At 64.7% G+C, this 112,938-nt stretch carries 110 protein-coding genes, 3 tRNA genes and 4 pseudogenes (2 of these 117 only partly in view); 80 read left to right on the plus strand and 37 right to left on the minus strand.

Annotated elements, in window-relative coordinates; all coding sequences use genetic code 11:
- The 17 genes and pseudogenes from KYT87_RS04780 to KYT87_RS04860 all read left to right on the plus strand — a co-directional run.
- Positions 1-727 carry the 3' portion of a DUF932 domain-containing protein gene (locus tag KYT87_RS04780; protein ID WP_003098915.1) on the plus strand. Its footprint begins 101 nt before the window's first position, so only the last 727 of its 828 coding nucleotides appear in the window; its start codon lies off the left edge, out of view; it ends in the stop codon at positions 725-727.
- 94 nt (positions 728-821) lie between these two features.
- On the plus strand, positions 822-1,511 hold the full coding sequence (locus KYT87_RS04785) for a DUF3275 family protein (protein WP_003098913.1): 690 nt from the start codon (positions 822-824) through the stop codon (positions 1,509-1,511).
- Positions 1,512-1,605: 94 nt separating this feature from the next.
- A pseudogene (locus KYT87_RS04790) lies at positions 1,606-1,944 on the plus strand (hypothetical protein).
- A 106-nt stretch (positions 1,945-2,050) separates the two neighbouring features.
- Complete coding sequence (locus KYT87_RS04795; RefSeq protein ID WP_003098908.1) at positions 2,051-2,458, plus strand: hypothetical protein; 408 nt, start codon at positions 2,051-2,053, stop codon at positions 2,456-2,458.
- Positions 2,459-2,474: 16 nt separating this feature from the next.
- Positions 2,475-2,735 (plus strand): hypothetical protein, encoded by a 261-nt coding sequence (locus KYT87_RS04800; RefSeq protein ID WP_003098905.1) that lies wholly within the window; start codon positions 2,475-2,477, stop codon positions 2,733-2,735.
- Between the two features lie 76 nt (positions 2,736-2,811).
- Complete coding sequence (locus KYT87_RS04805) at positions 2,812-3,459, plus strand: hypothetical protein (protein WP_003098901.1); 648 nt, start codon at positions 2,812-2,814, stop codon at positions 3,457-3,459.
- A 64-nt stretch (positions 3,460-3,523) separates the two neighbouring features.
- Positions 3,524-4,633: a DUF6094 domain-containing protein gene (locus tag KYT87_RS04810; RefSeq protein WP_003098899.1), complete on the plus strand. Its 1,110-nt coding sequence runs from the start codon at positions 3,524-3,526 to the stop codon at positions 4,631-4,633.
- Positions 4,634-4,683: 50 nt separating this feature from the next.
- Positions 4,684-5,004, plus strand: coding sequence for a hypothetical protein (locus KYT87_RS04815; protein WP_003098896.1), 321 nt, complete (start codon positions 4,684-4,686; stop codon positions 5,002-5,004).
- An 89-nt stretch (positions 5,005-5,093) separates the two neighbouring features.
- Positions 5,094-5,399: a hypothetical protein gene (locus KYT87_RS04820; RefSeq protein WP_003098895.1), complete on the plus strand. Its 306-nt coding sequence runs from the start codon at positions 5,094-5,096 to the stop codon at positions 5,397-5,399.
- Positions 5,400-5,535: 136 nt separating this feature from the next.
- Complete coding sequence (locus KYT87_RS04825) at positions 5,536-7,815, plus strand: helicase-related protein (protein ID WP_003098893.1); 2,280 nt, start codon at positions 5,536-5,538, stop codon at positions 7,813-7,815.
- A 138-nt stretch (positions 7,816-7,953) separates the two neighbouring features.
- A complete protein-coding gene (locus KYT87_RS04830; protein ID WP_003098890.1) occupies positions 7,954-8,553 on the plus strand; it encodes a PilL N-terminal domain-containing protein in 600 nt (199 codons plus the stop codon).
- Positions 8,550-9,194 (plus strand): hypothetical protein, encoded by a 645-nt coding sequence (locus KYT87_RS04835; protein ID WP_003098888.1) that lies wholly within the window; start codon positions 8,550-8,552, stop codon positions 9,192-9,194. The genes KYT87_RS04830 and KYT87_RS04835 overlap by 4 nt, the downstream gene beginning before the upstream one ends.
- A 12-nt stretch (positions 9,195-9,206) precedes the next feature.
- On the plus strand, positions 9,207-9,944 hold the full coding sequence (locus tag KYT87_RS04840; RefSeq protein WP_003098886.1) for a TIGR03759 family integrating conjugative element protein: 738 nt from the start codon (positions 9,207-9,209) through the stop codon (positions 9,942-9,944).
- Positions 9,926-10,516: a transglycosylase SLT domain-containing protein gene (locus tag KYT87_RS04845; RefSeq protein WP_003109780.1), complete on the plus strand. Its 591-nt coding sequence runs from the start codon at positions 9,926-9,928 to the stop codon at positions 10,514-10,516. Before KYT87_RS04840 ends, KYT87_RS04845 begins: the two co-directional genes overlap by 19 nt.
- Entirely contained in the window at positions 10,513-11,061 is a 549-nt protein-coding gene (locus KYT87_RS04850; RefSeq protein WP_003109779.1) for an integrating conjugative element protein, read from the plus strand. The genes KYT87_RS04845 and KYT87_RS04850 overlap by 4 nt, the downstream gene beginning before the upstream one ends.
- 4 nt (positions 11,062-11,065) lie before the next feature.
- Positions 11,066-13,258, plus strand: coding sequence for a type IV conjugative transfer system coupling protein TraD (gene traD / locus KYT87_RS04855; protein ID WP_003116813.1), 2,193 nt, complete (start codon positions 11,066-11,068; stop codon positions 13,256-13,258).
- The gene (locus KYT87_RS04860) at positions 13,255-14,004 is read left to right on the plus strand and encodes a TIGR03747 family integrating conjugative element membrane protein (RefSeq protein WP_003105620.1); all 750 of its coding nucleotides are present in this window, start codon (positions 13,255-13,257) and stop codon (positions 14,002-14,004) included. Before traD ends, KYT87_RS04860 begins: the two co-directional genes overlap by 4 nt.
- Before the next feature lie 40 nt (positions 14,005-14,044).
- Here the strand turns inward: KYT87_RS04860 and KYT87_RS04865 are convergent, their stop codons facing one another.
- The 8 genes from KYT87_RS04865 to KYT87_RS04900 are packed head-to-tail and all read right to left on the minus strand — an operon-like array spanning position 14,045 to position 21,283.
- Positions 14,045-16,669, minus strand: coding sequence for an AAA family ATPase (locus tag KYT87_RS04865; protein WP_003116812.1), 2,625 nt, complete (start codon positions 16,667-16,669; stop codon positions 14,045-14,047).
- 9 nt (positions 16,670-16,678) lie between these two features.
- Positions 16,679-17,404 carry a CBASS effector endonuclease NucC gene (gene nucC / locus KYT87_RS04870; RefSeq protein WP_003050273.1) on the minus strand — a complete coding sequence of 242 codons (726 nt, stop codon included), beginning with the start codon at positions 17,402-17,404 and terminating at the stop codon, positions 16,679-16,681.
- A 38-nt stretch (positions 17,405-17,442) separates the two neighbouring features.
- Positions 17,443-18,345 (minus strand): CBASS oligonucleotide cyclase, encoded by a 903-nt coding sequence (locus KYT87_RS04875; RefSeq protein ID WP_003105624.1) that lies wholly within the window; start codon positions 18,343-18,345, stop codon positions 17,443-17,445.
- Positions 18,345-18,845: a type III CBASS phage resistance system CD-NTase-associated protein Cap7 gene (gene cap7 / locus KYT87_RS04880; protein ID WP_003090159.1), complete on the minus strand. Its 501-nt coding sequence runs from the start codon at positions 18,843-18,845 to the stop codon at positions 18,345-18,347. The genes KYT87_RS04875 and cap7 overlap by 1 nt, the downstream gene beginning before the upstream one ends.
- A complete protein-coding gene (gene cap8, locus KYT87_RS04885) occupies positions 18,842-19,312 on the minus strand; it encodes a type III CBASS phage resistance system CD-NTase-associated protein Cap8 (protein ID WP_003105626.1) in 471 nt (156 codons plus the stop codon). The genes cap7 and cap8 overlap by 4 nt, the downstream gene beginning before the upstream one ends.
- Positions 19,309-20,223, minus strand: a complete 915-nt coding sequence (locus tag KYT87_RS04890) for an AAA family ATPase (protein ID WP_003105629.1) — start codon at positions 20,221-20,223, stop codon at positions 19,309-19,311. Before KYT87_RS04890 ends, cap8 begins: the two co-directional genes overlap by 4 nt.
- 17 nt (positions 20,224-20,240) lie before the next feature.
- The gene (locus tag KYT87_RS04895) at positions 20,241-20,816 is read right to left on the minus strand and encodes a PIN domain-containing protein (RefSeq protein ID WP_003109777.1); all 576 of its coding nucleotides are present in this window, start codon (positions 20,814-20,816) and stop codon (positions 20,241-20,243) included.
- On the minus strand, positions 20,813-21,283 hold the full coding sequence (locus KYT87_RS04900) for a helix-turn-helix domain-containing protein (protein WP_003050245.1): 471 nt from the start codon (positions 21,281-21,283) through the stop codon (positions 20,813-20,815). Before KYT87_RS04900 ends, KYT87_RS04895 begins: the two co-directional genes overlap by 4 nt.
- A gap of 203 nt (positions 21,284-21,486) precedes the next feature.
- On the opposite strand from KYT87_RS04900, the gene KYT87_RS04905 reads away from it, so the two are divergent.
- From KYT87_RS04905 to KYT87_RS04980, 16 genes are all read left to right on the plus strand, one after another.
- Positions 21,487-21,870, plus strand: coding sequence for an RAQPRD family integrative conjugative element protein (locus tag KYT87_RS04905; RefSeq protein ID WP_003105635.1), 384 nt, complete (start codon positions 21,487-21,489; stop codon positions 21,868-21,870).
- A complete protein-coding gene (locus tag KYT87_RS04910) occupies positions 21,867-22,100 on the plus strand; it encodes a TIGR03758 family integrating conjugative element protein (protein WP_003050225.1) in 234 nt (77 codons plus the stop codon). The genes KYT87_RS04905 and KYT87_RS04910 overlap by 4 nt, the downstream gene beginning before the upstream one ends.
- Before the next feature lie 16 nt (positions 22,101-22,116).
- Entirely contained in the window at positions 22,117-22,476 is a 360-nt protein-coding gene (locus KYT87_RS04915; protein ID WP_003090173.1) for a TIGR03745 family integrating conjugative element membrane protein, read from the plus strand.
- 11 nt (positions 22,477-22,487) lie between these two features.
- Positions 22,488-22,886 (plus strand): TIGR03750 family conjugal transfer protein, encoded by a 399-nt coding sequence (locus KYT87_RS04920; RefSeq protein WP_003105639.1) that lies wholly within the window; start codon positions 22,488-22,490, stop codon positions 22,884-22,886.
- A complete protein-coding gene (locus KYT87_RS04925) occupies positions 22,883-23,575 on the plus strand; it encodes a PFL_4703 family integrating conjugative element protein (protein ID WP_003105641.1) in 693 nt (230 codons plus the stop codon). The genes KYT87_RS04920 and KYT87_RS04925 overlap by 4 nt, the downstream gene beginning before the upstream one ends.
- Complete coding sequence (locus KYT87_RS04930; RefSeq protein WP_003105643.1) at positions 23,572-24,483, plus strand: TIGR03749 family integrating conjugative element protein; 912 nt, start codon at positions 23,572-23,574, stop codon at positions 24,481-24,483. Before KYT87_RS04925 ends, KYT87_RS04930 begins: the two co-directional genes overlap by 4 nt.
- Positions 24,473-25,891, plus strand: a complete 1,419-nt coding sequence (locus KYT87_RS04935) for a TIGR03752 family integrating conjugative element protein (protein ID WP_003109776.1) — start codon at positions 24,473-24,475, stop codon at positions 25,889-25,891. The genes KYT87_RS04930 and KYT87_RS04935 overlap by 11 nt, the downstream gene beginning before the upstream one ends.
- On the plus strand, positions 25,872-26,321 hold the full coding sequence (locus KYT87_RS04940) for a TIGR03751 family conjugal transfer lipoprotein (protein ID WP_003109775.1): 450 nt from the start codon (positions 25,872-25,874) through the stop codon (positions 26,319-26,321). Before KYT87_RS04935 ends, KYT87_RS04940 begins: the two co-directional genes overlap by 20 nt.
- Complete coding sequence (locus KYT87_RS04945) at positions 26,321-29,212, plus strand: conjugative transfer ATPase (RefSeq protein ID WP_003105079.1); 2,892 nt, start codon at positions 26,321-26,323, stop codon at positions 29,210-29,212. Before KYT87_RS04940 ends, KYT87_RS04945 begins: the two co-directional genes overlap by 1 nt.
- A gap of 24 nt (positions 29,213-29,236) precedes the next feature.
- Positions 29,237-30,004: a thioredoxin domain-containing protein gene (locus KYT87_RS04950; RefSeq protein WP_003090202.1), complete on the plus strand. Its 768-nt coding sequence runs from the start codon at positions 29,237-29,239 to the stop codon at positions 30,002-30,004.
- 175 nt (positions 30,005-30,179) lie between these two features.
- Complete coding sequence (locus tag KYT87_RS04955; RefSeq protein ID WP_003090203.1) at positions 30,180-30,674, plus strand: JAB domain-containing protein; 495 nt, start codon at positions 30,180-30,182, stop codon at positions 30,672-30,674.
- Between the two features lie 164 nt (positions 30,675-30,838).
- On the plus strand, positions 30,839-31,285 hold the full coding sequence (locus tag KYT87_RS04960; protein ID WP_003109772.1) for a TIGR03757 family integrating conjugative element protein: 447 nt from the start codon (positions 30,839-30,841) through the stop codon (positions 31,283-31,285).
- Positions 31,282-32,232 (plus strand): TIGR03756 family integrating conjugative element protein, encoded by a 951-nt coding sequence (locus tag KYT87_RS04965; protein WP_003109771.1) that lies wholly within the window; start codon positions 31,282-31,284, stop codon positions 32,230-32,232. Before KYT87_RS04960 ends, KYT87_RS04965 begins: the two co-directional genes overlap by 4 nt.
- A gap of 9 nt (positions 32,233-32,241) precedes the next feature.
- Positions 32,242-33,636 carry an integrating conjugative element protein gene (locus tag KYT87_RS04970; RefSeq protein WP_003109770.1) on the plus strand — a complete coding sequence of 465 codons (1,395 nt, stop codon included), beginning with the start codon at positions 32,242-32,244 and terminating at the stop codon, positions 33,634-33,636.
- Positions 33,633-33,992, plus strand: a complete 360-nt coding sequence (locus KYT87_RS04975; RefSeq protein WP_003090212.1) for a hypothetical protein — start codon at positions 33,633-33,635, stop codon at positions 33,990-33,992. Before KYT87_RS04970 ends, KYT87_RS04975 begins: the two co-directional genes overlap by 4 nt.
- A gap of 13 nt (positions 33,993-34,005) precedes the next feature.
- The gene (locus tag KYT87_RS04980) at positions 34,006-35,526 is read left to right on the plus strand and encodes a conjugal transfer protein TraG N-terminal domain-containing protein (protein ID WP_003090214.1); all 1,521 of its coding nucleotides are present in this window, start codon (positions 34,006-34,008) and stop codon (positions 35,524-35,526) included.
- 11 nt (positions 35,527-35,537) lie between these two features.
- Here the strand turns inward: KYT87_RS04980 and KYT87_RS04985 are convergent, their stop codons facing one another.
- From KYT87_RS04985 to KYT87_RS04995, 3 genes are all read right to left on the minus strand, one after another.
- Complete coding sequence (locus tag KYT87_RS04985) at positions 35,538-35,903, minus strand: DUF3742 family protein (RefSeq protein ID WP_003090216.1); 366 nt, start codon at positions 35,901-35,903, stop codon at positions 35,538-35,540.
- Positions 35,904-35,987: 84 nt separating this feature from the next.
- Complete coding sequence (locus KYT87_RS04990) at positions 35,988-36,620, minus strand: RES family NAD+ phosphorylase (protein WP_003090219.1); 633 nt, start codon at positions 36,618-36,620, stop codon at positions 35,988-35,990.
- Between the two features lie 12 nt (positions 36,621-36,632).
- Positions 36,633-37,259, minus strand: a complete 627-nt coding sequence (locus KYT87_RS04995) for a hypothetical protein (RefSeq protein WP_003109769.1) — start codon at positions 37,257-37,259, stop codon at positions 36,633-36,635.
- Positions 37,260-37,574: 315 nt separating this feature from the next.
- On the opposite strand from KYT87_RS04995, the gene mobH reads away from it, so the two are divergent.
- The 4 genes and pseudogenes from mobH to KYT87_RS05015 all read left to right on the plus strand — a co-directional run.
- A complete protein-coding gene (gene mobH / locus KYT87_RS05000) occupies positions 37,575-39,422 on the plus strand; it encodes a MobH family relaxase (protein ID WP_003109768.1) in 1,848 nt (615 codons plus the stop codon).
- 293 nt (positions 39,423-39,715) lie between these two features.
- A pseudogene (locus KYT87_RS05005) lies at positions 39,716-40,912 on the plus strand (efflux RND transporter periplasmic adaptor subunit).
- 92 nt (positions 40,913-41,004) lie between these two features.
- A pseudogene (locus KYT87_RS05010) lies at positions 41,005-41,485 on the plus strand (efflux RND transporter permease subunit); the annotation flags it as partial.
- A gap of 243 nt (positions 41,486-41,728) precedes the next feature.
- Positions 41,729-43,195 (plus strand): annotated as a pseudogene (locus KYT87_RS05015) (chromosome partitioning protein ParB); the annotation flags it as partial.
- Between the two features lie 207 nt (positions 43,196-43,402).
- Here the strand turns inward: KYT87_RS05015 and KYT87_RS05020 are convergent.
- From KYT87_RS05020 to KYT87_RS05065, 10 genes are all read right to left on the minus strand, one after another.
- Entirely contained in the window at positions 43,403-43,933 is a 531-nt protein-coding gene (locus tag KYT87_RS05020) for a GNAT family N-acetyltransferase (RefSeq protein WP_003107230.1), read from the minus strand.
- 5 nt (positions 43,934-43,938) lie between these two features.
- Complete coding sequence (chrA, locus tag KYT87_RS05025; RefSeq protein WP_003107233.1) at positions 43,939-45,168, minus strand: chromate efflux transporter; 1,230 nt, start codon at positions 45,166-45,168, stop codon at positions 43,939-43,941.
- Positions 45,165-45,467 (minus strand): PadR family transcriptional regulator, encoded by a 303-nt coding sequence (locus tag KYT87_RS05030; RefSeq protein ID WP_003107234.1) that lies wholly within the window; start codon positions 45,465-45,467, stop codon positions 45,165-45,167. The genes chrA and KYT87_RS05030 overlap by 4 nt, the downstream gene beginning before the upstream one ends.
- Before the next feature lie 98 nt (positions 45,468-45,565).
- Positions 45,566-45,988: an arsenate reductase (glutaredoxin) gene (gene arsC, locus KYT87_RS05035; protein ID WP_003107236.1), complete on the minus strand. Its 423-nt coding sequence runs from the start codon at positions 45,986-45,988 to the stop codon at positions 45,566-45,568.
- A 14-nt stretch (positions 45,989-46,002) separates the two neighbouring features.
- The gene (gene arsB / locus KYT87_RS05040) at positions 46,003-47,088 is read right to left on the minus strand and encodes an ACR3 family arsenite efflux transporter (protein WP_003109696.1); all 1,086 of its coding nucleotides are present in this window, start codon (positions 47,086-47,088) and stop codon (positions 46,003-46,005) included.
- A 10-nt stretch (positions 47,089-47,098) separates the two neighbouring features.
- Complete coding sequence (locus tag KYT87_RS05045) at positions 47,099-47,596, minus strand: arsenate reductase ArsC (RefSeq protein ID WP_003107241.1); 498 nt, start codon at positions 47,594-47,596, stop codon at positions 47,099-47,101.
- Between the two features lie 12 nt (positions 47,597-47,608).
- Positions 47,609-48,079, minus strand: a complete 471-nt coding sequence (locus KYT87_RS05050) for an ArsI/CadI family heavy metal resistance metalloenzyme (RefSeq protein ID WP_003107243.1) — start codon at positions 48,077-48,079, stop codon at positions 47,609-47,611.
- Between the two features lie 13 nt (positions 48,080-48,092).
- Complete coding sequence (locus tag KYT87_RS05055; protein ID WP_003116799.1) at positions 48,093-48,422, minus strand: helix-turn-helix transcriptional regulator; 330 nt, start codon at positions 48,420-48,422, stop codon at positions 48,093-48,095.
- A gap of 947 nt (positions 48,423-49,369) precedes the next feature.
- Positions 49,370-50,806 (minus strand): Cu(+)/Ag(+) sensor histidine kinase, encoded by a 1,437-nt coding sequence (locus KYT87_RS05060; protein WP_003097498.1) that lies wholly within the window; start codon positions 50,804-50,806, stop codon positions 49,370-49,372.
- Complete coding sequence (locus KYT87_RS05065) at positions 50,778-51,470, minus strand: heavy metal response regulator transcription factor (protein ID WP_003097513.1); 693 nt, start codon at positions 51,468-51,470, stop codon at positions 50,778-50,780. Before KYT87_RS05065 ends, KYT87_RS05060 begins: the two co-directional genes overlap by 29 nt.
- Before the next feature lie 254 nt (positions 51,471-51,724).
- Between KYT87_RS05065 and KYT87_RS05070 the strand changes: the two genes are divergently transcribed.
- From KYT87_RS05070 to KYT87_RS05110, 9 genes are all read left to right on the plus strand, one after another.
- Positions 51,725-53,626 (plus strand): copper resistance system multicopper oxidase, encoded by a 1,902-nt coding sequence (locus tag KYT87_RS05070; RefSeq protein ID WP_003097515.1) that lies wholly within the window; start codon positions 51,725-51,727, stop codon positions 53,624-53,626.
- A gap of 25 nt (positions 53,627-53,651) precedes the next feature.
- Positions 53,652-54,632 carry a copper resistance protein B gene (locus tag KYT87_RS05075; protein WP_005408883.1) on the plus strand — a complete coding sequence of 327 codons (981 nt, stop codon included), beginning with the start codon at positions 53,652-53,654 and terminating at the stop codon, positions 54,630-54,632.
- A gap of 37 nt (positions 54,633-54,669) precedes the next feature.
- Positions 54,670-55,155: a DUF411 domain-containing protein gene (locus KYT87_RS05080; protein WP_003090303.1), complete on the plus strand. Its 486-nt coding sequence runs from the start codon at positions 54,670-54,672 to the stop codon at positions 55,153-55,155.
- 33 nt (positions 55,156-55,188) lie between these two features.
- Positions 55,189-55,461, plus strand: a complete 273-nt coding sequence (locus KYT87_RS05085; RefSeq protein ID WP_003097518.1) for a DUF2933 domain-containing protein — start codon at positions 55,189-55,191, stop codon at positions 55,459-55,461.
- 287 nt (positions 55,462-55,748) lie between these two features.
- Positions 55,749-58,055 carry a heavy metal translocating P-type ATPase gene (locus KYT87_RS05090; protein ID WP_228777907.1) on the plus strand — a complete coding sequence of 769 codons (2,307 nt, stop codon included), beginning with the start codon at positions 55,749-55,751 and terminating at the stop codon, positions 58,053-58,055.
- Between the two features lie 141 nt (positions 58,056-58,196).
- A complete protein-coding gene (gene copC / locus KYT87_RS05095; protein WP_003090319.1) occupies positions 58,197-58,583 on the plus strand; it encodes a copper homeostasis periplasmic binding protein CopC in 387 nt (128 codons plus the stop codon).
- A gap of 4 nt (positions 58,584-58,587) precedes the next feature.
- Positions 58,588-59,514 carry a copper homeostasis membrane protein CopD gene (gene copD / locus KYT87_RS05100; protein WP_003097522.1) on the plus strand — a complete coding sequence of 309 codons (927 nt, stop codon included), beginning with the start codon at positions 58,588-58,590 and terminating at the stop codon, positions 59,512-59,514.
- A gap of 128 nt (positions 59,515-59,642) precedes the next feature.
- Positions 59,643-59,927, plus strand: coding sequence for a CopK family periplasmic copper-binding protein (locus tag KYT87_RS05105; protein ID WP_003090336.1), 285 nt, complete (start codon positions 59,643-59,645; stop codon positions 59,925-59,927).
- A gap of 231 nt (positions 59,928-60,158) precedes the next feature.
- Complete coding sequence (locus KYT87_RS05110; RefSeq protein ID WP_003097524.1) at positions 60,159-61,049, plus strand: LysR family transcriptional regulator; 891 nt, start codon at positions 60,159-60,161, stop codon at positions 61,047-61,049.
- Positions 61,050-61,053: 4 nt separating this feature from the next.
- On the opposite strand, the gene KYT87_RS05115 is transcribed toward KYT87_RS05110, so the two are convergent.
- Positions 61,054-61,359, minus strand: a complete 306-nt coding sequence (locus tag KYT87_RS05115) for a helix-turn-helix domain-containing protein (protein ID WP_003097526.1) — start codon at positions 61,357-61,359, stop codon at positions 61,054-61,056.
- Between the two features lie 107 nt (positions 61,360-61,466).
- Between KYT87_RS05115 and KYT87_RS05120 the strand changes: the two genes are divergently transcribed.
- Positions 61,467-62,108, plus strand: a complete 642-nt coding sequence (locus KYT87_RS05120) for a LysR substrate-binding domain-containing protein (protein WP_023657317.1) — start codon at positions 61,467-61,469, stop codon at positions 62,106-62,108.
- 523 nt (positions 62,109-62,631) lie between these two features.
- Here the strand turns inward: KYT87_RS05120 and KYT87_RS05125 are convergent.
- A protein-coding gene (locus KYT87_RS05125) for an IS5-like element ISStma16 family transposase (RefSeq protein ID WP_086009121.1) occupies positions 62,632-63,424 on the minus strand; the annotation gives its coding sequence in 2 pieces (ribosomal slippage) (positions 62,632-63,166 and positions 63,165-63,424; 795 coding nt in all).
- 206 nt (positions 63,425-63,630) lie between these two features.
- Between KYT87_RS05125 and KYT87_RS05130 the strand changes: the two genes are divergently transcribed.
- On the plus strand, positions 63,631-64,938 hold the full coding sequence (locus tag KYT87_RS05130; RefSeq protein WP_003097539.1) for a TolC family protein: 1,308 nt from the start codon (positions 63,631-63,633) through the stop codon (positions 64,936-64,938).
- Positions 64,939-65,150: 212 nt separating this feature from the next.
- Here the strand turns inward: KYT87_RS05130 and istB are convergent, their stop codons facing one another.
- From istB to KYT87_RS05155, 5 genes are all read right to left on the minus strand, one after another.
- On the minus strand, positions 65,151-65,942 hold the full coding sequence (gene istB / locus KYT87_RS05135; protein ID WP_003097544.1) for an IS21-like element ISPa36 family helper ATPase IstB: 792 nt from the start codon (positions 65,940-65,942) through the stop codon (positions 65,151-65,153).
- On the minus strand, positions 65,929-67,428 hold the full coding sequence (gene istA, locus KYT87_RS05140) for an IS21-like element ISPa36 family transposase (RefSeq protein WP_003097546.1): 1,500 nt from the start codon (positions 67,426-67,428) through the stop codon (positions 65,929-65,931). The genes istB and istA overlap by 14 nt, the downstream gene beginning before the upstream one ends.
- A 119-nt stretch (positions 67,429-67,547) precedes the next feature.
- Complete coding sequence (locus KYT87_RS05145) at positions 67,548-69,482, minus strand: integrase arm-type DNA-binding domain-containing protein (RefSeq protein WP_003097548.1); 1,935 nt, start codon at positions 69,480-69,482, stop codon at positions 67,548-67,550.
- A gap of 227 nt (positions 69,483-69,709) precedes the next feature.
- Positions 69,710-69,785: transfer RNA gene (locus KYT87_RS05150), tRNA-Gly, on the minus strand.
- Positions 69,786-69,930: 145 nt separating this feature from the next.
- Entirely contained in the window at positions 69,931-71,010 is a 1,080-nt protein-coding gene (locus KYT87_RS05155; RefSeq protein ID WP_219991775.1) for a GlxA family transcriptional regulator, read from the minus strand.
- Positions 71,011-71,295: 285 nt separating this feature from the next.
- On the opposite strand from KYT87_RS05155, the gene glyA reads away from it, so the two are divergent.
- The 10 genes from glyA to KYT87_RS05205 are packed head-to-tail and all read left to right on the plus strand — an operon-like array spanning position 71,296 to position 83,597.
- On the plus strand, positions 71,296-72,573 hold the full coding sequence (gene glyA, locus KYT87_RS05160; RefSeq protein WP_046803461.1) for a serine hydroxymethyltransferase: 1,278 nt from the start codon (positions 71,296-71,298) through the stop codon (positions 72,571-72,573).
- Positions 72,574-72,601: 28 nt separating this feature from the next.
- Positions 72,602-73,588, plus strand: a complete 987-nt coding sequence (locus tag KYT87_RS05165) for a dipeptidase (RefSeq protein ID WP_219991776.1) — start codon at positions 72,602-72,604, stop codon at positions 73,586-73,588.
- Positions 73,589-73,600: 12 nt separating this feature from the next.
- A complete protein-coding gene (locus KYT87_RS05170) occupies positions 73,601-74,122 on the plus strand; it encodes a 4-vinyl reductase (protein WP_120154038.1) in 522 nt (173 codons plus the stop codon).
- Positions 74,123-74,129: 7 nt separating this feature from the next.
- On the plus strand, positions 74,130-76,193 hold the full coding sequence (locus KYT87_RS05175; RefSeq protein ID WP_219991777.1) for an NADH:flavin oxidoreductase: 2,064 nt from the start codon (positions 74,130-74,132) through the stop codon (positions 76,191-76,193).
- Between the two features lie 2 nt (positions 76,194-76,195).
- Positions 76,196-78,094, plus strand: a complete 1,899-nt coding sequence (locus tag KYT87_RS05180; RefSeq protein ID WP_219991778.1) for a (Fe-S)-binding protein — start codon at positions 76,196-76,198, stop codon at positions 78,092-78,094.
- Positions 78,091-79,320, plus strand: a complete 1,230-nt coding sequence (locus KYT87_RS05185) for an electron transfer flavoprotein subunit alpha/FixB family protein (protein ID WP_219991779.1) — start codon at positions 78,091-78,093, stop codon at positions 79,318-79,320. The genes KYT87_RS05180 and KYT87_RS05185 overlap by 4 nt, the downstream gene beginning before the upstream one ends.
- The gene (locus KYT87_RS05190) at positions 79,313-80,080 is read left to right on the plus strand and encodes an electron transfer flavoprotein subunit beta/FixA family protein (RefSeq protein ID WP_219991780.1); all 768 of its coding nucleotides are present in this window, start codon (positions 79,313-79,315) and stop codon (positions 80,078-80,080) included. Before KYT87_RS05185 ends, KYT87_RS05190 begins: the two co-directional genes overlap by 8 nt.
- A gap of 8 nt (positions 80,081-80,088) precedes the next feature.
- Positions 80,089-81,366: an aromatic ring-hydroxylating dioxygenase subunit alpha gene (locus KYT87_RS05195; RefSeq protein WP_219991781.1), complete on the plus strand. Its 1,278-nt coding sequence runs from the start codon at positions 80,089-80,091 to the stop codon at positions 81,364-81,366.
- A gap of 9 nt (positions 81,367-81,375) precedes the next feature.
- Complete coding sequence (locus tag KYT87_RS05200) at positions 81,376-82,557, plus strand: hybrid-cluster NAD(P)-dependent oxidoreductase (RefSeq protein ID WP_219991782.1); 1,182 nt, start codon at positions 81,376-81,378, stop codon at positions 82,555-82,557.
- Between the two features lie 17 nt (positions 82,558-82,574).
- The gene (locus tag KYT87_RS05205; protein WP_255593922.1) at positions 82,575-83,597 is read left to right on the plus strand and encodes a GlxA family transcriptional regulator; all 1,023 of its coding nucleotides are present in this window, start codon (positions 82,575-82,577) and stop codon (positions 83,595-83,597) included.
- A gap of 7 nt (positions 83,598-83,604) precedes the next feature.
- On the opposite strand, the gene fdhA is transcribed toward KYT87_RS05205, so the two are convergent.
- A complete protein-coding gene (fdhA, locus tag KYT87_RS05210; RefSeq protein ID WP_219991783.1) occupies positions 83,605-84,801 on the minus strand; it encodes a formaldehyde dehydrogenase, glutathione-independent in 1,197 nt (398 codons plus the stop codon).
- 29 nt (positions 84,802-84,830) lie between these two features.
- The gene (locus KYT87_RS05215) at positions 84,831-84,968 is read right to left on the minus strand and encodes a hypothetical protein (protein ID WP_185975337.1); all 138 of its coding nucleotides are present in this window, start codon (positions 84,966-84,968) and stop codon (positions 84,831-84,833) included.
- Positions 84,969-85,032: 64 nt separating this feature from the next.
- Between KYT87_RS05215 and KYT87_RS05220 the strand changes: the two genes are divergently transcribed.
- Genes KYT87_RS05220 through KYT87_RS05235 form a run of 4 tightly spaced genes read left to right on the plus strand, consistent with a single transcriptional unit; the run spans position 85,033 to position 90,186 of the window.
- Positions 85,033-86,277: a sarcosine oxidase subunit beta family protein gene (locus KYT87_RS05220; protein ID WP_046803451.1), complete on the plus strand. Its 1,245-nt coding sequence runs from the start codon at positions 85,033-85,035 to the stop codon at positions 86,275-86,277.
- A 15-nt stretch (positions 86,278-86,292) separates the two neighbouring features.
- The gene (locus tag KYT87_RS05225; RefSeq protein WP_046803450.1) at positions 86,293-86,571 is read left to right on the plus strand and encodes a sarcosine oxidase subunit delta; all 279 of its coding nucleotides are present in this window, start codon (positions 86,293-86,295) and stop codon (positions 86,569-86,571) included.
- Positions 86,568-89,579: a sarcosine oxidase subunit alpha family protein gene (locus tag KYT87_RS05230; RefSeq protein WP_219991784.1), complete on the plus strand. Its 3,012-nt coding sequence runs from the start codon at positions 86,568-86,570 to the stop codon at positions 89,577-89,579. The genes KYT87_RS05225 and KYT87_RS05230 overlap by 4 nt, the downstream gene beginning before the upstream one ends.
- Complete coding sequence (locus KYT87_RS05235) at positions 89,569-90,186, plus strand: sarcosine oxidase subunit gamma (RefSeq protein ID WP_046803448.1); 618 nt, start codon at positions 89,569-89,571, stop codon at positions 90,184-90,186. The genes KYT87_RS05230 and KYT87_RS05235 overlap by 11 nt, the downstream gene beginning before the upstream one ends.
- A 96-nt stretch (positions 90,187-90,282) precedes the next feature.
- Here KYT87_RS05235 and KYT87_RS05240 read toward each other — a convergent pair.
- Together KYT87_RS05240 and KYT87_RS05245 are read right to left on the minus strand one after the other, a co-directional pair.
- Positions 90,283-90,358, minus strand: a tRNA-Gly gene (locus tag KYT87_RS05240).
- Between the two features lie 114 nt (positions 90,359-90,472).
- A complete protein-coding gene (locus KYT87_RS05245; protein WP_219991785.1) occupies positions 90,473-91,126 on the minus strand; it encodes a cytochrome b in 654 nt (217 codons plus the stop codon).
- A 343-nt stretch (positions 91,127-91,469) separates the two neighbouring features.
- Between KYT87_RS05245 and gspG the strand changes: the two genes are divergently transcribed.
- The 14 genes from gspG (at position 91,470) to KYT87_RS05315 (ending at position 102,953) form a co-directional block, all read left to right on the plus strand.
- Entirely contained in the window at positions 91,470-91,898 is a 429-nt protein-coding gene (gene gspG, locus KYT87_RS05250) for a type II secretion system major pseudopilin GspG (protein WP_046803437.1), read from the plus strand.
- 25 nt (positions 91,899-91,923) lie between these two features.
- Entirely contained in the window at positions 91,924-92,370 is a 447-nt protein-coding gene (locus KYT87_RS05255; protein WP_046803436.1) for a lytic transglycosylase domain-containing protein, read from the plus strand.
- Between the two features lies 1 nt (position 92,371).
- Positions 92,372-93,565 carry a type II secretion system F family protein gene (locus KYT87_RS05260; protein ID WP_046803435.1) on the plus strand — a complete coding sequence of 398 codons (1,194 nt, stop codon included), beginning with the start codon at positions 92,372-92,374 and terminating at the stop codon, positions 93,563-93,565.
- 41 nt (positions 93,566-93,606) lie between these two features.
- The gene (locus KYT87_RS05265; RefSeq protein ID WP_255593933.1) at positions 93,607-95,205 is read left to right on the plus strand and encodes a GspE/PulE family protein; all 1,599 of its coding nucleotides are present in this window, start codon (positions 93,607-93,609) and stop codon (positions 95,203-95,205) included.
- Positions 95,186-95,941 carry a hypothetical protein gene (locus KYT87_RS05270; RefSeq protein WP_046803434.1) on the plus strand — a complete coding sequence of 252 codons (756 nt, stop codon included), beginning with the start codon at positions 95,186-95,188 and terminating at the stop codon, positions 95,939-95,941. Before KYT87_RS05265 ends, KYT87_RS05270 begins: the two co-directional genes overlap by 20 nt.
- On the plus strand, positions 95,929-96,456 hold the full coding sequence (locus tag KYT87_RS05275; RefSeq protein WP_162941158.1) for a hypothetical protein: 528 nt from the start codon (positions 95,929-95,931) through the stop codon (positions 96,454-96,456). The genes KYT87_RS05270 and KYT87_RS05275 overlap by 13 nt, the downstream gene beginning before the upstream one ends.
- The gene (locus KYT87_RS05280) at positions 96,453-97,025 is read left to right on the plus strand and encodes a hypothetical protein (protein ID WP_046803432.1); all 573 of its coding nucleotides are present in this window, start codon (positions 96,453-96,455) and stop codon (positions 97,023-97,025) included. Before KYT87_RS05275 ends, KYT87_RS05280 begins: the two co-directional genes overlap by 4 nt.
- Before the next feature lie 11 nt (positions 97,026-97,036).
- On the plus strand, positions 97,037-97,489 hold the full coding sequence (locus KYT87_RS05285; protein ID WP_189371485.1) for a hypothetical protein: 453 nt from the start codon (positions 97,037-97,039) through the stop codon (positions 97,487-97,489).
- 50 nt (positions 97,490-97,539) lie between these two features.
- The gene (locus tag KYT87_RS05290) at positions 97,540-99,372 is read left to right on the plus strand and encodes a type II secretion system protein GspD (RefSeq protein WP_189371487.1); all 1,833 of its coding nucleotides are present in this window, start codon (positions 97,540-97,542) and stop codon (positions 99,370-99,372) included.
- A 9-nt stretch (positions 99,373-99,381) separates the two neighbouring features.
- Positions 99,382-99,858: a type II secretion system protein gene (locus KYT87_RS05295; protein WP_104143582.1), complete on the plus strand. Its 477-nt coding sequence runs from the start codon at positions 99,382-99,384 to the stop codon at positions 99,856-99,858.
- Positions 99,833-100,222: a type II secretion system protein gene (locus KYT87_RS05300; protein WP_046803429.1), complete on the plus strand. Its 390-nt coding sequence runs from the start codon at positions 99,833-99,835 to the stop codon at positions 100,220-100,222. The genes KYT87_RS05295 and KYT87_RS05300 overlap by 26 nt, the downstream gene beginning before the upstream one ends.
- Positions 100,209-100,703 carry a type II secretion system protein gene (locus KYT87_RS05305; RefSeq protein ID WP_219991787.1) on the plus strand — a complete coding sequence of 165 codons (495 nt, stop codon included), beginning with the start codon at positions 100,209-100,211 and terminating at the stop codon, positions 100,701-100,703. The genes KYT87_RS05300 and KYT87_RS05305 overlap by 14 nt, the downstream gene beginning before the upstream one ends.
- Positions 100,704-100,946: 243 nt before the next feature.
- Positions 100,947-101,633, plus strand: a complete 687-nt coding sequence (locus KYT87_RS05310) for a response regulator transcription factor (protein WP_046803427.1) — start codon at positions 100,947-100,949, stop codon at positions 101,631-101,633.
- A gap of 147 nt (positions 101,634-101,780) precedes the next feature.
- On the plus strand, positions 101,781-102,953 hold the full coding sequence (locus tag KYT87_RS05315) for a sensor histidine kinase KdpD (RefSeq protein WP_219991788.1): 1,173 nt from the start codon (positions 101,781-101,783) through the stop codon (positions 102,951-102,953).
- Here the strand turns inward: KYT87_RS05315 and KYT87_RS05320 are convergent.
- Positions 102,948-103,139 carry a hypothetical protein gene (locus tag KYT87_RS05320; RefSeq protein WP_219991789.1) on the minus strand — a complete coding sequence of 64 codons (192 nt, stop codon included), beginning with the start codon at positions 103,137-103,139 and terminating at the stop codon, positions 102,948-102,950. The two genes, KYT87_RS05315 and KYT87_RS05320, sit on opposite strands and share 6 nt — an antisense overlap.
- A 64-nt stretch (positions 103,140-103,203) precedes the next feature.
- On the opposite strand from KYT87_RS05320, the gene KYT87_RS05325 reads away from it, so the two are divergent.
- The 3 genes from KYT87_RS05325 to KYT87_RS05335 all read left to right on the plus strand — a co-directional run bounded on the left by KYT87_RS05325 (position 103,204) and on the right by KYT87_RS05335 (position 109,270).
- Positions 103,204-104,739: a lytic polysaccharide monooxygenase gene (locus KYT87_RS05325; RefSeq protein ID WP_104143585.1), complete on the plus strand. Its 1,536-nt coding sequence runs from the start codon at positions 103,204-103,206 to the stop codon at positions 104,737-104,739.
- A gap of 339 nt (positions 104,740-105,078) precedes the next feature.
- Positions 105,079-106,512: a lytic polysaccharide monooxygenase gene (locus KYT87_RS05330; RefSeq protein WP_219991790.1), complete on the plus strand. Its 1,434-nt coding sequence runs from the start codon at positions 105,079-105,081 to the stop codon at positions 106,510-106,512.
- 133 nt (positions 106,513-106,645) lie between these two features.
- The gene (locus tag KYT87_RS05335) at positions 106,646-109,270 is read left to right on the plus strand and encodes a S8 family serine peptidase (protein WP_219991791.1); all 2,625 of its coding nucleotides are present in this window, start codon (positions 106,646-106,648) and stop codon (positions 109,268-109,270) included.
- Positions 109,271-109,368: 98 nt separating this feature from the next.
- On the opposite strand, the gene KYT87_RS05340 is transcribed toward KYT87_RS05335, so the two are convergent.
- Together KYT87_RS05340 and KYT87_RS05345 are read right to left on the minus strand one after the other, a co-directional pair.
- A complete protein-coding gene (locus KYT87_RS05340) occupies positions 109,369-110,079 on the minus strand; it encodes a hypothetical protein (RefSeq protein ID WP_219991792.1) in 711 nt (236 codons plus the stop codon).
- A 242-nt stretch (positions 110,080-110,321) separates the two neighbouring features.
- Positions 110,322-110,397, minus strand: a tRNA-Gly gene (locus KYT87_RS05345).
- Positions 110,398-110,636: 239 nt separating this feature from the next.
- Between KYT87_RS05345 and murB the strand changes: the two genes are divergently transcribed.
- On the plus strand, positions 110,637-111,683 hold the full coding sequence (gene murB, locus KYT87_RS05350; RefSeq protein WP_219991793.1) for a UDP-N-acetylmuramate dehydrogenase: 1,047 nt from the start codon (positions 110,637-110,639) through the stop codon (positions 111,681-111,683).
- Between the two features lie 145 nt (positions 111,684-111,828).
- Here the strand turns inward: murB and dapB are convergent, their stop codons facing one another.
- Positions 111,829-112,620, minus strand: coding sequence for a 4-hydroxy-tetrahydrodipicolinate reductase (dapB, locus tag KYT87_RS05355; protein ID WP_219991794.1), 792 nt, complete (start codon positions 112,618-112,620; stop codon positions 111,829-111,831).
- A gap of 18 nt (positions 112,621-112,638) precedes the next feature.
- A protein-coding gene (locus KYT87_RS05360; protein WP_046803420.1) for an outer membrane protein assembly factor BamE crosses the window boundary here: on the minus strand, positions 112,639-112,938 show its 3' portion. 237 nt of this gene lie beyond the right edge of the window; the window shows 300 of its 537 coding nt (coding positions 238-537); its start codon lies beyond the right edge, outside the window; the stop codon is at positions 112,639-112,641.

Genomic DNA, 112,938 nt, shown 5'->3' on the forward strand with positions numbered 1-112,938 from the left:
CGACGCTCCACATGGGAGCCGGTCCGATCGGTATGCCTACATACCGACCTCGACCGTGCTGACCAAGCTGCGCCAGGAGGGCTTCGAGCCCTTCATGGTGTGTCAGACGCGCGTGCGCAACGAAGACCGGCGCGAGTACACGAAGCACCTCATCCGACTTCGCCATGCAAGCCAGATCAACGGCGACGAGGCGAACGAGATCATCCTGCTCAACAGCCATGACGGCACGAGCAGCTATCAGATGCTCGCCGGCATGTTCCGGTTCGTCTGCCACAACGGCCTGGTTTGCGGTGACACCACCGCCGACATCCGCGTTCCCCACAAGGGCGACGTGGTCAGCCAGGTGATCGAAGGTGCCTACGGAGTCCTCGACGGCTTCGAGCGCGTGCAGAACGCGCGCGATGCGATGCGCACCATCACCCTCGATGAGGGCGAAGCGGAGGTCTTTGCAAACTCCGCGCTCGCACTCAAGTACGACGATCCAGCCAAGTCCACGCCTGTCACGGAGTGCCAACTGCTGGCACCCCGGCGATGGGACGACCGCAAGAACGACCTGTGGGCCGTCTTCAACCGCGTCCAGGAGAACCTCGTCAAAGGGGGCCTGAACGGACGCACGGCCAACGGCCGCAATCAGCGCACCCGTCCGGTGCAAGGCATCGACCAGAACCTGCGCCTGAACCGGGCGTTGTGGCTGCTGGCCGAAGGCATGCGCCAGCTCAAGGCGTGATGCCACGCGGACCTCGCCCACCTCGGGCGAAGCCATTTCCTCTCATCCACCGGGTGCCGTCGGCGGCCCGTCATTCATCATCAGGAGAACCATCATGGCAACCCCATTGGCACCCGAGAAATCGGTTGCGCCCATCGTCGTCCCCGGCCAGCTCACGCTGCGTACCATCCGCGGCAAGAACGGCCCGTTCACGGTTGGCCGCCTCGCCACGCACCTCGGTACGTTCGAGGTCAAAGACCCGGAGCTGGAGCAGTACCCCGAAGGCAAGTACGACGGGGAATTCATCATCAGGTACATCTTCCCGAAGTCCTATCCGGTCGGCGGCGGCATGCGGTTCGAGATCCGTGCCAGCCTCGACGGCATGACGCTCAACGGCATCGACAAACTCAGCCGCGACGAAGCCCGCAGCTTCGCCACCCAGGACGTCGATCCGCTCGATGAAGAGCAAGGGGCGCAGCCTGCGGCAACGCCGGCCAAGCCCACCAAAGCGTCCAGGCCCGCCAAGCCCGCACCCGTGCAGGCGTCCGCGGACCCGATGGTCGATACCACGCCCTTTGGCGTGGATGCGCCGCCACCTGCTGAGGCTGCTGCCCCCGGCAGCACCCAAGACGGTGACCCCGCGCTCTTCGGCCTGCTGTGGCCGCTGGGCGAGTCCGTGAAACTGGATTCGACCATCGACCGCCGCGCTTTGCGTGCACAGATCGTCCGCCTGGGCGAGCTGGGCTACGCGCTGGACTTCAAGACGCAGGAGTGGAGCCGCCAGGCCGAACTGCAACCTGCGTGATCGCAGACGCCGCATGCGCGGTGTTCTTCATCCACCCGCCGGGGTTCCTTCCCCATGCGGGGGAGGCCCTGGCCATCTTCTGGAGGTCTTCATCATGTCCACCATCGCTTGCGATATCCCCCGCTCCGCGCTGGATGAACCCGCGTGGCGGGCTCTCTGCGAGACGGCAGCCGCACAAGCCACCAAGGGTTGCGGACTGTCTCACGACTACTACGTCGAACGCTTCAGTTCGGCGATCGACGCGCAACTCGGTCGATTGCCCGAAGAACAGCGCGCACAGGCGCTGAAGATCGCACAGGAATGAGACTACGCAACACCGGCCGAACGGCAGGAAACCCAGGACTGGAATGCGGAGCACGGCTATTGCTCGCATGGGATCGAGTTCGGCAGCTGCCCGGCTGGTTGTGATCGCGACGATGACGACTGGGACTAAGGGCAAGGCATAGGTTTTCCTTCGCTGCACCTGCGGCATTCCATCACCCACTGGGGGTTCTTCCCCACGGGGAGGCCTCCAGCTCAACTTTTCGAGGAGGCCTCTCATGGGCTGGTATTTCTCTCCCCAATCGCGGTCTGAACTGATCGCGGAACTGATCGCACCACAGCAGACCGAGCGCGTCAGCGCGAAGGTTATCGCTCACGCATTGCGCAGCAACGTGCTGTGGTCCGTGGTCGAACTGACCGCCAAGGTCGAAGGTGTGCATCGTGATCTCGCGCCGGGCCAGTCCCTGCGCTACATCCGCTGCGATCTGCTGGAACGAAGCGGCAACCAGTGGGGCTACAAGCCGCTGGAAGAGTCCATGCATCCGTACTATTACTCGTGCCCGCTGTCCTATCTGGACCTCGCACCGGAGCAGTCCGCCGACTGGCGTGCAGGCGTTCGCGCCTACCACGCACGGCGGCGCACACCCACGGCTGTCACGGCACCCGCCGCGGCGCTGTTGGCCTGAGCCAGGAGGAACCGACATGGACCCGATCCTGGCTGCACTCCCGCTCTCGCTGTTGAAGCTCGTTGAAGGCAGTTTGTCCAACGACGAAGTTTCCTCCGACGAGGAAATGCTGGGGTACTTCATCGACAACGGCCTCACCGAGGAGCAGGCACGGCAGGCGCTGACCTACCGCGACCAGTACCTCAACAACATCTACCTGGACGGCTTCACGCCGATCACCGCGGTGGACGAGGCGCTTCACTTCAATCCGCACACCCAACAGTTCGAGCCGGACTGAGCGGTTTTCTTCCACCCCCTGGGGCAGTACTTGCCCCAGCGGGCGGTGCTGTTCCCGTTCATCCGAGGACACCACCATGCCCGCAAACACTTCTTCCACGCTGTACCGCATCGACGAATGCCCGGACGTGATGGCCGACGCCTGCGTCGGCGATGACCAGGGCAACCTGATCTTCCTGTCCATCTGGGCGCGGGACACCGCCGTCCAGCAGTTCCTTGCACGCCTGACCCTCGGGCGCGACGAGCAGGGACTGGACCAGTTCCACGTCATCACCGACCAGGGCGGCAGCGTCCCGGTATTCATCGGCAACGTCGATCGCCTGGAAAAGCGCATCACGCGCGCCTACCGGCGAACGCTGTTCGGTTCGCTGTCCAACGTGTGGCTGTTCGACCGGCGCTGCGTCAAGCCCGACAAGGCCAACGCCAGCGCATTGGCACTGCTGCCACGTGACAGCGCCCACCGGCTTGACCGCCTGTGGATGCTGGTGCGGGACACCTGCCCGTTGCCGCTGCTCGACCACTGGCGCGAGACCGTGCTGGAACTGCTGCAAAGCCGCGAGATGCTGGCCCGCCTTCCGTTCGCCCTCGGGCCGCTGGAAGGCCATCGGCTCGCCATCGACGTGCCGGCGCTGAGCTTGGCGCTGGGCTCCCTGATCCGCAGTGACGCGCTCACCGCCTATCCCTATCCGGCCAAGATTTGGACGCCGGAAGCGGTAGCGGCTTGACCCACCCTCGGAGGCACGCCTTGGCGTGCTTCCGTCATTCATCCCCGCCAACCAGGAGACTTCCATGGCTCTCATGTTCCCGCGGCTCGCCCGCAATTTCGCAAAAAATGGGTACTACCCGACCGACGAACCCACGCTCGAAAGAGCCCTCAACGCACTGATGCCCAGCGACGGGCCGATGTGCATCCTCGATCCCTGCGCCGGTGAAGGCGTGGCAATCGCCGAAGCCTCTCATGCCCTCGGGCGCGAACAGACCAAGGCGTTCGCCGTCGAATTCGACGCCGAGCGGGCGCGCCATGCCCGCGGCCTGGTCGATCACTGCCTGCACGCGGACCTGATGGACACGATGATCTCCAAGCAGTCCTTCGGACTACTGTGGCTGAATCCACCGTATGGCGACCTGTCCAAGGACGTCAACGGCAACATCGGCTATCAGGGCCAGGGCCGTGCCCGCCTCGAAAAGCTGTTCTATCAGCGTTCGCTGTCGCTGTTGCAATACGGCGGCGTGCTGGTCTTCATCGTCCCCGGCTACGTGCTCGACGCGGAGCTGGTCGGCTGGTTGACGCGCCACTACACCGATCTGCGTATCTACCGAGCGGTGGAAACGCAGTTCAAGCAGGTGGTGATCTTCGGCCGCCGGGTCCGTCAGCGGGAGCTGGCACCCGATGGCGTCAAGGCCGTGCGCAATCTGCTGCTGCAGGTTGGGCTTGGCGAAGTCGAAGCCGAGGAACTGCCGAGCGAATGGCCGTTCCTGCCGTACATCGTCCCCGCCAGTCCGGCCGAGCCGGAGCATTTCTTCCGCGTGACGATGGAGCCCGAACAGTTCGCCGACGAGGTTGGCCGGCTGCAAGGCCTTTGGCCGTCGCTGGACACGCACTTGGGGACCGCGCAGCAGTCGCTGCGTCCACCGGCGCGGGCCTTGTCCCACTGGCATCTCGCCCTGGCTCTGGCCGCGGGCGCGATCTCCGGCGTCGTGCGCTCCCAGACGGGGCGCGTGCTCGTCGTCAAAGGTGACACCCACAAGGACAAGACGCTCCAGCGGGAATTCACCGAACGCGAAGACGGCTCCATCGCCGAGACACGCATCCTCACCGACAAGTTTGTGCCCGTTATCCGCGCGTGGGACATGACGCCTGGCTCCCCGACAAGGGGCGAGGTGCTGACCATTCGCTGATCCACCGGACGCGCTGCCGTCCTGCTGTACCACATCGAAGGAGAAACACCATGTTCCCCAATCCGTTCAAGCGGCCTGCGCCGCGCAAGCAACCCTTGTTCGCACCGAGTACGTTGAAGTTGAGCGAGAAGGTGCATTGGCTGGCTCGGCGAGGCCTGATCGACCCCTTGGCCTATGTCCAGCGCCATGTGCGCGGGGACTGGGGCGAGATCGATGAGGCCACCCGCCAAGCCAACGACGTCGCAATCCAACAGGACAACCTGATGATCTCCCAGTACCGGATCACGCCGGAACTGGTGTTGCTCGTGAAGACCAGCGAAGACCACCAGACCACGGTGGTCCAGCTTCCCGAAGAGCGCGACCTGATCTGAAGGCGCCGCCTCGTCATCCCATCCACTTGACGGAGCCACTTCACTCCGCCAGGGGTGTCGTGGCTCAATAGCCTTTCAAGGAGGAGCCCATGGCATCGCATCGCATCGAAACCTACTGCCAGAGGCTGGCGTTCCCCATCGGGGCGCTCATCTTCAGCCGAGGCATTGATCGCCTTGTCCGCGCGGGTCGCCTGGACCCGATTCCGTACTTCAGGCGCCACACCCGTGGCGACTGGGGTGACGTCAACGTCTGCCAATGGCACGCCAACGGCGTTGCACTTCAATCGGGCGCGTCGCTGGAATCGCACTATGTGATCCACCCGGGACTCGCCATTCGCATCATCACCGATGCGGGGCGCAGCGTCACTGCCATCGTGCTGCCGTCCGAAGACTGAGCACGGTTCACCCGCAGGCCACTCAGGCCAGCATCTTCAACCACCTTCGGCCGCGCGCCGATTTCCTTCCCACCACGGGGCATGCCATTGCCCCGCTGGGGGTGGTGCATGCCCCATTTTTCATTGGAGCATCACAATGTCCTTCGATCTCGAAACCACTGCCGCTGACGCCGCGCCCGTACAGGGCGAACTGCTCGACGCGGAATCATCCCCTCTGACCCTGAGCCTTCAGGATTTCGTCGGCGAGTTCGGCGACGAACTGCTCGACGCCCTCAACAGCGCCAACCCGCCTGTCTATACCGGCCAACCGCAGGCGCACCGGCAGCTCATCGTCGCCAGCCTCAAACGCAAGCTGTTCCCGGCCCAGGCCGAAGTCGTCCACGCCGCCGCCGAGCTGCTGATCGACCGTGGCGAACGCGCCGCGATCGTCAATGGCGAGATGGGCTGTGGTAAGACGACCGTTGGCATCGCCGCGGCCGCCGTGCTCAACGCCGAAGGCTACCGCCGCACTCTGGTCCTGTCGCCACCGCACTTGGTTTACAAGTGGCGGCGGGAGATCCAGGAGACGGTGGCCGGCGCCAAGGTATGGGTGCTCAATGGGCCGGATACGCTCGTCAAGCTCCTCAAGCTGCGTGAGCAGTTGGGCGTGCAGCCCACGGGCCAGGAGTTCTTCGTCCTGGGGCGCGTCAGGATGCGGATGGGTTTCCACTGGAAGCCCGTCTTCACCCAGCGGCGCACCCGCCACGGCGACGTGGCGGCCTGCCCGGACTGCGGCACGGTCATCACCGACCTCGACGGCGAGCCGGTCAACCCGGTCGCGCTCGAAGCCGAGGAGTACCGCAGGAAGTGCAGCCATTGCGCTGCGCCCCTGTGGACGCTGATCCGCCCGCGCAGCCTGTCCGGCAGCGACCAGTCCTCGGCCGTCCTCAAAGCCCTGAAGCGCATCCCGACCATCGGGGAAGTCACTGCGCAGAAGCTGATGCAGAAGTTCGGTGACGGCTTCCTGGCCTCGATGCTGGGCGACAACATCCACGAGTTCATCAACCTCATGGATGGCAACGGCGAGCTGGTGTTTTCCGACCGTCAAGCCACGCGCATGGAACGTGCGATGGCCAACATGGAGTTCGGCTTTGGCGAGGGCGGTTATCAACCCTCGGAGTTCATCAAGAGGTACTTGCCGCAAGGTACGTTCGACCTGCTCATCGCTGATGAAGCGCATGAGTACAAGAACGGGGGCAGTGCCCAGGGCCAGGCCATGGGCGTGCTGGCGGCGAAGGCTCGCAAGACCTTGCTGCTGACTGGCACGCTGATGGGCGGCTACGGTGATGATCTTTTTCACCTGCTGTTCCGAGCCCTTCCGGGGCGGATGATCGAAGACGGCTACCGCCCGACCACGAGCGGCAGCATGACCTCGGCTGCGATGGCGTTCATGCGCGATCACGGGGTGTTGAAGGACATCTACTCCGAGAGCACCGGCACGGCGCACAAGACGGCCAAGGGCACCAAGGTATCGGTGCGCACGGTCAAGGCCCCGGGCTTCGGCCCCAAGGGCGTCTTGCGCTGCATCCTGCCATTCACGATCTTCCTCAAGCTCAAGGACATCGGCGGCAACGTCCTGCCGCCGTATGACGAGGAGTTCCGTGAAGTCGCGATGGACACGGCGCAAGCCGCGGCCTACCGCGATCTGGCGGGTCGGCTGACCGCCGAGCTGAAACAGGCTCTGGCGCGACGCGATACGACCTTGCTGGGTGTGGTCCTCAACGTGCTGCTGGCCTGGCCGGATTGCTGCTTCCGGTCGGAGACCGTGGTGCATCCGCGCACGCGCAACACCTTGGCGTTTGTCCCGGCTCAGTTCAACGAGTTCGAGATCAGCCCCAAGGAGCGTGAGCTGATCGACATCTGCAAAGAGGAGAAGGCGCAGGGCCGCAAGGTCCTGGCCTACACGGTCTATACCGGCACGCGCGACACCACGTCGCGCCTGAAGGTGTTGCTGGAGCAGGAAGGCTTCAAGGTGGCGGTGCTGCGCGCGAGCGTGGATGCCAGCCGCCGCGAAGACTGGATCGCCGAGCAACTGGACCGTGGCATCGACGTGCTCATCACCAACCCCGAGTTGGTCAAGACGGGGCTGGACCTGTTGGAGTTCCCGACGATCGTGTTCATGCAGTCGGGCTACAACGTGTACTCGCTCCAGCAGGCGGCACGCCGCTCCTGGCGCATCGGGCAGAAGCAGCCCGTGCGTGTGATCTACCTCGGCTACGCCGGTTCCTCGCAGATGACCTGCCTGGAGCTGATGGCCAAGAAGATCATGGTCTCGCAGTCCACCTCGGGCGACGTGCCCGAATCCGGGCTCGATGTCCTGAACCAGGACGGTGATTCCGTCGAGGTCGCACTGGCCCGGCAGCTTGTCGCCGCATGACACGTTCCACTTACGGCCCTTCGGGGCCGTTTTTTTTGCCGCTCCCGGTAAATCGGACGCTGCCTGGTTCGCATTGTTTGCTGCCGCTCGCGGCCTGAGCGGCGATGGTGAGGGCTGGATGTTTCAGGACGCCGAGCTATGTGCCCCTCTCCACCGTGGTTTCACTATCCCGAACGCCGCCTTCTGGCGGGATTTCTCGGCCTGCTGTGGTCGGTGCTGGCCGGTGGCTGCGCGACGACGACTGCGCCGGTCGCGCCCGACACCATCGCGGAAGTCTTGGCCGCGCCTGAACCCGAGGCTTCCGAGTACATCCCGGTCGTGCGCTACGCCCGCTACACACTGGTCGAACTGGCACCCATGGCGGCGCAGCGCGACCTGTTGTTGCAGACCATCGACGTGTCCATGCCCGAGGATGCCCGCGCCACGGTCGGGGATGGGCTTCGGCACGTGCTCAAACGCAGCGGCTATGGCCTGTGCCAGACCGCGCATGCCGTGATCGAGCTGTACGCGCTGCCGTTGCCGGCGGTACACCTGCACCTCGGCCCCATGACCTTGCGCGATGCGCTGCTCACGCTGGCTGGCCCGGCCTGGGAACTGCACGCGGATGACCGCGCACGGCAAATCTGCTTCGAGCGGCCCGGCGATCGCGCGGTCGCCGAGTCCCCATCCGAGCCACCCGCCACCGAGGCGGTGCAGACGTTCCCGCTGGCACCCATGGTTTCGGGAGGCCAGCCATGAACGCCCCGCAACCTGCCCAGCGATCGACCGCCGCCGTGGTGGTGCAGAGCCTGATGTGGCTCTGGTTGATCTTCCTCAGCGTCTTGGCGGCCCTGGGCTACCAGGCCCTCAGCGACCAGGCCGACCAGGAGCGGCTGGATTCCCGCCTGCAACGCCTGGAAGCGCAGGCAACTGGCTTGGCCGAGACGATCGAGGCCATCCAGCAGCGCCCGGCCGTCGCGACGGACGCTGACCTCAAAGACACCCGCCAGATTCTGGAAGCACGCGCGGCCCAGGTCGAGAAATCTCTCAGTGGCTACGCAGCGGCCGACGACCTCCAGGCGCTGCGCGCGGAGGTCGAGCAGATCAAGGCGCGCCAAGCCGCCGCGCGTGCCACCGCACCCGCCCAGCGGCGCGCATCGCGCACGTCCGCCGCCTCCAAGACCGAGCTGCCGCCGCTGCCATTCCGCGTCGTCGGCGCCGAACTGCGCGCCGGCCAGCGCAGCGTGTCCGTCGCGCCGAGCATCGGGGACTTCACGCCCGCCCAACTTCAGGTGCTGCTGCCCGGGGATGCGGTCGGCCCGTGGCGCCTGCAGGCGATCGAGGGCAACACCGCAGTGTTCCAGGCCGGCAACCAGACCCGCCGCGTGGCGATTCCCTGACCGGAGCACCCCATGAAGCCGTCGATCCTCCTTTTCGCGGTCCTGGTGGCGTCGTCGCAATGGCCCGCCTGGGCGCAGCAGCCCGCAACGACCTCGGCGCGCAACGCACAGAGCCAGGAGCGCCCGCTGGCCGCCCGCGTGCTGGACGACCGGGTGGCAACCGAATGGGGCTTGCAGCCACAAGAATGGGCACGCTACCGCGAGCTGATGGATGGGCCGCTGGGTATCTACTCGCCCAACCTGGACCCGCTGTCCGCCCTGGGCATCGAAGCTCGCACGGACGAAGAACGGCGCCGCTATGCGGAACTGCAGGTGCAGGTGGAAGCGCGCCGCGTCGAGAAGCTGCTCGCCTACCAGCGCGCCTACGACGAGGCCTGGCAGCGCCTGAATCCGGGGATGCAGCGCGTGAACCTGCCCGACGACAAGCCGGGCGCCGGCCCATCCAGCAGTCCCTTGCGCGGCAGCGGCCGCATGGCGGTGTTCGTCAAGGACGGCTGCGCAGCCTGCGGACAGCTCGTGCAGCGCCTGCAATCCTCGGGCGCGGAGTTCGACCTGTACATGGTGGGCAGCCGCCAGGATGACGCGCGCATCCGCGACTGGGCCAAGCGCGCGCAGATCGACCCGGCGCGCGTGCGCGCCGGCAGCATCACGCTCAACCACGACGGCGGCCGCTGGCTGTCACTGGGCCTGCCCGGCGATCTGCCCGCCGCCGTGCGCGAAGTGAACGGCCAATGGCAGCGCCAGCCGTAGCCATGCCCCTGCGCGCACTGGTGCTCACTGCCGGCCTGTATGCCGTTGCCGCCCTGGCCCAGGAGGTTCCGCCACCGGCTTACCAGCTTGCCGCCCAGCGCGCAGGCATCCCCTCGACCGTGCTCTACGCCGTGGCCTTGCAGGAGAGCGGCATCCGGCGCAACGGGCGCCTGGTGCCGTGGCCGTGGTCCCTCAACGTCGCCGGCCAGTCGCGCCGCTTCGCCACGCGCGCCGACGCCTGCGCTGGCCTGCAGCAGGCGATGCGCGCCACGCCGCACACGCGCATTGATGCGGGCCTGGGCCAGATCAACCTCGGCTACCACAAGCACCGCTTTACCGGCGCGTGCGACCTGCTGGATCCGTATCGCAACCTGGCCGTTGCCGCCGAGATCCTGAAGGAGCAGCACACCCCCGGCGAGGACTGGCTGCTGGCGATCGGCCGCTACCACCGCCCCGCAGGCGGCGAGCCCGCCGCCCGCTATCGGCGCAGCGTGTCGCGCCACCTTGCCCGCGTGCAGGGCACGCGACCAGCCGCCGCGGTCCTCGCGGCGCGCCAGGAGACCTCCCCATGACGAAACCCCATCCCGCCCATCTCGCGTTCACGGGCCTACTCATGCTGCTGTCAGGCCTGCCGCTGGCCTCGCGTGCCGGCGAGCCACTGATCGTTGTCGAGGACCGTGGCGGCACGTCGGCATTGCCGTACTACGAAGCCCTGAATCTCCAGCCGCGCGCCAACGCACCGGCGCGGCCGTCCATCCCGACGCCCCAGGTTCCTGCCACACGGGCGGACGAAGCCGCGATGCTGCCGGTGCGCAGCGCCAAGCTCACGCCCGGCACCGTCGCGCGACGGGTGATCGAAGCGCCCGGCCTGCGGCCGTTCGTGGTCATCGGCGACGACGAGGCTTCCCGGGCCTGGTTGCAGCGCCGCGCCGCCGCTTTGCGCGAACGTGGCGCGGTCGGCCTGGTCGTCAACGTCGAGACCGCGCAGGGCCTGGCGCGGCTGCGCGCCCTGGTGCCGGGCGTGCCGCTCGCGCCCGTGGCCGGCGACGACCTGGCCGATCGCCTGGGCCTGCGGCACTACCCGGCGCTGATCACGGCCACCGGCATCGAGCAATGAAGCCATGTCGGGCAAACAGCCGGTCGAGGTTCTGCTACGCCCAGCGGTGGAGCTATACACCGTCGCGGCGTGTGCAGGCGCCGCGTTTCTGTGCCTGGTGGCCCCATGGTCGCTCGCGCTGAGCCCGGCCATGGGCATCGGCAGCGCCTTGGCGTTCGGCGCCTACGGCGCGATCCGCTACCGCGATGCCCGCATCATCCTGCGCTACCGGCGCAACATCCGCCGTCTGCCGCGTTACGTGATGACCAGCAAGGACGTGCCGGTCAGCCAGCAGCGCCTATTCGTGGGGCGCGGCTTTCTCTGGGAGCAGAAGCACACGCATCGGCTGATGCAGACGTACCGGCCCGAGTTCCGCCGCTACGTCGAGCCGACGCCGGCCTACCGGCTGACCAGGCGCCTGGAGGAACGGCTGGAATTCGCGCCATTGCCGCTCTCGCGCCTGCCGAAGCTCACCGGCTGGGACGCGCCTTTCAACCCCGTGCGCCCGTTGCCGCCTGTCGGCGGCCTGCCAAGGCTGCACGGCATCGAGCCCGACGAAGTGGACGTCAGCCTGCCGCTGGGCGAGCGCGTCGGGCACTCGCTGGTGCTGGGCACCACGCGGGTGGGCAAGACGCGCCTGGCCGAGTTGTTCGTCACGCAGGACATCCGCCGCAGGAATGCTGCCGGCGAGCATGAGGTCGTCATCGTCATCGACCCCAAGGGGGATGCCGATCTCTTGAAACGGATGTACGTCGAAGCCCAGCGCGCTGGCCGCGAAGGCGAGTTCTACATCTTCCACTTGGGCTGGCCGGAAATCAGCGCCCGCTACAACGCCGTGGGCCGCTTCGGTCGGATCTCGGAAGTGGCGACACGCATCGCGGGGCAGCTCTCCGGCGAAGGCAACAGCGCGGCGTTCCGCGAGTTCGCATGGCGCTTCGTGAACATCATCGCCCGCGCCCTGGTGGAACTGGGGCAGCGCCCGGACTACATGCTGATCCAGCGCCACGTCATCAACATCGACGCGCTGTTCATTGAGTACGCCCAGCACTACTTTGCCAAGACGGAGCCCAAGGCCTGGGAGGTGATCGTCCAGATCGAGGCCAAGCTCAACGAGAAGAACATCCCAAGGAACATGATCGGGCGCGAGAAGCGTGTGGTGGCGCTGGAGCAATACCTCTCCCAGGCGCGCAACTACGACCCTGTGCTCGATGGCCTGCGCTCGGCGGTGCGCTACGACAAGACCTACTTCGACAAGATCGTTGCATCGCTGCTGCCGCTGCTGGAAAAGCTCACGAGCGGCAAGATCGCCCAGCTCCTGGCGCCGAACTACTCCGACCTGGCCGACCCGCGCCCGATCTTCGACTGGATGCAGGTCATCCGAAAGCGGGCCATCGTCTATGTGGGTCTGGATGCGTTGTCTGACGCCGAGGTCGCCGCAGCGGTCGGCAATTCGATGTTCTCTGACCTGGTTTCGGTGGCCGGACACATCTACAAGCACGGAATCGACGATGGCCTGCCCGGCGCAGTGGCTGGCGCTCGCGTGCCGATCAACGTGCACGCGGACGAATTCAATGAACTGATGGGCGATGAATTCATCCCGCTCATCAACAAGGGCGGCGGTGCCGGCCTGCAAGTCACGGCGTACACGCAGACGCTCTCGGACATCGAGGCCCGCATCGGAAATCGCGCGAAGGCCGGCCAAGTGATCGGGAATTTCAACAATTTATTCATGTTGCGCGTGCGCGAGACGGCCACCGCGGAACTGCTGACGAGGCAGTTGCCGAAGGTCGAGGTCTATACAACCACCATCGTCTCGGGCGCGACGGACAGCTCAGACATCCGCGGCGCGACGGATTTCACGTCGAACACCCAGGACCGCATCAGCATGGCCAGCGTGCCGATGATCGAGCCGTCACACGTCGTCGGCCTGCCCAAGGGCCAGTGCTTCGCGCTGCTGCAGGGCGGCCAGCTCTGGAAGGTGCGTATGCCGCTGCCGGCGCCGGACCCGGATGAAGTGATGCCGGCGGACCTGCAGCAACTGGCCGGGTACATGCGCCAGAGCTACAGCGAGGCCACGCAGTGGTGGGAGTTCACCAGCTCGTCGGCCTTGCAGGATGCGGCCTTGCCCGACGACCTGCTGGACGATGCCGCTGCGGCCGAGCCCGGCGCGGTGGCCACCGGCGCCGACGATGGCGCGGGCAACGAGGCCGTGCCATGAAGGATGCCGCCTCGACCGCGCAGCGGGAGCAGAACCATCGCCAAGGCTTGATCGTCGGCACCATCACCTTACCGTTCCGGCTGCTCGGGGTGCTCATTGGCTCGCTGCTGTTCTCGATCGTGGTGGAGTGCGCCGGCATGCACCTGTTCTGGAAGGACCAGGGCTGGCGCCACTCCCAGCAGATGCTGCGGTACGAACTCGGGCACCTGTCCAACCACTTCACGCGCAGCGTGGTGGTACAGGAGCCCGGGCGCACGGCGCACGAGTTGGTGGATACCGGGTACGAGTGGGTGTTCGTGCGCTCGGGGTTGCTGGAGCGCATGAGCCAGACCGCCGAGCGCGTCCGCGCGCCCAGCCACGGGCAGAGCCGCAACTTCCGCTACTACATCAGCCAAGTCTATGTCTGGGCCGAAAGCTACCTGATCGCTGCGGCCTTCACGACGCTCACCTTCCTGGTGCGCCTGCTGGTCCTGGTGCTCACGCTGCCGCTGATCCTCACGGCGGCATTCGTCGGCCTGATTGACGGCCTGGTGCGACGGGATGTGCGCCGGTTCGGCGCGGGCCGCGAATCCGGCTTCATCTACCACCGCGCGAAGGCCAGCCTGATGCCGTTGGCCGTGCTGCCTTGGGCCACCTATCTCGCTCTGCCCATATCGGTGCATCCTCTGGTCATCCTGCTGCCCAGCGCGGCGTTGCTGGGGATGGCAGTCAGCCTGACCGCAGGCAGCTTCAAGAAGTACTTATGAGGTGACACGGGCGGCACGGCTCTGCAAAGCCGTGTGCCGTTCATCGGTTCTGCAGGGTATCAAGAGCAGCATCCAACGCCGTAACCGCCTCGACGACCGTTCTTACCGTCGCCCGATCAAACTCATGATCGCGCTGAGCGTCGTGCACACCGCTATTGAGGTAACCCCATTCAATACTCGTACCGCTGACATTGAGCAGCCGGACCAACGCCCCTACGGCATCCGGCGCACCCGCATGTTGCGCCGCGATACGCTCGACGGCCGACCGCAACTTGGTGCATTTATTGTTCAGCTCCCAAGGCGCGCGGGGCCCGCTCAGCTTGATGTCGATCCGGCCGTCCGCCCGCCGACCCAGCCACGTCCACAGGCGGTCCGTCAGACTCTCCAGCGCCGGCCGGGCCTGACGCAGTGCCTCGCGTTTCTCGTCAGCCGCCAACGCCTGCTGGGCCAGAAGAACATAGTTCTTCGCTGGCGGGTCGCTGTCGACCCGCAGTTCGTGCTCTCCCTGATGCGGGAGAAACTTGTAGCGCTTAATGGCCGCGGCGCGGCGCACGCCCAACTCCTGCTGGATGCGGTGCAGGAACTCCTCTGCGTGCGAGGTGAGGATAACCTGCTTGCCGTGGAGCAAACCGTCCTCGAAGAAGGTACGCCAGATGCCATCGCGATGGTCGTCGTCGATCGCGTTGACGACGTCATCGAATATGACCACGGGGCAGCCCTGCGCGAGGTTCTTGGCAAGCAGAATCGCCAGGCCCAGGCATTTGATGTGCCCTTCGCTGAAGACGATCAACGCGTCGTAGCGCGCGCCCGGCTCGCCGGCGAACTCCACCTCGATCTTGCCGTTCTCGGCCACGGGCAACCACAGCGCGTGCAGCAGATCGCCGGGCGGATCGGCCCGGTTGAATGCGTTGTAGAGATGGCGGGCTTGGTCTCCCAGCCCCTGTAGCAGAACCCCCGGCAGAGCGGTCAGGTATGCCTGAATCTCGGGCAGGAAACCGTCGTAGGCGGCCTTGACCCGCTGATGGTGCACCACCACCGGCATTTCGTCCGTGGCCGCCTGGATCAGGCCGCGGTTCGCGTCGTCGAATTGGGCCACGGTTTGGCGGGCGGCCGCCAGCTCCTGATCCGCAGTCGTGCGCATGGTCCGCAGCCGTTCGATCTCCAGCTGATGCTGTTGCAGGCGGTCCCGCTCCTGGGCCATCGCGCCGCGCTGGGCATTCACGTCGCGCGCCTGCGCGTCGAAGCCTTCGATGATCTGTGCGATCCGTAAGAGGGCTTGCCAGGCGCGCTGGTCCCCATTCACCCCGCCGCCGAGCCAATTGCCCGCCGACGTGGGAGGCAGCAGTGGCAGGCCCGCGGCCTGCGATTCGGCAGGACAAGCGACCCCAGCCGCCGCCACCACGCGGCGCATTTCGTCACACAGCGCTCGGACCGCCTCGCTCAACTGTGTCCGATGCCCGGCCTCCTGCTGCTGCAGGACGGCCAGTTGCGCGAGCTGCTCCAGGCCCATTCGCGCCCTGGCGAACGGGTCCTGCGCCACGGCGGCCAGTTCGGTTCCACATGCCGGACACGCGGTCGCCCCGTCCGCCAACGCTTGCACGGCCTCGTAGAGCTTCGCGTACGACACCTCGCCGGCGCGGGCCGCGAGTTGCGCGGAAGACGCTTGCCACAGTCCCTGGACGCGGTAGGCCTCTGCCAGCAACGCTTGCAGGCGGGCCTGGGTCACCTCGTGAATGGCAGGCGGGTTGGCGTCCAGCTGAGCCTGGACATACGGTAGCCGTCCTTGCTGCTGCGGCGTACCCAGCAGCCAGTCCACGCAGGTTTGATAGGTCGCGCCAGGTGACATGCGCTGCGCCAAAGCTTGTTCCAGGCCCTCGACCGCTGCGATCTTCTGCGGGTAGGCGGCGATGGTCTGTTCGGAGTTCGCCAACTGCAGGCGACGCTGCGCCAGCTGCGCCGCCTGCACGCCGGCAAGCATCAGGTCCTGATCGAGCGAGGGGTTGAAGCCGCGCACGAACTCGCTGAACTGGTCCACGCCGAACAGGGTGGCGATGAGCTGGCGCTGATCGCTCGGGGTCCGCGCGGCGATTCGGGCGAAATCGTCGAGGCGGTTCTTCTCGATGAAGCAGAAGCGATACTCAGCTTCGTCGGGCTGGACGGCCTGCGCCTCGCCCGCCGCCGTAGACGACAGGACTGGCGCGATGTGGCGGCGCAGGCGAGCGTTGTTGCAGTACGTCCGCTGGTCGACCCGCTTGGCCTGCGCTTCGCTGATCGAACCGAGCATCGCCACTTCCAAGGCTTCGCAGAAGCTGCTCTTGCCGGTGCCGTTGGCACCGTAGACCAAGGTGATGTCATGGCTGAGGTCGAACGTCTCCTGCCGCATGAATCCTCGAAACGGCCCGACTTCGAGCTGGTGCAGTCGCCCGAGCGCCGGCCCGTTTTCGGGGCCGCGCGCGTCCCCGTCGTAGGCGACAGGCATCTGCGCCAGATGCGCGATGGCCAGCGGCGCCAAGCGCGTGGAGCGCCCCCGGCGTGCAGCACCGACCTCGGCCAGTGGCTGCAGGTGATCGAGCACCAGGTGCGCCAGCCGGCGCACGTCGTCGTGCACGTGCCGCTGCGTCAAGTGCGCCAGGAACCGGTGGTACTCCGAACGTATGCTTGCCACAGCGACCCCTCACTTGGTCAACCACTGACCGTAAGCCTCCACATCGATCATGGGGACCGTTCCACTGAACTGAAGCTGCGCGATCAGCTTGAAAAGAAACGCGGTCGCCGGCTTGTTTTCGTTGGTGTAGCTGTACGCGCCGCTGGCTTGGTCATAGAAAAAGTGCCCGTGGGCGGCAACGCATCCGATGTCCAGACGCCCCTCGGTGAGGTTTGCGTTCAGCGCCTTGTCCATGGATGGGCCCAATGCAGGACTCCATTCGCTCTCGAAGGTGAGCAAGCCACCCAGAATCGGAATCAACGGCTTCGCTGGGTAGGTCCCGCCAGCGTGCGGGATCGGCAGGCTCGTGCGGTGCAGCCTGCGCACACTGGCGACCTTCTCCTGGGCATAGGCCACAAGCCCCGCGTCAGCCGTCTGCTTGGCCTCGAACACGGCGTACACGCTTTCGGCTGGAATGATCGTCTCGTTCTCGTAGGTGAAGATAAAAGGCGAATATTGCCGATCAAACACCACCACATCGATCTGCTGGCTGAAGTTCCCCAGGCTGTCCACCACATGCGCCTTCGCCGCCTGGTACCGTTTGGGCAGATAGGTATCCAGCATGTCGATCCAGACGTTCTCGCTCGCATCCCCCTTCGTACCCGGGTGACCGAAGGTCTTGCGTACTACGGACAAGCGCTGCTGGATGTCTTCATGCAGGGACGACAGGAGCTGGGAAAGCGACCACTGGGACATGCTGTACCTCGATGGGACGTGTATGGAAGCCGATGGAATCAGGACAGTGGGAACTTGGGGCCAAACAGTGCGCGCCAGGCGCGAAGCGCTTCGATATTGCGACCACGACGCGCGTGGTCGATGGCGATGCTTGCGTCCTGGCTCGCCTGGAACAGCAGCTGCTGCGCGCGCTGCTTGCGCGCGGCATCCATATCGTTGCTGATCGCCGGGCCAAGTCCGGCGGGATCCGGCCACTCGTCATGAACACGATCGGCAAGCGTGGCAAAGAACGACTGGATCTCGCGATCGAACGATCCTCCCCAGCCGCCGTAAAGACACTCAAGGGCCATTACCTCGATCAGGAACGAGGGCTTCACCGGCTTCTGATCGCCGTGCTTGGGATTGTTGTTCCAGTACTTCACCATGCGCACGAGACCTTTCCACTCATTGCCATAGGCTTGGTGCGCTGCGGTCGCCTTGTCCTTATGGATCTCCGGGTCCGTCTTGATCCACTTTCCGGACGCCGTATCGGGGATCTCATACTGGTCGCCGGTGTCGAATGCGGGCACCGCATCCACGCTGACCACCCGGTAGTCCGTGTTGTCCTCCGCGTCGATGTGAACACCGAAATCCACGTTGATCGAGCGCGCCTGTTTGCGCACGGCCGCCGAACCGTATTTCTCCACCAATGCAGAGTGGAAATCATCCAGCACTACCGATGCGGCCTTGCCGTGGTAATGCTTCTCCGAGTCCTTCAGCACGAAGAAGATGTCGATATCCTTGAGCGGCTTCGTCTTCGTGTATCGAGCATAGGACCCGGTCAGGAAGCTGCGCGCAATGCCGAACTTGGTCTGCAGGTAGTCCCGCACTTCGTTCTGGCGTTGCGAGGCATTCTTCTGTTCGCGTTCGTTGAGTTCCAGACGCGACTTGAACTTGCGAAAAGCTTCATCGATCGACAGCATCAGCGTTGCCTCCAATATCCGGCCTGACCCGCCAGGCCGCTGTGTTCGACAGTCGAGCCTAGGCTCTGCTTGACCATTCCATCCGTCGAGCGATAACTTCCTTTGCTCCACCCCTCCACATCAGGCCGCCCTGGCTTTGTATCGAGCATTAACTTGTACTTGGCCTGCGATGGCAGCAGCCCAGCTTTCTTGATCGCGTACTTCAACTGCTCGGTATCCGTCCAGAAGCTGCCGTCGCCATCGGACCACCCATACACGATGTCGATATCCCATCGGGTCACGAGTTTGTCGGTTGCCGGGTTGTAGATCTCCAGAATCACCTTGCGCAGATCACCGGTCCCGAGCCACGTCTTGATGGCTCGGGTATTGCTCTCCCAGCGATCCGCGAAGTGCTCGGGGTCCAGCCCACTGAGCAGGATGATGTCTTTCAAGCTCTTGAGGATGTTGTCGGTCACATAGGTAACCGAGTGCGTGTACGAGTAGGTGGCGACGGTGCTCATGACTTGAGGAAACCTCCGAGGTCGAGCGACAGCGCTTGTCCAGCATCGGCCTGCGCCTGCGTGGCAATTCCTTGGCTCAAGTCCCGTGCAATGATGCGAGAACTGTGCTTTTTGAGCGCGGTTTGCACCCAGCCGAGCTGCTCCTTCGGACACGGCAGCGAGACTCCCCAGTCTCCCTTCAACGGCTCGAACCCCAAGACTTCTTCGTTGGCATCATCACCATCGATCGCGTCTTCGTCGAAGAGGCAGTAGATCCTGGTCCGTGGTCCATCGCATGTCGCAACGATGGGCGCGCTCTTGGGTGCCTGGTCGGCGATCAAGCTGGCGGCCACGCCCGCCACGGCCCTGAGTTCAGAGCGAGCCGTGCCGTCCTTGCCCTGAGTGAGCAGTTCGACAATGGCATCCCACGTCTGCAACGCATCGCGGTGCGGCGAGCTGCGAAACGTCCGGCTGACAACGGTGGTCATTTTTGCTTCCCTCCTTGAAGGCGCATTTGCGTTGCCTGTCGTATCGCACTGCGCAGGTGCTCTACGGAAAGCTTGTTCGGATCGATAGCCACTTGCGGGTCGGCCGCGAGGGCGTTGGCTACGACCTTGCGAATGGCCCGACCATCCAATCCGACGCACTCGCCAGCGCACGCGTCGAACTGGTGAGCCGAGGAAAGCTTGCCAATCCCCGGAAATGTCTTTGCCAGGCCATTCAGGCAGTCCACCAGGATCTGCTTGCAGGCATCCTTGCCGGGCAGTGGCACCTCCATCACCATGTCGCAACGAGATAGGAAGGCACTGTCGACGGCCTGTGGGAAGTTGCTGGTGGCCACGAACAGCAGATGCGGGTTGCGTTCGGCCAACATGTCCAACTGCACCAACACCGCGTCGGTGGCCCGGTGCACATCAACCGGGTTGGCTTCCAGGCTGAGCTTGGCTCGATCAGCCGCAAGCGTTTCGACCTCGTCCAGAAGGACGATCGTCGGGCCCGCCGCTGCGGATTCTGCGATCGATTGCGAGAACAGGTCTGCCACGGCGCGTTGAGTCTTTCCCATTGCAGAGCTCGTCAGCGTGTGAGGCTCTACTTCCAGCAATCGAAACTTCGCAGAAGAAAAAGATTCGGCCACACGATGCGCCAAGCCCCGTGCCAAGGAGGTCTTCCCAGTCCCCGGCGGGCCGACCAACAAGATCACGCCGTGCAGGGGGAGTACCGTGCGCTCCACCTTGGGGCGCACCGTGAAGTTGACGATCGCCTGTGACAGCAACTGCTTCTTGAGAGCTTCGTCCATGACGATGGAATCCCACAGGGCGCCCAGCGACGTGTCCGGCAGCTTCCAGCTTCGATGGATGCCTTTCGGCAAAGTGGCGTCTGATGAAGGATTCTTGGTCATCCGTGGCTCTCGGCGGGTCAGAGAATGGTGCGATAGGTCGCCAGCACCTTGGTCGTTTGCACAAGGCCCTGGCGCAGCAGGATTTCGAGATAGCGGTCCACCTCGATCGGCGGATGCTTGAGTTGGGCACGCTGGCGCTGCGCAGCCGACACCACGGCGGCCGCGTCCAGATCCAGTAGGTTGTCCACAAACTCATCGGGGTGCTGCGATTCGATGCCGTACGGAGCCAGCAGATCGTTCGGGAAATCCCGTTCGTTGAACGTCACAATCACGCTCGCACCGCAGCGAATCGCCGCAGCCAGGACGTGCCGGTCGTCCGGATCGGGCAATGTCAGGCCTGCCACGAGCGCTTCGTAGCCCTCCACCAAGCCGTCCGGAATTGCCCGGTCCATGAGATCCGACGTCCTGTCGACCTGAACCCGGGTGAGATCGGGGCGGTTGATCAACAGGTTGCGTTTCCACTCCTCATGAATGGCTTGGCTCCACCGCGCCCGGAAGCGGCCAGACAGGCCGAGCCACATCAGGAAATCCCGCAGTGGCGCGGGATATAGAACGCACGCGTCGTAGACGGCGGTGAATGGGGAATGCCTCATTCGTATCCCATTCCCAACTCTTGCGACTGCTGAGCGAGTTCGGCCATCGCCTGCTCACTGGCGCGCTCGCGCGCTTCCTTGTACTGCATCAGATCGGCGAACCTCACCCTGCGGTGCTTGCCGGTGCGATGAAATGCCAACACCCCATCTTCGAGCAGCTTGACGAAATGGGGACGGGACACGTTGAGCAAGTCCGCCGCCTCTTGGGTCGTCAGCTCTGCATGGACGGGCACCACCTTTACTGCATTGCCATCGGCCAACTCGGCCAGGATGTCGACCAGCAGGCGTAAAGCCGAGGTAGGCAGTTCCACCTGATGAGCCTGTTTGTGGTCATCAAAGATCTGGATGTGCTGCGTCTCGAACTGGGTTGCGAGGTAAGCCGCCAAGGCACGTTGACCCTGGACGGCTGCCTTCACCTCTCCCGCGGCGGGAAGGGTCATCTTGGATTGGGCAGTGGCGGTGGTCATGGGTAGCTCCTAAGCGAAAACGGTTGCAGAGCCGATCATATTCGAAATACTCGAAAAACGCAATAATCGAAGCGCGACCCGTGCTTTTGTAGGTTCGCTCGCAGCATGCCCAATCCGGTCGTCCGCCAGTTCCTATTGTTTGCGGCCTGAAACAGCCCTGATCTCCACGATCAACCCATTGCTGATCACACAGGAATGGCGCGATGGTGGCTTCGATCTGGCTGCGCGCCGCGCATCGCGGCGTGCCCACTTGTTTCGTGACGGCCCTCGTGCTGGGCCAGTCCCCGATGGCATTGGCCGAGTCCCCGGCGCAGCGCCAGGAGTTGGTCGCCGCGCTGCGCCAGCTCGACGCGCTGGAACGCACCGTCGCGGACAGCGCCGCGCATGCCCCCATCCAGCCGGGCGAGCGCTACCACTTCGATTACCCACGGCTGCTGGCTGACCTGGCGCGCGTGCGCGCCGGCATCCAGTTCCACCTGACGCCATCACGCGCTCAGCCGCGCGACCCCTCCGAACTGGCCGGCGACTACCGCACCGAGCGGGCCGCTTCGCCATCGCCGAAGACGACTGCGGAGGGCGAGCAATGAACGGCGCCCAGGTCTCGGCATTTCAAGCCAACAGCGGTATCGCGCCTTCCGCGATGGCGACCGTCCTGGTCGGCGTCGTGTTCGCGGTCCTGCTCGTGTGGGGCGTCTGGGCCATCCGAACGGCCTATGTGGGGTGGTCCGAGAGCCGCCTCAACCAGCGCCAGTTCCTCGGCGTCTGCATCCGCTTCGTCGCGATGTACCTCGTCCTGAGTTTCTTCCTCCTGTCCTGACATGAAAGGCCCGACCATGCACAACCGCAACCTCACTTCCCGTTTTGCCCAGCGCGCCGCCGTGGCCCTGGGCGCCGCCGCGCTGCCCGCACTGTCGTTCGCGCAAGGTCTGCCGCAGTTGGAGAACCCGACGCGCGGCACCGGCAACGGCATCATGGAGACCATCCGCAACTACGGCTACGACATCATCATGCTCGTGGCCCTGCTGGTGGTGGCGTCGATGTTCATCGGCGTCTGCTACCACGCCTACGGCACCTACGCGGAGATCCACACCGGCCGCAAGACGTGGGGCCAATTCGGCCTCACGGTCGCCATCGGCGCCGTGCTGCTCGTGATCGGCATCTGGCTGCTCACCGAAGCCACCGGCATCCTGTAAGCGAGGCCGGTATGTCCGAGCAGCAGCACGTCCGTGCGGACGGGACGGTCACGTTCCTTCCGCACCGGCTCAACCGCCATCCCGTGGTCGTGCGCGGCCTCACCGCCGACGAGCTGTGGATCTGCTGCGGCCTGTCCGGCGCGGCCGGCCTGCTGGTCGGCGCGCCGCTTTCGTGGGTGTTCCGCACGATCGCCATCGCACCGACGTTCGTTGTCCTGGGCGTGGCCTTGGGCGTGTTCATCGGCGGCGGCATCCTGCGCCGCCTCAAGCGTGGGCGCCCCGACACCTGGCTGTATCGACAGTTGCAGTGGCGCATCGCAACGCGCCATCCGCTGATGGCCGGCTGGGTGGGCGGCCACGTGCTGATCTCGCGCTCGGGCTTCTGGTCCACCCGCAGGAGCATGCGATGAGCCGCTTCAAGAACGAGATCGCCCACCTGCAGGCGCACATCAAGACCTTGCGCCTGGGCGCGGGCGCGCTGGTCATTGTCGCCCTGGTCATGGGCGGCGGCTGGTGGAGCGCGCCGCGCGACCTGACCATCCACGTCCCGCCCGACCTGCGCTCTGGCAGTACCCGCAAGTGGTGGGAAGTGCCGCCCGAATCGGTCTATGCGTTCACGTTCTACGTGTTCCAGACGCTGAACCGCTGGCCGACCAATGGCGAAGAAGACTACTCGCGCAACCTCCATACGCTCTCGCCGTACCTCACCCCGTCCTGCCAGGCCTTCCTGCGGGCGGACTATGACTACCGCCGCTCCACGGGCGAGCTGCGTCAGCGCGTGCGCGGCATCTACGAGATTCCCGGCCGCGGCTATGGCGACGACCCCACGGCGCGCGTGCGCACCGTATCCGATCGCGACTGGGTGGTGACGCTGGACATCACGGCGGACGAGTACTACGGCGCCGAGCAGGTCAAACGCGCCCTGGTGCGCTATCCGATCAAGGTCACGCGGGTGGACGTCGATCCCGCCCGCAACCCGTTCGGCCTGGCGCTGGACTGCTACGAAGGCGCGCCCCAGCGCATCAGTGCACCGGAGCCGGCGCGCCCGGCGCCGAGTGACCTGAATCCGCAAGCGCCTCAAGGAGGAAACACCCCATGAAGCATCCTGTACTCGCGCTGCTGGGGCTACTGGCCGTGGCCGCGGCACCCGTCGCCCAGGCGGTGGAGATCCTGCGTTGGGAACGCATGCCACTGGCAGTGCCGCTGAAGGTCGGTCAGGAACGCATCGTATTCATCGACCGGAACGTGCGCGTGGGCGTGCCCGCAGGCGTGGGCAAACGCCTGCGCGTGCAGAGTGCGGGCGGCGCGGTGTACCTGCGTGCCAGCGAGCCGATCGAGCCCACGCGGTTGCAACTGCAGGACGCCGACACGGGCGCGCTGATCCTGCTGGACATCGCAGCCGAACCGCCCAAGGACGGGGAAGCCGAGCTGGAGCCGGTGCGCATCGTCGAGGGTGACAGCGCACCGGGACGCTATGGCGAGCAGGCCGACAGTGCCGAGGCCCCGGCACGCGCCCAGGGCCAGGCAGGTGCGCGGACCGCGCGGCGCGAAACTCCGGTCCCTGTCGTGCTGACGCGCTTCGCCGCGCAGAACCTCTACGCACCGCTGCGCACCGTCGAGCCGCTTCCGGGCGTCATGCGGGTCAACCTTCCCCGCGACCTCGACCTGGACACACTGATGCCAACGCTGCCGGTGCGCGCGGCCGTGCTCGCGTCGTGGCGCCTGGAAGACCAATGGGTGACTGCCGTGCGCCTCACCAACACCGGCGCCGACTGGGTCGCGCTCGACCCGCGCGTGCTGCAAGGCGATTTCCTCACCGCCACCTTCCAGCACGAGGCGCTGGGCCCGCGCGGCACGACCGAGGACACGACCGTGCTGTACCTGGTCACGCGCGGCCGCGGCCTCGCGCAGTCGCTGCTGCCGGCGATTCACCGCTTCGACCCTGCCGTGCATCTGCCGCAGCCGGACGGCGACGAGAACGCCAAGGAGGCCCGCCATGCGCAGTAACGGCCTGCTCAAGTGGCTGATGATCCCTGTCGCCATCCTGGTGCTGTTCGCCGGTATCCGGCTGTTCTCGGGTGGAGGCGGCACGGCGCCACCCGCGGCGGACAACGGCGCCCAGCTCACGCCCGAGGAAATGAAGGCGCTGGGCATCGAAGGCGACACCCCGCGCGACACCGTGGCGACGCTCGTTGCCCAAGTGAAGCAGTTGCGCACCGAGCTTCAGACCGCGCTCTCGGACAACAAGTCGCAGCGTGAAGAGAACCAGCGGCTGCGCCAGCGCGAGAACTCCATCGACCAGCGCATCAACTCGGCGCTCGAATCCGAGCGGTCCAACCTGCGCCGCGACCAAGAGCAGGCGGCCAGCGCGCGCCAGCAGACCGAAGGGCTGCTCGCCGACCTGCAGCGGCGCCTGGACAGCATCGGCGGGCGCGGCGGCGGCCATGCGGACCTGCCCGTGGGCCTGGGGCTGCAGGGCGGCGACGAGGCCGGCATGGAGGGCGGCGTGCGGTGGGTCGAGCCGGACGACGCAAAGCCCGCCGAGGGGCGCAACGGGGGGCGTGGCGCGAGCGGCGGCATGAGCTTCCCCACGAGCTTCGGCCCGGCGCAGAGCACGCTCGAAACCACCGCTGAAACCGTGGCCAACGCGGGCGCCCGCGCCGCCGGGGTCAAGAATGCCAAGCCGGTCTATACCGTGCCGACCAACTCGACGCTAATGGGATCGGTGGCGATGACGGCCCTGATCGGCCGCGTGCCGATCGACGGCACGGTCAACGATCCCTATCCGTTCAAAGTTCTGGTCGGGCCGGACAACCTGACCGCCAATGGCATCGACATTCCCGACGTGGCCGGCGCCGTGTTCAGCGGCACCGCCTCGGGCGACTGGACGCTCTCGTGCGTGCGAGGTCAGGTGCGCAGCATCACGTTCGTCTTCAACGACGGCACGATTCGCACGATCCCCGAAGACCGCGAGGGCAACCAGCAGAACAACCAACAGCGCGACGGCTTGGGCTGGATCAGCGATCCCCACGGCATTCCTTGCGTCAGCGGCGAGCGGCGCAGCAACGCCCAGCAATACCTCGGCTCGCAGGCCCTAATCACCGCGGCCGGTGCCGGTGTGGCCTCGCTCATCGAGAGTGGCAGCGGCCGCATGTCCTATGTCGGCTCGGACGGCTCCATCGGCACCGTGGGCATCACCGGCCAAGAAGCGGTCGGCCAGATTCTCGCGGGCGGTGTCCGGGACATGTCGGCCTGGGTCAACAAGCTCTACGGCCAAGCCTTCGCCGCCGTCTATGTCCAACCCGGCGCCAAGGTTGCCGTCCACCTCGAAAAGCCGCTCGCCATCGACTTCGATCCCGAAGGCCGCAAGGTCGATCACCGCGCAGGAGAAAGCCATGCCCTTGAACTTGACTAACCTGGCCCGTGGCCTAGCACTGGCCCTCGCCGTCGCGGTGCTCGCCGGCTGCGCCACCAGCAAGGAAAAGCTGTTGACCCACGGTGACCGCACGATGATGGACATCTGGCAGCAGGAGGCCGGCGACGGCGGTGGCGCAGCCGGACGGAACGCCGGCCGCCAGTTGCTCGATGCGCGCCAGAGCCTGCGTCGGCCCCTGACCGACGCCGACGTGCAGGCCGCACCTGTCGAGCAGATGCGCTACACGCGCACCGCGCGCAATGAGGTTCACCGCCAGTTCCAGCGTCTGCCCAATCCCGATCTCGTGATGTACGTGTACCCGCACCTGGCCGGCACCGACCCCGTTCCCGTGCCGGGCTACACGACGGTTTTCCCCTTGTACCAGCGCGTGCAGTACGCGATGCCTGGCGAGAGGACGGAGGACTACTGATGCGGTGGAAACTTCCATGGCCGAAGCTGGCTGCCGTCAGCGCCGAAGACACCGCCGCCGACGAGCAGCCGGACGGCTGGCAGCGCCACGTCGAGGCCTTGCAGCAAGCCGGCATCCCCGAACCCGGCGCCGCGGTCCAGGGCCGCAAGCCGGCGACCGTGGCCGACGAGCAGGCGCTGTACGACGTCGCACCGTCCTTCGTGGAACTGCTGCCCTGGGTGGAGTTCTTGCCCGAGTCGAAATCGATGCTCCTGGAGGACGGCCAATCGGTGGCCGCCTTCTACGAGCTGGTGCCGCTGGGCACCGAAGGCCGGGAACCCGGCTGGCTCGCGCATGCCCGCGACGCCCTGGAAAACGCGCTTCAGGACAGCTTCGATGAACTGGACGAGAACCCGTGGGTGCTCCAGCTCTATGCCCAGGACGAACCGAGCTTCGACCAGTACATGCAGACCTTGCGCGATTACGTGCAGCCACGTGCGCGCGGCTCGGCGTTCACCGAGTTCTACCTGCGCTTCTTCGGCCACCACCTGCGCGCTGTGGCCAAGCCCGGCGGCCTGTTCGAGGACACGGTGGTCACGCGGCTGCGCTGGCGCGGCCAGACGCGGCGCGTGCGCATGGTGGTGTACCGCCGCGCGAGCGGACAGGGACAGGCAAACCGCCGCGGCCAGACACCCGAGCAGATGCTGGGCATCGTCTGCGACCGCCTGTGCGGCGGCCTGGCGAACGCCGGCATCCAGGCCCGGCGCATGGTCGCGGCCGACGTCCACGACTGGCTGCTGCGGTGGTTCAACCCGCGCCCCACGCTGCTCGGGCCTGGGGTGGAGGACCGGGAGCGCTTCTACGCGTTGGCGCGCTATCCGGACAGTACCGAGGAAAGCGAGGCCGGCGAGATCGAGCTGGCGAGCGGGCGGGATTTCAGCCAGCGGCTGTTCTTTGGGCAGCCGCGCTCGGACGTGGCGCAAGGGGCCTGGTACTTCGACGGCATGCCGCACCGCGTGCTGATCACCGACCGGCTGCGCATGCCGCCCGGCACCGGGCACCTGACCGGCGAGACCCGCAAGGGGGACGCGATCAACACGCTGTTCGACCAGATGCCCGAGGACACCTTGATGTGTCTCACCATGGTGGCCACGCCGCAGGACGTCCTCGAATCGGACCTCAACCATCTGGCGAAGAAAGCTGTGGGCGAGACGCTGGCGTCGGAGCAGACGCTCAAGGACGTGCATGAAGCCCGCTCCCTGATCGGCAGCGCGCACAAGCTCTACCGGGGCACTCTGGCGTTCTACCTACGCGGGCGCGACGAGGCGGAACTGGATCGGCGCGGCCTGGACCTCGCGAACGTGATGCTCAACGCCGGCCTGCAGCCGGTGCGCGAGGACGACGAGGTGGCGCCGCTCAACAGCTACCTGCGCTGGCTGCCGTGCTGCTACAACCCCGGCAAGGACCGGCGCCGGTGGTACACGCAACTGATGTTCGCCCAGCACGCGGCGAACCTGTCGCCAGTATGGGGCCGCGCCCAGGGCACGGGGCATCCCGGCATCACGATGTTCAATCGCGGCGGCGGCCCGATTACGTTCGACCCCTTGAACAGGTTGGATCGGCAGATGAATGCCCATCTGTTTCTATTTGGCCCCACCGGCTCGGGGAAGTCCGCCACGCTCAACAACCTGCTGAACCAGGTGACGGCCATCTACCGGCCGCGGCTTTTCATCGTGGAAGCCGGCAACAGCTTCGGCCTGTTCAGCGACTTCGCCAGGCGCCTGGGCCTGACCGTGAACCGGGTCAAGCTGGCCCCCGGATCGGGCATCAGCCTGGCGCCGTTCGCCGACGCACGCCGGCTGATCGAAACGCCCAGCGACGTACAGACGCTCGATGCCGACGCGCTGGACGAAGACCTGCCCCCCGATGCCTCGGCCATGGAAGCGGACGAGCAGCGCGACGTGCTGGGCGAACTGGAGATCACAGCGCGGCTGATGATCACGGGCGGCGAAGACAAGGAAGAAGCGCGGATGACGCGGGCCGACCGCTCGCTGATCCGCCAGTGCATCCTCGACGCCGCCGAACATTGCGTGGCCGAAAAGCGCACCGTGCTCACGCGCGACGTGCGCAACGCGCTGCGCGCCCGTGGCCAGGACCCGACGCTGCCCGAGATGCGGCGCGTGCGGCTGCTGGAGATGGCGGACGCGATGGACATGTTCTGCCAAGGCACGGACGGCGAGATGTTCGACCGTGACGGCACGCCGTGGCCCGAGGCCGACATCACGCTGGTCGATCTGGCGACCTATGCCCGCGAGGGCTACAACGCGCAGCTCTCCATCGCCTACATCAGCCTGATCAGCACGGTGAACAACATCGCCGAGCGCGACCAGTACCTGGGCCGGCCGATCGTCAACGTGACCGACGAAGGTCACATCATCACCAAGAACCCGCTGCTCGCGCCCTATGTCGTGAAAATTACAAAAATGTGGCGCAAGTTGGGCGCCTGGTTCTGGCTGGCGACGCAAAACATCGACGATCTGCCGCGCGCCGCAGAGCCCATGCTCAACATGATCGAGTGGTGGGTGTGCCTGTCGATGCCGCCGGACGAAGTGGAGAAGATCGCCAGGTTCCGCGAACTCTCGCCGGCGCAGAAGGCGCTGATGCTCTCCGCACGCAAGGAAGCGGGCAAGTTCACCGAGGGCGTCATCCTCTCCAAGAGCATGGAAGTGCTGTTCCGCGCCGTGCCGCCAAGTCTCTACCTCGCGCTCGCGCAAACCGAGCCCGAGGAGAAGGCAGAACGCTACCAGCTCATGCAGCAGCACGGCGTCAGCGAGCTGGATGCCGCCTTCAAGGTGGCTGAGAAGATCGACCGGGCACGTGGCATCGAGTCGCCGACCCTGGACCTGCCCTGAATCTGCCGTACACCGGAGAACGCCATGGAACAGAAACGCCCATCCATTCCGATGCAGGTACAGGCGTTCCGCCGTCGGCGCTGGAGGCTCAGCTGGCCCTGGGTGTTGGCCGCCGTGCTGGTAGCGCTGCTGCTGATCTGGCTCGTGTCCCGCTATTCTGGCAAGTCCACTCCCCAGACTTCAACGCCGGTCAGCGTGACGCAGGTGGCCGGGCCTCCGTGGCAGATGGGAAATCCGGAAGGGCGTTTCACGCTGACGCTCTACGCGGACCTCGAATGCCCGTTCTGCCGATCCTATTTCCCAGTGCTCAAGCGTTGGGTGGCCGGCAACGCGGACGTGGCCTTGCAATGGCACCACCTCCCGTTGGCCGCGCATGAGCCGGCCGCGTCTGCCGAAGCGAGCCTGGCGGAGTGCGCCGGCGAATCTGGCGGCCATGCCGCCTTCTGGCAGGCTGTCGAGTGGGTCTATGCCCACACGCGCAGCGACGGCCAGGGCTTGCCCGAGGACCTGCGGTACCCCGACCTTACGCCAGCCATCGAGCAGTGTCTGGCGAGCGAACGGCCCGAGGCGCCGATCCGCACCCAGACGGCGGAAGCCACGAGCAGCGGCGTGACCGCCACGCCGTCGCTGCGGCTGCACGATCGCGAAACCGGCAAGGCGATCCTACTGCAGGGTCCGATCGAGGGCGATGCCTTGCTGTCGGCCATGGACATGCTCGCGGCCGGCGATCCCGCCGCCACACCTACTACATCGGAAATGCCTGCCGACGTCGTCGGCGACATGCCCAGGTAGCCCCGGTCTTCAAGGCTACGGCGCAGTCCACTGCGCTGACCGAAACCCGTTCGCCTCGCATCCTGGCCGCGAACGATCACCGCTGCCGCGGTGATGGATGCACCTTGTTCGTTCCCCAGGAGGGCTTGCCCTCCCAGGGCGCGCGCCCTCCGATCTCACCGTCTGGAGGTTCGCCATGTCTTTCGTCGTCAATGACTCCTGCCTGGAGTCGCTTTCCGCCATCGCTGCCCAACACGAGGACTGGATCATCCAGCAAGCCATTGCACTGCTGGAGAAGCGGGTTTTCAAAGCGGGTGCGAAACTCCTCGACCCCACGGCCGTGCGCGACTACCTGCGCGTGAAGCTGGTCGCCGAGCCCAATGAGATATTCGCCGCGGTGTTCCTGGACAGCATGCACCAGGTGCTGGCCTACGAGCCGTTGTTCAGGGGCACGATCAACTCGACTTCGGTCTATCCGCGTGTCGTCGTGCAGCGTGTGCTGGAGTTGAAGGCCGCCGCGGTGGTCTTCGCGCACCAGCACCCCTCGGGCATTTCCGAGCCGTCGAGCGCGGATCGCATGCTGACCCAGCAACTGCAGGCCGCGCTGGCGCTCATCGATGTGCGGGTACTGGACCACATCATCGTCGGCCAGGGTGCCCCGTTCTCCTTTGCGGAGTCCGGCCTGCTGTAAGGGTTGCACTGCTTCGTTGATCAGCGCGGAGGCTTCGGCCTCCGCTTTTTTCTTTGCGGCGACGCAAGCAGGTATGCGGGGTGGCCGCGATGCGCATTGTTTGTTGGGGCCGCCTGGGGTTCGGCGTTTGACTATGGCCCTGATCAACTTCCGGGGCACATGACATGCCAGCAGCTTTTACCCGGTTCGCACCAGGCTGGCGAACCCTTGGCCTGGCCGTGGCGCTGCCGACGTCTCTGGCGGTGTTCAGCCCGGCCACCTTCGCCGCCGACGTGGTGGTCGTCACCGACAGCCGCCACCCGGTCAAGACCATGGGCGGCGAGCGACTGATCGAGTTGGGCGAAACGCCCCGGATCGAGGCCGAGCTTTCCGCGAATCTTCCAGCCGACCCTGAGCGGGCAGCAGCCATCGTCCGGCAACGCCTGAAGCAAGGCGGCACCGATCTTCAGCGCCGCATCGGCACCGCCTACCAGGGCGTCACCGACGCATGGAGTTTGGGTGTCACGACCATCCCGGCCGTCGTGGTGGATCAACGCTTTGTGGTCTATGGCGAGCCGGACGTGGCCCGGGCCGTCGCGCGCATCGAGCAACACCGGAGGACGCAGCCGTGACCCATCGCCCATTCGACCTGCTGCGCCGCCTGCGCGTCGCCGTGGCCTCGCTGCTGCTGATCAGCGCCACGGGCAGCTACGCCTTGAACACCGCCACCATCGTGTCCTCCGTCATGTCGCCGGACTGCCTGGAGTACCGGGTGGTGGGCATCTGCTACTGGCTCTACTGCACCTGGACGGGCTGCACGGTGCGCACATCCACCAAGGTCCGGCACTACGTGCCCGATGCGGTCGTCTCCAGCTACAGCAACACCGGAGAGAACCCCTGGGTCGAGGTGCAGGCGATGAGCACGCCCAACCCATCCGCACAGGCAGGTGGGGATGGGACCACGAACGAAGACCACGACAACAACCTCGCCAAATTCAAGAACAGCGATGTCATCGGCCATCCTGGCGGCGAGGTATTCAACCAGTTCGCATCGTCGTCGGGCTATTTCTGCCAAGGCGCGGGCACGGCCTTCATGCCGTATCTACTCAGCACCCTGGACACGCTGGCTTGGCGCTACAACGTGCCTGAAATGGCCTACCCGGAGGCGTTGATTCCGGGCATGCGCGAGGTCGGTGCGCGCACCACGATGAACCTCTGGGGCAATGTCTATCCGCGCGGCGGCTTCCTGCATCAGACCGATGACTACAAATCCGGGGCCGTCGTGGCCCAGCGCGCCGGTGATGTCGTCACGCGCCGCGGGCAGATCCACGTGTACCAGCCGCTGCTTGCCAACGCCCGCGACGGCTACTGGCCGGCCGGCGCGCTGATGGAGGGTGATGCCTCTACGGGCAAGTGGCAGGAGCTGACGCCGCGCCTGTCCAACACCTGCGTGGTGTTCCCGCACAGCGGCACGCTGACCCAGGCCCAACAAGGCGACTACGCCTGGGCGCTGTGGCGTCCCTATGCGTGCTGCGAACGCCGCGGGCAGGTGTTCCTGGGCAGCGTCGATTTCCTCTGAGGTGCCACGATGAAGCGTCCTGAATCGATGAACCTTTCCGCCAAGGCGTGCCGCCTGCTGCGCCCGAAGGCGCTGGCCGGCCCGCTCGCTCTGGTCTGCGGCCTGGCGTGGGCGCAGGTCGGATACCAGAACAGCGGCCCCGTCCTCGGCGATGACGTCATGTACTCGATCGGCGGTGGCAGTGCGGTGTCCATGGGCCGCGCGGCCGGCATGCGCTCCATCGGGGTCGGCGTGGGGTGGAACAGCAACCTGATCTGCGGCGACATGAGCATCCAGACCACGCTGCGCAATCAGCTCAACGGCATCACGAACGGCTTTCAGCAGATCATGAGCAACGTGATCCAGAGCGCGACCAGCGCGGTTGCATCGCTGCCGGCGCTGATCATTCAGCGCGCCGATCCGGGCCTGTACAACCTGCTGACCAACGGCGTGCTGCAGGCGCGGCTGGACTTCGACCGCTCCAAGCTGACGTGCCGCGCCATGGCGGAGAAGATGGCCGAGACTGCGGGTGGCCAGCTTGGCTGGAGCCAGATGGCCGAAGGCATGGCCTTGCGTGACGCGGTTGGCAGCAACGATGCCGTGTCGGCCGTCGAGCAGGCCGAGACGCGCCGCGGCAACGACGGCCTTCCCTGGGTGGGCGGCAGCAATGCCGGTGGCGCAGGCCAGTCCGCCATCCGCGTGGTCGGCGACGTCACCCGCGCGGGCTACAACCTGGTCAACGGGCGCGGCGTGACGGACACATCCTCCATCGCGTCCACCAGTTGCGCGAGCCTGTCCTGCCAGACCTGGACGTCGCCGCAGCAGGCGACCGAATGGGCCACCCGGGTCCTCGGGGAACAGGTGCAGCGCACGTGCGATTCCTGCACCAAGACCGAGACGGTGCCCGGCGTCGGGCTGACGCCGCTGATCCAGGAGGAGTACGAAGCCAAGCTGGAAGTCTTGCAGGAACTGGTTTCCGGCGTGCGCAACACCACCTTCGAGAACTTGCGCGAGGCCGGCAGCACGTCGCTGCCGATCACGCGCGGCGTCATCGAGGCGCTGCGCGACGAGCCGGACCAGGACCTGCTGGCGCGGCGCCTCGCGTCCGAGGTGGCGCTTTCGTCGGTGCTGGAGAAGGCACTGCTGCTCCAGCGCACGCTGCTCACCGGCAAGAAAGAGCCCAACGTGGCAGCCAACGAGTTGGCAGTCGAGGCCGTGAACCACGAGAGCGACACGCTCGACCGGGAGATCCGCAACCTCAAGACCGAACTTGAACTGCGGCGCGAGCTGGCGAACAACTCGCCGATGGCCATCATCCAGCGCCATGGCACGCGCGCGGCAGGCTCGCGCGGCATCTATGAGGGCGATCCGGTGCCCGACCGCCTCGACCAGTTGCAGAAGGGCAATCCGGGAGGCCGGCCATGAGCGCGGAGCGCATGGCCTGGCGCCCCTTGCGCTGGCTCATCAGCCGGCGTGCGGCGAAAGCACTGCTGTGGGCGGCCGTGATCGTCGCCGCTGCGGTGGGCGCCAACATCGCCGGCATCTATCTCGTTGGCAGCGTGGCCGGCTGGGAGCGGTGGCTCGCGGCCGCATCGGGCTACTTCTTCGTGTGGCGGTTGTTCCTGTACGGGGCGACGGCCTGCGGCTGGGTCTGGATGCGGCGGCGGCTGCTGGCGCGCGAGGACAGCACGCTGGCCCGACGCCGGCTGATTCGCGCTGAGGTCGCCGGCATTGTTGCCATCGTGGCGCTGGAAGCCAGCCTGTTGATGCAGGCCGCTTGAGGGGATCGAGGCCATGACGCTTTTCACGACCGACTACCTGGAGTACTACCTAACCCTCGTGTCCTGGATCGTCAACAACGGCATCTGGGCGGTCCTCGTATCCAGCGGGGTATTCGCGCTGCCTTTCGTCGCCATCATCGTGCAGGAGTGGTTGAAGGCCCGTGCGGAAGGCGCCGACGAGGGCAACAAAGGCGTGCTGAGCGCCGCCCGCATCGAGAACCGGGTCTTCGTCGCCATCGTGGTGGTGATGTTCGCCGGCATTCCGTTCATCGACGTGGACCTGAACACCATCCAGTACGACAGCTCGCGCTCGGCCCAGTGCCAGGTCAGCGTGGCGCAGCCCGGGGATACCGGCTGGTCGCAGTCCTTCAGCACCATCAACAACCAGTCGGCGAAGGTGCCGGTGTGGTGGGCGTTCATGCACGCGCTCTCGCGCGCCGTCACGGGCGCTTCGGTGGCAGCGATCCCGTGCGGCACGGACCTGCGGCAGATGCGCATGGAGATCGACGCTACGCGCATCGATGACCCGGTGCTGGCTCAGGAAGTAGCGGATTTCTCGCGGGATTGCTATGGGCCTGCACGGGCCAAATTGTTCATGCAGCGCCCTCAGCTCGATGAGCAGCAGATGCACGACGTGACCTGGATCGGATCGCGGTTCTTCACCGACACGAACGGCTACTACGACACATACCGTTCCAGCACCCCACGCGAGGACTGGCCCTATGACAGCACCCGCGACGCAGGGCTTGCGCAGGTGGCCAGCGGTGGCGGCTACCCGACCTGCCGCCAGTGGTGGAGCGATGGAAGTAACGGCCTGCGGGCACGCCTGCTGGGTCAGGTGGACCCGAGCCTGTTGAGTCGCCTGGCGGGCTGGGCCGGGTTCCTGAGCCGGGCCGAGGTGGACGACTCGGTGATCCGAGCCATCGCGTCACCGCGGCAGCAGAAGTTGAACCAGGGCAGCGTCTATACGGACTACGGAGGCCAGATCGACAAGACCTTGCCGAACATCGTGACACGGGCCACGGGAGACGTTGGGATGGCCGTCGGCGCGATTGCCGCGTTTCCCGCCATGGACGTCGTGAGACAGTCTCTACCCATGGTCCTCGCCTTGCTCAAGATGGCGCTGGTCATCTGCATCCCGCTCGTGCTGGTCGTGGGCACCTATGACCTGAAGACGGTCGTCACGGTCAGCGTCGTGCAATTCGCGCTGTTCTTCGTGGATTTCTGGTTCCAGCTCGCTCGCTGGATCGACAGCACTATCCTCGATGCGCTCTATGGCTGGGGCTTTGGCTGGAACCGGCCACACACGAACTTCGACCCGCTGGTGGGGCTGAACAATGCGTTCGGCGACATGCTCTTGATGTTCGTCGCGGGCACGATGTTCCTGGTGCTGCCAGGATTCTGGCTGGCAAGCCTGACCTGGGTTGGAATTCGGGCGGGACATGCCATTCAGGGGTTGTCGGACGGCAGCAAGAGCGCCGGCCAAGCCGGGGGCAAGGGGGCTGGGGCACTCACGGGAGGCAAGCTGAAGTAGCCCGGAGTCCGTCAGTCGTCGGTGTACAACTCGTGCGACGTATCGTTGTACAGATTGGGATCGTAGCCCGGTGTCTTGCGCAGTTCTGTGAGATCGGTGAAAGGCCACTCGTCCTCGTCAGAGGTATTGGCAGCAGCAGCCCACGCCGCCGCCACGACGCCCAACAACACGAGTGCGAACCAAAAAGCAACGTAGAGCAGCAATCCCACCACAGACAGCTTGACCACCCACACGAGCGCGGTGGCAACGGCCGCCGGCACCCCCTTGGACACCAACCAGTTCGACGCCCGACGTTCGCCGCGCGCGTAGGCGCGCCATCCGCGGCCAAAGGTGCGGCCGAGGCGTTCTGCGGTGCTGATGCGGGTCGTGGTGTTCATGGTCGTCTCCTGCTACAGAGGGATGCCTATTCCAGTTTGGTCCATTTCATTCTGTTTGGGGCTTCAATGTGCTCTCTTGCCGCTTCAGGACGCTTCGTCATCCGGTTCCACCGGCCCGGGATCAGGCTCCACGCCGACGCGATACGTGGCAACGAAGCGCGGCCAGTCCACATGGTCCACCAGGTCGATGTCATCGACAACGCCGACTCTTGCTGCCGCACGCTCGAACAGGGCGATGCTCTTGGCGGGATAGTTGTTGCGCGACGGATAGAGCACCCCGTCGAACAGCGGCTGGCCATCATCGCCGAGCATCGCATGCACCTGGGCGGACACCTGCTGCGTGTGCGTGTAGTCGCGGCTGGCCAACTGTTCCAGGTTCAGGCCGAAGTAACCCGCCATGACACCCTCGGCCGTGAGATCGGCCAAGCGCACGTCGTCCAGGACCCCCACGGCCCGCACGAGCCGGCTCTCGACTTCCTTCAGCGCAATCGAGCGCTTCTCGTCCGCCAGCCACTGGTGCTTGTGAAACACCGACTCCATCAGCGCCGTGGACAGGTCGCGGCCCAGGTAGAGCACGCCGTAGGTCCGCGCCGGGTCGTCGTAGCGATTGGTGCCGCTGCGGCCATAGTACAGCGGGCTGCCCCGATAGACGACGCGGCTCACATGCTGGAGCAGTTCACCCGCATCGATCAAGAACAAGGGCAGTTCGCGGCTCATGGCGGTCTTGCCTCAATGCACCTGGACGCCCAGCACGTTGAACACCGCTTCGGCCACGTCATCGATTGTGCCATGCGTCACCGCATCCACCGGCGAGCGTCCGCCCAAGCCTTCGAGCGGTTCGGATAGTGCGCGGTAGATCGTCCAGTGGTCGATGCCCTCGACCTCTTGAAGCACGGTTTGGGTCAACTGCTGCTTCACCGGGTCGAGCTGCCAGTCGGGCAGCTTCTGGCCGCGCGGCCCCACATTCAGCGCCAGCAGCCGGCGCGCGAGGATGTCCTTGTAGATCTGCTGGCGCGACTTGTCCGCCAGCTTGGCGTACTCGGGGATCGGCAGGTTGTGCGGCTGGTTGAAGGATTCCAGCAACACGGCGCGGCCTCGCTGGACGTCGGTTTCAGTCGGGGTCCAGCGCGTTTCGGTGCGCAGCGCGGCCGCCTTGCGCGCCAGGGCCTGCTCCACCGTTTCGCCTTCGAGGTTGGCTGGCAGTTTTACCGCCTCCACGCGCTCGTGAATGAACGCCTGCAACTCGGCCGCGAAAGCCGGCGCATCCCGGATTTCAACGGTATCCGCGAAACGGCGCACGTCCTCCACGGTGACGCGCGGCAGACGATCGGCAATGAATTCAATGGCGGTGGGCATGGTCATCTCCCAAGCAGGTTTGAGACAGGATTCACTCTAGTCGCCCTTGTCGCATTTGTCAACTTAGTCGCCTGAGCGAGAGCCTACCTGCCGGGGGTAGCGTCCCCGCAGCATAGGCAGGGGCCAGCGCCAGGTCTCCGTCCAATCCATTCGTGCGGGTTCCACATTGACGCTGGAGACGCAACCCAGGCCCGGCTATACCGAAACGGTTAAAGGCCAAAGGGCCGAAACGGCAAGGGAATGGGGTGCAAGGGGAAAGGCCCTACCTCGAAAAGGCGAAAAGGCCTCCCGGCCGGCCCCCCAGAGGACACCCGCATGCTCTCCCTGTTCCAGCGAAAACGGCCCCCGGTCGCTGCCCCGTCGCCAGCGCCCGCCACCGACCTCCCGAAAGGGTTGCTGCGGCCCGAATCGGCCGCATCGCTGCTGGCAACACCGCGCCGGCAGAAGCTGCTGGAACACATCTGGCAGCGCACGTCGCTGTCGCGGCGGCAGTTCGCCACCCTATACCGCACGCCGCTGGAGCACTACGCCGAGTTGGTCCAACAATTCCCCGCATCGGAAAGCCATCACCACGCTTACCCCGGCGGCATGCTGGATCACGGGTTGGAGATCGTCGCCTATGCGCTCAAGCTGCGGCAGTCCCATCTGCTGCCCATTGGCGGCAGTCCCGAAGACCAGGCGGCGCAGTCTGAAGCCTGGACTGCCGCAGTCGCTTATGCCGCGCTGCTGCACGACATCGGCAAGATCGCCGTCGATCTGCACGTCGAACTGTCCGACGGCTCGCTGTGGCACCCCTGGCACGGCCCGCTGCACCAGCCATACCGCTTCCGCTACCGCGACGATCGGGAATATCGGCTCCACAGCGCCGCGACAGGTTTACTCTACCGTCAACTGCTCGACCGTGATGCCCTGGACTGGCTCAGTGGCTATCCCGACCTGTGGGGACCGCTGCTCTACGTCCTGGCCGGCCAGTACGAGCGCGCCGGCGTGCTGGGCGAACTTGTCGTGCAGGCCGACCGGGCTTCGGTGGCCCAGGAACTGGGCGGCGATCCGGCCCGCGCCATGGCTGCACACAAGCATGCGCTGCAGCGCAAGTTGCTCGACGGGCTGCGCTACCTGCTCAAGGAACAGTTGAAGCTGAACCAGCCGGAAGCCTCCGATGGCTGGATCACCGAGGATGCCTTGTGGCTGGTAAGCAAGACGGTCTCGGACAAGCTGCGTGCGCACCTGCTGTCACTAGGCGTCGACGGCATCCCCGCGAGCAACACCGCCGTCTTCAACGTGCTGCAGGATCACGGCATGTTGCAACCGACGCCGGACGGCAAGGCGGTCTGGCGCGCGACCGTGACCAGCACGACTGGCTGGTCCCACTCATTCACCCTGCTGCGTCTCGCTCCCGCGCTGATTTGGGAGTCTGGAGAGCGGCCAGCGCCCTTCGCAGGGGCAGTGGCAATCGACGGGACACCGGCACCCAACAATGCCGATGCCTTGGTGCCCTCGCCGGCAATGACGGCAAAGCCAGCCACCGACGATCAAGAGTCCCTTCCATGGGAGGGCGTCGACGCCGCGACTCCGGTTCACTTGCCTGCCGCACAAGCCGCACCCGATGTCATGGAGGACCTGCTGGCGATGGTAGGAATCGGCGATTTGCTTGTTCCCCAACAGGATGCGGAAGCCGTCTCGGGCGACGCACCCGCCGCTGGCCCTCAAACGCCACCGCCAACCTCGATGGTGCCCGTGCCGTCATCAGCGCCGGTGCCCACGTCCTCGTCGGCGCAGCCATCGGGCGAGCACTTCATGGCGTGGCTGAAACAAGGTATCGCTACCCGCCGGCTGGTCATCAACGACGCGAAGGCGCTCGTGCATACGGTGGGCGACACGGCCTACCTGGTCAGCCCCGGGGTATTCCAACGCTACGCACAAGAACACCCCCAGGTCGGGACTCTCGCCAAGCAGGAGAACCAGCAGGATTGGCAATGGGTACAAAAGCGCTTCGAGCGCCTGCAACTGCATCGCAAAAAGCCCAGGGGCCTGAACATCTGGACGTGCGATGTCACAGGCCCCAGGAAGTCCCGCCGCCTGTATGGCTATCTATTGCACGATGTTCGGCTCCTGTTCGCAGAGCCACCACCGAACAATCCTTACTTGTCACTTCTCGCGTAACCGGCGGCTCAAGAGCCGTCCAAAAATGCGACGCGGCGGACCAATCCGCAACGGCGCGAATCAGAACGTCGATATCGCTTGACCTCAAGTTTTGAGGCTTTGTAATGCCGCCGAGGTCGGTTTGCGCGCGCGTTCTGCGACGAGACGAGAAGCCGACAACCAACGGGATTCGATCTCTGCCGCATCTGTCGCTCATGGTCTTGCGCTGCCAAGAAAGCAGCGTCAGGGGACAGCGTGCAGCGCGATCGCGCTCGCTTCATTCGCTTTACGACCTGACCACGGAACCTGTTCAGATGACGACTTCCAGCTCCGACCCTCGCGGCGTGCGCCTGCTTTGGATACTGATCTCCCTCAGCGCGATGGCGCTCGCAGGTTGTAAAGAGAACGCCGGAGCTGGCGCCGGAGGCCATCCACCGCCGCCGCAAGTCAGCGTCGCGCAGGTCGAGATCAAGCCCATCACGTAATGGGACGAATACAACGGACGCATCGAAGCCATCGAGAGCGTCGAGCTGCGCCCACGGGTGTCTGGCTACGTCGAGCGGGTCGCCTATCGCGAAGGAGACGAGGTCAAGAAGGGCGATGTGCTCTTCATGATCGATGCCCGAAGCTACCGCGCGGAACTGGCCCGGGCCCAGGCGCAATTGACCCGGGCGCGCAGCGAAGCCGGCCGCAGCAGAAGCGAGGCGCAACGTGCCAAGGTGCTGGTCGAGCAGCAGGCTGTCTCCACCGAGGCCTGGGAGCAGCGCCGCGCCGCTGACGAGTCCGCGCAGGCTGAGGTGCAGGCCGCGCAGGCTGCGGTGGAGACGGCGCAGTTGAACCTGGAGAGGACCCAAGTGCGCTCGCCCATCAACGGGCGCGCCAGCCGTGCCCGCCTTACCGCAGGCAACCTGGTGGCCGCCAGCGATGCAGCCAGTGTGCTAACCACCATCGTGTTCCAGGACAGGGTCTATACCTACTTTGAGGCCGATGAGAAGGCGTTCCTGCGCTACTCGCGCATGGCGCGCAAGGGAGAGCGCCCCAGCGAGCGAGGCGGCCAGCTGCCGGTCCAGATCGCCCTGGCGGACAAGGCGGACTTCTCTCACACCGGCACGGTGGACTTCCTCGACAACCAGGTGGACCGGGGCAGCGGCACGATCGCCGTGCGCGCGGTGCTGGACAACAAGGATCGCGTTTTCACGCCGGGCCTCTATACCCGCGTGCGACTGGTCGGCAGCGGCGAATTCTCGGCCGTGTTGATCGACGACAAGGCGGTGCTGACCGACCACGACCGTAACTACGTCTACATCGTAGACAAGGATGGACTGGCGCAGCGACGTGATGTGAAACTGGGTGGCAGTTCCCATTGGCTGCGCATCGTGCGAGGGGGGCTGGCGGCGGGCGACCGCGTGATCGTCAACGGCGCGCAGAAGGTGTTCTTGCCGGGCATGCCTGTGCAGGCCACGGCGGTGCCCATGGTGGCTGCTGCGGCGCCCGCGTCCGCCACCAAATGAAGCACCACGCCGGAGCGCGCCACCGATCGGACGTATCACACAACGAGCGGCGCGGCGCGCTTCCCCCTGGACTCCTTTCAAGGTATTAGCCCATGGACCTCTCCAAGTTCTTCATGGACAGGCCGATCTTCGCGGCTGTGCTGTCGATCGTCATCTTCGTCTCGGGCCTGCTCGCGATCCCGGCGCTGCCGATCAGCGAATATCCCAAGGTCGTGGTGCGCGCCGTGTATCCGGGCGCCAACCCCAAGGTGATTGCCGAGACCGTGGCGACACCCCTGGAGGAGCAGATCAACGGCGTCGAAGGCATGATGTACATCAAGTCTGTCGCCGGCTCCGACGGCGTGCTGGTGACCACGGTCACCTTCCGTTCTGGCATCAACGCCGATGACGCGACGGTGCGGGTACAAAACCGCGTCGCCCAGGCTCAGGCCGGCTGCCCGCGATGTGGTGCGCCAGGGCATCACCGTCCAAAAGCAGTCCCCCGCCTTCCTGATGGTGGTGCACCTGACATCGCCCGATAAGCAGTACGACACGCTGTACCTTCGCAACTACGCCCGGCTGCACGTCAAGGACAGTTGCACATCGAGCCGCGCAAGACCGACAACGAGTAGTCCTGTCCCAAGCAGTCGGGCGTCCCGGCGTGCCGCCGTCGCGCTGTCGTGCTGCGCATTGAGCCTCGCTGCGCGAGTCTCGCCCCTGTCGGGCTTCCATCGCTGGCGCCTCCGGCCCGGCTCGCTGATCCGTGCCTGCGCGCTCCGCTTGCCGAAAACCGGCGTGCGTGGGTGGCGTGAGGGGGCGGTCTTGCTGTGTCCCTTCGCCGACGACCACGCCGCGCAGGAAGCCACGTTCTATGGTGCGCCGGAATGGCAGCGCAGCCCGTCCAAGCTGCGCGAGCGCCTGACCGAGCGCGAAATCGACGCCGCGCACGCGCTGGTGCGCTTCGTCGGGCTGGACGCCTACCGGCAGGCAGGCGGCGGCATCCGCCGCGACCTGTTCGCGGAAGGCGATGCCGGAACCTACCTCACCGATACCGCAGTGCTGGAAACGCTCGTGCGCGACAAGCTGGCAACGCTGGCCGAGGACGTGCGCGCCGAGGGCTGGGCATGGGTGGAGGCCGTGCCGCATCTGGCCTACGAGGAACGGCAGGCGTTCCAGAACGCCCCGCGCCACCGCCGCGAGCCGACCACCCGCGAGGCCCGCCGCATCGCCTCGCTGGAAACCCGCCTCGAAAAGATCGACGCCGAACTGGAAGAAGCCTGCGACGCCGAGGACGAGGCCAAGGCCGAGAAGCTGGAACAGCGGCGCGATCAGGTGGTCGGAGAACTGCAAGACGCGGAGAATGCCTTGCAAGGCTACGCCCCCGAAGTGCGCGAGGTGGCCGGTGCCATCGTCACCATCGACCGCAACGGCGAGGCTGTTATTCATCGCGGCCTGCTGCGCGAAGCCGAGGCCAAGGCGCTGCGCACGCTGGAAAAGCTGCGGCGCGGCTTCGGCAGCACCGAAGGCGAAGCCGCCAACGAGGAGCACGAGGACGCCGACGACCCGCCCAAGGCCGCGAGCCTGTCCGACCAGCTGGCGCAGCGGTTGAGCGCCCACCGCACGGCGGCGCTGCAAATCGAAGTGGCCCGGCATCCGCACGTCGCGCTGGCCGCGCTGGTGCATGGCATGGTGCAGAAGGTTTTGCAGGACAGCTACCACGGCCACGACCTGCCGCTGGGCGTGAGCCTGAAAGTGCAAGACCGGCTGGAAGGCATGGCCCCGGACTGGCCGGAGTCGCCCGCCGCTGTGGCGCTGCGCGAACTGCAACAGGTAGCCGGGGAAGCCTTGCCGGAGGACAGCGCCGAACTGTTCGCCGCGCTGCTGGCGAAGTCGCAAGACGAACTGGTGCGGCTGCTGGCCGTGTGCGTGGCTTCCACGGTGGACGTGGTGACGCCCCGTGCCACGCCGCACCAGCCCGGCGCAGAACTGGCGCAGGCCGTGGGCCTCGACATGGCCGCATGGTGGAAGCCGACCGCAGAAGGCTACTTCAAGCACGTTTCCAAGGCCGTGATTCTGGATGCCGTGGGCGCGTTTGCACCGGAATTCGTCACCCGGCTGGCGAAGCTCAAGAAGGCCGACATTGCCAGCGAGGCCGAGCGGCTGGCCGATGGCACCGGCTGGATGCCCGCCATCTTCAAGGCCGAAGGCCCGCAGGAGGCCGCGCAGGAAGAAGGCCCGGAGCAGGACGCCCCGGAGGATACCGAGGCAATGGCGGATGAACCCGCCGAGGCACTGGCCGCTTGACCCGCGCCGAAGGCAAGCGCCCCGGCCTCGACCGGGGCGCTTCGCTTTGTGTGGTGGCGCATCGAGACGAAGGAATAACCGCGATCAGCACCGCGCCCAGGCCGTTCCGCCCTGGGCGCGGTGGACGCGAAATCCGGGTGCGACAGTGGCCGCGCCCGGTGTTCAAGGCCAATAGCCGAATTAAAACGCCGCCGCCTTCGCGCTGGCTCAGGCGGCGGCGTTGAAGGCATCGCTGTAGTGCGCGATGCCTTCCGGCACTGTCCCATGCAGGGCCAGCGCCATGAAATAGCCGGGCGGCACGCCCGGCAGTTGCAAGCCCGCATGGGCCTGGAAGCCAAAGCGCGTGTAGTACGTTGGATCTCCCAGCAGCACGCAGCCTGCGGCCTGCATAGCCCGCAGTTCAGACAGCGCCTGTTCCATCAGGCGCGAACCGATGCCTCGCCCCTGCCTTGGCGGCAGGACGGAGATCGGCCCCAACCCATACCAGCCCTCGGTCTTTCGCCTGTGCTCATGGGTGATCGTTACTGGCGACAGCGCGACGTGACCGACGACGCGCCCATGTTCTTCGGCCACGATGGAAAGCGTCAGTTCGTTGGCGGCACGCAAGGCGCGCACGATGAATTGCTCGGTGTGGCTGGTGTGTGGTGCATCAGCGAAGGCGGCGGTCGTGACCGCTTCGATGGCGGCAATGTCGTCGGCGGTTTCGTGTCGGAGCTGGATGGTCAGGGTGTGCCACATGAGATTCAGACGCCCATCGCCATGACCCAGCCCACCAGCCCGGCTAACAGCACCACGAGCGCCGGCGGCACGCGCCCCACCGTCAGCAGTCCGAACGAGAGCAGCGCCAGCCCAAAATCCGCCTTGCTGTGGATGGCACTCGTCCATACCGGGTCATAGAGGGCGGACACCAGAATACCGACCACGCCGGCGTTGATGCCGGCCATGGCCGTCTGGATGCCCGCGCGGTGGCGCAGCCCTTCCCAGAACGGCAGTGCACCGACCAGCATGAAAAAAGCGGGGAGGAAGATCGTGCCCAGGAGTGCCAGCCCGCCGATCCAGCCATGCAGCGGTCCGTGGGCGACCGCGCCGAGGTAGGCCGAGAAAGTGAACAGCGGCCCCGGCACGGCCTGCGCCGCACCGTAGCCGGCCAGGAAGTCGGCATTGCTCACGACGCCGCTGGGCACCACCGAGGCCTGCAGCAGCGGCAGCACAACGTGTCCACCGCCGAAGACCAGTGCACCGGAGCGGTACACCCCTTCCAGCAGGGCTATCGTGGACGAGTCCGTGGCTGCCGCCCACAGGGGCAGCCCGACGAGCGGTGCGGCAAACAGCAGCAGCGCCACGATGCCCAGCTTGCGCGAGACGGGGTAGCTGTGGGCGTGGCCGCCGCCGGGTTGCGCGATCTTCAATGTCCACCAGCCCAGCAGCCCTGCCACCGCGATGGCGGCAAGCTGTCCCGCGGCCGAGGGCAGGACCATGGTCAGCAGCGCCGCCAGAATGGCCAGCGCGGCGCGCGGCCGGTCCGGGCACAACGACTTGGCCATCCCCCAGACCGCTTGCGCCACGATGGCCACGGCGACGACCTTGAGCCCGTGCACCCAGCCGGACTGGGCCAGCCCCTGGTACTCGGCGATGCCAAAGGCGAACAGGATCAGCGCAATCGCCGATGGCAAGGTGAATCCGGCCCAGGCCGCCAGCAGCCCCAGCCAGCCCGCGCGGCCCAACCCCAGCGCCATACCGACCTGGCTGCTGGCCGGCCCCGGCAGGAACTGGCACAGGGCGACCAGATCGGAGTAGCTGCGGTCATCCAGCCAGCGGCGACGCTCGACGAACTCCGAGCGGAAATAGCCCAGATGCGCGATCGGCCCGCCGAAGGAGGTCAGCCCCAGCTTGAGGAAGGCGCCGAAGACTTCGACGGGTGAGCCGCGCGCGGCAGCGGCCTCATGCTGCAAGGTGTTGGTGGAATCTGTCATTTGTGCATCGCCTCCCCGGTGAACTCCCGGATGCGGTCCTTGGCCAGCGCCAAGCCTTCCTTGCCCTTGGGCGTGATCGTGTAGAGCTTGCGCACGGTGCGCCCTTCACGCTCCTGGCGGGAGACGAGGTAGCCGTCGCGCTCCATCTTGTGCAGCATCGGGTACAGCGTTCCGGGGGAGAGGCGGTAGCCGTGGTGGGCCAGCTCGTCGATCATCCATTGCCCGTAGATCTCCTGCTCGGCTGCGTGGTGCAGCACATGCAGGCGGATCAGCCCCGACAGCAGGTCGTGGTGCTCCATGGCACGTGGAGTAGGTTTCTCTTTCATATCGAATATCGATAACGAAATTCGATAATACCAGCCTCACTTCAGATTGCCTGCCGCTTGTGCGGGAGGTCTCAGACCCTGCGACCCTCCGCATCCACCACGGCTTCGCCGTCTTCCTTGCGGAACGCGCCGCGCTGCGGCTGCGGCAGGATGTCCAGCACGGCCTCTGAGGGCCGGCACAGGCGCGTGCCCAGCGGGGTCACCACGATGGGCCGGTTGATGAGGATGGGGTGCTGGAGCATGAAGCCAATCAACTGCTCGTCACCCCACTTCGGGTCATCGAGGCCCAATTCCGCATAGGGCGTACCCTTCTCACGCAGCACGGCGCGCATTGGCGCGCCCATGTCCGTGATCAGGCGTTGCAGCGTTTCGCGGTCAGGCGGTGTCTTCAGGTATTCGATAACGTTCGGCTCTTCGCCGCTGTTGCGGATCAGAGCCAGCACGTTGCGCGACGTGCCGCAGGTGGGGTTGTGGTAAATGGTGATGTTGCTCATGAGTCGTGTCTTGGTTATCCGCGGGCAGGGTTCGGGCCGCACTCATACCAGCCCTTGCTTTGGTTGACGATCCGAACGACCAGTAGCATGACTGGCACCTCGATCAGCACGCCGACCACGGTGGCCAGCGCGGCGCCGGACTGGAAGCCGAACAGGCTGATGGCGGCGGCTACGGCAAGCTCGAAGAAGTTGCTGGCGCCGATCAGCGCCGAAGGACAAGCGATGCTGTGCTGCTCGCCCGCCTTGCGGTTGAGCCAGTAGGCCAGGCCGGAGTTGAAGAACACCTGGATCAGGATCGGAACGGCCAGCATGGCGATGACCAGTGGCTGGCGGATGATGGCCTCGCCCTGGAAGGCGAACAGCAGCACCAGCGTGAGCAGCAGCGCCGCGATGGACAGCGGCCCGATGCGCTCCAGCGCCCGGTCGAAGGCGGCTTGGCCCTTGCTCAGCAGGGCGCGGCGCCAGAACTGGGCCAGGATGACGGGAATCACGATGTACAGGCCGACCGATACCAGCAGCGTGGCCCACGGCACCGTGATGGACGATAGGCCCAGCAGCAGGCCGACGATGGGCGCGAAGGCGAACACCATGATGGTGTCGTTCAGCGCGACCTGCGACAGCGTGAACACAGGATCGCCCCCGGTCAGCCGGCTCCAGACGAACACCATGGCTGTGCAAGGTGCGGCGGCCAGCAAGATCAGGCCCGCGACATAGCTGTCGAGCTGGTCGGCGGGGAGCCACTGCGCGAAGACCTGGCGGATGAAGATCCACGCCAGCAACGCCATCGAGAATGGTTTGACGGCCCAGTTGATGAACAGCGTCACGCCGATGCCGCGCCAGTGCTGCTTGACCTGGCCGAGAGCGCCGAAGTCCACCTTGAGCAGCATGGGAATGATCATCACCCAGATCAGCAGGCCCACGGGCAGGTTGACCTGAGCCACTTCCGTGCGGCCGATGGCCTGGAACACGCCCGGCGCGAACTGGCCGAGCGCGATACCGGCGACGATGCACAGCAGCACCCACACGCTCAGGTAGCGCTCGAAGACGCTCATGGTGGGGGCGGCCGGCACGCGGCCGGCCGTTTGGGTTCCAACACTCATCGCGCCAACCTCACTTCGTACCAATGCTGCGCAGCTCGTGCTGCAGCGACATGGCATCCAGGCGCTGAATCGGCAGCGACAGGAACAATTCGATGCGTCGGCGCAGCGTCAGCGCCGCATCCGTGAACGCCTTGCGCTTCTGCTCGTCGGTGCCTTCAACGGCTGCAGGATCAGGCACACCCCAATGCGCCGACATCGGGCGCCCCGGCCACACGGGGCAGACCTCGCCGGCGGCGTTGTCGCAGACCGTGAAGATGAAATCCAGCTCCGGCGCACCGGGCGCCGCGAACTCGTCCCAGTTCTTGCTGCGGTAGCCGGCGGTCGGCATGTGCAGCCGCTCCAGCGTGGCGAGCGCCAGTGGGTGGACTTCGCCCTTGGGGTGGCTGCCCGCCGAGTAGGCGCGAAAGCGCCCCTGGCCCAATTCATTGAGGATGCCTTCGGCCAGGATGGAGCGGGCCGAGTTACCCGTGCAGATGAACAGGGCGTTGTAGGTCTTGTCGGTGGTCATGGGTATCTCACATCAGCAGCAGGAGGAAGCCGGCTTCACCGCAACGCCCACCGGCTTGCCGCGCACCGGGGTACAGCACGCTGCGGCGGAAGTCGCTGCAGGCGCCGCTTCGTTAAAGACCGGAATGTTGCCCAGCGTGTGGAAGTGCTCCCAGGCCACGCCCTGCGGATCGGTGATCCAGTGCTTCTCGCTGCGCGCGTAGCAGCAGGTCGTGGTGCCCTCGTCCAGCAGCGTCATGTCGGCCGCCTCGGCGCGGGCCTTCAGCACCGCCAATTCCTCGGCATCGTCGGTCTGGATACCCAGGTGGTCGATGCCCGGCTTGTTGCCACGTGTGGAGATGGCGAAGTTGACCGGCGGGTCTTCGAGCATCCATTTGGCGTAGTCGCCTTCGACGCGCGCGGGCTGCGCGGCGAACAGTTGGGAATAGAAGCCGATGCTGCGGTTCAGGTCATCGACGTGCAGGTGGACGTGAAAGCGCTTCATGGGGGTGATCCTTTCAGCAGGAAGTACAGGCAGAGGAGGATTCGGTGACCTCGCACGCGCCGCCCTGGCAGCAGTGCTCGGTCAGATAGCCGAGCAGCCCATTCATCTGGGTGAAGTCGGCGCGGTAGATCAGGTTGCGGCCCTGCTGCTCGATGGTGACCAGGCCGGCATGGGCCAGTTCTTTCAGGTGGAAGGACAGGGAGTTGCGGGCCACGTCGAGCTGGTCGGCGAGGACGCTGGGTGTCAGCCCTTCGGGGCCGGCGACCACCAGGGCGCGGAACACGCGCAGCCGCTGGGTATGGGCCAGGGCGCCGAGGGCGGAAATGGCTTGGGTCTCGTTCATGATTCGATAATACAACATTTATTGAATCATTGGCAAAACGCTTCAATTGAATGGAGCCTGCGCGCTTGCGAGGCTTGACTTTCAAGACAGTTGCTCACGCCTTCGCGCCTGCGGCGCTGCGCGCTTCGCTTGCCTCCAGGGGAAAGCCCTGCGGGCTATCCCCGCCGCGCGATGCTTGGCGCCCCTCGATGCCGCCGAACCGGCTGCGCCGGATCGGCCCGGCCAGCGCCCCGCCGCGATGGACGGGACGCTGGCGAACACGCTGGCGCTTGCTGCGGCAGGTTGTGCAGGTGCGTGCCGTCCTCAACGCGGTTCAGGGACAACCCGCCCGGCATCGCTATGGAGCTTCCACGCCACGCCTCAAGACCGGCGCTGCAAGGCATGGCGGGGCGTTCTCGCCTGTCGTTGTGGGGTTGACCTGGCCCGCGTCAGCGGGCGAGTCGGAGAAGCCTTCGGGCGGGGTGCAGTGGTCAAGTTTTAGTGGACACCTGCATAGGTAGTTTTGGCGGTTGGCTGCGTTCATATGCAGCCGGCGCCTGATAGCAGTACCTTGATCTTGATCAATAAGACTCTCTGTACCCAGCTACGGGTACATATACCCGCGCAACGAACCAGCAGACCAACTTCCAACTCACCTCAGGGGCTCAGCGCACACAGCCAGGTCTGCGCGCGATCGAGGCGCCGAGCAGGCAGACGTTCGGCACTGACCGCTGAGGCTATCGACGATCGGTGACCGGATCACGACCGAGCAAAGGCCCCCGCGCGCGGTGTGGACGTAGCGATGGGATACACAAGCGCATGATGTCGGCGCCTGCCGCTAGGACTGGGCACGTGGCAGTCACGGAGAAAAAATGTCCCGCTCGCGTAGCAACGTGGCCGGCCGGGTAGATCCCAGAATCAGGCAAAGAGATACGCCAGTTGGCTGGACGGACCGCAGCGCCCTCGGACTACTGCCGCAGATGGGGCAATACCAAGTCAAACCTGGTGACAAGCTCACTGGAGGTCACGGCAACGGAGCCACCATGTGCCTCCGCAATCGATTTCACGATGGCAAGGCCAAGACCGGCGCCCGCCGTATTTCGTTGCCGTGCCGGATCAACTCGGTAGAAGCGGTTGAAGAGCTTTGGTAGATCGCGCTCAGGAATTCTCTCACCGGGATTGACCACACTGATCGTTGTCCACTGCTCGTCCTGCGAAAGCAAGACCGTGATGCTCTTGCCGCGAGGCGTGTGTCGAATTGCATTCGAGAGAAGATTGTTCAGCGCCCGGGTGAGCATTTCCCGATCCGCCGCTATGCTGCCGATCGCCCCTTTAACACCAAGCGTAATGCCGCTATCTTCTGCCAGCGCCTCGAAATAGTCGAACAGACTCCGCACCAATTCGGACAGATCAATGGTAGACAGACGCAAGTTGCGGGGATCATTTTCCGTTTGGGCAAGAAACAGCATGTCACCAATCATGCGTCCCATCCGATCAAACTCTTCCAAATTTGAATAGAGGATTTCTCTGTATTCCTCGTTGCTGCGCGGCTGGCCAAGCGCCACGTGAGTCTGCGTGACCAGGTTGGTGACGGGCGTGCGCAACTCGTGCGCGATGTCTGCGGAAAAGTGTGATAGCCGGGTGAAGCCTTCCTCGATTCTCGCCAACATATCGTTGAAGGCGAATACCAGTTCCGCCAGTTCGATCGGCACATCCCGAGGATCCAGCCTCACATCCAGCTTTGAAGAGCGAATCGCCCGAATCTCTTCATTGACCTTGCGAATCGGCAGGTGGCCCCACTGCACCGCCAGCCAAGCCACACCGAGCGCCAGGCACATGACCAAGCCGGTTGCCCACCAGAGCATGCGCTTGAACTCCGCCAGGAAGTCGAGATGAAAGCCGATGTCCATGGCAGCGACGATGCGGTAGCCGGGCGCCGCTGAATCGTCAGCAGGCAGTTGCAGCACCACACCTCGATATGACCTCTGATCCTCCTGCCACACGATCAAATCGTCAGCGGTGATGCGGTTGACCAACTTTTTGCTACTGGCAAGTTTAGACAGGTCAGGACCGGGCGTGGCATAGATGCTATTGCCAGCCCCATCGTAGACGCCGTACGTCATCCCATGATGTCCTGCGACTGCGTTGGCCAAGTGTTGCTTCAGTTCGTCGCTTGCGATGTCACTTGCAAGCTGGTGCAAGGGCTGAGCCAAAGCGGTTGTCACTGCCTCCAGTTCGTGGGCATCCTGTTGAGCAAAGTGGTGCTCCAACGACCGGAGAATGACCCAATTGAACACAAGAAACACCAAGGTCGTGGCGATACCAACGAGGGCCGTGACCCTCAATGCAAGCGACGCTGGACGGCTTTGCCGCGGCTTATGGCGCAGGGGCATCATCGGGCGCATCGAGCGTGTATCCCATTCCACGCACGGTGTGGATGAGCTTCGGATTGAACGCATCGTCTATCTTCGCGCGTAGACGGCGGATGGCTACATCGATGACGTTGCTGTCGCTGTCGAAATTCATGTCCCATACCTGCGACGCGATCAGAGACCGTGGAAGGACCTCCCCCTGGCGACGGGCCAGGAGCTCAAGCAACGCGAACTCCTTGCTGGTGAGATTGATGCGTTGGCCAGCGCGCGTTGCGCGCCGGCGCGCCAAGTCCAGCACCAAATCGGCAACCTGGATGCGATCAGGCTGGCTCGGAGCGCTTCCGCGTCGCAGCAGCGTCCGCACCCGCGCCAGCAACTCAGAGAACGCGAATGGCTTGACGAGGTAGTCGTCCGCTCCCAGTTCCAATCCCTTGACACGGTCGTCTACACCGCCACGCGCCGTCAGAAAGAGCACAGGGACCTGTTTACCGGCATCTCGAAGGGCACGCACGATGCGCCAGCCATCGACATCCGGCAGCATGACATCCAAGACCACCAGATCGTATGTCTCGCCCATGGCCAGGTGGTGTCCGTCCAATCCGTTGCGCGCCAGATCCACGACGAATCCCGCCTCCATGAGACCTTGGCGGACGTAATCCGCCGTCTTGTTCTCGTCTTCAACGACCAGCAGTTTCATCGCATGTCCCATGAAATCGCTACGGCGCGGAAAAATAGCCGCTCACGATGTACGCATTCATCCACTTTCAATCAGCAATTTACTGGTTGCCAGCTTCCACGAACATGACACGAACATTACATGAATGTAATTCAGGGGTCATTCGATGGAAAGTGCCCAACCCATAGCATGACCTGCATTGCGTCGAACTGTGCCGCTCAGGATGGGGTGGCGTTTAGAACGACTTCCGAGTCATCTATGGAGGATTTCAGGCCATGCCGCCTCGTTCACCCTTTTTTATCGTGCCCACACAGGGCCTTTCTCGTCGGCGTTTCGTCCAAGGGTTAGCCGCCGGCGGCGTTCTCGCTGGGCTGTCCACGCCGGCGTTCAAGGCATTTGCCCAGCAAGGCTCCGCGACGCGCGGTGCCGCCCCTGTGCTGAAGGGCACCGAGTTCGACTTGGTGATCGCCGAATCGCCCGTGAACTTCACGGGCAAGCCAGGCGTGGCTACGACCATCAACGGCTCGCTGCCGGCACCGACATTGCGTTGGCGCGAGGGTGACACCGTCACAATCCGTGTAACCAACAAGCTGCGTGAAGCCACATCCATTCACTGGCACGGGATCATCCTGCCGTATCAGATGGATGGCGTGCCGGGCATCAGCTTCAATGGCATCGCTCCCGGCGAGACCTTCACGTACCGCTTCAAGGTTCAGCAGAGCGGCTCCTACTGGTACCACTCGCACTCCGGCTTCCAGGAACTCACGGGCATGTACGGGGCGATCATCATCGACCCCGCTGGCGCCGAGACCATCCACGCCGACCGTGACCACGTGCTGCTGTTCTCGGATTGGACCGACGAAGACCCGATGCGGGTGTTCACCAAGCTCAAGTCCCAAAGCGACTATTACAACTACAACCAACCTACCGTCTTCGACTTCTTCCGGGACGCCTCGCGCGAAGGCACGGCCGCTGCGATCGACAAGCGCAAGATGTGGAACGAGATGCGGATGAATCCGACGGATCTCGCAGATCTGTCTGCCGCCACGCTGACCTATCTGGCCAACGGCGTCACCCCCGCCGGCAATTGGACGGCGCTGTTCCGACCGGGTGAGCGCGTGCGGCTGCGCATGGTCAACGGTGCGGGCAACACCTTCTACGACGTACGCATTCCAGGACTGAAACTCACGGTGGTGCACGTCGATGGTGTTGACGTGGAGCCGGTGACCGTCGATGAGTTCCGATTCGGTCCTGGCGAAACCGTCGACGTGATCGTCCAGCCACGGGATGACGCTTACACGATCTTCGCCCAGGCGATGGACCGGACAGGCTACGCGCGTGCCACGCTGGCCGTGCGTGAAGGTCTTCAAGCTCCCGTGCCTGCCCTCGATCCGGTCGAATGGCTGACCATGAACGACATGATGGGCGGCATGATGGGGGGCATGGACCATGGCGGGTCCGGCCAGGCCATGGAGATGACCGGGATGACGGGCATGACGGGCATGACCGGGATGACCGGGATGGGCTCGGGTTCGATGTCCGGGATGGATCATGGGGCGATGGCAGGCATGAATCACGGCGCCATGAACCACGGTGGCATGGCGATGGATCACAGCCAACACGCCGCGGCGGCGGGGGGACTGGCCGTGCCCAGCACTACTGCTCGCCACGCTCGCACCGAGTATGGTGCCAGCACGGACATGCGCGTTGACATGGCGCGCACCAACCTCGATGACCCCGGCATCGGACTGCGCAACAACGGTCGGCGCGTGTTGACCCTCGCGGATCTGCATACCCCGTCGGGGCCGCTGGACAAGAGAGGCCCCGGCCGGGAGGTCGAACTGCACCTCACGGGCAACATGGAACGCTACGCATGGTCCCTGGACGGGCTGGAGTTCGGAAAGTCCACGCCGGTGCACTTCAAACACGGCGAGCGGCTGCGGGTCATTCTGCACAACGACACCATGATGACCCATCCCATGCACCTGCACGGCATGTGGAGCGAGCTGGAAAGCCCCGACGGTCGCTTCCTTGCGCGCCGCCACACCCTGCCGGTGCAGCCGGCACAACGCATCAGCTTCCTGGTGACAGCCGACGCGCTCGGCCGCTGGGCGTGGCACTGCCACCTGATGTTCCACATGGATGCCGGCATGTTCCGCGAAGTCGTGGTGTCTTGAACCCAGCGCACAAGGAAGACCAAGAATGTCCAAAGCACTCCCCACTCGCGCACTGGCCACGACGCTTCTGGCCCTGGTAAGCGTCGCCGCCCAGGCACAAGCACAGAACGACCATGCAGCGCACGGCCAGGCCGACGCTCAAACGGCCGCGCCATCCACTCAGACCGTGGCTCCTGCCGCCGACCCGCACGCGGGTCACGCGACGTCGGCGAGCGGCTCGACCGCGGCCCCGGCCATGGATCACGGCAACATGCAGATGCAGGGCGGGTCGGCGCCTCCTGACGCCCGCGATCCGCATGGCTACTCCAATGGCCTGACATTGGGATCGGGCGACTACGCCGTACCCGGTGTGCCGCGGCTGATGCTGGCCGACGAACACAGGTTCTTTTCGTTGCGCGGCGAAACTCTGGAACGCCGCTTCACGCGCAAAGGAGACGACTCCACGGCCTACGACCTCCAGGCGTGGTATGGGACGACCTACAACAAGGCCGTCGTGAAGGCCGAAGGCGATATCGCCAAAGGAAAGCTCGAAGAATCGCGTACCGAGCTTCTCTGGGGGCACGCCGTCGCACCGTACTGGGACACCCAGCTCGGCGTTCGGGTGGATAACGGGGAAGGCCCGAGCCGTCAATGGTTGGCTTTCGGCATCCAGGGCCTCGCCCCCTACTGGTTCGAGCTGGAGGCGACGGGCTACGTGGGAAGTGGTGGACGTACGGCGCTGCGTGTCGAAGGCAGCTACGAGCTGCTGCTGACCCAGCGACTGATTCTGGAGCCTCGCGCCGAGTTGCAGTTTTATGGCAAGGACGACCCGGAACGCGGTATCGGCAAGGGCCTGGCCGAAGCGTCTGCTGGCTTGCGCCTGCGCTATGAATTCAGTCGCCAGTTCGCCCCCTATATCGGCGTGGAACGGGCGGGCAGCTTCGGACGCACCGCGGACTATGTGCGTGCCGAAGGCGGCCGTGCGCAGCAGACGCGCTGGGTGGCTGGCGTGCGATTCTGGTTCTAGAACCTAGCGGGTTTGATCATCTGATGAGAGGCGATCCATGAACATGCACTACGACAGAAGCCAGGGCAAAGTGCCGAGACGCCAGGCATTGATCGCTGGCTTGTTGGTGATGGCACTCGCAGGACCGAGCCTGGCGCAGAGCCGACCGATTGCCAAGGTCTGGAAGGACCCGAGCTGCGGATGCTGCAAGGACTGGGTCTCACACCTGCAAGGCGCAGGCTTCGATGTGCAGGTTCTCGACACCGGGAACACCGCAGCGCGCACGCGGCTGGGCATCCCGCAGAAGTACGGTTCTTGCCACACGGCGCAGATCGGCGGCTATGCCATCGAGGGTCATGTGCCTGCCTCGGACATTCAACGCTTGCTGCGCGAAGCCCCGCAGGCCATCGGCCTCGCGGCGCCCGGCATGCCGGTCGGTTCGCCCGGCATGGATGGTCCGGCCTATGGTGGACGCAAGGACGCCTACGACGTGCTGCTGATTGGGAAAAACGGTAGCAGCACGGTCTATCAGTCGCATCGCTGACCATCCATCAACCCTTCTCCGTGGAGATATGCCATGCAGCATCAGCACACACAGACCCCCAGCGATCGCCCCCGGTTCTGGCGATCGCGCTACGGCGTGGCGTTCCTCATCATCGCCGCTGTCGCCGCGTATTTCCTGCTCAAGGAGCATACGGCACATGTTGCCGGCTATCTCCCCTTCCTGCTGCTGGCGGCTTGTCCGCTGATGCACCTGTTCATGCACCGTGGTCACGGCCACGGCGGACACGATCATGCCGCGCGTCAGGGTAAGGAAGGTGCCGCAGCCTCCAAGGAGCAGAAGCAATGAGTCGAGGCACTCGCACCGTGCGAGCACGCGACGCCGCGCTTGTCTCCTTGCGCGCCTGCGGCCTGCTGCGATCACCAGACACCAAAGGTTAACGGCGGAGGGCACTTGTCACTATGAATTCACCCAGCAAGTCTTCAGGACATGAGCACGCAGGCATGGCGGCGGGTGCCACAACGTCCGGCCCGCATACGCACCACCATCACGCCAGCCATGCTGGAAGTGACGACGCGGGCGGGTCCTCAAGCCACACGCAGCCCGATGCCGCGACGCGAGATCCGGTGTGTGGCATGGCGGTCACGGCGGCGTCGGAGCACCGTTCCACGCACTTGGGGAACACGTACTTGTTTTGCAGCACCGGATGCAAGGCCAAATTCGACGCCGATCCGGCGCGATATGCCAGCGGTGACGCGGGCATAGGCACAGGCAGCGGCCATGCACCGCATCACCATGCCAGCACCGCAGTTTCACCGGCCCCGGCGGCATCGCCAACCGCGCCCGGAACCATCTACACCTGCCCGATGCACCCGGAGATCCGCCAGGATCATCCGGGAACCTGCCCCAAGTGCGGGATGACGCTGGAGCCTCTGCTGCCCGACCTCGATGACGACAACCCGGAGTTGCGTGACTTCTCGCGTCGCTTCTGGTGGACCTTGCCGCTGACGCTCGTGGTCTTGGCGCTGGCGATGCTGGGCGAGCGGCTGCACCTGATGGACATGGCTACACAGAGCTGGGTCGAGTTGGTGCTGTCGTTGCCGATCGTGCTGTGGGCCGGCTGGCCCTTCTTCTCCCGCGGCTGGCTGTCCGTGGTCAACCGCAGCCCGAACATGTGGACACTGATCGGCCTGGGAACGGGTGCGGCATTCATCTACAGCGTTGTGGCAACCGTTGCGCCGGAAGTGTTTCCAGCTTCCTTCATGTCCATGGGACGGGTCGGCGTGTATTTCGAGGCCGCCGCCGTCATCATCTCGCTGACACTGCTCGGCCAGGTGCTGGAACTCAAGGCCCGCTCCCAGACTTCGGCAGCCATCAAGTCGCTGCTGGGGCTGGCACCCAAGACGGCGCGGCGCATCAATGCGGACGGCAGCGAGGAAGACGTGCCACTCAGCCATGTGCACGTCGGCGACCTGCTGCGCATCCGACCCGGCGAGAAGGTGCCGGTGGATGGCATCGTGCACGAGGGCAGCAGCTCGATTGACGAATCCATGCTGACCGGCGAACCGCTGCCCGTCAGCAAGCGCGTGGGCGACAAGGTCATCGGGGCCACACTCAACACCAGCGGCGCGCTGGTCATGCGTTCGGAGCGGATCGGCTCGGACACCGTTCTATCGCAGATCGTCCAGATGGTCGCCCAGGCGCAGCGTTCCAAGGCACCGATGCAACGCATGGCCGATGTCGTTGCCGGCTACTTCGTGATGGCCGTCGTCGCCATTGCGGTAACGACGCTCCTTGTATGGGGATTCTTCGGGCCACAGCCCACCTGGGTCTATGGACTGATCAATGCGGTGGCCGTCCTGATCATCGCCTGCCCGTGCGCGCTGGGTCTGGCCACGCCGATGTCGATCATGGTCGCAACGGGCCGTGGCGCCACGCAGGGCGTGCTGTTCCGCGATGCCGCGGCGATCGAGAATCTTCGCAAGGTCGATACCCTCGTCATCGACAAGACAGGAACCCTGACCGAAGGCCGACCTGCTTTCGATCAGGTCGTCGCAGCCCCCGGCTTTACGAACGATGAGGTGCTGCGTCTTGCGGCCAGCCTGGACCAGGGCAGTGAACACCCCCTGGCCGACGCCATCGTGCAGGCCGCGCGTGCCCAGGGCCTCCAACTCGTGAAGCCTCAGAGCTTTGAATCGGGAACCGGCATCGGCGTGCGCGGAAAGGTTGAGCACCGGCAACTGGCGTTGGGCAACACAGTGCTGATGGAACAGTCTGGCGTATCGGTGGAACCGCTCGTACCCCAGGCCGAAGCTCTGCGCGGCGAAGGGGCCAGCGTCATGTACCTGGCGGTGGACGGGCAGCTCGCGGGCTTGCTCGCCGTGTCCGATCCGGTCAAGGGCAGCACCCCCGAGGCCCTGGCCGCGTTGAAGGCTGCGGGCCTGCGGGTCATCATGGCCACCGGGGACGGGCAGACCACCGCCAAAGCCGTCGGTGCACGCCTAGGCATCGACGAGGTGCATGGTGAGGTCAAGCCGGCGGACAAGCTCATGTTGATCGAGCGACTGCAGAAAGAAGGACGCATCGTCGCCATGGCCGGAGACGGCATCAACGACGCGCCGGCCTTGGCGAAGGCAGACGTGGGCATCGCCATGGGAACGGGAACCGACGTGGCGATGAACAGCGCCCAGGTCACGCTGGTCAAGGGTGACCTGCGTGGCATCGCTGTCGCTCGCACGCTCTCGGTGAGTACCGTGCGCAACATGAAGCAGAACCTCATGTTCGCCTTCCTCTACAACGCGCTGGGCATCCCCATCGCCGCCGGGGTTCTCTATCCCCTCACGGGCTGGCTGCTGTCGCCGCTGATCGCAGCATTGGCGATGAGCCTGAGTTCGGCGTCGGTCGTTGGCAACGCCTTGCGCCTGAGAGCGAGCCGACTGTGACCGGATTTTCTTTCTGAAACTACAGGAGCCTGCTATCGCCCAGCAAACCGTTTCTTTCGTTCCACGCCGTTGCAAAGGTGCAAGCCTTATCTCGGCATTTCGTTCTTAAACCACACCTCACACATCCAGGTAGAAACTTCTATGACCCGTTCACATTTCATCGCCAAGCTCGTCGCGCCGATCGCTGCTGGTCTGTTCGCCACCGCCGCATTCGCGCATCCTTCGCTGGTGTCTTCAACGCCGGCCGACAAGTCGCAGGTTTCTGCGCCAGCCACCATCGAACTGAAGTTCTCCGAGACGCTGGTGCCGCAGTTCTCCGCCGCGAGCCTTGTCATGACTGGCATGCCGGGAATGGCGAGCCATGGCCCGATGAAGATCAACGCCAGCGTCGCGGCTGCCGGCGACGGCAAGACCATGGTCATCACGCCGGCACAGGCGCTCCAGCCCGGTGACTATCGCGTCGAATGGCGTGCCGTCTCCTCGGACACGCATCCGATCACGGGTAACGTCACCTTCAAGGTGAAGTAAGCCCATGGCCGGGGATTGGTTGACCATCGTCCTGCGCCTGGCGCTGTATCTGGACCTGGCGGCGGCGTTTGGCGTCGCCATGTTCGGTCTCTATGCTTTGGGCAACGACGAGCGATCCTCGACGATCTCGCGCCGCTATCGCGTCCTCATTGGCGCATCCGCTGCCATCGGCATTGCCCTGTCGATGTGGGGCATGACGGTCATGGCCAAGGCCATGTCCGGTGCCCAGAGCTACGCGGAGCTGTCAACGCACGTCTTCGACATGCTCATTACGGGCACGCACATGGGCATCGCCTGGTGCATTCGCATCCTCGCGCTGTTGGTGTGTGTGCTCGTCGCAATGTTGAAATTGAACGCTACCTTGCGATTTGCAGTGATGGCGCTCTCCACCGGCGTGGCGCTGGCGACCCTTGCGTGGGCAGGCCACGGCGCGATGGACGACGGCGTTCGCGGCTACATCCATCTTGCGTCGGATATCACGCACCTCTGGGCAGCGGGCGCTTGGGTGGGCGCATTGGTGGCGTTCTTGATGCTGGCATCCCACAAGCAGGATGTCGCGCAAGACCCGGTAGCGGTCCTCAGTCGGACGTCGAATGGCTTTGCTCGCATAGGTACAGCGATCGTGGCTGCACTCGTCGTGAGTGGAATTCTCAATTACCTGTTGATCGCCGGACCATCGTTTGATCCGCTCATCTCGACGCTGTATGGCCGGCTGCTGATGGTAAAGCTCTTGCTTTTCGCAGGCATGCTGGCGTTGGCTGCTGCCAATCGGTATCGGTTGAGCCCGAGCCTGGAGGCTGCTTTGAAGGCAGGCAATCGCGCACAGGCAGTCATCAAGCTTAGACAGAGTCTGTTCACGGAGGCGACCTTGGCCGTTTTGGTTCTGGCGAGCGTTGCATGGCTTGGCATCTTGTCTCCCACTGGAACCTAGTCCTTCATGGGCGGCAGATGACAGCACATGAATTGAATGTAATGCACGGGTAAGCGCTCTGTAGACCGCCTGCTTCTACATTTAACGACGCGGCGCAAGTTGTCGTCGTTTTTACAAAGGAGTCGATCATGAAATCGCAAATTGTCATTGCCGCCCTGTTGAGCGCTCTCTCCGTGCCAGCCTTCGCCGGTCATGCAGCAGCCCAAGCAGCCAAGGAAATGGTTCCCTTGGCTGACGGGGGAACGCTGTACATCTTCAAGGACGGAAAGATGGCACAGGAAAGCCGCTTCGGGCGCGCCGTCTATCTCAATGTCGGAGCTTCGGTGTCGACGAAGGATGGGCGCAACATCGCGATCACCAGCAATGAAGTCGCTCGCCTCGGGTCGCTGCTACAAAAAGAGCACGGCGGATGACGCCGCGGGTGTGCGGTGCTTTTCAAAGCTTCTGCACAGTGTGACAGAGACGCGCGCCCCGATTGGGCGCGCGCGCTTGGGACGCGTCACGAGCAACCACGAGCGCTCAAGGTGCCAGTTTTTGCGATGTCAAGCGCATCAACTTCCCTGAAATGGATCCAGCCTCCCCGTCCACCGTGATTCGTCCACGGGACATCTGGCGCGAATGAGAACTTGCGAGGAGCCCGATTTATGGAGTTGCGTCATCTACGATGCTTTGTCGTCTTGGCAGAGGAGTTGCATTTCACGCGGGCGGCCGAGAGGCTGCATATAGAGCAACCCCCCTTGTCTCGCGCGATCAAGGAATTGGAAGATGAGCTTGGGGTCACGCTGTTTGACCGCGACCGCAGGGGCACACGGCTGACCGTGGCGGGGGCGGCATTCTTGCAGGACACCCGCCGACTCTTCACTGTCCTGGAGCAAGCGCGTGAAAATGCCAGAGCCATTGCCGCGGGCCTGAGGGGCAGCCTGCGCATTGCAATTTCCGATGGTGCGATGGACCCACGACTATCGGCGTTCCTAGCTCGTTGCCGCGCGGAAGAGCCCGAGGTCGAGATACGTCTCTCCGAGGTACCGCTGACCGAGCAGATACGGGGCCTACGGTCTGGCGACTTCACGATCGGATTTGCACACGCGGCGGATGTTGGCGAAGGCATCGTGGCTGAACCGATCTGGCGAGACCCGATTGTGATCGCCGTGCCAGCGCGGCACTCGCTTCTTGCGCACAAGCAAGTTCCGCTGAACGAACTTCAGGGTCACCCACTGGTTCTGTGCGACAAACTGGCCTGCGAAGGCTACTGCCGAGAACTAAATCGGCTGCTACAGGTTCTGGAACACAGACTCAACGTTGTCGAAGAAGTGTCGTCGCTGGACATGATGCTAACGCTCGTCGGCGCAGGCTATGGGATTGGTTTCATGACGGCGACCAAGATTCCCATCAGCCAGAGGCCGGACGTGGTGATTCGCCCTCTGGCGCAGGACACGGCGGTAATCACAACCTATCTGCTTCGGCCAGAAAGCAGCAACTCATCGGTTTCGCTGGATCGCTTCATCGAACGTCTGCGAGGACCTCCGGATGACTAAAGCGTCAATGCCTATCTGAATCGTGCGCCGCGGCACGAAGATTGCGTTCGGCTGCGCTGACGAGTTCCGCAGCACTGAGCTTGAGTCCGGCGGCGATTCTTAAGATCAGAGCGAGAGTGGGCATGTGCTCCCCACGCTCTATTTTGCCCATGTGCGATCGCTCGATCCCTGCTTTCGCAGCCAGTTCTTCCTGAGCAACACCTTGCGTCAGGCGGGCGACACGAACGGCCGCTCCGAATGCCAACGCTGGCTCGGCGTCGAAAGTGGTAGTTCCTGGGGGACGGCCTCGTCGGACAGTTCGCTTCTCCATCCTTGGAAGCGTCGAACAGTCCAAACAATTTAACCACGTTAAGTTTAACTCAAACTAGCTATCATGAAGACTTTCCATCCTTGTCTTATCGCTTCTTGGGGCCTCTCATGCACGACGCCACCAGCCCACGCCCACAGCTCAGGCTCGCCATAGCGCCTGGTGTGGCCTCTTCGTACCTAGCTGCATTGCTTGCCCTGCAGCGCGCGGAGGAGCCCGAAGTTTCTATGGAATTTAATGAGGTTACGGCGAGCGATCTCATTACGGGCCTCTACAAACGGCGCTTCGACGTCGGCCTTTCTCTGAAGCAGGTGAGCGATTCTTCGCTGAAGAGTCTTTCTATTTGGTTCGAGGCGACAGCTCTTGCCACGCCGCTGCGATACCCACTGCTCCGGCAGCAGTCAATCAGAATAGACGAACTTAAGGAGCACTCCGTGTTTCGATGGAAGGCCGAATATTCTCCTTCGCTGGACCAGTACCTGTCCTCCATGTCATCAACGGAAAGGCCGAATGTCCAGCATGTCAGTTCTTTTGAGATGTTATTGCTCTGGGTCGCAGCTGGATATGGCGTAGGGATTTCCTCGCGATCACGCATCGAAACCGCTAGCCAGTGCGGAATCTGCACGCGCCCAATAGCCGATGGCCCCTACGAGGTCATTACGCACCTGCAGCGACTCTCGGGACAGACGAATCTTGTAGCTGATCGATTTGAGCTTAGAGCCTTGCGAGTTGCCGAGGCGCGTAAAGCATGACAACCACGTGCGGTGCCCGCCCTTGCCGGTGGATTTGCAGCGGGTGCCGGTTCGGGCCAAGGCGCCGTCCAGACGCATCAATTCATCCTGGAAACTGACCTTGATCAATTCAACTCCCTACAACTTCCAATAGTATGTCCGCATGATCGGCTTAAGGCGCCTTCTCGCAAGATGGAGCCGCTGGATTACCAGCGGCCTAGTCGTAACCTTGCTTTTCTCGCAGGTTGCGATGGCGATGTACGTCTGTCCCAAGCCAGACCCGAGGGCATCTGTGGAAACCACGCAAATGCGTGCCACGATCTCGATGCAGCAGGCTGACAAGTTGCCAATGTCGGATTGCACCGGCATGCCTGATTCCATGGACAGCGAAGCGCCACAGTTGTGCCACGCTCATTGCAGTGGCGATCGGGAGTCGGCGCTTTCATGGCAGGGGCTGGACATTCAGTTTCTCGCGGCGCACGTGATGTGGCTCGCCAACTCGCTGCCCGGGTTGGTTCTCGACCGGGTAGCCCTCAGAGCGTGTTCAAAGTCTTTTGAGCAAGAGCACCAAGAATGCCAAGTGGACGAACTGCAGGCTGGTGTTGAGCCATCGCTCGCAGTTCTTCCACAGCCTCCTGTTCTTGTCCAGCCAGGCAAAGCTGCGTTCCACGACCCAGCGCTTGGGCATCACTTTGAAAGTGTGAAGCTCGCTTCTCTTGGCGATCTGCACCGTCACATGCCCTCCCAGAATCTGCTGCACGCCTTGCGCGAACGGCCGACCGATGTAGCCTGCATCGCACAGCAGGCTTTGTAGCCGGCTCAACCGGGGCTTGCAGCGCTGTAGCGCCTGCAGTGCGCCTTTGCGGTCCGTCACCTCGGCCGTGGTCACCGCTATCGCATGCGGCAATCCCTGGGTGTCCACCGCGATGTGGCGCTTGATGCCCGAGACCTTCTTGCCTGCGTCATAGCCCTTCAAGCCCGCCGTGTCCGTGTTCTTCACGCTCTGCGCGTCCACGATCAAGAGCGTGCTGCAGGCGTTGCGCCCCAGTTTCTCGCGGGCCGCGCCAACCTGATTTTTTTAATGCCTGCTCCAGCAGGCTGCCACCCTCGCGTGGCTCGCTCCAGATGGCAAAGTACGAGTGCACGGTGCGCCATTTGGGAAAGTCGCTGGGCAGTGCCCGCCACTGACAGCCCGTGCGCAGCAGGTACAGCACGGCGCAGAACACCTCGTACAGCTCCACTTTGCGTGGGGCAGTCTTTCTGCGCGCACTCTCCAGCAATGGCCGGATCACCTCGAACTGCTCGCGCTTGATGTCGCTGGGGTAGCCTTTTCTCACCCAGCGAGCTTCTCACATCAAGAGGGCGAGACTTTGAACACGTTCTCAGGCGGCACGTTACCTACATTCCTCCCAATCCCCGCGCGGGCTTTCCGCCGATCTACCTCACGTTCCAAGTCCTGCGGAATTGATTTATGTGTCCGTGCTCGCCGCGCACCGATGCGGCAGACCACGTGATTTCGTGAATACCAATTCCGAGGACAACCATGTTTACTCCCTTTTTTGGCGCCCCCGAGGGGCGCCCGTCGGCGTACGGCCGAGGCACAACGCCGGCCTCGATGCGAGTGCATCGTCTGAAAGCTATCAGCATCGCGTTGGCGGGCAGTGCGCTTGTCTCGCCTGTAGCCTACGCCCTCGATTTTGCTGAGGCACGCCTTATCGCGGAGCAGCAGAGCCCACGCATAAGCGCGCAGCAGTTGCAGGTTAACGTCGCCGAATCCGTGCAGAAGGCAGCAGGCTCGCTGCCCGACCCCAAGCTCTCGCTCGGCATCGAAAACTACCCCATCAGCGGCATGGATCGCTGGAGCATGACGCGCGAATCCATGACGATGCAGCGCTTGGCGCTCATGCAGGAAGTGCCCAACAGGGCCAAGCGCGACGCCCAGGTCGCCAGCGCGCAGGCGCGTGTGGATCGAGAACGCGCGGCGCTGGTTTTGCAGCGATTGCAGATCCGCCAGGAACTCAGCCTGGCGTGGATCGCCGCGCAGGCGGTGGAGCAACGGGAGATACTGCTGACGGAACTGCTCGCGGAGAACCAGCGCCTGCAAGACAGTCTCCCCGCTCGCGTCGCCGGCGGCACCGCCCAGGCTGGCGATCTGTTGGTCGCGGAACAGGAGGCGCTGACACTCACGGACCGCCGTGACGATCTACAGCGGGACCGGGCCAAGGCCAGGGCCGCGTTGCGGCGCTGGGTGGGCTCCAGGGCCGACGAAGCACTGCAAGGCGATCCAGGCCCGCTCACTCGCCCCGTCGCGCAACTGCGCACAGAACTGGCGAATCACGCGGAGCTTGAACTCTATCCGGCGATGCAAAGCATGGCCCGGGCCGAGTCCCGCGAAGCCCAATCAGAGACCCGCGGCGATTGGGCCTGGGAGATAGCCTATAGCCGGCGTGATCGCCGATGGGGCGACATGGTGTCATTTCAGGTGACATTCGATCTGCCTTGGCAGAAGGATCGACGCCAAGTGCCCATGATCGAGGCAAAACGGCACGAGTTGGAACGTCTGGACGCCGAACGCGAAGACGTGGCGCGGCGGCATTTGCAGGAGCTGGACGACAGCGCCGCCGAACTCCAAGCGTTGAACAGCCAGATCGACCGCCTGCAGACCGCCGGCTTGCAACTGGTACGGAACCGAGCGGCGCTTGCATTGAGCAACTACCGATCCGCCAAGGGGGACCTGAGCGCTGTGCTCAGTGCACGCGCCCAGGTGCTGGAGACGCGCATGCGTCTGATCGACCTTGGAGCGCAGCGCGACAGCCTCGTCGCCCGACTGAACAGCCTGATCGCGGACTGAGTGGAGACCCTCGCCATGAATACCTCTTCGAGAAACATCCTTGCCGGCTTGACGCTGGTTGCTGCCGGTATTGCCGTTGGATGGGGCGTCGCCCAATGGCGCGCCGGCCACCTCAGCGGCTCCCCCGCTGCCAACGTCTGTTGGCGCGCACTTAAAACTGACCCAGGCTGCGCGTTGAACTTTGACCCACCCGGTGTACGGGGCTGAGGGTATCAGTTGGTGGTCTGGGTGGTGGCCTCCTTTGCCCTGATTCTGGCTTTGGTCTTGTTGGCGGCGGTGCTGTTGCGCAGCCGCCAGGAGTCGTTGCCGGTCTCCAGGATGTGGCAGTGGTGGGTGATGCGATCCAGCAGCGCGGTGGTCATCTTGGCGTCGCCGAACACCTGACCCCATTCGGAGAAGGCCAAGTTGGTGGTGATGGCGAGGCTGGTGCGCTCGTAGAGCTTGCTGATCAGGTGGAACAGCAGCGCGCCGCCTGAGGGGGTGAACGGCAGGTAGCCCAGTTCATCGAGGATGACCAGGTCGGCATAGGTCAGGCGCAGGGCGATCTGCCCGGCCTTGCCCTGGGCCTGTTCCTTCTCCAGCGCATTGACCAGTTCGATGGTGGAGAAGAAGCGCACGCGCAGGCGATGCTGGCGCACGGCCTGGATGCCGATGGCGGTGGCCAGGTGGGTCTTGCCGGTGCCCGGTCCACCGACAAGGACGACGTTCTCGGGGGTGTGGATGAAGTCACCCTGGTGGAGTCGTTCGACCAGTGCGCGATCAACGGGACTGGCCGCGAAGTCGAACCCGAGCAGGTCACGATGGACGGGGAAACGTGCGGCCTTCATCTGGTTGGCCTGGGCACGAACCTGCCGTTCGGCGGACTCGGCCTGCAGCAGTTCGGCCATCCAGTGTTCGGGCTCCATGGTGTGCAGGCGCATCTTGGCCAGCAGTTCGGGCCACTGGCTGGCCATGCCGTGCAGCTTGAGCTGCTGCATGCGCAGCGGCAGGTCAGGCGTCGACATGATCTGCCTCCCGCAGGGCGTCGTAGCGGGCCGGATCGGACACCGGCGGATGACGCAGCGTCACTCGCGAGGCGACCGTCTCGATCGTGCGGTCCGGATGCTGCAATCGCCCCAGCACGTTGAGCACGTGGTCGGCGCGCACCAGGCCGGACTCGAGTGCCAGTTCCACCGCCACCAGTACCGCTTCGAGCCCGTGCACGGGTACGGCGGCCAGCACCTGGGCCATGGCGCGGTCGCCGTGAGGCTGGCGCAGCAACACCTGCTGCAGCTTGCGCAGCGGATCGGGCATGGACAGGAACGGCGCGCCGTCACGCAGTGCCCCCGGCTTGCGCTGGACCAGGGCGATGTAGTGCTGCCAGTCGTAGTGGACCCGATCACGCTCGAAGCTGCGCCGGTGGCGGGCGACCTCGGCCTCGCCGACCACCACGGCCAGTTCGAAGGGATACACGCGCAGGCTGGCGACGGCGTGGGCGTGTTCGCACGGCACGCTGTAGCGGTTGCGCTGGAAGCTGACCAGCGCGGTCGAACTGACCCGCACCGGCCGCTCGATGTAGCCGTCGAAGGGCGCGGGCATCGGCATCAGGTGGGGCTGTTCGTCCTCCAGAGCTTCGGCCACGGTGATGTCGGAGGCATCCGGATGCGCCTGCATCGGCCAAGCGGCGCGGCACTCGCTGGCGAGCCAGGCATTGAGGGTGTCCAGATCTGGCCAGTGGCGGGCCCCGGCCTCGATCCAGATCTGTCGGCGCCGGTCCTGCACGTTCTTCTCGACCCGCCCCTTCTCCCAACCCGCGGCGCGGTTGCAGAACTCCGCGGCGAACAGGTAGTGGCTGGTCATGGCGTGGAAGCGGGCGTTGACCCGCCGTTCCCGGTGCTGGCCGATCCCGTCCACCGCCGTCTTCATGTTGTCGTAGATGCCGCGGCGCGGCACGCCACCGAAGGCGGTAAACGCCTGGGTATGAGCATCGAACAGCATCTCGTGGCTCTGGGTGGGATAGGCCACCAACCAGAAGGCGCGGCTGCAGGCCAGCTTCACGTGGGCGAGATCCAGCGGCATCTTGGCGTGGCTGCCGACGAAGGCGTACTCGCGGCTCCAGTCGAACTGGAAGGCTTCACCCGGAGGAAAGTGCAACGGCACGAAGGCCGGGCGGCGGCTGGCGCCGCCGGCCGCCTTCCACTGGCGGATGAAGGCCGTCACCCGGGTGTAGGTGCCCGGATAGCCGATCGCCTGCAACTGCGAGAACAGCACCTTGGCGGTGCGTTGTTCCCGCCGGGGACGATGGCTGTCGGCACGCAGCCACGTCTCCAACTGGGACCGGTAGGGATCGAGCCGGGAGGGCGAGGCTCGCCTGGGATAGACCGGCTCGGACTGGCCGCTGCGCAGCCATCGCCGGATGGTATTGCGGGATAGGCCCGTGCGCTTGGCGATCTCGCGCAGCGGCAGGCCATCGCGGAAATGCATCCGCCGGATCTTGGCCAACATGACCATGGTGATCACTCCTGAAATCCCCCGAGCAAAAGATGCTCAGGATGTGGGCTTCAGGTGGGTCAGTTTTACCCGCGCATCACCGCCGAAAGTGGGTCAGTTCTGGATGCGCGCCAACAGCGTCAGGCACTTTCGAGCATTGCCGCATCATTTAGCAACCGTTGAATGCGCTGGCGAGTCTCCTCTGGAATACCTTGCACAGACGAGTCAGGTCCGGGCCTGTTTGGCTGCTGCTGGGTGCCCGCGATGACCCGCACGACCATGCCCAAATTTCCTGGTGTCACGATGTCGATGGCTGCGCGATCACCCAGGTCCGGATGTGGGCGGGTCAGCATCCGGTACAGGTCCCACGGATCCGCATGCGGGCACTGGTTCATGAGCACCTGTGCCAGCTTGTGCTTGAGGGGTACCAGCTGCCAGTCGGGCACGCGTTGCCCGCGGTTGCCCAAGCTGATGGACAGCAGCTTGCCCGCCTTCAGCTCGCGGTTGATCTGGTCCTTGGACTTCCCGGCCAACTTGCCGAACAGCGGGACCGGCAGACTGCTCGGCGATTCGTAGATGACCAGCATTTCCTCGCGCTCGCGCTGGATGACAGACACCTCCGGCTCTGGCGCATGCGTCGGGGGCGGTGGTACCTGCGACAGTCGCTGGAATGTGATTCCCCCGTCGTTTGGCGTCACGACGATGGGTTCGGCCACCACAGGCGGAACGGATGCCGCAGAAGCAGCAGCGACGATGGTGTTGGGCTTGTCCTCCTCTGCCATGGCCGGCACGCCCTCGATATGGATCGTGAGGTGCGCGCTGGCCGCTTCCACTTGGCCCTGTTCGAGCAGATCGAGACGATCCGCCCAGTCCTGCATCATCCGGCGGCGCGGCTCAACATACTTGGCGTGGTTGTAGGCCGAACTCACCTTGTTCGGGTCCGAGTGCGAAAGCTGCGCGTCCACCCAAATCTTGGGATAGCCGATCTCGTTGAGCGCCGTCGAGATGGTTCCGCGGATGCCGTGACCGGTCAGTTGATCCTCGTAGCCCATTCGTTTCAAGGCCGCGTTGAGGGTGTTCTCGCTGATGCGCTTCTTGAGTTCGCTGCGGTGCGTGAGCAGATGGACCTGGGCCGGCCTCATCACACCCAACAGGTAGCGCACGATCTCGATGGCCTGCACGGACAACGGCACGATGTAGGGCGGAACGTCCTGCGGGCGCTTGCCGGCCTTGCGCATCTCGTCTTGGAGTTGCTTGACGATCTGCGGCGGGATGATCCACAGGCCACGGTCGAGATCGAACTGGTCCGGGGTCGCCAGCCGCAGCTCGCCGGTACGCACGCCGGTCAGGAACAGCAGCCGGATGCCGAGTTGGGTCTGCCAACCACGAGGGTTGTAGAGCCTGAGCTTGTGCAGGAACTCGGGAAGCTCCGGAAGATGCAGGTAGGGGTTGTGGTTCACCGGGGGCTTGGGCTCGGCCACCACGTCCAGGTCGGAGGCCGGATTGGCTTCCAGCCCCTCCACGATGACGAGGGCATAGCGGAACAACTGCCCCAGCCAGGTGCGGACCTTCTCGGCAGTGGTGAACGCCTTGCGCTCCTCGATCCTCGCCAGGACGCCCAGGAGTTGGGGCCGGCGAATGTCGTAGATCGACATCTGCTTGAGGCTAGGCAGCACGTCCTTGTTGAAGATCCGCAGGATTTGCGACAGCGTGCTGTTCCTGCCCTCCTTGATTTCCTTGCGGCGATGCTCGACCCACGCATCGAAGACGGCCTTGAAGGTGTAGTCGGCCGCAAGCTTGACCGCGTGTCGCTTCTGTTTCCGATCGGTATGGGGGTTGACGCCCTTTGCCAGAAGCGCCCGGGCTTCGTCGCGCAAGGTGCGCGCTTCGCGCAAACCGATCTCGGGGTAGTTCCCCAGGGAGATGCGCTTTTGCTTGCCGAGCCAGTAATAGCGCAAATGCCACGACTTGCCGCCGGTGCGGGCGACCACCAGGCCGAGGCCATCGGTGTCGGGGATGCTGTAGGTTTTCTCGGCGGCCTTGGCTTGCCGCACGGTCAGATCAGAGAGTGTCATCATCAAGCTCCTAAGTCTTGGACTTAGGCCCGATGCTGCTTGTCATCCCGATCCAACCCCAGCAACAACCCGGAACCGGCACGACCCGCATTCTTTGGCCTTGTTTTTGGCCTCAAAAATGGTGGCTGTCAGTGGACTTTCGTGGCTTTCGCTGGAATGAAAAAAGGAGCCGAAGCTCCTCTTTTCAATGACTTACAGACGTCAGTGGAAGTCTGTAGATCATAAATTGGAGCGGGAGACGAGTCTCGAACTCGCGACCTCAACCTTGGCAAGGTTGCGCTCTACCAACTGAGCTACTCCCGCGGGGTACTGCTTACAGCCATTGCTTATGCTGTATTCCTGCTTTGCCGAAGGAAATTCCTGCTGGAACCGCCACCGGTTTTGGTGAAGTTTGAGAAGCTTTTCTCAAAGGCCGTGTCCACCAAAGACAGCGATTATACACAGAATTTCACGCTTGTGTAGCGGGGCGCGTGGGGCGAAGAAAAAAAGCGTCGGGCCCGGTTTCCGCGCCTATCGCCGAGGCAAAACCCGGCCCATGGGCGTCATGGTCGAACGTGCGGGGATTGCGGCGTTCCGAGCTGGGCGCCGCGCCATAGACCGCGCGGTAGGTCTTGCTGAAATGGCAAGGCGATTGAAATCCGCATGCGGTGGTGATGTGCGTGATCGACATCGGCGTCTGCCGCAGCAGTGCCCGCGCATGCCGCAGGCGCAGGCTCAGATAATGTTGCTTGGGCGTCGTGCCCAGGTGCTCGCGAAACAGACGTTGCAGTTGCCGCTGCGATGCGCCCGACAGTTGCGCCAGTTCCTCCAGCGACAGCGGCTCTTTCAGATTGACCTCCATCAGCGCGATCACCTCTGCCAGCGCGGGATGCGAGGCGGGCATGCGAATCGACGTCGGCATGCGTTGCCTGTCCTTGTGGTCGCGCACGTGCCCGATGGTGAATTGGTTAGCGATCAGCGCGACGATGGCGGGTCCCACGGATTCGCCCACCAGGTTAAGCATCATGTCCAGCGGCGCGGTGCCGCCTGTACAGGTGATGCGGTCGCGATCGATCACGAACAGCTTGTGCGACAGCCTGCTATGCGGAAATTCGCTGCGCAGCGCGACCAGGTCTTCCCAGTGCATGGCGCAGGTATAGCCGTTGAGCAGACCGGCCTGCATCAGCGTGTGCGCGCCGGTGCACAGGCTGCCCAACGTTACGTCGCACGCCGCCAGGCGCCGCAGCCAGTCTCGCGTGGCCGGGTCGTTGTCCACGCGGTTGCGCTTGCCGCCGCAAACGAACACGGCGTCGGGCAACGTGGCCTCGTCCAGCACGTCGGCGTGCACCTGCAAGCCATTGCTGGCCGTGATGGGTCCGCATGACGGCGCTACCACCGACCAACGGTAATACTGCCCGCCCAACAGGTGGTTGGCCATGCGCAGCACTTCAATCGCCGTCGAGAACGACAGCATCGTGAACTGCGGCAAGGGCAGGAAACCGAAGTGGCGCAGGTGCCGGCGATCACGGTTTGGCGAACGTGCAGTCATGGCTAGGCTCCTTGGTAGGAATACACGGACTGAATGCCGGTACTGACCTTCCGGCAGTTGACCGTTGCAATCGTAGGCCAGCCGGACGCGTCTGCCCTTAGGAACAATACGAAAATTGCAGAGGATTACGACATATGCCTTTGCGCGCTGTGCGACCCCCTGTCGCAATCGGACAAGATGTGGTCCGGTTCAGATAACAGTGCACATGACCTTTAAGAAAGAATGCTTCACAGGCCCCGCTTACGCCGGATTCTTGAACGTCATTGCTCCTTCAGGCAGGTCGACATGTTCCAGTCTTCATCCCCGTTCTTCTCATCGCCGCTCGACAAGCGCGATCCCGTCGTGATGGCCATGCAGGACCGGGAACTGCGCCGCCAGCAAACCCAGATCGAGCTGATCGCGTCCGAAAACCTGGTGTCGCGCGCCGTGTTGCAAGCGCAGGGTTCTGTGCTGACCAACAAGTACGCCGAAGGCTACGTCGGCCGGCGCTATTACGGCGGCTGCGACCACGTGGACGAGGTAGAGTCGCTGGCGCTGCTGCGCGTACGCGAACTGTTTCACGCCGACTACGCCAACGTGCAACCGCATTCCGGCGCGCAGGCCAACGGCGCGGTGATGCTGGCGCTGCTGGAACCCGGCGACACCGTGCTGGGCATGTCGCTGGATGCCGGCGGGCACCTGACCCACGGCGCACGGCCGGCAATGTCGGGCAAGTGGTTCAACGCGGTGCAGTACGGCGTGCGCCGGGAAGACAGCCTGATCGATTACGACGAGGTCCGGCGACTGGCGCTGGAGCATCGGCCCAAGCTCATCATCGCGGGGTTTTCAGCCTACCCCAGGCAGCCCGACTTTGCCCGCTTTCGCCAGATCGCCGACGAAGCCGGCGCCATGCTGATGGTCGACATGGCGCATATCGCGGGCCTGGTGGCGGCGGGCAGGCACCCCAGCCCGGTGCCGCACGCACATGTCGTCACGTCCACCACGCACAAGACCCTGCGCGGCCCGCGCGGCGGCTTCATCCTGACCAATGACGGCGCCATCGCCAAGAAGATCAATTCCGCCGTGTTTCCCGGCTTGCAGGGCGGACCCCTGATGCACGTGGTGGCGGCCAAGGCGGTGGCCTTCGGCGAGGCGCTGCATACGGACTTCAAACGCTACATCGACCGCGTGCTGGCAAACGCCGACGTGCTGGGCGACGTGCTGCGTGAAGGCGGCATCGACCTGGTTTCCGGCGGCACCGACAACCACCTGCTGCTGCTCGACCTGCGTTCCAAGGGGCTGACCGGCGCGCATGTCGAGCGCACGCTGGAACGCGCCGGCATCACGTGCAACAAGAACGGCATTCCGTTCGACACGCAAAAGCCGTCGGTCACTTCCGGCATCCGGCTGGGCACGCCGGCCGCCACCTCGCGCGGGTTTGGCGAAGACGAGTTTCGCGCCGTGGGCGAAATGATCGTGCATGTCGTGGACATGCTGGCCACCAGCCCCGACGAACACGAAGCAACCGAACGACGCATTCGAGCTGAAGTCCACGCGCTGTGCCAGCGCCATCCCATCTACTAAGCGGCACAACATCGGGGGGGGAAATCCCATGGCTACGCTGCATCAGAAAAGCATGGTTATCGACGGCCTGATCATCTCGAAATGGGACCGGTCCGTTTTTGAAGACATGAAGCAAGGCGGCCTGACCGCGGCCAACTGCACGGTGTCGGTGTGGGAAGGGTTCGAGCAAACGGTCTCGAACATTGCCGCCATGAAAGCCCTGATCCGCGCCAACGACGATCTGGTCACGTTGGTGCGCACCACGGACGATATCCGCCGCGCCAAGCGCGACGGCAAGACGGGCATCATTCTTGGCTTTCAGAACGGCCAGGCGTTCGAAGACAATCTGGGCGCCATCGAAGCTTTTGCCGACATGGGCGTGCGCGTGGTCCAGCTTTGCTACAACACGCAGAACCTGATCGGCACCGGCTGCTATGAGCGCGACGGCGGCTTGTCCGGTTACGGCCGCGAAGTCATCGCCGAGATGAACCGCGTCGGCATCATGGTTGACCTGTCGCACGTGGGCGCCCAAACCTCCGAAGAAGCGATCCTGGCATCGACCCGGCCCGTTTGCTATTCGCACTGCCTGCCGGCGGGCCTGAAAGAACACCCGCGCAATAAAAGCGACGCGCAACTGCGGTTTATCGCGGAACGCGGCGGCTTCATCGGCGTGACGATGTTCCCGCCGTTTCTCAAGCGCGGCGTGCAAGCCACGGTGGACGACTACGTCGAAGCCATTGGCTACGTCGTGAATCTGGTGGGCGAAGACGCGGTGGGCATCGGCACCGATTTCACCCAAGGCTACGGACAGCCGTTTTTTGATTGGCTGACGCATGACAAGGGCCGGTACCGCCGGCTGACGGACTTCGGTGCCATCCGCAACCCCGAAGGCATCCAGACGATAGGCCAATTTCCCAACCTGACCGATGCGATGCAGCGCGCGGGCTGGAGCGAAGTTCACATCCGAAAAATACTGGGCGAAAACTGGCTGCGCGTGTTTGGCGACGTCTGGCCTGCCGACGCGCCGGCGGCTTAAGGAGCAACCAACATGAATCCCCAGCTTCCGATCGACGTCAACGAACAGACGGGCGTGTGGAGCACGGACGGCATGCCGATGCTGTATGTGCCGCGCCATTTCTTCATCAACAACCACACGGCGGTAGAGGCGGCGTTGGGCCAGGAGGCCTATGCGCGCATTCTGTACGACGCCGGGCACCGCTCGGCCTACCACTGGTGCAATGAAGAGTCGCGCGAGCATCGCCTGAGCGGGCTGGCGGTTTATGAACACTACCTGATGCGGCTGTCGCAGCGCGGCTGGGGGCTGTTCCGGCTGACGGACGCGGACCCCACCGCGATGACGGCGCGCATCGTGCTGCGCCATTCCGCATTCGTGCTGGGCCAGCCCCAGGGCGAGGGCAAGCGCTGCCACATGTTTGCCGGATGGTTCGCGGGGGCGATGGACTGGGTGGCCGACCAGCACGGCGGCGCCACGCGTGCCCAGTGCGTGGAAAGCCAATGCGCCGCCGAAGGGCACGCGCACTGCGAGTTCACCGTTAGCCCCATCACCTGAGGCCGGCATGCGTTATCCCCACCTGTTTGCGCCACTGACGCTGAACCGCCTGGTGCTGCGCAATCGCATCGTCAGCACCGCGCACGCCGAAGTGCACGCGGACCCGGGCGGCTTGCCGGGAGACCGCTACATTGCCTACTACGAAGAAAAGGCCAAGGGCGGCCTTGGCCTGGCCATCTGCGGCGGCTCCAGCCCCGTGTCGCTGGATAGTCCGCAAGGGTGGTGGCGGTCGGTCAACCTGACCACCGACCGGGTCATCGAACCGTTGGCCAGACTTAGCGAAGCCATGCATCGCCACGGCGCCAAGGTGATGATCCAGGCAACGCACATGGGCCGGCGTTCGGCATGGCACGGGGAGCATTGGCCGCACTTGCTGTCGCCGTCCGGTGTGCGCGAGCCCGTGCATCGGGGCAACGCCAAGACGATTGAAGTCGAAGAGATCGGCCGCATCATCAGCGACTTTGCCGCCGCGGCAAAGCGGGTGCAGCAAGCCGGCATGGACGGCATCGAGATATCCGCCGCGCACCAGCATCTGATCGACCAGTTCTGGAGCCCGCGCACCAACTTTCGTACCGACGCCTATGGCGGCAGCCTGCGCAACCGCCTGCGCTTCGGGCTGGACGTGCTGCACGCCGTGCGCGAGGCGGTCGGCGCCGATTTCTGCGTGGGCCTGCGCATGTGCGGCGACGAATTCCACGACGACGGGCTCGACCACGAGGCGCTGCGCGAAATTGCCCAGGCCATGGCGGACACCGGCCTGATCGATTACCTGGGCGTCATCGGCTCCGGCGCCGACACGCACAATTCCCTGGCCAACTGCATGCCGCCGATGGCGTTGCCCCCCGAACCCTTCGCCCACCTGGCGGCCGGCATCAAATCGGTAGTGCGGATACCGGTGATGCACGCACAAAGCATCCGCGACGCGGTGCAGGCCGAGCGGTTGCTGGCAGCCGGCCATGCGGACCTGGTGGGCATGACGCGCGCGCATATCGCCGACCCGCATCTGGTCGTGAAGATCCGCGACGACCGCGAAGACGAGATCAAACAATGCGTGGGCGCCAACTACTGTATCGACAGGCAGTACGACGGGCTGGACGTGCTGTGCATCCAGAACGCGGCAACGGCTCGTGAAGAAACCATGCCGCACGTGATCGCGCGATCGCGCGGCGTGGAGCGAAAAGTGGTGGTGGTTGGCGCCGGGCCCGCGGGCATGGAAGCCGCGCGCGTGTGCGCCGAGCGCGGGCATGAAGTCGTGCTGTTTGAACGCGCCGCCGCCATTGGCGGCCAGATTCTGCTGGCGGCCAAGGCGCCGCAGCGCGAACAGATGGACGGCATCGTGCGGTGGTTCGCGCTGGAGCTCAAGCGCCTGGGTGTGGACTGCCGCCTGGGCGCGCTGGCAACCGAAGAAATGGTGTTGGCGCAGCGCCCGGATATTGTTGTGTTGGCCACCGGCGGACTCAGCCACGTTTACGAACACCAGGGCTGGGGCGTGGCGCGCGGTCTGGCCGTGAGCTCCTGGGACATACTTTCCGGGCAGGTCGAGCCCGCGAAAAACGTGTTGGTGTACGACGGCGTCAGCACCCACGCGGGGGCGGGGGTAGCCGACTTCCTGGCCAGCCGGGGTGCGCACGTCGAGATCGTTACGCCCGACACCAAGGTGGCCGAGGACGTGGGCGGCACCACGTTCCCGATCTTCTACCGCCGCCTGTATGCGCAGCAGGTAGTGCTGACGCCCAACCACTGGCTTGAACGCGTCAGTGCGGAAGGCGACAAGAAGGTGGCGCTGCTGCGCAACGAATACACCGAAGATCGCGAAGAGCGCGTGGTGGATCAGGTGGTCATTGAAAACGGCATCGTGCCCAATGACGCGCTGTACGGCATGCTCAAGCGCAAGTCCGTCAACATGGGCCAGACCGACCTGCACGCCTTGTATGCGGCCGACCCGCAGCCCGCGCTGGGCCAGCCTCTGGGCGACGGCCGTTTCCTGCTGTTTCGGGTGGGCGATTGCGTGTCGATGCACAACATCCACGCCGCCATCTATGACGCATTGCGGCTGTGCAAGGACTTTTGACCATGGAACAGTTTGCCGTCGTGGTTACCGCACTGTTCTGGGTGTCGCTGCTTGGGGTCTGCGTCGGCGGATGGCGGCGGGCTGCCTTGTGGCGCGTGGGCCGGGCCGCGCCGGTGCGCTGGCTGGATTTGTTGGCGGTGCCCAAGCGCTATTTTGTCGACCTGCATCGCGTGGTGGCGCGCGACCCGTACATCGCCCGGACTCATGTGGCGACGGCGGGCGGCGCGGTCGCGGCCATGGTGCTGGTGGCCATCAACTACGGCCTGGCGCTGTACTCGCCCGTGTTGGATATGGCCATTGCCGTGGCCGCCCTGGTGATGCTGGGCGGGCTGATATTCGTCTGGCACCGCCGTCGCAAACCGCCCAAGCGCCTGTCGCGCGGACTGTGGGACCGCCTGCCCTGGATGCTGGGCGCATTGGCACTGGGCCTGTTGCTGCTGGGCGGCGTGTCCGCGCCCTGGCTGGCGGGCGCGGCCGGCCTGGGCACCGTGGCGCTGCTGGCGCTGGGCGCCTGGGAGCTGACGGTCGGCATGGCGCGTGGCGGTCCCATGAAACATGCGCTAGCCGGCCTGCTGCACCTGGCTTTTCACCCCCGGCCCGAACGCTTCGGCCGCGCGTTGCCCGGCCAGAAAGCGGCCCTGCGCCCGTTGGCGCTGGGCGGCGACCCGGCGGCCGAGCCCCTGGGCGTGGGCAAACCGGCCGCCTTCGCCTGGAACCAACTGCTAAGTTTCGATGCGTGCGTGCAGTGCGGCAAGTGCGAAGCCGCGTGCCCGGCCTTCGCCGCCGGGCAACCGCTGAACCCCAAGAAGTTGATACAGGACATGGTCGTCGGCATGGCGGGCGGGTCGGACGCCGCCTATACCGGCAGCCCCATGCCGGGTGTGCCCGTCGGCGCACGCGAAGGCGCGGCGGACAAACCGCTAGTGCCCGGCCTGGTGGCGGCCGAGACGCTGTGGGCCTGCACCACGTGCAGGGCCTGCGTACACGAATGCCCCATGCTGATCGAACACGTGGACGCCGTGATCGATATGCGTCGCCAGCAGACGTTGCAGCACGGCGCCGCGCCCGGGACGGCGCCCACCGTCCTGGCCAACCTGCGCGAGACCGGCACGGCGGGCGGCTATGACCTGGGCGCGCGCCACCACTGGGCGGTGGACCTGAACGTGCCGTGGATACAGCCGGACCAGGCCGTGGACGTGTTGCTGATCGTCGGCGAGGGCGCCTTCGGACTGCGATACCAACGCAGCCTGCGCGCGCTGGTCAAGGCGATGCACGCGGGCGGCGTGGATTTCGCGGTGCTGGGCGACCGCGAGACCGACACCGGCGACATTGCCCGTCGGTTGGGGGACGAAGCCACGTTCCAGGTGCTGGCCACGCGCCTGATCCAGACGCTGGCGGGCCTGAGCTTTACGCGCATCGTCACGGCCGACCCGCACATCCTGCACAGCCTGCGCAATGAATATCCCGCGCTGGGCGGCCTGTACCAGGTGCAGCATCACACCAGCCTGCTTGCCGAACTGGCGGACGCCGGGCGGCTGCGATTCAAGCCGGCTGACGACGCGCGCATCCTGACGTATCACGACCCCTGCTACCTGGGCCGCTACAACGGTGAAACCGAAGCGCCGCGCAAGTTGTTGCGCCGACTGGGCCTGCGTATCAACGAAATGGAACGCCATGGCTTGAACGCGCGCTGCTGCGGCGCGGGCGGGGGAGCGGCGTTGACGGATATTCCCGGCGAGCGCCGCATTCCCGACATCCGCATCCAGGACGCGCGTGATACCGGCGCAAGCCTGGTGGCGGTGGCCTGTCCCAATTGCACGGCCATGCTGGAGGGCGTGGTCGGCCCCCGCCCCGACGTGCGAGACATCGCCGAACTTGTCGCCGACGCCTTGGAGGCATGATGAACCCGATCCGCAGAATCGACCCGCGCAGGCAGTACACCGTGGCGCCTTCGGGTATTCGCCGCCTGGTGCTTGGCGCCGACCCCTCGGGCGATGCCATTGGCCGGCAAGCGCGCCCGGTGCACAAGCCGGTACGCGCCACCGAAGCGTTGCGCTGCGTGCTGGCGGTGGCGCATAGCGATCGCGGGCAGCTGGACGCCCACGCTTGCCAAGCGGTGGCGGCCGCCGCACTGCTGGCCGCGCACGACACCTGGGTGCACCTGCTGGTGTTTGGAGAATTCCAGGGTGATGCCGCCGACTTGGGCGCGGACAGGCTGACCGTCATCGCCACGCCGCCGGCCTATGCGCCCGACGCCGAACTGGCCGTGGTGCTGGCGCTGATGGAGCGCGACCGCCCGCTGCACGTCTTCCTGCCCGACAACGGGCTGCCCGACGGCGACCTGGGCCGACGCCTGGCCGCCGCCACGCGCGAGACGGTCGCCACGCACGTCGTGGAACTGAGCCGAGACGGAGTGGCCAGCCCGTATCGCCAGGTGGCCGTGGGACGTGGCGCCTTCGGCCGCGCGGCATCGACGCCGGTCGCGTCGGCTCACGTCGGCCTGTCGCGGTCGCCGAGCGTGCCGAACCCGCCGACCCTGCCCACCCCCCAACACACGGGTCCAAGACGCACGCGGCGCGCCTTGCCCCGCATCGTGTTGCTGGCCCCGGATGCCGTCGATGATCGCTTGCCCTTCGTGGGCCACGGAGAAGCCGCTCGCGTCATGCCGCTACCGATGACATCGGCCTACCGTGACCATGGCACGCGCACGCTGCCCGCCACGGAAGTGGACTTGGAAGAGGCCGACCTGATCGTGTCCGCGGGTAACGGCATGCGCGACCTGGAAGGCTTTCATGCGCTGGCCGATGAGCTTGGCGCGGCCATCGGCGCCAGCCGCGTGGCCGTGGATGACGGGCGATTCGCGCGGGGCCAGCAGATCGGCGCAACGGGAAAAACCGTCAGCGCCAGCGCCTATCTGGCGTTCGGCATATCGGGCGCGGTGCAGCATCTGCAAGGCATCAAAGACTGCCGCCATGTGATTGCGATCAACCTGGACGCCGCCGCGCCGCTGGTCCGGCGCGCCGACCTCAGCATCATCGACGATACCCAACGCGTGGCGCGGGCGCTGCTCGCCCGCGTCAAGCAGGCGCGAGGCGCGCATCGACATCGTGAGGCTCCCGATGGCTGACCTGCGCATTGCGGTACTGGTATCGGTTGGCGCGCACCCGGTCAGCGGGGCGGCCCGCTTCAGCCGCAATGACGCGTTGGCCCTGGCCTTGGCGTGGACGATGGCAAGCGGCGACGCCAACGTTGACGTTGTCCATGCCGGCAACCCTGCCGATCCGGCGCTGCGCGACTACCTGGCGCTGGGCGCGCCGACGGTCCATGCCATCGACGTGCCGCCGGGGCGCGACGTTGCGGAGGCATTGGCCGAGTACGTGCGCGGGTACGACCTGGTGCTGTGCGGCACGCGCGCGGAAAGCGGCGACGGCAGCGGCCTGCTGCCCTATCTGGTGGCGCAGAAACGGCACCTGCCTTTGTTGCCCGCCGTGCTGTCGGCCCGCATCGACGCGGGCAGCGTCGTCACGCAGCAATGCCTGCCCAAAGGGCGGCGGCGGGAAGTGGCCGCAACCCTGCCCGCGGTGGTGGCCGTGCATCCGCTGGCGGCGTTCGACGTGCGGCACGTCTATGCGCAAGAGCGCGCCGGGCAGGTGACGACGCACGTGCCCAAGGTTCCGGCCGCGGCGCTGGCCGCCACGCGCATCGAGGCCGCCACGGGCAGCCCGCGCAAGTTGGCGGCGCGTGAATCGCGGTCGGGGCGCGCGCGCCTGCTGGCGGCCATCACGATGGAAAGCCGTGGCGGCACAGTCATCACCGAAGGAACTCCCGACGAAAAGGCGCAGGCGGTCATCGACTACCTGCGCACCCACAGCCTGATCGACTACTGAGGTGGAACATGACCATCATCCAGCAGGTTTGCGCGGTGCGACCCCCTATCGATGCATCGCTACGCAAGCTGATCGCCGCGCGCCGTCCGGGCTATAGCCTGGACGCCGACTTCTATCTGAGTCCGGCCGTGTACGACATGGACATGGAAGCCATCTTCGGCCGGCACTGGCTGTTCGTGGCGGTTGAGCCCGACATCCCCGAGCCCGGCGATTACCTCGCCGTCGACATCGGCCGGCAGTCCGTGGTGCTGGTGCGCGACGACGACGGGCAGGTGCGCGGCTATCACAACGTCTGCCGGCATCGCGGCGCGCGCCTGTGCGTGACGCCGCAGGGTTCGGTCGGCAATCTGGTCTGTTCCTACCACCAGTGGACCTACACCTTGAACGGCAAGCTGGCCTACGCGGAACACATGGGCGAAGACTTCGACAAAAGCCTCTACAGCCTGAAGCCTGTCCGCGTGGAAACCTTGAGCGGCCTGATCTTTGTCTGCCTGAGCCCGGACGCGCCCGACGACTTCGCGATGATGCGCGCGCAGGTGGAACCTTATCTGCGGCCCCATCAATTGCGCGAAACCAAGGTCGCCGCGCAGATCGATATCGTCGAAGACTGCAACTGGAAGCTCACGATGGAGAACAACCGCGAGTGCTACCACTGCGCCGTCAACCATCCCGAACTGACCGTCTCGCTGTTTGAGTTTGGCTACGGCTACCAGCCCTCGCTGTCCAACGCCGCGCAAATGGATCAGTTCGAGCAAATGTCGGCCGCGCGTTGCCGCGAATGGGAAGCCGCCGGCCTGCCCAGCGCCGAGCGCGAAGCGCTGGACAGCTGCGTGACGGGCTATCGGGTGCGGCGCCTTCCGCTGGATCTGGCCGGCGAGTCGCAGACGCTGGACGGCAACGCGGCCTCGAACAAGCTGTTGGGAACCCTGACGCGCCGCGACCTGGGCGGCTTGTCGCTGTGGACGCAGCCCAACGCGTGGTTCCACTTCATGAGCGACCACATCGTCGCGTTCTCGGCGCTGCCGCTGGGGCCGGAAAAGACCCTGGTGCGCACGCGCTGGCTGGTGCACAAGGACGCGGTGGAAAACGTGGATTACGACGTCCAGAACCTGACGGCAGTGTGGCGGGCTACCAATGCACAGGACCGTGCGCTGGTCGAGATCTCGCAGCAGGGTGTGCGCAGCCCCGCGTACCAGCCCGGGCCGTATTCGCCGTTTACCGAAAGCCTGGTCGACAAGTTCTGCAACTGGTATGTCGGCCGCCTGGCGGCCCATTATCTGGATTAAGAGACCGCCATGCCGCACGCGCTTTTACGTATTCATCAGCCGGAATTCTGGCAGCGGCTGCCTTCCCCGTGGGACTGCGACATCGAAGAAACCCTGCTGTGCTGCCAAGTTCGGCAAGAGACCGCCGACGTCAAGAGCTTCTATTTCCGCTCGCGCGCGGGCCATGCGTTTCAGTTTTCGCCGGGGCAGTTTTTGACGTTTGAGCTGGATATCGACGGCGAACGCCTGAACCGTTGCTACACGATATCGTCGCCGCCGACGCGGCCGCATACCCTGTCCATCACCGTCAAGCGCGTGCCGGGCGGCAAGGCGTCGAACTGGCTGCATGACTGCCTGGAGGTGGGCGACCCGTTGCGCGTGCTGGGTCCGGCGGGCGTGTTTTCGTCCGCCTTGCATCCGGCCGAGCGATATCTGTTCCTGTCGGCCGGGTCGGGCATTACGCCGTTGATGTCCATGGCGCGCACCCATCGCGACCTTTGCGACGACCGCGACACGGTATTCGTGCATAGCGCCCGCACGCCCGACGACATCATCTTCGGCCGCGAAATTGCGCTGTTTGCCGCCAGCCAGCGCCACTTTCGCGCGCACTTCATCTGCGAAAGCCTGGGCGAGCACACCGGATGGCACGGCTTGACCGGCCGCTTGAGCCTGCCCTTGCTGGAATTGATTGCGCCTGATTTCCGCCAGCGCGAGATCTTCGTCTGCGGCCCCGCGCCGTATATGCAGGCGGTAAGCCAGATGCTGCGCACGGTGGGTTTCGACATGGCGCGTCATCACGAAGAGAGCTTCTCGTTTGAAACGCTGTCTGATGCGGCGACGGCGCGCAATGAGGCGTCGCCGCCGAACCCGCCCAGGGCCGCCGATGCCGCCACAGATACCGCCACAGATGCCGCTACAGATGCCGCCACAGATACCGCCACGGACACCACCACCTATAGCATCCGCTTCCAGCAAAGCGACCGCACCATTGCCTGCGCGGCCGACCAGCCGTTGCTGGAGGCCGCGCGCGCTGCCGGATTGCGGATGGCGGCTTCCTGCACCCAGGGCTTGTGCGGCACGTGCAAGGTGCGGCTGCTGGAAGGCAACGTCAACATGCAGCACCAGGGCGGTATCCGGCAACGCGAAATCGATCAGGGCATGGTGTTGCTATGCTGCAGCCGGCCGTTAAGCAATTTGCTCATCGACAAATGAAGAGGGGGCCAATACCCATGCCTATGCACGCAGCGTCCGCGCGCATTGCCGACCCGTCCTGGCCGGTGCTTGAGGCGCCCGCCGTCGAGCCCGGCCAGGTGCATTTCGGCTTTTTGCTGCTGCCGAATTTTTCGATGATCGCGTTTTCGGGCGCGGTGGAAGTCCTGCGCATGGCCAACTACGTCAGCCGCCGCGAACTCTACCGCTGGTCGGTCATGACGCTGGATGGCGCGGCGGTGCAAGCCAGCAACCGGCTGCCAATCCGGCCCTTGCCCTCACGGGGGCTGGTGGACGACTGGGATGCGCTGATCGTCTGCGGCGGCCTCCAGGTGCAGGAGCAGGTGACTGAACCCGTCATCAAAGTGCTTCACAGCGCCGCCCGCCAAGGCGTGGCGCTGGGCGGCATCTGCACCGGCAGCTACGCGCTGGTCAAGGCCGGCCTGATGACCGGGTATCGCTGCGCCATGCACTGGGAAAACCTGTATGCCGTGCGCGAAGAGTTTCCCGCTGTCGAGCTGACCGAAGAACTCTTCGTCATCGACCGTGACCGCATGACCAGTTCCGGCGGCACCGCGCCGATCGATCTGATGCTGGGCATCACCGCCGAACGCTTCGGACCCGAGCTGGCGCAGGGCGTGTCCGAACAGTTCATGCTGGAACGGATCCGCCTGCCGTCGGAACGGCAGCACATTCCGATGGTGGCCCGCGTGGGATTCAACCGCCAGGAACTGCTGAACGTCGCGCAGCTGATGGAGGAGCATATCGAAGACCCGCTGTCGTTCAGGCAGATCGCCGTCCAGATCGGGCTGTCGCAACGCCAGCTGCAACGCATGTTCAAGTACTACCTGGGCATGTCGCCCATGCGCTATTACCTGTGGTTGCGCTTGCTGCGCGCGCGCGAACTGCTGCTTCAGACCCACATGACCATCATGGGCGTGACCGTGGCCTGCGGGTTTCAGTCGCCTTGCCATTTCAGCAAGGCGTACCGCGCCCGCTTCGGGCGTTCGCCCAGCAGCGAGCGCAGGCAGGCGCTGGATTAGCCCGGGCTCAGGCGGACAGCATCGCGTGCGGGTCGATCACGAATTTCTTCGGGGCGCCCGCGTCAAACGCCGCATAGCCGTCCGGCGCGGCGTCCAGCGTGATGACCTGCACGCCCACGACTTCCGCGATGTTGATGCGGTCCCACAAGATGGCCTGCATCAGCGCGCGGTTGTATTTCAGCACCGGCGTTTGGCCCGTGTGAAAGCTATGCGCCTTGGCCCAGCCCAGGCCGAAGCGCACTGACAGGCTGCCGCGGCGCGCGGCGGGATCGTGGGCGCCGGGGTCGTCGGTAACGTACAGCCCGGGAATGCCGATGCGGCCCGCCACCCGGGTCACGTCCATCAGCGCGTTCAACACGGCGGCCGGCGCTTCCGCCTGCGACCCGGTCGAGCCATGCCCGCGCGCTTCAAAGCCGACGGCGTCGATGGCGCAATCCACTTCCGGGGTGCCCAGCAGCGTGGCGATCTGCACGCCCAGCGGCGCGTCCAACGACAGGTCCGCCGTTTCGAAGCCGACCTTGCGCGCGTGTTGCAGCCGCTGGCGATTCATGTCGCCCACGATGACCACCGCCGCGCCCAATAGCCGCGCGGACGCGGCGGCGGCCATGCCGACCGGGCCGGCGCCGGCCACGTATACCGTGCTGCCCGGGCCTACGCCCGCGCTGACGGCACCGTGGAAACCGGTGGGCAGGATGTCCGACAGGCAAGTCAGGTCGCGGATCTTGGCCATGGCCTGATCGCGGTCCGGAAACCGCAGCAGGTTGAAATCGGCATACGGCACCATGACGAACTCGGCCTGTCCGCCGATCCAGTCGCCCATGTCCACATACCCATAGGCGCCGCCCGCGCGCGCCGGGTTGACGGTCAGGCAAACGCCGGTGTCCTGTTCCTTGCACGTGCGGCAGCGTCCGCACGCCACGTTGAAGGGAACCGACACCAGGTCGCCCACCGCCAGCGTTTCCACGTCGCGGCCCACTTCAATGACTTCTCCGGTGATCTCGTGGCCCAGCACCAGGCCCGTTTGCGCGGTCGTGCGGCCGCGCACCATGTGCTGGTCCGAGCCGCAGATGTTGGTGGAGACCACCTTCAGGATGACGCCGTGTTCGATCTTGCGTCCCCGCGGGTCCTCCAGTTTGGGAAAGCTGATCGACTGCACTTCGACCCGCCCGTCGCCCACGTACACCACGCCTCTGTTCGCTGCCATGACTGCGTCTCCCTGCCGGCCGGGCCGGATCAATGCGGGCCGGTGCCCGCTACCGCCAGATTTTGGCAAGCCGCAATGCCGTCAACCTTGACGCGCGCGACATGAAGCAGCCGGTATGCGCCAGCGGGCGCCTGGGCGGCGGGCTTGTCGGGATCAGGCAAGTTCATGGCCGACGCGGCACGTCACGGCCGGCGCCTTCAGAGAAGAATGGATCACCGTCTAGGAGCCACGATGAGCCGCTATTCCCTGTTCAGCCTGATCCGCAATGGCTTTTCAAACCACGAACGCTGGCCGCGCGCCTGGCGCAGCCCGGACCCCCGGCCCGCCTACGACATCGTGGTGGTCGGCGGCGGGGGCCATGGGCTGGCCACGGCGTACTACCTGGCCAAGGAGCACGGGCTAAAGAACATCGCCGTGCTTGAAAAGGGCTGGGTGGGCGGCGGCAATACCGCGCGCAACACCACGATCGTGCGATCCAACTACCTGTGGGATGAATCGTCCCAGCTGTATGAAAAATCGATGCAGCTGTGGGAAGGGCTGTCGCAGGAGCTCAACTACAACGTCATGTTCAGCCAGCGCGGCGTGATGAACCTGGCGCACACGCTGCAAGACGTGCGCGATACGCAGCGGCGTATCACTGCCAACCGCTACAACGGCATCGACGGAGAATGGCTGACCCCCGCGCAGGTCAAGGAAATTGTTCCCGCCATCAACCTGGACTGCCGTTACCCCGTGCTGGGCGCGTCGTTCCAGCGGCGCGGCGGCGTGGCGCGGCACGACGCGGTGGCGTGGGGGTACGCGCGCGCGGCGGACCGGCTGGGCGTGGACATCATTGAAAACTGCGCGGTCACGGGGATACGTCGCGAAGACGGTCAGGTGCGCGGCGTGGAGACGGCGCGCGGCTTCATCCAGGCGGGCAAGGTTGCCGTCGTGGCCGCGGGCCATTCCAGCGTGATCGCCGACATGGCGGGCCTGCGGCTGCCCTTGGAAAGCCATCCGCTGCAAGCGCTGGTGTCCGAGCCGCTCAAGCCCGTGCTGGACACCGTCGTGATGTCCAACGCGGTGCACGCGTATATCAGCCAGTCGGACAAGGGCGATCTCGTGATCGGCGCGGGCATCGACCAGTACGTGGGCTATGGGCAGCGCGGCAGCTTCCACCTGATCGAAAGCACCTTGCAGGCGATCGTCGAGATGTTCCCGGCATTCAGCCGCGTGCGCATGAACCGCCAGTGGGGCGGCATCGTGGACGTGTCGCCCGACGCCTGCCCCATCATTTCAACGACGCCCATCAAGGGGCTGTACTTCAACTGCGGCTGGGGCACGGGCGGCTTCAAGGCCACTCCGGGGTCGGGATGGGTCTTTGCCTACACGGTGGCCAACAACGCGCCGCATCGGCTGAACGCCCCGTTTTCGCTGGACCGCTTCCATACCGGCCACTTGATCGACGAACACGGCGCGGCCGCCGTCGCGCACTGATTGCGGAGCTTACCCATGCTGATGCTGACTTGTCCCTACTGCGGCCCGCGCGCCGAAACGGAATTCACCTGCGGCGGCGAGGCCGACATCGTCCGGCCCCTGGATTGCGATGCCCTGACCGACGCGCAATGGGCCGACTACGCATTCATGCGGCGCAACGAACGTGGCCGTGCCCGCGAGCAATGGCAGCACGCCCACGGTTGCCGCCGCTGGTTCCTGGCGGAACGCGATACGGTCAGCCACGAATTTCATGGCTTCCACACTTTCGAGCACGCGGCCGGAGAACGCAAATGACGCAACCCCATCGGCTGGCGCACGGCGGACGCGTCGACACGGCGACGTCCATCGAATTCACCTTCAATGGCCGCACTCTTTACGGCTGCCAGGGCGATACGCTGGCGTCCGCGCTGCTGGCCAACGGCGAGCATTTCGTGGGGCGCAGCTTCAAATACCACCGCCCGCGCGGCGTCATGACGGCGGGCGTCGAAGAGCCCAACGCGCTGGTGCAACTGGAAGACGGCGGGCATACCGTGCCCAACCCGGCCGCCACGACAATTGAACTGTATGAAGGCCTGCGCGCCACCAGCGTCAACGCCGCGCCCGACCTTGAGCGCGACCGCATGGCCATCCTGCAACGGGTGGGGCGCTTTATTCCGGCGGGCTTCTACTACAAGACGTTCATGTGGCCCAGGCGCTGGTGGCCTCGCTACGAACGCTTTATCCGCCAGGCGGGCGGGCTGGGGCGTGCACCGGCGCAGCCCGACCCGGACCACTACGACAAGCGCTACGCCCATTGCGATGTCCTGGTGGTGGGAGGCGGGCCTGCCGGCCTGGCCGCGGCGATGGCGGCGGGCATGGCGGGCGCGCGCGTGATCCTCGTCGACAACCAGTCCGAACTGGGCGGCGGCCTGCTGTCCAGTCCCGCGCTGATCAATGGCGCGGCCAACAACGACTGGATCCGTCAGACGCATGCCGCGCTGCAAGGCATGAGCGATGTGCGCATCTTGTCGCGCAGCACGGCGTTCGGCTATCACGACCAGAACCTGGTGACGGTGTGCGAGCAGCTTAGCGACCATCTCCCCGTCACGGGGCGTCGCGGGGTGCGTCAACGGCTATGGAAGATTCGCGCCAAGCAGGTCGTGCTGGCCACCGGTGCGCACGAACGGCCGTTGCTGTTCGGCAATAACGACTTGCCCGGCATCATGCTGGCATCGGCGGTGTCGACCTATGTGCGGCGCTACGCCGTGCTGCCCGGGCGGCGCGTGGTGCTCTACACCAACAACGACGGCGCGTATCGCACGGCGCTGGACTTGCGCGAGCAGGGCGCCAACGTGACCGTGGTGGACCCCCGGCCGCCAGGGCGAGGGGCCTTGCCCGACGCCGTGCGCAGCGCCGGCATCGAGGTGCGCAATGAATCAGTGGTGTTGCAGGCGCGCGGCGGGCGGCACGTGAAGGGCGTGGTCCTGGCCTCTTACGTGGGCGCGCAAGCCGGGCCGGCCACTGCCCGGCTGGCTTGCGATCTGGTCGCCGTGTCCGGCGGCTGGAACCCGGCGTTGCACCTGCATGCACAGTCGGGCGGGCAGACGCGCTGGGACGATGCCCATGCCTGCTTTGTGCCGATGGGCTCGCAACAGGCGCAGGCCAGCGCCGGCGCGGCCAACGGAGAGTTCTCGCTGGCACTGGCGCTGGAAGGCGGGGCAAAGGCGGGCAGCCGGGCAGCGATGCTGGCGGGCCTGAACCCGGCGGGCGCGCTTGCCTGGCGCACCGCCGACATCGCGCAAGATCCGTTGATGCCGCTGTGGCAGGTGGCCGGTCGTGTGCGTCCCAGCCGGGGCGCCAAGCAATTCGTGGACTACCAGAATGATGTCACGGTGGCCGACATCCACCTGGCCGTGCGCGAAGGCTATCACTCGGTCGAGCACGTGAAGCGCTATACCGCCATGGGCTTTGGCACCGACCAGGGCAAGCTGGGTAACATCAACGGCGCGGCCGTCCTGGCCGACGCGCTGGGCAAGACCATTGCGCAAACCGGCACGACCACCTATCGGCCAAACTACACGCCCGTGGCGTTCGGCGCGCTGGCCGGGCGCGAGCTGGGCGATTTCTTCGACCCCATCCGCAAGACCAGCGTGCACGAATGGCACGTGTCGCGGGGTGCGGTTTTTGAAGACGTCGGCAACTGGAAGCGCCCCTGGTACTTTCCGTTGCCCGGCGAGAGCATGCAGGCCGCGGTGGCGCGCGAATGCCTGGCCGTGCGCAACGGCGTTGGCATGCTGGATGCGTCCACGCTGGGCAAGATCGACATCCAGGGTCCGGATGCGGCAACGTTGCTGAACTGGGTCTACACCAACCTGTGGAGCAAGCTTGAAGTGGGCAAGGGCCGTTATGGCCTGATGCTGGACGAGAACGGCATGGTGTTCGACGACGGTGTCACGATGCGCCTGGGCGAGCAACACTATCTGATGAGCACCACCACCGGCGGCGCCGCCCGCGTGCTGGCATGGATGGAACGGTGGCTGCAAACCGAATGGCCGCATCTGGATGTGCACCTGACCACCGTCACGGACCATTTCGCCACCTTCGCCGTGGCGGGGCCGCTGGCGCGCAAGGTCTTGCAGAGCGTCTGCCCCGACATCGACTTTTCAAACGCGGCATTCCCGTTCATGAGTTTTCGTGACGGCTCGGTTGCCGGTGCCGGCTGGTCCAGCCCCGCGCGCATCATGCGCATCAGCTTTTCGGGCGAACTGTCGTACGAAGTCAACGTGCCCGCAAACCTGGGGCAGCGCGTCTGGAATGCGTTGATGGAGGCCGGCCACGAGCACGGCATCACGCCCTACGGCACCGAAACCATGCACGTGTTGCGCGCCGAAAAGGGCTACATCATCGTGGGCCAGGACACGGACGGCTCCATGACGCCGCAGGACCTGGGCATGGGCGGCATGGTTGCCAAGTCTAAGGACTGCCTGGGCAAGCGTTCGCTGTCACGCACCCACACGGCCGGCGCACAGCGTAAGCAATTCGTCGGTCTGCTGGCGCGCGATCCGGCGGTTGTGCTGCCCGAGGGCAGCCAGATCATGCACCGTGCAAGCCGTGCGCCCATCGTGCCCATGATCGGCCACGTCACGTCCAGCTACATGAGCCCGACGTTGAACCGATCGATTGCGCTGGGGTGGGTGCAGGACGGGCAAGAACGAATGGGGCAGCTGGTGGAAGTGGCGCTGCCCACGGGCGGCTTCATGCCCGCCACCATACACAGCACGGTTTTCTACGATCCCGAAGGAGGGCGCCAGCATGTGGACTGAAACCTATCAGGAGTCGCCCTTGAAGGGCCTCAAACCCGTGCAGGCACCCGCGCAAACGAGCGACACCAAGCGCTTGCGCATCGTCGAAAGGCCATTTCTGGATCTGGCCGTGCTGCGCGGCAATGCACGGTCGCCCGGCTTTACCGACGCGCTTGAACGTGCCCTGGGAGCCGCGCCGCCGCTGGCGCCCAACACGGTCGTCCAAGGTCGTCTGCATCTGGTGGCGTGGATGGGGCCGGATGAATGGTGGGTGCAGTCGCTGGCGCCGGCGCGGCCAGCGCTTGAAGGCGCGCTGCGTCCGGCATTGGCCGGGCTATCGGCAACGGTGGTGGATGTCAGCAGCGGCTATACGGTGCTGCAATTGCTGGGCGACTCCGCGCGCGATGTGCTGGAAAAGGGTTGCCCCCTGGATTTGCATCCGCGCGTCTTCGGCCCGGGGCAATGCGCGCAAAGCCACTATTTCAAGGCGGGTGTGATGGTGCGCGCGCTGGAGGCGCGCGGCGTGGAAGTGGTGGTGCGCCGCAGCTTCGCGGACTATGCCGGCCGCATGCTGCTGGACGCGGCGCGCGAATTCATGTCGCCCAACCAGCGTATCGAGCGCGCATGAAAAAGGGCCCAGGGGGCCCTTTTTTTCAACTACCAGGGCCCGAAGGCCCTTTTTTGATTTGCAGCAGGCAAAAACCCAATGCTGCCAATCTGAATGTGGAGCGGGAGACGAGTCTCGAACTCGCGACCTCAACCTTGGCAAGGTTGCGCTCTACCAACTGAGCTACTCCCGCAATGTACTGCTACCGCTTTATCGCTACCGCTTCACTGCTGCGTTTTACCGCTATCGCCATGCGTTGCCATCCGCGTCTTGATGTCGTTTTCTGGCAAGCGAGGCGGAAGTATACCTAATTTTTTGAAAAATGCACGCCGGCCGTGGATCCTGATGCCGCTGTGCGTACCCGCGCCGGTTTAAAGGACGCCGGCGCGGCCTGCTTGCGCGGCGCGCGGCGCCAGGCCATGCGCGACAAGGTGTCGTCGCGGGCGATGAAGTGGTGGGCAAGCGCCGCCACAATGTGCAGCCCCAGCAGGCCGTACAGCCCCCACGTCAGCATGTCGTGCATCCACACCGTGGTAACCACCAGCGCCGGATCGGCGGCGACCAAGCGCGGAAACTCCAGGTTGGTAAAGGGCACCGGCACGGCCAGGCCCTTGGCGTTGACCACGACCCAGCCCACCATGCACGACGCAAAAATGAACGCATAGATGAACAGGTGCACCGCGTGGGCGCAGGCATCCTGCATGCTGAAGTCAGCGCCGGCGGCGCGGCGGCGCGAGATACGCACGACCGTGCGCACCATCGTGACGGCAAGCAGCGCCATGCCGCAGCCGATGTGCACGATCATTACCGAGCGCATCGACACGCCCGTCTGCGCGGTCAGCACGTGGCGTAATTCGCCGGCAAGAATCAGGATGCCCATCAGGCTGACACTGAGCCAATGCAAGGCGATTTGCGAGGTGGAGTAGGCCTGTGTGGCCAGGGCGGCGGGGGGGGAATGCATGGTCTTCCTTCTAGCGGTGTCGGCCGGCTCCGCGTGCGGCGGGGCTTGGCCAAGAGGCGAGATTGAAGCGCCGCCACCCCCTGCCGCGCCATCTTCCTCAACACTTCCTGAAGGCCAAAAGCCCCTCCGCCCGGCCCCTTTAGGCTCTCTTTAGAAACGTTGTTGGCCCATCGCCCGCATGGAAATATGCCGGCCTGCGTAGAGATTTTTCCGCCTTTGATGCGCCCGGCCACACCGGCGCTCGGATCGGCATCGTTGCTCACGATGCCCGCCTCTGCCCCCCCTCGCACTTCACTCCAGATTGCCGCCGCGCGGTAATCGCTCATTCAGAAAAAGTGGACTCATGAAGACTCTTACCTTCCGACGCCGTCTTGGCCTGCAACAAGGTTTCACCTTGCTGGAATTGCTGGTCGTGCTGCTGATCATTGCGTTGCTGGCCGGATACGTCGGCCCCAAGTTGTTCTCCCAGGTCGACCGCGCCAAGGTGCGCGCCACGCAGGCGCAGATGAAGACGCTGGGCGATGCCTTGACCCAATACCGCCTGGACGTGGGCAGCTATCCCACCACCGAGCAAGGCCTGGAATCGCTGGTCAAGGCCCCGCAGGGCGCACCCAACTGGCACGGCCCGTACCTGGCCAAGGATGTGCCGGCCGATGCGTGGGGCCGTCCCTACGTGCTGAACGTGCCCGGGCGCAGCTCGGACGCAGAAGTGGTTTCTTTCGGCGAGGAAGGCCGGGCGGGAGGCAGCGGTGAACTGGTCTACGGCCTCTAAGTGGGTGGCGGCCGGGCTCGTCGGGATGACGTTCTCGGCGGCCGCCGCCGCCAGCTGCTGGCAGGAATCGGGCGACCGCCACGGCGTGGACCCCTTGCTGCTGTTTGCGATTGCGAAGGTGGAGTCGTCACTGAACCCTCGCGCCATCAACAACAACACCAACGGTACCCAGGACGTCGGCCTGATGCAGATCAACAGCATCCATCTGCCGGCCCTGGCCAAGCGGGGCATCACGCGCCAGCGTTTGCTGGACGAGCCCTGTCTGTCAATTGATGCCGGCGCCGAAATCCTGGCCGGCTTCATCAAACGCTATGGCTACACCTGGCGCGCGGTCGGTGCGTACAACGCCGGCGGCGCCGCCAACCGCGAAGCGGCGCGCAAGCGCTACGTGAATCGCGTGTGGCAACACTATCTGCAACTGACCCAGGCGCGCGACGCCCGTTATCGCCAGTCCCAACACGCGGAGCGTTGATATGAACGAGTTCAGGATCCGCTTGCTCAAGCAGGGCACGTTGCGCGTGCACACCGTGCGCGCCTCCAGCGAAGGCGAGGCCCGCGCGCAGTTGAGCGATGCCGACGGCATGGTTCTGGACATTCAACGTTCGGCCGTGCGTCGCGGCATCAAGGCGCGCGGCAAGAAGACATTTTCGCTGGGCCTGTTGCTGCAAGAGCTGTCCACGTTGCTGGACGCCGGGCTGGCGTTGATCGAAGCGCTGGAGGCGTTAAGCGACAAGGCAGGCAAGGGCAACAAGGCGCTGCAATCGTCGCTGAGCCAGCTGTTGCGCTTGTTGTACCAGGGCCAGCCGCTATCGAAGGCGATGCAGGCGCAACCCCTGGTGTATCCGGCGCTGCTGGTGGCCACGGTGGCATCCGCCGAAGGCAGTGGCCAATTGCCGGTGGTGCTGCGGCGCTACCAGTACTACGAAACGCGGATCGAGAACATCCGCAAGAAGGTGGTGGGCGCGCTGGTGTATCCGCTGGTCGTGATCGCAGTGGGCTTTGGCATCTTGCTGTTCATGCTGTTTTTCGTGGTGCCGCGCTTTGCCATCGTGTTTGAAAGCATGCGGACCTTGCCGGCAACGGCCGAGGCCATGTTGTGGTGGGCGCGCCTGGTCAAGTCCGACGGCCAATGGCTGGGCGCGGGCATAGGCGGCAGCCTGCTCTTTGCTGCCTTGGCGCTGCGCACGCAGCGGGTCAAGGCGGCGTTGATGAATCTGTTCTGGCGCCTGCCCAAGCTGCGCGATGTGGGCAACCTGTTTGTGCTGGCGCGGTTTTATCGCACCGTTGGCCTGTTGATCGAAGGCGGCACGCCCGCATTGCAGGCATTCGAGCTGGCTGAACGCATCCTGCCGCCCGCCTACGGCGAACGGCTGGACCTGGCGTTGCAGGAGCTGCGCGCCGGCCGCAGCGTGTCGGAAACGCTGGCGCGCCACGGCTTGACCACGGCAGTGGCCGAACGGCTGCTGCGCGTAGGCGAACAAAGCGGCGATCTGGGCGGCATGTGCGAACGCATCGCCCAATTTCATGACGGCACGCTGGACCACGCCATCGAAGTCTTTGGAAAGGTGTTCGAGCCGCTGCTGATGCTGGTGGTCGGAGGGCTGGTCGGCACCATCGTCATCTTGCTGTACATGCCCATCTTCGAGATGGCCGGGAGTTTGGGATGAACGCAATGAACCAAGTTGAAATCAGTCAGGAGAAGGTCGCAATGGAAACCAAACCCGTCGCCGACGAGGCATGGTGGTTGTGGCGCGAGCGCGCCGCGGAACTGAGCCTGTCCCTGGCCGATTACCTGGACGAGGAACTGGCGCGGTGCCCGCAGCTGCTGCCCGTGCTGGCGCAAGCGCTGGGCATGGAGCCGCTAAGCGCGCAGCAATGCCGCCAGGCCACTCCGCGCTTTGACGTGCTGCCGCTGGCCGACGCCATGGCCTGCCGCGTGGCGCCTTTGCAGGTTGATGGCGAATTGCTGCTGGCGATGGCCGCGCCTTTCTCTCGCGATGCGCGCCTGAAGTTGCAGGCGATGCTGTCCGGCCGCGCATTGCGCTTTGCCGTGTGCCCGACCGGCGCGGTGGACGCGTGGCTCAAGCAGGCCGAGGCCACGGAACGCGTGCTGGACGGCGTTGCCGTCGACATGGCGGACGACTCGTTGGCCAAGGCGGTCGAATCGATTTCGCTGGCCTCGCTGGCCAAGGACGAAAGCCCGGTAATCCGCCTGGTCAACATGACGCTGTATGACGGCTTGCAAAGCCGTGCCAGCGACATCCATCTGGAGTCGGACGAGGAGGGGCTGTTGATTCGCTATCGCATCGACGGCGTGATGCTGCGCATCCGCCAAGTGCCGGGGCAGGTGACCGCCAACCAGGTGATGTCGCGCCTGAAGGTGCTGTCCAGCCTGGACATCGCGGAAAAGCGCGTGCCGCAGGATGGCCGCTTCAAAGTGGTGCTGCAAGGGCGCGAGGTGGATTTCCGCGTGTCGATCATGCCGGGCAATCACGGCGAGAACGCCGTGCTGCGTCTGTTGGACCGATCGCAGCGGGGCGACAAGCTGAGCCTGGACACCTTGGGCTTTCCGGCCGAAACGGCCCGCCGCATTCGTGTGCTGGCGCAGCTGCCCTATGGTCTGACGCTGATTACCGGCCCCACGGGTAGCGGCAAGTCCACCACCTTGTATGGCGCACTGTCCGAGCTGAACAGCGGCGACGAAAAGCTGATCACCATCGAAGATCCGGTGGAATACGAAATGGCCGGCATCTTGCAGATTCCGGTGAACGAGAAAAAGGGCCTGACCTTCGCGCGCGGCCTGCGGTCCATCCTGCGCCACGATCCGGACACGATCCTGGTCGGTGAAATCCGCGACGCCGAGACCGCGGCCATCGCCGTGCAGTCCGCGCTGACCGGCCACCGCGTGTTGTCGTCCGTGCACGCCAACGACGCGTTCAGCGTGATTGACCGCTTTTTGTACATGGACGTCGAACCCGCCACGTTCCTGGAATCGCTGAACGGCGTGGTCTCGCAGCGTCTGGTGCGGCGCCTGTGTCCGCATTGCGCGCCCGCGGGCGAAGCGCGCGCGGGCCCTGGCTGTGAGGCCTGCCGTCACACGGGCTTTCTGGGCCGCATCGCGTTGGCCGAAGTCCTGCGCCTGGATAGCCGCATGAAGACCGCGCTGCTGGACCGCTCGCCCGAGCGCCGCCAGGAAGCCCTGGCGCAATGCCCCGACTATCAATCGATGCGCGACGCCGCCCATGAAGCGGTGGCCCATGGTCTGACCACGTATCAGGAGGTTTGCCGTGCCGTCGCTATGGAATGATCACGCCGTTCTGATCGATGCCGAACACGTCAGCCTGTTGTCCACGACAACGGCCGTGCACGAGCGGCTGAAGATCGTCCATGACGGCCAGCCCGCCGAAGCCGTGTCCGCCTTGCTGGCAAGCCGCCCCTCAGTGCGCCCGCGCTGGCGCAACCGCGTGCGCATCTGGCTGGGTTATCCCTGGGTGCACACGGTGTTGCTGCCGTGGCAACCGGGCTTGCCCGGTGGCGATACGCACTGGTGCGGCTATGCCCAGGCGCTGCTGCGCGAGCGCGGCATCGCGATACCGACCCGCGTGCGCCTGGGGCCGGCCAGCCATGGGCAGGCTCGCCTGGCCGTCGCGGCCGACGCCGTGATGCTGGACGCCCTGGAAGCCCAGCTGCGCGAACAGAAGTGGACGGTGGCGGCCTGCCACGATCTGCTGTCGTCGGCCTTGCATCGCTTTCAACGCGCCGTGCGGACGGACGGCGCCTGCCTGGTCCTGGCGGAAGCCGGCGCGGTGACGTGCCTGTGGCCGTCGGCGCAGGGGTGGGAAGACATGATCACCTTGCAGTTGTCGCCGGGCCAATCCCACGCGTCCGCCGTTGCCTCGGCGCAGGCGCTGTGCGACCGGCCGGTCATGCCGCAATGCGCGTGGACGTCCACCTTGGTATCCCCGGACGTCGCGCTGCCCGAAGACGCGCGCTGGCTGGGCTTTCCCCATGCCATGTTGGGAGGACGGACATGCCCGGGTTGAAGATGAACAAGCTCAATTTCACCAAGCGCGGGGCGACGCAACCGTTTGCCGCCATCGTGGTGCTGCTGTTGCTGTGCGTCGGCCTCTTGAGCGCCTGGCGTCAATGGGACCTGTGGGCGCTGCGGGTCGAGGTCACGCGCTTTGAAAGCCAGCTGGTCGAACGCCGCATGCAACAGGAACGCGAGCAGCGACGGGCGCTTGCGCAGTCGCCGGAAGAAAAGAAGGTGGACGCGCTGGTGTCCGCGCAAAGTGCCGAGGACCGGTTGCGGCCCGTGCTGCTGCGCGCCATCGAACAGGCCTGGAGCCCCCGCGTGGCCGTCATGAACCTGAAGATCGAAGGCGCCGGCAAGACCGTGCAGCTGGAACTGATGGCGGTGGACCTGACCGAGATATTCGCCTTTGCCGGGCGCGTGAACGCCGGGGAAGGCATCCGGGCAACCGTGATGCGCCATGGCATCAAGTCGGGTGACCCCAACCTGGCCACGATGGCCACCGTGCGGGTGGAGCTGCGATGAAGTCCTTTGCTGAAATTCGTCGCCGCCTGGCCGCGCTGCGCCAGGGCAACGGCGGTTCCCCGCTGCGTTGGCATGCTCAATGTTGGGCCGAACGCTTCGGGCGCGGCGGGCTGTTGGCCCTGGCCGCCTTGCTGGTCTTGATCGTGCATTGCGTCGTGGTGCTGTGGCCGGAAAAGGGCACGCTGCAAATGCGGGCGCTGGAACTGAACGCCGAGCTGCATGCCTGCCAACCCCACGTTGCGCCACCCGGCAATGACATGGACGAACTGCGCGTGCAACTGCGCCTGGACCCCGACCAGCGCAAGCTGGCCGTGATGGAACAGTTGGTGCGTTCGGGCCTGCTGCTGGTCGACATCCAGTATCAGGGCGAAGACACCATCCAGGGCCGCTTGCGCCGCACGTCGGTGGATGTGACGGCGGTGGGTTCGTACCAGGACCTGAGCGCGGGTCTGCGCAAGTTGACCGAAGAGCCGCTGTTGCGCCTGGAGTCCTTGTCCTTGGACAGGCAGAAACCGGAAAACATGCTGGTGAACGTAAAGATGCGCCTGAGCATGCTGGGGGTGGTGTGATGAAGCGATGGATGACCGCGGTAATCACCGCCCTGGTGCCGGCCGCCACGTGGGCCGAGACCACGCAAGAGGTGGATCTGTTCCCCTCGCAAAGCTGGACGTCGCTGCTGGATCGCGGCAGCGAACCTGCCCAGGACGCCGCCGCGCAGGCCAACGCCGCGCCGACCGACACTCCGGCCCTGGACGACACCATGCCCACCGCGCCCGAAGGCGTTGGCGCGACCGCGGCACCGGCCTTTACGGCCATCGGTGAATGGTCCGACATCGGGCGCCGCATCGTGGTGCTGGCGCATCAAGGGGAAACCTATCTGATCTGCCAGCGCTGCGATATGGACGGCGCGGTGCGGCCGGGCGGCAACGTGACGCCGCACTACCGCCTAAAGGCGCTGGAAGCGAAACGCGCCGTGCTGTTGGACCCGCAGGGCAAGGAACTGCATGTGGACCTGGCGCCGCTGGCGCAATGAGCATGGCGCTCATCGAAACGAAAAAATTCTTTTGGGAATGGCAAGACATCATGATTGCAAAACCTGTCGTAATAGCCGCATTCTTCACCCTGTTGCTGGGCGGATGCGCGGCCCCGGAATCACTGAAACGCGCACTGGGCGGCGACGCGCCGACCACAGCTGAACGCCTGGCCGCCGGCCGCGCGAAGCTGGACAAGAACCCCAACGATATCGAAGCGGGCAAGGACGTGGCGCGCGATGGCGTGACGTTGACCCGCGAGATCCTGCAACGTGTGCGCGTCAAGATGGACGCGGGCGATGACGAGGCCGCGCTGCAGGACGTGCTGGAGCTGCTGACGATCAACCCTGGCAATATGCGCGCCCAGCAGCTCAAAACGCAGCTGGAACAACGTGTGCACCTGAACGCCGAGCTGGCCGAAGCGGTGAGGCTGCAATTCGACCACCCGCGCGAGGCCCTGTACAAGGTCAATCGAATCTTGCAGGAGCAGCCTGGCTTTCCGTCAGCCGAAGCGCTGCGCGCCCAACTGCAACGCCGCGACGTCGGCCGCCAATCGGTCAAGCCCCGGCTGGCCGACGCGCTGCGCAAGCCCGTGACGCTGAACTTCAAGGCGCAACCCATCGTGCAGATCCTGGACACGATTTCGTTGGCGGCCGGCGTGGACTTCGTGCTGGACCCGGACGTGCAGACGACCATGCCGGCCAGCATCATGGCCCGGCAGACCACCGCCGAAGACGCGATCAACCTGTTGCTGCGGACCAATCAGTTGGAAAAGAAGGTGCTGGATGCGCACACCCTGCTGATCTATCCGTCGCGCCCGGACAAGGACAAGGAGTATCGCGAGCTGATGGTGCGCGTGTTCTACCTGAACCATGCCGATGCCACGCACGTGCTGGCGGCATTGCGGCAAATCAGCGCGCCCAAGAACGTGCACCTGGACGAACGCGCCAATGCCGTGCTGGTGCGCGACACGCCTGAAGTGATGGCGGTGGTGGAACGCGTGGTGGCGGCGCTGGACATCGCGCAGTCGGAAGTGACGATGGATGTGCAGGTGCTGGAGGTGAACGCCAGCGACGAACTTGAAGTGGGCGTGGACTACCCCAGCGACCTGCGGTTTTCCGTGCTGCCCCAAGGTGAAAACGGCCGCATCACGGTGGGCGACCTGCTGGGCCTGAACCAGGGCAAGATCGGGGTGACCAGCCGCAATGATCTGTCGGCGGCGCTGAACCTGCTGCAAAAGCGCGGCAAGACCAAGGTGCTGGCGAATCCCAAGATCCGTGTTCGCAACATGGAAAAGGCCAGCATCAAGATCGGTGAAAAGGTGCCGGTCGTGACCACCACCAACGCCAATGGCGTGGTGACGGAATCCGTCAACTATCAGGACGTGGGCCTGATCCTGCAAGTGGAACCCCGTATCAGCCTGAGCAATGAGGTCAGCGTGCGCGTCAGCATGGAAGTCAGCAACCTGAAGGGCGAGGTCAAAACGGCTGGCGGCGGCGTCGTCTACCCGATGAGCACGCGCAATGCGGAAACCGTGATGACGGCGCGTGATGGCGAAACGCAGGTGCTGGCCGGCCTGGTCAACCAACAGCAGACGCGCAGCAGCAGCGGTGTGCCCGGACTGAGCGTGATGGGCTGGCTGGGCAGCTTGTTCGGCGGCCAGAAGAAGACGGACCAGAACACGGAAATCGTGTTGCTGTTGACGCCGCATATCGAACGTTCGATGGCCTTGCCGTCGGCTGCCGACAGCTACTTCCCGTCGGGCACCGAGTCGCGCGTCACCGTCATGCCGATGACCACCCAGGCGCCCGCCGCCCCGGAAGCCGCGGCGACGGGCGGCGACGCCCCGGCGCTGGACGCGGTGCTGGCCAAGCCGCCGTTCTAAGGACGCGACATGCGCAAGCAATCGGGTTTCACGCTGATCGAAATGATGGCGGCCATGACCTTGCTGGCCCTGCTGCTGAGCGTTGCGCTGCCGTTCTCGGCGCTGGTCAAGCAACGCGCACAGGAGCGCGAGCTACGGCAAAGCCTGCACACGCTGCGCAACGCCATCGACGCGTATTACCAGGCCAGCCGCGAGGGCAAGGTGGACAAGCCGCTGGACCGCAGCGGTTATCCGCCGGACCTGGAATCCCTGGTCAAGGGCGTGCAGAACAAGACGGACCCCAACGGCGGCATGTTGTATTTCCTGCGCCGCCTGCCCAAGGACCCGATGTGTGAAAACTGTGAGAACCGCTCGGCGGCCGACACCTGGGATACCCGAAGCTATGACAGTTCGGTCGATGCGTTTTCATCGGGACGTGACGTGTTCGATGTGCGTTCAAAAAGTCAAAGAAGGGGCCTCAATGGCGTTCCGTACAAAGAATGGTAGGCGCGGCTGTGCCGGCTTTACGCTGATTGAGCTGATGGCGGTCATGGCTATCATCGGCGCGTTGATGTCGCTGGTGGCGCCGTCGTTTTTCAAAAGCAACGACCGCGCGCGCGAAACGGTGTTGCGTCACAACCTGCAATCGATCCGTCACGCTATCGACGATTACCGCGCCGACCATGGCAACAATCCCGATTCGCTGGATGTGCTTGTGGCCGACAAATACCTGCGCGAGCTTCCCATGGACCCGGTGACGGGTAAACGCGACAGCTGGTTGCCGCAGAACGGGGATGCGCCGGGCGTGAACGATGTAATCAGCGGCGCGACCGGCAGGGGGCTGGATGGGTTGGACTATGCGCGGTGGTGATCGCGGTGCGTTGTCGCGCCGTCAGGCGGGCTTCGGCTATCTGACGGTGCTGATGCTGGTAATGGCGGTGGCCACGGGGCTGACGGCGGTGGTGCAGCCCTGGTCGATGCAAAAGCTGCGCGACCAGGAGGCCGAGCTGCTTTTCGTCGGCCAGCAATATCAACGAGCGCTGGCGTCGTATTACCTGTCCGGCACCGCGCCGGCCTATCCCAAAACCATGGAGGCCTTGCTCAAGGACGACCGCGTGTCGTTTACGCGCAGGCACCTGCGCCGGCTGTACGCTGACCCGATAACAGGCAGCACGGAATGGGGCATCGTCAAATCTCCCGACGGCGGCATCATGGGGGTATATAGCCTGTCGGAAAAAAAGCCCATCAAGCAGGATGATTTTGATGCCGAGTTGGGCGATATGTCAGGAAAATCCAGTTATCAGGATTGGAAGTTTGTATTTATGGGCGTTAATCAACACATCACTCATTAAAAAGATAAATGCGTCCAGGAATTTTCTTGATAATCCGCGGTCTCTCCGGTGGGGAGCCCGAGAAAATATCCGCATATTCAGCCCTGGTTGTCATATCTTGACATTTGGCTTTCCCACTTTGGCTTTGAGAAATTTCTTATTGTTGTGACTATCCCTGCATGAAATCATTCTGTCGGGGTATCAATTGTGATTGCCGTAATAATAAAAATCTTCGGGAATTGCGCTTACATAAGAGTTGACTCAATGATCGTCGCCATTCTTGAAGATTCGCCCACTCAGGTCGAGTGGGTCACCAAACTGCTGCAAAGCCACGGCCACCAGGCCTTCTCGCGTCGCGATGGCGACGGCTTCATCGCGCTGCTGCAACAACAGCGCGTGGACGTCGTTCTGCTTGACTGGGAAGTGCCTGGCGCATCGGGTCTTGCGGTACTGAAGTGGGCGCGATGCAACCTGGCGCCCAACATGCCCATCCTGATGCTGACGCAGCGCGATGACGAGGAAAGCATCGTGCAGGCGCTGAACATGGGCGCCGACGACTACCTGCAAAAGCCGGTGCGCGAGCGTGAGTTGCTGGCCCGCATGGGCGCACAGCTGCGCAAATCCCAGCGCGGCGAAGCCACCGCGTCGCAGTTCCAGGTGGGCCATTTTGCGTTCAACCTGGAAGCCAAGACGTTGACCGTGGACGGGCGCCCCGTCAGTTTGCCCACGCGGGAATTCGATCTGGCCACGATGCTGTTCCGCAGCCCCGGCCGCATCATCACCAAAGACGCGTTGTGCCAGCACATCTGGGGCACCGTTGACCGCAAGTACGACGCCAGCCTGGCAACCTATGTCAGCAACCTGCGTTCGTCATTGGGCCTGCGCTCGCGCAACGGCTATGTGATCGCTACCGTGTACAACTACGGCTACCGCCTCGAACGCATGTATTAAGCCGGCAGGCATTCGCCCCGGCCAGTGCGCCGCGCTGCTTCGGCAGTACACGCAACTTCCCCCCTTCCAATCGCAGTCCACGCCTGACGTGCGCTGCCGGTCCGACCGCATGCTTGCCGCATCGCGACCCACCTTTCGAGCGTGACGATGAAATTCCTGATTTGGCCTTATACGCGCCTGGGCGCCAGAAAAAACGATGCGCTGCTGTTCTGCAACCTGGGCATCATCCTGCTGTGCTTTGCCATGCCCAGCGATGGGCAGCCCCTGACAGCGGCCGCGCCCGGCGTGCTGGCGGACTTCGGCATTCTGGCGGGCCTGGCGTTGTTCAGCGTGATCGCGGGCCAATCGAAAATGCGCTTGCGGGCATTGGGTTGGCTGATCGGGTTTTGGCTGCTGGCCGCTTTTGTCGTGATCACGGCACGCCGCTGGACGCCGATGGTGGCGCCCGTGGTGGGCGTGGCGCTGGCGTACATCAGCGTAGTCCGCTGGCGCATGGCCACGCGGGGCGCGCGCCGTGAACGTGTCTTGGCCCGCACGGCCGCGCCGGTGGATGCGCCTGCCGTAACCCACGCCAAGCCGAACTGCGCTTGCGACAACGAAGTGATGCTGCAAATGATGCATGACCTGCGCAGCCCGCTGTCGACGATCCTGGTGATGGTGGAAAAGCAAAGCGCCGAAAGCGATTGCCCCAAGCAGGAAGCCTTTGCGCAGTCCGTGCGTGACCTGGCGCAGTACAGCCTGACCGTGGCGCAGGACTTCATGCATCTTTCCCGCGCGGAGCGCCTGGATAAGGCGAATTTCCTGCCCGTTTCGATGCTCGACGTGGGCCAGGAAGCCGCCGACCAAACCCTGTTGCTGGCCGAGCGCAAGGGCATCGACGTGCAAATCCGCGAATGCGGGGAAAAGCTGTGGGTGTCGGGCGACTACTGCATGCTGCAACGCGCCGTCATCAACCTGCTGGACAACGCGATCAAGTATTCCAACCCGTCCACACGCATCACGTTGTGCCTGAAGCGCCAGGGCGATATGGCCCGCATCAGTGTGATCGACGAGGGTATCGGCATTGCGGATTCGGTCATGCCGCAGCTGTGCGAGGCGTTTTTTCAGGTGCAGCCCGGCAGCCGTGACGGCGTGGGAATGGGCTTGGCGCTGGTGGCCACGGTGGTGGACGCGCACGGCGGAAAATTGTCGGTCAGCTCGCGTCCTGGAAAGGGAAGCGAGTTTTCACTCACATTTCCATTGACGCCGATGCCGTGTATGGAAGGCGATCGCGAGGAGACGCGGTCCCACTATCGGACGGGCCTTAACCCCGCCTCATGAATAAGCGCCCTTGTGGCGCTTTTTTTTGGCCTTGTGGCTGCTCTCTGTCGCGTTGTTGATCGCATTTTTCATCGCGCTTTCGGCGCCTTGAATGCGATGAGGCGACGATGCAACACCTGCTTTTAATAGTGTGTTGAGAAAGGTTTTGTCGTTTTCCACCGCCGGGAATAATGGCTTCGCTTTCACGAGATCCGTGTGATTTCCGGTTCATGAGAACGCGAAAAACAATCCCCTAAACCAAGGATATTTGATGACTAAAACCTCTTTGCGCGGTACAGCCGCCAAGCTTGCCTTGCCGGTCGCGGCGCTGACGCAAGCCGTGCTGATGGCAATGGCGCCCACCACGGTGTCCGCTCACGGCTCCGTGATCGATCCCCCCAGCCGTGAATACGCTTGCAACACGATGGACACGCCGTGGAACAACCCCAAGCATTCGGGTTGCGGCAAGATTGCCAACCAAGCGAGCAACTGGCAGTCCAACGCCATCCTGGGCGTCCGCAGCGACCACAAGGAACGCATCCGCGACGGCCTGCTGTGCTCCGGCGGCAAGGAAAGCTGGAAGGAACTGGACGCCGACCACGTGTGGCCCTCTACGGTGATCACGCCGGACGCCAACGGCAACGCGCAGTTCAAGTACCTGCAGACTGCGGCCCACATCTCCTCGTACTTCAAGACCTACATCAGCAAGGACAGCTACGATCCCAAGCGCGGCCTGCGTTGGGACGATCTGGAGCTGATCGGTGACACGGGCGCGCTGCCGCGTCCCGAGAACAACACGATCACCCCGCTGAACGTCAAGATTCCCGCCCACTTCACTGGCAAGCGTGTGATCTATAGCGTGTGGCAACGTGACCCCGTCAATGACAACGCCGAAGCGTTCTACGCATGCTCGAACGTGGAAGTTATGCCTGCCAACGTGCAGTGGCAAGCCAGCGGCGCGCTGCAAGGCGGCCAAGTGCAAGCCGGTTCGAAGATGACCCTGCGCGTATTCAACCTGAGCCGCGCCGGCGACCTGGAAAGCCATTCGATCATCGTCAAGGCCGGTGAAGAACAGGCAGCCCAGTGGATGTACGCCCTGGCCAAGGAAGTCAACAACAAGTCGTCGGTCATCAAGGTCGGCAAGATGCAGTCCAACGGTCAGGTGACGCCGCAGCAAAGCGACACCGAAAATCAGGTCTATGGCCTGAACAAGAAGGTGGGCTTCGCGATCGACAACAAGGGCGTCGAGCCGGTGGATCCGCCGCCCGTCGTCATCAATGCGCCCACGGCTCAACTGACTGGCCCGGCAACGGCCAATGCTGGCGAGCGCGTTTCGCTGTCGGCCAAGGGTTCGAACAACGGTGGCGGCACCTTGAAGTTCCAGTGGACGGCTCCGGCTGGCATCACCGCTTCGGCGCTGAACCAGGCTGACCTGAGCTTCACGGCTCCGACGCTGACGCAAGACAAGTCCTACTCGTTCACCGTCAAGGTCACGAACGAAAAGGGTTCGTCGAGCAAGACGCATTCGGTCCTGGTCAAGAAGCAAGCCCAAACCGGCGGCGGCACTGACGGTGGCAACACCGGCGGTAACGAAGGCGGCAACACCGGCGGCAACGACGGTCAGACCGGCCAATACCCGGCCTACAAGGAAGGCACCACGTACGCAGCTGGCGACAAGGTCACCAACGGCGGCAACGTCTACGAGTGCAAGATCTGGCCCGTGACCGCATGGTGCAGCGCTTCGCCGATGCACTACGCACCTGGCAAGGGCATGGCTTGGCAGCAAGCTTGGGACCTGGTGAAGTAATTAACTTCGCTTCACTACACGGTTCTTTGATTTACTGAACCTTCTTTGATAATCCGCCATTAATAACGCGGAAAGATGAAGTCCCTGATCCCTCGTGCCCAAGCACGGGGGATTTTTTTTATGTGGGGAAAATGCTTTAAGGAATCGTTTATTAACTTTGATTGTTAATGAGCTTCCGGCCGAGAATGAATTCACCTTGCCCTGCGTGTGGTGTTGCAAGGAAGGTGATTATTCAAACCTCTCTCTGAAGTAATTAAACCAATGGCAAAATTTAAAATAACGATTCTGGGTGGACTAGTCCTGGCGGCCGTATCCGGCTCGGTCCTGGCGCACGGCACCATGTCGCATCCGAAGGCGCGCATTCTGCATTGCCACGCGGGCAGCCAAAGCGAAGGTTGCACCGCATTCAAGGCGCAGGGCGGCAGCGTGTACGACTGGCGTGAAGTCTGGCAGAAGCCGGGCGGCGAAAAAACCGTTGCCACCACGCCGGGCGACCGCCTGTGCGACGGTGGCACCAAGCCGTCCCATCGCGGCCTGAACGCGCTGGCCCAATGGCCCATCACCACGCTCAAGCCGGACGCCAATGGCAACGTCACGCTGAAGTGGAACCACACCGTGGCCCACCGCACCAAGTCGCTGCAATTCTTCATCACGAAGATGCCGTATGACTCGACCAAGCCGCTGCAATTCTCCGACTTTGAAAAGTTCTGCGAACAGCGCGACTTCACGCCGGCCGCGGCGGGCGAAGGTCGTGAGCAGGAATACAGCTGCACGCTGCCCGCCGGCAAGACCGGCCGCCATCTGATCATGAGCGTCTGGAACACCAACCACGTGGGCGACGGCGTGACCTCGGGCGAGTCCTATCGCGCTTGCGGCGACGTGAACATCGAGGGCGTGTCCAACGTCATCAAGCCGTCGGATATCGGCGCGCTGTACTCCATCGGTGAAACCAAGGTGGGCGATTCGCTGGTGTGGCGTTTGGCTGACCCCAAGCGCAACGGCGAATACCTGGAACAGCTGCGCGTGCCGCTGGACGAGAACGCCGTGCAGGGCGAGCGTTGGACGCAGGTGCTGGGCAATGCCGTTAACGGCACGTCCAAGCGCGTGCGCATCGGCCAGTTGGGCGCTGACGGCAAGACCGTGACGCCGATCGTAGGTGTGGACAAGTCGCACGTCTATTCGATGGACGGCAGCAAGTACCACTTTGTGGTGACCAAGGAAGCGGCCGAGATCAAGCCGGACCCCGTGGTGATCCCGCCGCTGTCCAGCATCACCGGCCCGGTGAATGTGCAAGCGGGTCAGAAGGTGCAGCTGTCGGGCTCGGCATCGACCGGTACCGACCTGAAGTTCTCGTGGACCGTGCCGGCCGGCATCACCGTCGCGGTGAAGGACCAGCCCGCGCTGAGCTTCGTGGCGCCGACGCAAACGAAGGACCAGCAGTACTCGTTCACGCTGACCACGCGTAACGACAAGGGCGCATCGGATGCGACCCACGTTGTGACGGTCAAGGGCAAGCCGGAAGTCATCGTTGACGAAGGCGGTAATGGTGGTAATGGCGGCACCGGCGGTAACGGTGGCAATGGTGGCACCGGCGATACGCCGCCCGCCTACAAGGCCGGCACTGCCTACAAGGCGCTTGAGCGCGTGACGAACCTGGGCAAGGTCTACGAGTGCAAGCCGTGGCCCTACACGAACTGGTGCGGCCAGTCGCCGTTCCATTACGAGCCCGGTAAAGGCGGCTACTGGACCCAGGCCTGGGATCTGGTGAAGTAAGCCGTCGTTGTCAAGGCGGGCCGAGGTCAACACGCCTTGGCCCGCGTTGGACGCCAGCCCCCTCTCAGCGATGGGAGGTGGGCTTTCTTTTTGCGTTGTTGGATTCGCCGTCAAGGCGAATCACTGAATAGCCATGAAAAACAAAATACCGTTTTCGATGCTCGTGCTGGCACTAGGCACGGCGTTTTCCGCTCCGGGGCATGCGGCGTCAGCCGACGAACCCCGGCCTATTTACGTTCGGCTGAAGGCCGAAGCTCCCAACCCGGCCCAGCGCACGGCGCCCACGCCCGAAGTGGCCGGCGCCATGGATGCGCTGACGCGCCTGACGCCCGGCATGGAGCCGCTGATCCCGATGTCGCCGATGATGCGCAACTACGAGGATATCGCGGCACTGGAACGCCATAACCTTACGCGCTACTACAAGATTTCGGCCGAGATGATGCGCGGCCGCGACGCGGAATTGCTGGTCAAGCAGCTGCTTGAAAACCCGTTGGTGGAAAGCGCGCAGATCGAGCCCGTGCCGATGTCGATTGGTGACGGCCTGCAAGCCGATCCCGCCATGGCGATCACGCGCGCGGCGCCCGGCACGCCGGACTACACCAAGTGCGACGGCGCAATGGCGCCGACGTGCCAGAACTATATGCAGTCGCCCAAGCCCGGCTATTGGCCGTTGGGCGGCGTCAACGCCTTCGAGGCGCAGCGCCTGACCGGGCACTATGGCGCGAATGTGCGTCTGATTTCGAACGAGATCAACCATTGGGATTTCGACCACGTTGATCTGCCCAAGCCTTTCCTGCATCACGGGCAGTATGTGGAAAAGCCCGATTCGCACGACACGATGTCGGCCGGCATCATGTTCGGGCAGGACAACGGCTATGGCGTGACGGGCATCGTGCCGCAAGCGCAGGCCGGCTATACCAAGTACAGCCCCAGCGGCATGGTCGATCTGCGCAACGTGCTGCAGGCCGGCGACGTGGTGCAGATCGGCGTGCACTACAAGTTCAGCAACGGCTGCGGCCCGACCACGGCATGCTGGTTGCCCGTGGAACACGTGGATGTGGTCTATGACGCCATTTCGTATCTGACCAAGGAAAAGGGCGTGCACGTGGTGCTGGCGGCGGCCAACGGCGCGGCCAACCTGGACGACCCGTGGTTCCGTGGACGCTATGACCGTACCAAGCGCGATTCGGGCGCCATCTACGTCGGCGCGGCCGACCCGGTGCAGGGCCAGGTCGCGTGGTTCTCGGAAACGGGCAGCCGCGTCGATATGTTCTCTTGGGGTGGGCGCGTCACGACCACCGACTGGAAGGAAGGTCAGCACAACCTGTACACCACGGCGTACAGCGGCACGTCGTCCGCCAACCCCATCATTGCGGGTAGCGTGGCGTGGCTGCAAAGCCTGGCGCGCGAGCGCGGCCTGGGCAATATCCCGCCCAAGGTCATGCGGCAGATCCTGGTGGACAGCGGCAACCCCGTGCCCATCGTCAATCCGGCTCGTCCGATCGGTGTGCAACCCGATCTGGTGCGTGCGGCGGAACTGCTGGGCGGCGACAGCGTCGGCGGGCAGGCGCCTCAAGCGCATGTCGTCGGCTCGGCACAAGCGAATGCGGGCGACAAGGTGGTGTTGTCGGCCGCGGATTCGACTGGCAAGGGTTTGAACTATGCGTGGAGCAGCCAGCCCGCGCTGACGTTCGTTGAGCAGGGCGTCAACGGCAGCTTTGTTGCACCGGAAAACGCAAAGGACGTCGCCTACCGCATCACGCTGAAAGTGACCGACTCGCAAGGGCGCAGCGCGTCCACGCACCATGGTGTGCTGGTCAAGGCGAAGGCGGCGGGCGTGTGCACCAACGCGCCCGCGTGGGATGCCCGCAAGGTGTACAACGTGCCGAACGAAGCGGTGTCGTACAACGGCAAGGTCTACCACCAGAACTACTGGAACGTGGACGCCGCGCCGGACAAGAACTCGGCGCAGTACGGCAAGCCGTGGAAGATGCCCGAGTCCTGCGACCTGGAGCCCACGCCGATTCCGCTGCCCGTTGCTCGCATCAGCGGTCCCGCTGAAGTCGCGGCGTTGCAGCCGGCCACCTTGTCGGCCAGCGGTTCCACGGGCCAAGGCCTGAAGTACGTGTGGACGAGCCTGGACGAGATCGGGCTACAGGCCAACGGCGCAACCGTTACGTTCTATGGTCCCCCGCTGGCGCAGGATCGCAACCTGACGTTCAAGCTGGCCGTGACGGACGAGCGCGGTCGTACCGCAACCGCCACTCACGTGGTGAAAGCCAAGGCCAAGGTCGTGGTGCCTGAAGTCATTGCGCCGCAAGCCAAGTTGAGCGGCCCCGCCACGGTCAAGGGTGGCGAGCGCGTCGTCTTGTCGGGCAAGGCATCCACCGGAACGGACCTGCGCTACCGCTGGACCGTGCCCGCGGGTATTTCCGCCGGAGCGTTGGACCAGGCGGACATCAGCTTTGTCGCGCCGACCAGCACGAAGGACACGCCTTACCGCTTTACGTTGACGGTGAGCAACTCGCGCGGCGAAGTCCAGGCCAGCCACACCGTGACGGTGCAGGCGCAGGCAGCCGTGGGTGGGCACCCGCAGTACAAGGCAGGCACCATCTATAAGGCGGGTGACAAGGTCATGAACGTGGGCAAGACGTTTGAATGCAAGATCTTCCCGTACAGCGGCTGGTGCAGCCAGTCGCCGTCGCACTATGCGCCCGGCACGGGTTCGCATTGGCGCGATGCGTGGATGCAGCGTTAAGCATTAAGCGATAAGCGTCGCGCGATGGTTGCGTGATGCGCTGCCCCCGCCGGTTTTCCGGTGGGGGCTTTTTTTTGGCGGAGCGGCTCTCATGGGCTTCAGGCCTGCATGTCCGCCACCACGCGATAGGTGCGTGCTTGCCCCTGCTTGTCGACCTGGCACAGCATGATGTCGTGCTGCGGACCCGCCAGCGTGGCGACGCTGGCCAGCTCGGCCGGCAGCCCGCTCAGGTCAAAGCCGATGGCCGCGTCGGGGCCGGCTGCGCGGCGGATGCCGGCCAGTAGATGGTGCAGGTGGGCGTGATGCTGCTGCATGTCTTGCACGTCTGGCAACGGATGGCCTTGCAGGTGCACCCCGGCGGCGGCGCATGGCGCTTCAAGCGCGGCCAGCTCGTCGGCGTGCCGATACAGGGCATGGAATGTGCGTGGCTGGAAGGAACCGCGAGCGGCGCAGAAAGAAGACAGCGCGCGGCCGCCCGATGCCAGCCCGATCAATTGTGAGGGTGGGGCGGGTGCGGCGCTTAGCCGATACCGAGGCCGCCGCTTCAGGTGGTGCACCGCCATCGCCGATGAGGCGATCGTCAAGGATAAACCCGCCAGCAACGGAACCAGCCAGATCAACAGGCTGGGGTGGTCCGTGAACGGATGCTGATACTTTTCAACGGTGGTGGGGTAGAAGTAGCGCAGCAAAGGCTTGAACATCAGCCCTTCATTGAGCGCATCGGTTACCCAGCTGATCAGCACGATGGAGCTGATGGTGTAGCAGGCGGTTTTCAAGCGGTGCAGCAACACCGCGCGGGTCAATGTCATGGCCAAGCCTCCGGAGCGCGGCGAACGCGGCGACGCGGCGTCCGCGATGCAACCCAAGAGCAAAGCATCCGGATCCGCAAGAAGCAATCAGAGGAGTCTGGTAATTGCGGAGGTCTGGTTTTGGCGGCGGCAGCCAAAGGCGGCGGAAATGAAAAAAGGGCCGGACAACAAGTGTCGGGCCCTTCTTAGGTGACTGCAGAGATCAAGAACACGGGGTTGCTTGACCGCTGCACATCTGAATTTGGAGCGGGAGACGAGTCTCGAACTCGCGACCTCAACCTTGGCAAGGTTGCGCTCTACCAACTGAGCTACTCCCGCATGGGTTCCGTCATGAACTGCTCAGAACCGTTTTCTTATGCACTCTGATCAACTTGGTTATCGATCAGAAGGCGCGCATCTTACATGATTTTTTCGAGCTTGTCATTGGACTGAGATTTTTCGCGTTTTCGCCGTGTTCTCTATAAAGAGCGGCTGTTGAAAAGCGGGGTACTCAAACCAAAACACTCAATCAAGTAATATGAGCGAAGACCGAAACTATAGCATAGCCCGTAGCACCCATGTCAACTGCCCCTGCTATCAACACGGCGCCAGCCGCGCTGACTCCCGCCGCCCACGATCTAAGCCGGCTCAATACGCTGGGTCTGGCGTCGCAAGCTGAAGCCTTCGTCACACTGGATGATGCCGCGCAATTGCCGGCCTTGTCCGACTTGGCACGCCGCGCGGACAGCCTTCTGGTGCTGGGCGGCGGCAGCAATGTTGTCCTGCCCGAGCGCGTTTCCGGTCTGGTGGCCAAGGTGGCTTTCGGGGGCGTGCAGCTGTTGCAAGACGCGCCCGACGTCCGCCTGGTGGAAGCGGCGGGTGGGGAAAGCTGGCATGGCTTTGTCGAACATTGCGTCGATCAGGGTTGGGATGGCCTGGAAAACCTGGCGTTGATTCCCGGTACGGTCGGGGCCGCGCCGGTGCAGAACATCGGCGCTTACGGCGTCGAGTTCGAACAGCGCTTCCATAGCCTGACCGCCTGGGATGTGACGGCGGCAAGGCTTGTTGAAATGGGCCCGTCCGATTGCCGCTTTTCGTACCGGGATAGCACCTTCAAACACGACGCGCCCGGCCGCTGGATCATCGTCAGCGTGCGGTTCGCCTTGCCGCGCCCCTGGCGCCCCGTGCTGGGCTACCCGGACCTGCAACGCCACGAACGGCTGGCCCATGGCGTGCCAAGCGCGCGCGACATTTTCGACGCGGTTTGCGACATTCGCCGCGCCAAGCTGCCGGACCCCGCCGTGACCGGCAACGCCGGCAGCTTTTTCAAGAACCCCATCGTGACCGCCGACGTGCGGGACGATCTGGCCGAACGCTTTCCCGGGTTGGTGTCGTACGCGCAACCGGACGGCCGCTACAAGCTGGCAGCCGGCTGGCTGATCGACCAGTGCGGCTGGAAGGGGCAGGTCCTGGGCGCGGCGGGGGTGCATGACAGGCAGGCGCTGGTGCTGGTCAATCGCGGCGGCGCCAACGCTGCCGACATCATGGCGTTGGCCGGCGCGATTCAAGCGTCGGTGCAGGCGCGCTACGGTGTCATGCTGGAACCAGAACCTGTGGTGGTGTAGGGCGCGGTGCGAACGGTGCGATAAAAAAGGATCCCGAGGGATCCTTTTTGGTTTTGTGGCGAGCGCTCCGGCGGCCGGCGATCCGGCGCCCGGCGCTCCGGCGCCCGGCGATCCGGCGGCGCGGCGTGCACCGCCGCCGTCTGGCTCAGAAGCCCAGCACGGATTGCATGTCGTACAGGCCGTTGTGCTTGTCTTGCAGGAAGCGTGCCGCGCGCAGGGCGCCTTCTGCGTAGGTGGCGCGGCTGCTGGAACGGTGCGTGATTTCGATGCGCTCGCCAATGCCGCAGAACGACACGGTGTGGTCGCCCACGATGTCGCCCCCGCGCAGCACGGAAAAGCCGATGGTACCGGGCTTGCGCACGCCGGTGTCGCCATGGCGGCTCCAGGTGGCCACGTCCGGCAGCGCCACGTCCCAGGCGGACGCAATGGTCTCGCCCATTTTCAACGCGGTGCCCGAAGGCGCATCGACCTTGTTGCGATGGTGCGCTTCGAACACTTCAACGTCGTATCCGGAATTGAGGATGCGGGCGGCCATGTCCAGCAGCTTGAGCGTGGCATTCACACCCACGCTCATGTTGGGCGCGAACACGATGCCGATTTTCTGCGCGGCCACTTCGATGGCGGCGCGGCCGTTGTCGTCGAACCCGGTGGTGCCGACGACGGCGTGCGTGCCGTGCTTCACGCAGGCCTGCAAGTGGGCAAGCGTGCCTTCCGGCCGCGTGAAATCGATCAGGCAATCGGCGTTGGCCAGCGCGTCAAGATCATCGGTGATCAGCACGCCGGTCTGTTGGCCCAGCGGGGCGCCCGCGTCCTGGCCCAGCGACGTCGACCCATTGCGGTCCAACGCCACTGCCAATTGCAGGTCGGTGGACTTGAGAATGGCGTCGATCAGCATCTGGCCCATACGGCCGCTGGCGCCGGCAATTGCAATACGCATGAAGAAAATCCTTGGGGGTTACCGAAGCGGCTCGGGCGCGTTGCCCGGTTGGCCGGGGTACTGATTCAGCGGGCTGACCGGGGCGGCGGCATCGCGCTTTTTCAGGTCTTCCTCTTCTTGGATGCGGGCTTCGTCCTGGTCCAGGCGCTTGTCCGCCTTTTCGTCGGCGGTGCTGCTGGGCGTGTTCAGCTGATAGGGTTGCAAATCAGGCTGCTTGTCGCCTTCCCAGCGGGTCAGGCGGTCGTTTTCGAACCAGACGGTGAACTTGCGTTCACGGGCTTCGCCATAGCCGGGCTTGTAATAGTAGGGGTAGTCCCA

The sequence above is a fragment of the Achromobacter sp. ES-001 genome (assembly GCF_019448355.1).
GTDB classification, from domain to species: Bacteria; Pseudomonadota; Gammaproteobacteria; order Burkholderiales; family Burkholderiaceae_B; genus Achromobacter; species Achromobacter spanius_B.

Coding starts and splice junctions, on each gene's coding strand:
- KYT87_RS04970 (WP_003109770.1), top strand. CDS start 32,242: ATGAAGCGTCCTGAATCGATGAACCTTTCCGCCAAGGCGTGCCGCCTG.
- KYT87_RS04845 (WP_003109780.1), top strand. CDS start 9,926: ATGGCAGCGCCAGCCGTAGCCATGCCCCTGCGCGCACTGGTGCTCACT.
- gspG (WP_046803437.1), top strand. CDS start 91,470: ATGAAGACTCTTACCTTCCGACGCCGTCTTGGCCTGCAACAAGGTTTC.
- mobH (WP_003109768.1), top strand. CDS start 37,575: ATGCTCTCCCTGTTCCAGCGAAAACGGCCCCCGGTCGCTGCCCCGTCG.
- KYT87_RS05340 (WP_219991792.1), bottom strand. CDS start 110,079: ATGACATTGACCCGCGCGGTGTTGCTGCACCGCTTGAAAACCGCCTGC.
- KYT87_RS05255 (WP_046803436.1), top strand. CDS start 91,924: ATGACGTTCTCGGCGGCCGCCGCCGCCAGCTGCTGGCAGGAATCGGGC.
- KYT87_RS05145 (WP_003097548.1), bottom strand. CDS start 69,482: ATGACACTCTCTGATCTGACCGTGCGGCAAGCCAAGGCCGCCGAGAAA.
- copD (WP_003097522.1), top strand. CDS start 58,588: ATGGCCGGGGATTGGTTGACCATCGTCCTGCGCCTGGCGCTGTATCTG.
- KYT87_RS04935 (WP_003109776.1), top strand. CDS start 24,473: ATGCGCAGTAACGGCCTGCTCAAGTGGCTGATGATCCCTGTCGCCATC.
- KYT87_RS04910 (WP_003050225.1), top strand. CDS start 21,867: ATGAACGGCGCCCAGGTCTCGGCATTTCAAGCCAACAGCGGTATCGCG.
- KYT87_RS04795 (WP_003098908.1), top strand. CDS start 2,051: ATGGGCTGGTATTTCTCTCCCCAATCGCGGTCTGAACTGATCGCGGAA.
- KYT87_RS04805 (WP_003098901.1), top strand. CDS start 2,812: ATGCCCGCAAACACTTCTTCCACGCTGTACCGCATCGACGAATGCCCG.
- KYT87_RS05200 (WP_219991782.1), top strand. CDS start 81,376: ATGCCGCACGCGCTTTTACGTATTCATCAGCCGGAATTCTGGCAGCGG.
- KYT87_RS05265 (WP_255593933.1), top strand. CDS start 93,607: ATGGAAACCAAACCCGTCGCCGACGAGGCATGGTGGTTGTGGCGCGAG.
- KYT87_RS04980 (WP_003090214.1), top strand. CDS start 34,006: ATGACGCTTTTCACGACCGACTACCTGGAGTACTACCTAACCCTCGTG.
- KYT87_RS05335 (WP_219991791.1), top strand. CDS start 106,646: ATGAAAAACAAAATACCGTTTTCGATGCTCGTGCTGGCACTAGGCACG.
- KYT87_RS05295 (WP_104143582.1), top strand. CDS start 99,382: ATGCGCAAGCAATCGGGTTTCACGCTGATCGAAATGATGGCGGCCATG.
- KYT87_RS04810 (WP_003098899.1), top strand. CDS start 3,524: ATGGCTCTCATGTTCCCGCGGCTCGCCCGCAATTTCGCAAAAAATGGG.
- KYT87_RS05300 (WP_046803429.1), top strand. CDS start 99,833: ATGGCGTTCCGTACAAAGAATGGTAGGCGCGGCTGTGCCGGCTTTACG.
- KYT87_RS04995 (WP_003109769.1), bottom strand. CDS start 37,259: ATGCCCACCGCCATTGAATTCATTGCCGATCGTCTGCCGCGCGTCACC.
- nucC (WP_003050273.1), bottom strand. CDS start 17,404: ATGTCCCAGTGGTCGCTTTCCCAGCTCCTGTCGTCCCTGCATGAAGAC.
- murB (WP_219991793.1), top strand. CDS start 110,637: ATGTCAACTGCCCCTGCTATCAACACGGCGCCAGCCGCGCTGACTCCC.
- KYT87_RS04920 (WP_003105639.1), top strand. CDS start 22,488: ATGTCCGAGCAGCAGCACGTCCGTGCGGACGGGACGGTCACGTTCCTT.
- KYT87_RS04955 (WP_003090203.1), top strand. CDS start 30,180: ATGTCTTTCGTCGTCAATGACTCCTGCCTGGAGTCGCTTTCCGCCATC.
- traD (WP_003116813.1), top strand. CDS start 11,066: ATGTCGGGCAAACAGCCGGTCGAGGTTCTGCTACGCCCAGCGGTGGAG.
- KYT87_RS04835 (WP_003098888.1), top strand. CDS start 8,550: ATGAACGCCCCGCAACCTGCCCAGCGATCGACCGCCGCCGTGGTGGTG.
- KYT87_RS04950 (WP_003090202.1), top strand. CDS start 29,237: ATGGAACAGAAACGCCCATCCATTCCGATGCAGGTACAGGCGTTCCGC.
- KYT87_RS04800 (WP_003098905.1), top strand. CDS start 2,475: ATGGACCCGATCCTGGCTGCACTCCCGCTCTCGCTGTTGAAGCTCGTT.
- KYT87_RS05085 (WP_003097518.1), top strand. CDS start 55,189: ATGCAGCATCAGCACACACAGACCCCCAGCGATCGCCCCCGGTTCTGG.
- KYT87_RS05175 (WP_219991777.1), top strand. CDS start 74,130: ATGCGTTATCCCCACCTGTTTGCGCCACTGACGCTGAACCGCCTGGTG.
- KYT87_RS04990 (WP_003090219.1), bottom strand. CDS start 36,620: ATGAGCCGCGAACTGCCCTTGTTCTTGATCGATGCGGGTGAACTGCTC.
- chrA (WP_003107233.1), bottom strand. CDS start 45,168: ATGACAGATTCCACCAACACCTTGCAGCATGAGGCCGCTGCCGCGCGC.
- istA (WP_003097546.1), bottom strand. CDS start 67,428: ATGGTCATGTTGGCCAAGATCCGGCGGATGCATTTCCGCGATGGCCTG.
- KYT87_RS04815 (WP_003098896.1), top strand. CDS start 4,684: ATGTTCCCCAATCCGTTCAAGCGGCCTGCGCCGCGCAAGCAACCCTTG.
- KYT87_RS05070 (WP_003097515.1), top strand. CDS start 51,725: ATGCCGCCTCGTTCACCCTTTTTTATCGTGCCCACACAGGGCCTTTCT.
- KYT87_RS05165 (WP_219991776.1), top strand. CDS start 72,602: ATGGCTACGCTGCATCAGAAAAGCATGGTTATCGACGGCCTGATCATC.
- KYT87_RS05075 (WP_005408883.1), top strand. CDS start 53,652: ATGTCCAAAGCACTCCCCACTCGCGCACTGGCCACGACGCTTCTGGCC.
- KYT87_RS05105 (WP_003090336.1), top strand. CDS start 59,643: ATGAAATCGCAAATTGTCATTGCCGCCCTGTTGAGCGCTCTCTCCGTG.
- KYT87_RS05020 (WP_003107230.1), bottom strand. CDS start 43,933: ATGTGGCACACCCTGACCATCCAGCTCCGACACGAAACCGCCGACGAC.
- KYT87_RS05090 (WP_228777907.1), top strand. CDS start 55,749: ATGGCGGTCACGGCGGCGTCGGAGCACCGTTCCACGCACTTGGGGAAC.
- KYT87_RS05310 (WP_046803427.1), top strand. CDS start 100,947: ATGATCGTCGCCATTCTTGAAGATTCGCCCACTCAGGTCGAGTGGGTC.
- dapB (WP_219991794.1), bottom strand. CDS start 112,620: ATGCGTATTGCAATTGCCGGCGCCAGCGGCCGTATGGGCCAGATGCTG.
- KYT87_RS05190 (WP_219991780.1), top strand. CDS start 79,313: ATGGCTGACCTGCGCATTGCGGTACTGGTATCGGTTGGCGCGCACCCG.
- KYT87_RS04975 (WP_003090212.1), top strand. CDS start 33,633: ATGAGCGCGGAGCGCATGGCCTGGCGCCCCTTGCGCTGGCTCATCAGC.
- KYT87_RS05130 (WP_003097539.1), top strand. CDS start 63,631: ATGTTTACTCCCTTTTTTGGCGCCCCCGAGGGGCGCCCGTCGGCGTAC.
- KYT87_RS04830 (WP_003098890.1), top strand. CDS start 7,954: ATGTGCCCCTCTCCACCGTGGTTTCACTATCCCGAACGCCGCCTTCTG.
- KYT87_RS04785 (WP_003098913.1), top strand. CDS start 822: ATGGCAACCCCATTGGCACCCGAGAAATCGGTTGCGCCCATCGTCGTC.
- KYT87_RS04850 (WP_003109779.1), top strand. CDS start 10,513: ATGACGAAACCCCATCCCGCCCATCTCGCGTTCACGGGCCTACTCATG.
- KYT87_RS05330 (WP_219991790.1), top strand. CDS start 105,079: ATGTCGCATCCGAAGGCGCGCATTCTGCATTGCCACGCGGGCAGCCAA.
- KYT87_RS05230 (WP_219991784.1), top strand. CDS start 86,568: ATGACGCAACCCCATCGGCTGGCGCACGGCGGACGCGTCGACACGGCG.
- KYT87_RS05115 (WP_003097526.1), bottom strand. CDS start 61,359: ATGGAGAAGCGAACTGTCCGACGAGGCCGTCCCCCAGGAACTACCACT.
- KYT87_RS05120 (WP_023657317.1), top strand. CDS start 61,467: ATGCACGACGCCACCAGCCCACGCCCACAGCTCAGGCTCGCCATAGCG.
- arsB (WP_003109696.1), bottom strand. CDS start 47,088: ATGAGTGTTGGAACCCAAACGGCCGGCCGCGTGCCGGCCGCCCCCACC.
- KYT87_RS05235 (WP_046803448.1), top strand. CDS start 89,569: ATGTGGACTGAAACCTATCAGGAGTCGCCCTTGAAGGGCCTCAAACCC.
- KYT87_RS05225 (WP_046803450.1), top strand. CDS start 86,293: ATGCTGATGCTGACTTGTCCCTACTGCGGCCCGCGCGCCGAAACGGAA.
- KYT87_RS05325 (WP_104143585.1), top strand. CDS start 103,204: ATGACTAAAACCTCTTTGCGCGGTACAGCCGCCAAGCTTGCCTTGCCG.
- KYT87_RS04895 (WP_003109777.1), bottom strand. CDS start 20,816: ATGAGGCATTCCCCATTCACCGCCGTCTACGACGCGTGCGTTCTATAT.
- KYT87_RS05290 (WP_189371487.1), top strand. CDS start 97,540: ATGATTGCAAAACCTGTCGTAATAGCCGCATTCTTCACCCTGTTGCTG.
- KYT87_RS04825 (WP_003098893.1), top strand. CDS start 5,536: ATGTCCTTCGATCTCGAAACCACTGCCGCTGACGCCGCGCCCGTACAG.
- KYT87_RS05050 (WP_003107243.1), bottom strand. CDS start 48,079: ATGAAGCGCTTTCACGTCCACCTGCACGTCGATGACCTGAACCGCAGC.
- KYT87_RS04860 (WP_003105620.1), top strand. CDS start 13,255: ATGAAGGATGCCGCCTCGACCGCGCAGCGGGAGCAGAACCATCGCCAA.
- istB (WP_003097544.1), bottom strand. CDS start 65,942: ATGTCGACGCCTGACCTGCCGCTGCGCATGCAGCAGCTCAAGCTGCAC.
- fdhA (WP_219991783.1), bottom strand. CDS start 84,801: ATGGCAGCGAACAGAGGCGTGGTGTACGTGGGCGACGGGCGGGTCGAA.
- KYT87_RS05205 (WP_255593922.1), top strand. CDS start 82,575: ATGCCTATGCACGCAGCGTCCGCGCGCATTGCCGACCCGTCCTGGCCG.
- KYT87_RS05185 (WP_219991779.1), top strand. CDS start 78,091: ATGATGAACCCGATCCGCAGAATCGACCCGCGCAGGCAGTACACCGTG.
- KYT87_RS04875 (WP_003105624.1), bottom strand. CDS start 18,345: ATGCTGTCGATCGATGAAGCTTTTCGCAAGTTCAAGTCGCGTCTGGAA.
- KYT87_RS05045 (WP_003107241.1), bottom strand. CDS start 47,596: ATGACCACCGACAAGACCTACAACGCCCTGTTCATCTGCACGGGTAAC.
- KYT87_RS04915 (WP_003090173.1), top strand. CDS start 22,117: ATGCACAACCGCAACCTCACTTCCCGTTTTGCCCAGCGCGCCGCCGTG.
- KYT87_RS05215 (WP_185975337.1), bottom strand. CDS start 84,968: ATGAACTTGCCTGATCCCGACAAGCCCGCCGCCCAGGCGCCCGCTGGC.
- KYT87_RS04960 (WP_003109772.1), top strand. CDS start 30,839: ATGCCAGCAGCTTTTACCCGGTTCGCACCAGGCTGGCGAACCCTTGGC.
- arsC (WP_003107236.1), bottom strand. CDS start 45,988: ATGAGCAACATCACCATTTACCACAACCCCACCTGCGGCACGTCGCGC.
- KYT87_RS04985 (WP_003090216.1), bottom strand. CDS start 35,903: ATGAACACCACGACCCGCATCAGCACCGCAGAACGCCTCGGCCGCACC.
- KYT87_RS04945 (WP_003105079.1), top strand. CDS start 26,321: ATGCGGTGGAAACTTCCATGGCCGAAGCTGGCTGCCGTCAGCGCCGAA.
- KYT87_RS05155 (WP_219991775.1), bottom strand. CDS start 71,010: ATGACTGCACGTTCGCCAAACCGTGATCGCCGGCACCTGCGCCACTTC.
- KYT87_RS05305 (WP_219991787.1), top strand. CDS start 100,209: ATGCGCGGTGGTGATCGCGGTGCGTTGTCGCGCCGTCAGGCGGGCTTC.
- KYT87_RS05315 (WP_219991788.1), top strand. CDS start 101,781: ATGAAATTCCTGATTTGGCCTTATACGCGCCTGGGCGCCAGAAAAAAC.
- KYT87_RS05030 (WP_003107234.1), bottom strand. CDS start 45,467: ATGGAGCACCACGACCTGCTGTCGGGGCTGATCCGCCTGCATGTGCTG.
- KYT87_RS05195 (WP_219991781.1), top strand. CDS start 80,089: ATGACCATCATCCAGCAGGTTTGCGCGGTGCGACCCCCTATCGATGCA.
- KYT87_RS05220 (WP_046803451.1), top strand. CDS start 85,033: ATGAGCCGCTATTCCCTGTTCAGCCTGATCCGCAATGGCTTTTCAAAC.
- glyA (WP_046803461.1), top strand. CDS start 71,296: ATGTTCCAGTCTTCATCCCCGTTCTTCTCATCGCCGCTCGACAAGCGC.
- KYT87_RS04900 (WP_003050245.1), bottom strand. CDS start 21,283: ATGACCACCGCCACTGCCCAATCCAAGATGACCCTTCCCGCCGCGGGA.
- KYT87_RS05060 (WP_003097498.1), bottom strand. CDS start 50,806: ATGCGCCCGATGATGCCCCTGCGCCATAAGCCGCGGCAAAGCCGTCCA.
- KYT87_RS04925 (WP_003105641.1), top strand. CDS start 22,883: ATGAGCCGCTTCAAGAACGAGATCGCCCACCTGCAGGCGCACATCAAG.
- KYT87_RS05245 (WP_219991785.1), bottom strand. CDS start 91,126: ATGCATTCCCCCCCCGCCGCCCTGGCCACACAGGCCTACTCCACCTCG.
- KYT87_RS05080 (WP_003090303.1), top strand. CDS start 54,670: ATGAACATGCACTACGACAGAAGCCAGGGCAAAGTGCCGAGACGCCAG.
- cap7 (WP_003090159.1), bottom strand. CDS start 18,845: ATGAGCACCGTCGCCACCTACTCGTACACGCACTCGGTTACCTATGTG.
- KYT87_RS05285 (WP_189371485.1), top strand. CDS start 97,037: ATGACCGCGGTAATCACCGCCCTGGTGCCGGCCGCCACGTGGGCCGAG.
- KYT87_RS04890 (WP_003105629.1), bottom strand. CDS start 20,223: ATGACCAAGAATCCTTCATCAGACGCCACTTTGCCGAAAGGCATCCAT.
- KYT87_RS05055 (WP_003116799.1), bottom strand. CDS start 48,422: ATGAACGAGACCCAAGCCATTTCCGCCCTCGGCGCCCTGGCCCATACC.
- KYT87_RS05170 (WP_120154038.1), top strand. CDS start 73,601: ATGAATCCCCAGCTTCCGATCGACGTCAACGAACAGACGGGCGTGTGG.
- KYT87_RS04820 (WP_003098895.1), top strand. CDS start 5,094: ATGGCATCGCATCGCATCGAAACCTACTGCCAGAGGCTGGCGTTCCCC.
- KYT87_RS04930 (WP_003105643.1), top strand. CDS start 23,572: ATGAAGCATCCTGTACTCGCGCTGCTGGGGCTACTGGCCGTGGCCGCG.
- KYT87_RS04905 (WP_003105635.1), top strand. CDS start 21,487: ATGGTGGCTTCGATCTGGCTGCGCGCCGCGCATCGCGGCGTGCCCACT.
- KYT87_RS05180 (WP_219991778.1), top strand. CDS start 76,196: ATGGAACAGTTTGCCGTCGTGGTTACCGCACTGTTCTGGGTGTCGCTG.
- copC (WP_003090319.1), top strand. CDS start 58,197: ATGACCCGTTCACATTTCATCGCCAAGCTCGTCGCGCCGATCGCTGCT.
- KYT87_RS05110 (WP_003097524.1), top strand. CDS start 60,159: ATGGAGTTGCGTCATCTACGATGCTTTGTCGTCTTGGCAGAGGAGTTG.
- KYT87_RS05260 (WP_046803435.1), top strand. CDS start 92,372: ATGAACGAGTTCAGGATCCGCTTGCTCAAGCAGGGCACGTTGCGCGTG.
- KYT87_RS04840 (WP_003098886.1), top strand. CDS start 9,207: ATGAAGCCGTCGATCCTCCTTTTCGCGGTCCTGGTGGCGTCGTCGCAA.
- KYT87_RS05275 (WP_162941158.1), top strand. CDS start 95,929: ATGCCCGGGTTGAAGATGAACAAGCTCAATTTCACCAAGCGCGGGGCG.
- KYT87_RS05065 (WP_003097513.1), bottom strand. CDS start 51,470: ATGAAACTGCTGGTCGTTGAAGACGAGAACAAGACGGCGGATTACGTC.
- KYT87_RS05280 (WP_046803432.1), top strand. CDS start 96,453: ATGAAGTCCTTTGCTGAAATTCGTCGCCGCCTGGCCGCGCTGCGCCAG.
- cap8 (WP_003105626.1), bottom strand. CDS start 19,312: ATGACCACCGTTGTCAGCCGGACGTTTCGCAGCTCGCCGCACCGCGAT.
- KYT87_RS04940 (WP_003109775.1), top strand. CDS start 25,872: ATGCCCTTGAACTTGACTAACCTGGCCCGTGGCCTAGCACTGGCCCTC.